This is a genomic window from Salmonella sp. 741265116_PST, from assembly GCF_046567715.1.
GTDB classification, from domain to species: Bacteria; Pseudomonadota; Gammaproteobacteria; order Enterobacterales; family Enterobacteriaceae; genus Salmonella; species Salmonella enterica.
Genome location: NZ_JBKFPH010000004.1, coordinates 112,631 through 227,973, shown reverse-complemented (window position 1 = coordinate 227,973; position 115,343 = coordinate 112,631). Strand labels below are relative to the sequence as shown.

Annotated in this window: 100 protein-coding genes and 5 pseudogenes (2 of these 105 running past the window's edge); 33 read left to right on the top strand and 72 right to left on the bottom strand. The window is 54.5% G+C overall.

Annotated features, from left to right (window positions below):
- On the bottom strand, positions 1–332 hold the 5' portion of the coding sequence (gene pdxK, locus ACLD11_RS05095) for a pyridoxine/pyridoxal/pyridoxamine kinase (protein ID WP_411014624.1). 535 nt of this gene lie to the left of the window's left edge; 332 of the gene's 867 nt are visible here — the first part of the coding sequence; the start codon lies at positions 330–332; its stop codon lies off the left edge, out of view.
- An 82-nt stretch (positions 333–414) separates the two neighbouring features.
- Between pdxK and ptsJ the strand changes: the two genes are divergently transcribed.
- The 3 genes from ptsJ to ACLD11_RS05080 are packed head-to-tail and all read left to right on the top strand — an operon-like array spanning position 415 to position 2,877.
- The gene (gene ptsJ, locus ACLD11_RS05090; RefSeq protein WP_411014623.1) at positions 415–1,707 is read left to right on the top strand and encodes a transcriptional regulator PtsJ; all 1,293 of its coding nucleotides are present in this window, start codon (positions 415–417) and stop codon (positions 1,705–1,707) included.
- Between the two features lie 14 nt (positions 1,708–1,721).
- On the top strand, positions 1,722–2,441 hold the full coding sequence (locus tag ACLD11_RS05085; protein WP_411014622.1) for a type 1 glutamine amidotransferase: 720 nt from the start codon (positions 1,722–1,724) through the stop codon (positions 2,439–2,441).
- A gap of 58 nt (positions 2,442–2,499) precedes the next feature.
- Positions 2,500–2,877: a YfeK family protein gene (locus tag ACLD11_RS05080; protein WP_000710731.1), complete on the top strand. Its 378-nt coding sequence runs from the start codon at positions 2,500–2,502 to the stop codon at positions 2,875–2,877.
- 32 nt (positions 2,878–2,909) lie between these two features.
- Here ACLD11_RS05080 and cysM read toward each other — a convergent pair whose 3' ends face one another.
- The 10 genes from cysM to ACLD11_RS05030 form a co-directional block, all read right to left on the bottom strand.
- Positions 2,910–3,821, bottom strand: coding sequence for a cysteine synthase CysM (gene cysM / locus ACLD11_RS05075; RefSeq protein ID WP_023223676.1), 912 nt, complete (start codon positions 3,819–3,821; stop codon positions 2,910–2,912).
- A gap of 120 nt (positions 3,822–3,941) precedes the next feature.
- Positions 3,942–5,036, bottom strand: coding sequence for a sulfate/thiosulfate ABC transporter ATP-binding protein CysA (gene cysA, locus ACLD11_RS05070; RefSeq protein ID WP_000021072.1), 1,095 nt, complete (start codon positions 5,034–5,036; stop codon positions 3,942–3,944).
- Positions 5,026–5,901: a sulfate/thiosulfate ABC transporter permease CysW gene (gene cysW / locus ACLD11_RS05065; RefSeq protein WP_150363424.1), complete on the bottom strand. Its 876-nt coding sequence runs from the start codon at positions 5,899–5,901 to the stop codon at positions 5,026–5,028. Before cysW ends, cysA begins: the two co-directional genes overlap by 11 nt.
- Entirely contained in the window at positions 5,901–6,734 is an 834-nt protein-coding gene (cysT, locus tag ACLD11_RS05060; protein ID WP_000881746.1) for a sulfate/thiosulfate ABC transporter permease CysT, read from the bottom strand. Before cysT ends, cysW begins: the two co-directional genes overlap by 1 nt.
- Positions 6,734–7,750, bottom strand: a complete 1,017-nt coding sequence (cysP, locus tag ACLD11_RS05055) for a thiosulfate/sulfate ABC transporter substrate-binding protein CysP (protein WP_061379859.1) — start codon at positions 7,748–7,750, stop codon at positions 6,734–6,736. The genes cysT and cysP overlap by 1 nt, the downstream gene beginning before the upstream one ends.
- Before the next feature lie 157 nt (positions 7,751–7,907).
- Positions 7,908–8,699, bottom strand: coding sequence for an SDR family oxidoreductase UcpA (ucpA, locus tag ACLD11_RS05050; protein WP_000517460.1), 792 nt, complete (start codon positions 8,697–8,699; stop codon positions 7,908–7,910).
- A 237-nt stretch (positions 8,700–8,936) separates the two neighbouring features.
- Entirely contained in the window at positions 8,937–9,836 is a 900-nt protein-coding gene (locus ACLD11_RS05045; RefSeq protein WP_411014621.1) for a Dyp-type peroxidase, read from the bottom strand.
- A gap of 94 nt (positions 9,837–9,930) precedes the next feature.
- Positions 9,931–10,506: an RpoE-regulated lipoprotein gene (locus ACLD11_RS05040; RefSeq protein ID WP_000838971.1), complete on the bottom strand. Its 576-nt coding sequence runs from the start codon at positions 10,504–10,506 to the stop codon at positions 9,931–9,933.
- A 61-nt stretch (positions 10,507–10,567) separates the two neighbouring features.
- Positions 10,568–11,017: a DUF2919 domain-containing protein gene (locus ACLD11_RS05035; RefSeq protein ID WP_000842940.1), complete on the bottom strand. Its 450-nt coding sequence runs from the start codon at positions 11,015–11,017 to the stop codon at positions 10,568–10,570.
- Complete coding sequence (locus tag ACLD11_RS05030; protein WP_000406008.1) at positions 11,004–11,429, bottom strand: GNAT family acetyltransferase; 426 nt, start codon at positions 11,427–11,429, stop codon at positions 11,004–11,006. Before ACLD11_RS05030 ends, ACLD11_RS05035 begins: the two co-directional genes overlap by 14 nt.
- A 212-nt stretch (positions 11,430–11,641) precedes the next feature.
- On the opposite strand from ACLD11_RS05030, the gene amiA reads away from it, so the two are divergent.
- From amiA to ACLD11_RS05010, 4 genes and pseudogenes are all read left to right on the top strand, one after another.
- Positions 11,642–12,511: an N-acetylmuramoyl-L-alanine amidase AmiA gene (gene amiA, locus ACLD11_RS05025; RefSeq protein ID WP_000102880.1), complete on the top strand. Its 870-nt coding sequence runs from the start codon at positions 11,642–11,644 to the stop codon at positions 12,509–12,511.
- A 2-nt stretch (positions 12,512–12,513) separates the two neighbouring features.
- Complete coding sequence (hemF, locus tag ACLD11_RS05020) at positions 12,514–13,413, top strand: oxygen-dependent coproporphyrinogen oxidase (RefSeq protein ID WP_000801339.1); 900 nt, start codon at positions 12,514–12,516, stop codon at positions 13,411–13,413.
- Positions 13,414–13,439: 26 nt separating this feature from the next.
- Positions 13,440–14,111 carry a hypothetical protein gene (locus ACLD11_RS05015; RefSeq protein WP_000994058.1) on the top strand — a complete coding sequence of 224 codons (672 nt, stop codon included), beginning with the start codon at positions 13,440–13,442 and terminating at the stop codon, positions 14,109–14,111.
- A pseudogene (locus ACLD11_RS05010) lies at positions 14,111–14,173 on the top strand (hypothetical protein); the annotation flags it as partial. The gene ACLD11_RS05015 and the pseudogene ACLD11_RS05010, both read left to right, overlap by 1 nt.
- Before the next feature lie 197 nt (positions 14,174–14,370).
- On the opposite strand, the gene eutR reads toward ACLD11_RS05010, so the two are convergent.
- The 18 genes from eutR to maeB all read right to left on the bottom strand — a co-directional run bounded on the left by eutR (position 14,371) and on the right by maeB (position 32,067).
- Complete coding sequence (eutR, locus tag ACLD11_RS05005; protein ID WP_411014620.1) at positions 14,371–15,423, bottom strand: HTH-type transcriptional regulator EutR; 1,053 nt, start codon at positions 15,421–15,423, stop codon at positions 14,371–14,373.
- A gap of 47 nt (positions 15,424–15,470) precedes the next feature.
- Positions 15,471–15,965 carry an ethanolamine utilization microcompartment protein EutK gene (gene eutK, locus ACLD11_RS05000; protein ID WP_000606271.1) on the bottom strand — a complete coding sequence of 165 codons (495 nt, stop codon included), beginning with the start codon at positions 15,963–15,965 and terminating at the stop codon, positions 15,471–15,473.
- 12 nt (positions 15,966–15,977) lie between these two features.
- Positions 15,978–16,637 (bottom strand): ethanolamine utilization microcompartment protein EutL, encoded by a 660-nt coding sequence (gene eutL / locus ACLD11_RS04995; protein WP_411014619.1) that lies wholly within the window; start codon positions 16,635–16,637, stop codon positions 15,978–15,980.
- Between the two features lie 9 nt (positions 16,638–16,646).
- On the bottom strand, positions 16,647–17,543 hold the full coding sequence (gene eutC / locus ACLD11_RS04990; RefSeq protein WP_000372344.1) for an ethanolamine ammonia-lyase subunit EutC: 897 nt from the start codon (positions 17,541–17,543) through the stop codon (positions 16,647–16,649).
- An 18-nt stretch (positions 17,544–17,561) separates the two neighbouring features.
- Positions 17,562–18,923: an ethanolamine ammonia-lyase subunit alpha gene (eutB, locus tag ACLD11_RS04985; RefSeq protein ID WP_000769990.1), complete on the bottom strand. Its 1,362-nt coding sequence runs from the start codon at positions 18,921–18,923 to the stop codon at positions 17,562–17,564.
- A gap of 11 nt (positions 18,924–18,934) precedes the next feature.
- Positions 18,935–20,338 carry an ethanolamine ammonia-lyase reactivating factor EutA gene (gene eutA / locus ACLD11_RS04980; RefSeq protein WP_001097522.1) on the bottom strand — a complete coding sequence of 468 codons (1,404 nt, stop codon included), beginning with the start codon at positions 20,336–20,338 and terminating at the stop codon, positions 18,935–18,937.
- Positions 20,335–21,561, bottom strand: coding sequence for an ethanolamine utilization protein EutH (eutH, locus tag ACLD11_RS04975; protein WP_000512359.1), 1,227 nt, complete (start codon positions 21,559–21,561; stop codon positions 20,335–20,337). The genes eutA and eutH overlap by 4 nt, the downstream gene beginning before the upstream one ends.
- A gap of 119 nt (positions 21,562–21,680) precedes the next feature.
- Positions 21,681–22,868, bottom strand: a complete 1,188-nt coding sequence (eutG, locus tag ACLD11_RS04970; RefSeq protein ID WP_001147505.1) for an ethanolamine utilization ethanol dehydrogenase EutG — start codon at positions 22,866–22,868, stop codon at positions 21,681–21,683.
- On the bottom strand, positions 22,858–23,697 hold the full coding sequence (eutJ, locus tag ACLD11_RS04965) for an ethanolamine utilization protein EutJ (protein ID WP_000929675.1): 840 nt from the start codon (positions 23,695–23,697) through the stop codon (positions 22,858–22,860). Before eutJ ends, eutG begins: the two co-directional genes overlap by 11 nt.
- Before the next feature lie 10 nt (positions 23,698–23,707).
- Positions 23,708–25,111: an aldehyde dehydrogenase family protein gene (locus ACLD11_RS04960; RefSeq protein WP_411014618.1), complete on the bottom strand. Its 1,404-nt coding sequence runs from the start codon at positions 25,109–25,111 to the stop codon at positions 23,708–23,710.
- A gap of 11 nt (positions 25,112–25,122) precedes the next feature.
- Positions 25,123–25,410 (bottom strand): ethanolamine utilization microcompartment protein EutN, encoded by a 288-nt coding sequence (gene eutN / locus ACLD11_RS04955; protein ID WP_001522340.1) that lies wholly within the window; start codon positions 25,408–25,410, stop codon positions 25,123–25,125.
- Positions 25,411–25,522: 112 nt separating this feature from the next.
- Positions 25,523–25,813, bottom strand: a complete 291-nt coding sequence (eutM, locus tag ACLD11_RS04950) for an ethanolamine utilization microcompartment protein EutM (RefSeq protein ID WP_000387716.1) — start codon at positions 25,811–25,813, stop codon at positions 25,523–25,525.
- A gap of 40 nt (positions 25,814–25,853) precedes the next feature.
- Complete coding sequence (pta, locus tag ACLD11_RS04945) at positions 25,854–26,870, bottom strand: phosphate acetyltransferase (protein WP_411014617.1); 1,017 nt, start codon at positions 26,868–26,870, stop codon at positions 25,854–25,856.
- Positions 26,867–27,670, bottom strand: coding sequence for an ethanolamine utilization cob(I)yrinic acid a,c-diamide adenosyltransferase EutT (gene eutT, locus ACLD11_RS04940; RefSeq protein ID WP_411014616.1), 804 nt, complete (start codon positions 27,668–27,670; stop codon positions 26,867–26,869). Before eutT ends, pta begins: the two co-directional genes overlap by 4 nt.
- Positions 27,667–28,356: an ethanolamine utilization acetate kinase EutQ gene (gene eutQ / locus ACLD11_RS04935; RefSeq protein ID WP_000733867.1), complete on the bottom strand. Its 690-nt coding sequence runs from the start codon at positions 28,354–28,356 to the stop codon at positions 27,667–27,669. The genes eutT and eutQ overlap by 4 nt, the downstream gene beginning before the upstream one ends.
- Entirely contained in the window at positions 28,334–28,813 is a 480-nt protein-coding gene (gene eutP / locus ACLD11_RS04930; RefSeq protein ID WP_411011386.1) for an ethanolamine utilization acetate kinase EutP, read from the bottom strand. Before eutP ends, eutQ begins: the two co-directional genes overlap by 23 nt.
- Positions 28,814–28,825: 12 nt before the next feature.
- Positions 28,826–29,161, bottom strand: coding sequence for an ethanolamine utilization microcompartment protein EutS (gene eutS / locus ACLD11_RS04925; RefSeq protein WP_001031445.1), 336 nt, complete (start codon positions 29,159–29,161; stop codon positions 28,826–28,828).
- 626 nt (positions 29,162–29,787) lie between these two features.
- Positions 29,788–32,067, bottom strand: a complete 2,280-nt coding sequence (gene maeB / locus ACLD11_RS04920; RefSeq protein ID WP_000344299.1) for an NADP-dependent oxaloacetate-decarboxylating malate dehydrogenase — start codon at positions 32,065–32,067, stop codon at positions 29,788–29,790.
- Between the two features lie 271 nt (positions 32,068–32,338).
- Here maeB and tal point away from each other — a divergent pair, with 271 nt between their 5' ends.
- Both tal and tkt read left to right on the top strand, forming a co-directional pair.
- The gene (gene tal / locus ACLD11_RS04915; protein WP_411011388.1) at positions 32,339–33,289 is read left to right on the top strand and encodes a transaldolase; all 951 of its coding nucleotides are present in this window, start codon (positions 32,339–32,341) and stop codon (positions 33,287–33,289) included.
- Between the two features lie 19 nt (positions 33,290–33,308).
- Positions 33,309–35,309: a transketolase gene (gene tkt / locus ACLD11_RS04910; RefSeq protein ID WP_411011389.1), complete on the top strand. Its 2,001-nt coding sequence runs from the start codon at positions 33,309–33,311 to the stop codon at positions 35,307–35,309.
- Between the two features lie 62 nt (positions 35,310–35,371).
- Here tkt and ACLD11_RS04905 read toward each other — a convergent pair whose 3' ends face one another.
- From ACLD11_RS04905 to nudK, 3 genes are all read right to left on the bottom strand, one after another.
- The gene (locus tag ACLD11_RS04905; protein ID WP_000700635.1) at positions 35,372–35,602 is read right to left on the bottom strand and encodes a hypothetical protein; all 231 of its coding nucleotides are present in this window, start codon (positions 35,600–35,602) and stop codon (positions 35,372–35,374) included.
- Positions 35,603–35,729: 127 nt separating this feature from the next.
- The gene (locus ACLD11_RS04900) at positions 35,730–36,773 is read right to left on the bottom strand and encodes a DUF1176 domain-containing protein (protein WP_411014615.1); all 1,044 of its coding nucleotides are present in this window, start codon (positions 36,771–36,773) and stop codon (positions 35,730–35,732) included.
- Positions 36,774–36,897: 124 nt separating this feature from the next.
- Entirely contained in the window at positions 36,898–37,473 is a 576-nt protein-coding gene (nudK, locus tag ACLD11_RS04895; protein ID WP_411014614.1) for a GDP-mannose pyrophosphatase NudK, read from the bottom strand.
- 203 nt (positions 37,474–37,676) lie between these two features.
- Between nudK and pbp4b the strand changes: the two genes are divergently transcribed.
- Positions 37,677–38,975, top strand: a complete 1,299-nt coding sequence (gene pbp4b / locus ACLD11_RS04890; protein WP_079843102.1) for a penicillin binding protein PBP4B — start codon at positions 37,677–37,679, stop codon at positions 38,973–38,975.
- Positions 38,976–39,423: 448 nt separating this feature from the next.
- Here the strand turns inward: pbp4b and aegA are convergent, their stop codons facing one another.
- The gene (gene aegA, locus ACLD11_RS04885) at positions 39,424–41,385 is read right to left on the bottom strand and encodes a formate-dependent uric acid utilization protein AegA (protein ID WP_411014613.1); all 1,962 of its coding nucleotides are present in this window, start codon (positions 41,383–41,385) and stop codon (positions 39,424–39,426) included.
- A 185-nt stretch (positions 41,386–41,570) separates the two neighbouring features.
- Here aegA and narQ point away from each other — a divergent pair, with 185 nt between their 5' ends.
- The gene (narQ, locus tag ACLD11_RS04880; RefSeq protein ID WP_000216812.1) at positions 41,571–43,271 is read left to right on the top strand and encodes a nitrate/nitrite two-component system sensor histidine kinase NarQ; all 1,701 of its coding nucleotides are present in this window, start codon (positions 41,571–41,573) and stop codon (positions 43,269–43,271) included.
- A 184-nt stretch (positions 43,272–43,455) separates the two neighbouring features.
- Positions 43,456–46,569 (top strand): multidrug efflux RND transporter permease AcrD, encoded by a 3,114-nt coding sequence (gene acrD, locus ACLD11_RS04875; RefSeq protein ID WP_411014612.1) that lies wholly within the window; start codon positions 43,456–43,458, stop codon positions 46,567–46,569.
- 101 nt (positions 46,570–46,670) lie between these two features.
- Here acrD and ypfM read toward each other — a convergent pair whose 3' ends face one another.
- Positions 46,671–46,730, bottom strand: a complete 60-nt coding sequence (ypfM, locus tag ACLD11_RS04870; RefSeq protein WP_001386977.1) for a protein YpfM — start codon at positions 46,728–46,730, stop codon at positions 46,671–46,673.
- Positions 46,731–47,142: 412 nt separating this feature from the next.
- Here ypfM and ACLD11_RS04865 point away from each other — a divergent pair, with 412 nt between their 5' ends.
- From ACLD11_RS04865 to ACLD11_RS04855, 3 genes are read left to right on the top strand one after another with little or no spacing between them, the layout of a single operon-like run.
- Entirely contained in the window at positions 47,143–47,499 is a 357-nt protein-coding gene (locus ACLD11_RS04865) for an ArsC family reductase (RefSeq protein WP_000631923.1), read from the top strand.
- A gap of 3 nt (positions 47,500–47,502) precedes the next feature.
- Positions 47,503–48,630 carry a succinyl-diaminopimelate desuccinylase gene (gene dapE, locus ACLD11_RS04860; protein ID WP_001277825.1) on the top strand — a complete coding sequence of 376 codons (1,128 nt, stop codon included), beginning with the start codon at positions 47,503–47,505 and terminating at the stop codon, positions 48,628–48,630.
- A gap of 27 nt (positions 48,631–48,657) precedes the next feature.
- On the top strand, positions 48,658–48,858 hold the full coding sequence (locus ACLD11_RS04855; protein ID WP_000383839.1) for a YpfN family protein: 201 nt from the start codon (positions 48,658–48,660) through the stop codon (positions 48,856–48,858).
- A gap of 26 nt (positions 48,859–48,884) precedes the next feature.
- Here ACLD11_RS04855 and tmcA read toward each other — a convergent pair whose 3' ends face one another.
- From tmcA to dapA, 5 genes are all read right to left on the bottom strand, one after another.
- A complete protein-coding gene (gene tmcA, locus ACLD11_RS04850) occupies positions 48,885–50,903 on the bottom strand; it encodes a tRNA cytosine(34) acetyltransferase TmcA (RefSeq protein ID WP_079944042.1) in 2,019 nt (672 codons plus the stop codon).
- A 15-nt stretch (positions 50,904–50,918) separates the two neighbouring features.
- A complete protein-coding gene (locus tag ACLD11_RS04845; protein ID WP_001267523.1) occupies positions 50,919–51,782 on the bottom strand; it encodes a neutral zinc metallopeptidase in 864 nt (287 codons plus the stop codon).
- 130 nt (positions 51,783–51,912) lie between these two features.
- A complete protein-coding gene (purC, locus tag ACLD11_RS04840; protein ID WP_001171630.1) occupies positions 51,913–52,626 on the bottom strand; it encodes a phosphoribosylaminoimidazolesuccinocarboxamide synthase in 714 nt (237 codons plus the stop codon).
- 174 nt (positions 52,627–52,800) lie between these two features.
- Entirely contained in the window at positions 52,801–53,835 is a 1,035-nt protein-coding gene (gene bamC, locus ACLD11_RS04835; RefSeq protein WP_000331880.1) for an outer membrane protein assembly factor BamC, read from the bottom strand.
- A gap of 16 nt (positions 53,836–53,851) precedes the next feature.
- Positions 53,852–54,730: a 4-hydroxy-tetrahydrodipicolinate synthase gene (gene dapA, locus ACLD11_RS04830; protein ID WP_183058959.1), complete on the bottom strand. Its 879-nt coding sequence runs from the start codon at positions 54,728–54,730 to the stop codon at positions 53,852–53,854.
- Between the two features lie 145 nt (positions 54,731–54,875).
- On the opposite strand from dapA, the gene ACLD11_RS04825 reads away from it, so the two are divergent.
- Positions 54,876–55,448: a glycine cleavage system transcriptional repressor gene (locus tag ACLD11_RS04825; RefSeq protein WP_000189061.1), complete on the top strand. Its 573-nt coding sequence runs from the start codon at positions 54,876–54,878 to the stop codon at positions 55,446–55,448.
- Positions 55,448–55,918 (top strand): thioredoxin-dependent thiol peroxidase, encoded by a 471-nt coding sequence (bcp, locus tag ACLD11_RS04820; protein ID WP_001068686.1) that lies wholly within the window; start codon positions 55,448–55,450, stop codon positions 55,916–55,918. Before ACLD11_RS04825 ends, bcp begins: the two co-directional genes overlap by 1 nt.
- Positions 55,919–55,966: 48 nt before the next feature.
- On the opposite strand, the pseudogene ACLD11_RS04815 reads toward bcp, so the two are convergent.
- Positions 55,967–56,293: pseudogene (locus tag ACLD11_RS04815) on the bottom strand (glycerate kinase); the annotation flags it as partial.
- 215 nt (positions 56,294–56,508) lie between these two features.
- Positions 56,509–57,576, bottom strand: coding sequence for an AI-2E family transporter (locus ACLD11_RS04810; protein ID WP_000892056.1), 1,068 nt, complete (start codon positions 57,574–57,576; stop codon positions 56,509–56,511).
- 207 nt (positions 57,577–57,783) lie between these two features.
- On the opposite strand from ACLD11_RS04810, the gene bepA reads away from it, so the two are divergent.
- Both bepA and arsC read left to right on the top strand, forming a co-directional pair.
- Positions 57,784–59,247, top strand: a complete 1,464-nt coding sequence (gene bepA / locus ACLD11_RS04805; RefSeq protein ID WP_411014611.1) for a beta-barrel assembly-enhancing protease — start codon at positions 57,784–57,786, stop codon at positions 59,245–59,247.
- 39 nt (positions 59,248–59,286) lie between these two features.
- Complete coding sequence (gene arsC / locus ACLD11_RS04800) at positions 59,287–59,646, top strand: arsenate reductase (glutaredoxin) (RefSeq protein WP_000132650.1); 360 nt, start codon at positions 59,287–59,289, stop codon at positions 59,644–59,646.
- Between the two features lie 26 nt (positions 59,647–59,672).
- Here arsC and ACLD11_RS04795 read toward each other — a convergent pair whose 3' ends face one another.
- The 3 genes from ACLD11_RS04795 to upp all read right to left on the bottom strand — a co-directional run bounded on the left by ACLD11_RS04795 (position 59,673) and on the right by upp (position 62,472).
- On the bottom strand, positions 59,673–60,374 hold the full coding sequence (locus tag ACLD11_RS04795; protein ID WP_061835882.1) for a DnaA inactivator Hda: 702 nt from the start codon (positions 60,372–60,374) through the stop codon (positions 59,673–59,675).
- 94 nt (positions 60,375–60,468) lie between these two features.
- Positions 60,469–61,758 carry a uracil permease gene (gene uraA, locus ACLD11_RS04790; RefSeq protein WP_183058960.1) on the bottom strand — a complete coding sequence of 430 codons (1,290 nt, stop codon included), beginning with the start codon at positions 61,756–61,758 and terminating at the stop codon, positions 60,469–60,471.
- A gap of 87 nt (positions 61,759–61,845) precedes the next feature.
- Complete coding sequence (gene upp, locus ACLD11_RS04785; RefSeq protein WP_000706208.1) at positions 61,846–62,472, bottom strand: uracil phosphoribosyltransferase; 627 nt, start codon at positions 62,470–62,472, stop codon at positions 61,846–61,848.
- 412 nt (positions 62,473–62,884) lie between these two features.
- Here upp and purM point away from each other — a divergent pair, with 412 nt between their 5' ends.
- The 4 genes from purM (at position 62,885) to ppx (ending at position 68,361) form a co-directional block, all read left to right on the top strand.
- Positions 62,885–63,922, top strand: coding sequence for a phosphoribosylformylglycinamidine cyclo-ligase (gene purM / locus ACLD11_RS04780; protein WP_000130477.1), 1,038 nt, complete (start codon positions 62,885–62,887; stop codon positions 63,920–63,922).
- Positions 63,922–64,560, top strand: a complete 639-nt coding sequence (purN, locus tag ACLD11_RS04775; protein ID WP_350387669.1) for a phosphoribosylglycinamide formyltransferase — start codon at positions 63,922–63,924, stop codon at positions 64,558–64,560. Before purM ends, purN begins: the two co-directional genes overlap by 1 nt.
- Positions 64,561–64,748: 188 nt before the next feature.
- On the top strand, positions 64,749–66,815 hold the full coding sequence (gene ppk1 / locus ACLD11_RS04770) for a polyphosphate kinase 1 (RefSeq protein ID WP_000529554.1): 2,067 nt from the start codon (positions 64,749–64,751) through the stop codon (positions 66,813–66,815).
- A 4-nt stretch (positions 66,816–66,819) separates the two neighbouring features.
- Positions 66,820–68,361, top strand: coding sequence for an exopolyphosphatase (gene ppx / locus ACLD11_RS04765; RefSeq protein ID WP_183058999.1), 1,542 nt, complete (start codon positions 66,820–66,822; stop codon positions 68,359–68,361).
- Positions 68,362–68,391: 30 nt separating this feature from the next.
- On the opposite strand, the gene ACLD11_RS04760 is transcribed toward ppx, so the two are convergent.
- Both ACLD11_RS04760 and ACLD11_RS04755 read right to left on the bottom strand, forming a co-directional pair.
- Positions 68,392–70,605 carry an MASE1 domain-containing protein gene (locus ACLD11_RS04760; protein ID WP_411011396.1) on the bottom strand — a complete coding sequence of 738 codons (2,214 nt, stop codon included), beginning with the start codon at positions 70,603–70,605 and terminating at the stop codon, positions 68,392–68,394.
- A 96-nt stretch (positions 70,606–70,701) separates the two neighbouring features.
- Entirely contained in the window at positions 70,702–70,839 is a 138-nt protein-coding gene (locus ACLD11_RS04755) for a hypothetical protein (protein WP_001540598.1), read from the bottom strand.
- 178 nt (positions 70,840–71,017) lie between these two features.
- Here ACLD11_RS04755 and ACLD11_RS04750 point away from each other — a divergent pair, with 178 nt between their 5' ends.
- The 3 genes from ACLD11_RS04750 (at position 71,018) to ACLD11_RS04740 (ending at position 72,517) form a co-directional block, all read left to right on the top strand.
- Positions 71,018–71,209, top strand: coding sequence for a YfgG family protein (locus ACLD11_RS04750; protein ID WP_000075925.1), 192 nt, complete (start codon positions 71,018–71,020; stop codon positions 71,207–71,209).
- Between the two features lie 237 nt (positions 71,210–71,446).
- Entirely contained in the window at positions 71,447–71,962 is a 516-nt protein-coding gene (locus tag ACLD11_RS04745; protein WP_076934955.1) for a glycine zipper 2TM domain-containing protein, read from the top strand.
- Between the two features lie 15 nt (positions 71,963–71,977).
- The gene (locus ACLD11_RS04740) at positions 71,978–72,517 is read left to right on the top strand and encodes a DUF5384 family protein (protein ID WP_411014610.1); all 540 of its coding nucleotides are present in this window, start codon (positions 71,978–71,980) and stop codon (positions 72,515–72,517) included.
- 167 nt (positions 72,518–72,684) lie between these two features.
- On the opposite strand, the pseudogene ACLD11_RS04735 reads toward ACLD11_RS04740, so the two are convergent.
- Positions 72,685–72,828 (bottom strand): annotated as a pseudogene (locus ACLD11_RS04735) (hypothetical protein); the annotation flags it as partial.
- Between the two features lie 326 nt (positions 72,829–73,154).
- On the opposite strand from ACLD11_RS04735, the gene ACLD11_RS04730 reads away from it, so the two are divergent.
- The 3 genes from ACLD11_RS04730 to leuE all read left to right on the top strand — a co-directional run bounded on the left by ACLD11_RS04730 (position 73,155) and on the right by leuE (position 75,425).
- On the top strand, positions 73,155–73,616 hold the full coding sequence (locus tag ACLD11_RS04730; RefSeq protein ID WP_411010765.1) for an STM2901 family protein: 462 nt from the start codon (positions 73,155–73,157) through the stop codon (positions 73,614–73,616).
- On the top strand, positions 73,601–73,930 hold the full coding sequence (locus tag ACLD11_RS04725; protein ID WP_411010766.1) for a DUF1493 family protein: 330 nt from the start codon (positions 73,601–73,603) through the stop codon (positions 73,928–73,930). The genes ACLD11_RS04730 and ACLD11_RS04725 overlap by 16 nt, the downstream gene beginning before the upstream one ends.
- Before the next feature lie 850 nt (positions 73,931–74,780).
- Positions 74,781–75,425, top strand: coding sequence for a leucine efflux protein LeuE (leuE, locus tag ACLD11_RS04720; RefSeq protein ID WP_411014609.1), 645 nt, complete (start codon positions 74,781–74,783; stop codon positions 75,423–75,425).
- A gap of 348 nt (positions 75,426–75,773) precedes the next feature.
- Here leuE and guaA read toward each other — a convergent pair whose 3' ends face one another.
- Positions 75,774–77,351 (bottom strand): glutamine-hydrolyzing GMP synthase, encoded by a 1,578-nt coding sequence (gene guaA / locus ACLD11_RS04715; protein WP_000138296.1) that lies wholly within the window; start codon positions 77,349–77,351, stop codon positions 75,774–75,776.
- Positions 77,352–77,420: 69 nt separating this feature from the next.
- The gene (gene guaB, locus ACLD11_RS04710; RefSeq protein WP_411014608.1) at positions 77,421–78,887 is read right to left on the bottom strand and encodes an IMP dehydrogenase; all 1,467 of its coding nucleotides are present in this window, start codon (positions 78,885–78,887) and stop codon (positions 77,421–77,423) included.
- A gap of 160 nt (positions 78,888–79,047) precedes the next feature.
- Here guaB and xseA point away from each other — a divergent pair.
- Positions 79,048–80,118: pseudogene (gene xseA / locus ACLD11_RS04705) on the top strand (exodeoxyribonuclease VII large subunit); the annotation flags it as partial.
- Here the strand turns inward: xseA and ACLD11_RS04700 are convergent.
- The 18 genes and pseudogenes from ACLD11_RS04700 to ACLD11_RS04615 all read right to left on the bottom strand — a co-directional run.
- Positions 80,100–83,840: pseudogene (locus tag ACLD11_RS04700) on the bottom strand (adhesion domain-containing protein); the annotation flags it as partial. The pseudogenes xseA and ACLD11_RS04700 sit on opposite strands and share 19 nt — an antisense overlap.
- A gap of 120 nt (positions 83,841–83,960) precedes the next feature.
- On the bottom strand, positions 83,961–84,920 hold the full coding sequence (locus ACLD11_RS04695; protein WP_411011398.1) for a SinI family autotransporter-associated protein: 960 nt from the start codon (positions 84,918–84,920) through the stop codon (positions 83,961–83,963).
- Between the two features lie 57 nt (positions 84,921–84,977).
- Positions 84,978–87,170: an intimin-like inverse autotransporter SinH gene (gene sinH, locus ACLD11_RS04690; protein ID WP_411014607.1), complete on the bottom strand. Its 2,193-nt coding sequence runs from the start codon at positions 87,168–87,170 to the stop codon at positions 84,978–84,980.
- A gap of 344 nt (positions 87,171–87,514) precedes the next feature.
- On the bottom strand, positions 87,515–87,736 hold the full coding sequence (locus ACLD11_RS04685; RefSeq protein WP_183058967.1) for a zinc ribbon domain-containing protein: 222 nt from the start codon (positions 87,734–87,736) through the stop codon (positions 87,515–87,517).
- Between the two features lie 88 nt (positions 87,737–87,824).
- The gene (gene der / locus ACLD11_RS04680) at positions 87,825–89,297 is read right to left on the bottom strand and encodes a ribosome biogenesis GTPase Der (RefSeq protein ID WP_000249411.1); all 1,473 of its coding nucleotides are present in this window, start codon (positions 89,295–89,297) and stop codon (positions 87,825–87,827) included.
- A 116-nt stretch (positions 89,298–89,413) separates the two neighbouring features.
- Positions 89,414–90,592, bottom strand: coding sequence for an outer membrane protein assembly factor BamB (gene bamB, locus ACLD11_RS04675; RefSeq protein WP_411014606.1), 1,179 nt, complete (start codon positions 90,590–90,592; stop codon positions 89,414–89,416).
- 10 nt (positions 90,593–90,602) lie between these two features.
- On the bottom strand, positions 90,603–91,223 hold the full coding sequence (locus ACLD11_RS04670) for a YfgM family protein (RefSeq protein WP_350427253.1): 621 nt from the start codon (positions 91,221–91,223) through the stop codon (positions 90,603–90,605).
- Positions 91,224–91,236: 13 nt separating this feature from the next.
- A complete protein-coding gene (hisS, locus tag ACLD11_RS04665; RefSeq protein ID WP_411014605.1) occupies positions 91,237–92,511 on the bottom strand; it encodes a histidine--tRNA ligase in 1,275 nt (424 codons plus the stop codon).
- 110 nt (positions 92,512–92,621) lie between these two features.
- Entirely contained in the window at positions 92,622–93,740 is a 1,119-nt protein-coding gene (gene ispG / locus ACLD11_RS04660) for a flavodoxin-dependent (E)-4-hydroxy-3-methylbut-2-enyl-diphosphate synthase (protein WP_000551815.1), read from the bottom strand.
- Between the two features lie 26 nt (positions 93,741–93,766).
- Positions 93,767–94,765, bottom strand: coding sequence for a cytoskeleton protein RodZ (rodZ, locus tag ACLD11_RS04655; protein ID WP_411014604.1), 999 nt, complete (start codon positions 94,763–94,765; stop codon positions 93,767–93,769).
- A gap of 291 nt (positions 94,766–95,056) precedes the next feature.
- Entirely contained in the window at positions 95,057–96,223 is a 1,167-nt protein-coding gene (locus tag ACLD11_RS04650; protein WP_000003206.1) for a bifunctional tRNA (adenosine(37)-C2)-methyltransferase TrmG/ribosomal RNA large subunit methyltransferase RlmN, read from the bottom strand.
- A 205-nt stretch (positions 96,224–96,428) separates the two neighbouring features.
- Complete coding sequence (gene ndk / locus ACLD11_RS04645) at positions 96,429–96,860, bottom strand: nucleoside-diphosphate kinase (RefSeq protein WP_000963846.1); 432 nt, start codon at positions 96,858–96,860, stop codon at positions 96,429–96,431.
- Between the two features lie 120 nt (positions 96,861–96,980).
- Positions 96,981–97,844: a 4Fe-4S binding protein gene (locus ACLD11_RS04640; protein ID WP_411014626.1), complete on the bottom strand. Its 864-nt coding sequence runs from the start codon at positions 97,842–97,844 to the stop codon at positions 96,981–96,983.
- On the bottom strand, positions 97,844–98,653 hold the full coding sequence (locus tag ACLD11_RS04635; RefSeq protein ID WP_411014603.1) for a dimethyl sulfoxide reductase anchor subunit family protein: 810 nt from the start codon (positions 98,651–98,653) through the stop codon (positions 97,844–97,846). The genes ACLD11_RS04640 and ACLD11_RS04635 overlap by 1 nt, the downstream gene beginning before the upstream one ends.
- On the bottom strand, positions 98,646–99,275 hold the full coding sequence (locus ACLD11_RS04630) for a DMSO/selenate family reductase complex B subunit (protein WP_000077436.1): 630 nt from the start codon (positions 99,273–99,275) through the stop codon (positions 98,646–98,648). Before ACLD11_RS04630 ends, ACLD11_RS04635 begins: the two co-directional genes overlap by 8 nt.
- The gene (locus ACLD11_RS04625) at positions 99,272–101,650 is read right to left on the bottom strand and encodes a DMSO/selenate family reductase complex A subunit (RefSeq protein ID WP_411014602.1); all 2,379 of its coding nucleotides are present in this window, start codon (positions 101,648–101,650) and stop codon (positions 99,272–99,274) included. Before ACLD11_RS04625 ends, ACLD11_RS04630 begins: the two co-directional genes overlap by 4 nt.
- Before the next feature lie 155 nt (positions 101,651–101,805).
- Entirely contained in the window at positions 101,806–104,121 is a 2,316-nt protein-coding gene (gene pbpC / locus ACLD11_RS04620) for a peptidoglycan glycosyltransferase PbpC (protein ID WP_411014601.1), read from the bottom strand.
- The gene (locus ACLD11_RS04615; protein ID WP_411014600.1) at positions 104,122–109,056 is read right to left on the bottom strand and encodes an alpha-2-macroglobulin family protein; all 4,935 of its coding nucleotides are present in this window, start codon (positions 109,054–109,056) and stop codon (positions 104,122–104,124) included.
- A 208-nt stretch (positions 109,057–109,264) separates the two neighbouring features.
- On the opposite strand from ACLD11_RS04615, the gene sseA reads away from it, so the two are divergent.
- The 3 genes from sseA (at position 109,265) to timP (ending at position 111,553) form a co-directional block, all read left to right on the top strand.
- Complete coding sequence (sseA, locus tag ACLD11_RS04610; RefSeq protein ID WP_000205241.1) at positions 109,265–110,107, top strand: 3-mercaptopyruvate sulfurtransferase; 843 nt, start codon at positions 109,265–109,267, stop codon at positions 110,105–110,107.
- 245 nt (positions 110,108–110,352) lie between these two features.
- Entirely contained in the window at positions 110,353–111,021 is a 669-nt protein-coding gene (locus ACLD11_RS04605; RefSeq protein WP_411014599.1) for a DUF5066 family protein, read from the top strand.
- 415 nt (positions 111,022–111,436) lie between these two features.
- Positions 111,437–111,553 (top strand): small toxic inner membrane protein TimP, encoded by a 117-nt coding sequence (gene timP / locus ACLD11_RS04600; protein WP_411014598.1) that lies wholly within the window; start codon positions 111,437–111,439, stop codon positions 111,551–111,553.
- Between the two features lie 36 nt (positions 111,554–111,589).
- On the opposite strand, the gene sseB is transcribed toward timP, so the two are convergent.
- From sseB to hscA, 5 genes are all read right to left on the bottom strand, one after another.
- The gene (gene sseB / locus ACLD11_RS04595; RefSeq protein WP_001522413.1) at positions 111,590–112,366 is read right to left on the bottom strand and encodes an enhanced serine sensitivity protein SseB; all 777 of its coding nucleotides are present in this window, start codon (positions 112,364–112,366) and stop codon (positions 111,590–111,592) included.
- A gap of 109 nt (positions 112,367–112,475) precedes the next feature.
- Positions 112,476–113,759, bottom strand: a complete 1,284-nt coding sequence (gene pepB, locus ACLD11_RS04590) for an aminopeptidase PepB (protein WP_000133536.1) — start codon at positions 113,757–113,759, stop codon at positions 112,476–112,478.
- Positions 113,760–113,812: 53 nt separating this feature from the next.
- Positions 113,813–114,013, bottom strand: a complete 201-nt coding sequence (gene iscX, locus ACLD11_RS04585; protein WP_000523621.1) for a Fe-S cluster assembly protein IscX — start codon at positions 114,011–114,013, stop codon at positions 113,813–113,815.
- Between the two features lie 11 nt (positions 114,014–114,024).
- Complete coding sequence (gene fdx / locus ACLD11_RS04580) at positions 114,025–114,360, bottom strand: ISC system 2Fe-2S type ferredoxin (RefSeq protein ID WP_001124466.1); 336 nt, start codon at positions 114,358–114,360, stop codon at positions 114,025–114,027.
- A 1-nt stretch (position 114,361) separates the two neighbouring features.
- Positions 114,362–115,343: the 3' portion of a Fe-S protein assembly chaperone HscA gene (gene hscA, locus ACLD11_RS04575; protein WP_183058977.1), read on the bottom strand. It continues 869 nt past the right edge of the window; 982 of the gene's 1,851 nt are visible here — the last part of the coding sequence; the start codon falls outside the window, past its right edge; the stop codon is at positions 114,362–114,364.

Genomic DNA, 115,343 nt, shown 5'->3' with positions numbered 1-115,343 from the left:
AGCAAGACAATTTGGTCTGCGCTGCCCATGTAACCGGTGGTAATCGCTTTTAATTCACGTAGCGCATCGCGCTCATTCAACGCCGTAAGGTAGCCTGCAAACCACTCGGCGGGAATAATGCCGCCATAAAACGTTTTATAGTGCGGCGTATTGCTGAATAGCACCGTCGGGACCGCCGTCACGCGTAGTCCCTGCGCTTTAATGGCCGGAACAGCGATGCTGTTGCCTACGCTGCCGTACACGACCTGTGACTGGACGGCGACGATATCGGTCTGTAACGCCCGATGGTTGTCGTTGAAGAGCACTGACTGAATATCACTCTCTTGTCCCATAAAATTTTCCTCTCGCTGGACAGCAGGCTACCGCCTCATTATCATTGTCATATGCTAAAATTCATTTTGTCATAGGTCAATAATGATCGACGGAAAAACCGCTAACGAAATTTTTGACAGTATCCGTCAACACATTATCGCCGGCACGTTACGGGCGGAGGATTCGCTCCCGCCGGTACGGGAGCTGGCAAGCGAATTAAAGGTGAACCGCAATACCGTCGCAGCGGCGTATAAACGGCTGATAACGGCGGGACTGGCGCAAAGTTTAGGCCGCAATGGAACGGTGATTAAAGGCAGTCCGTCTCCCGTAGCGCTGGAAGGCGGCGATCCGCATACGCCTCTGCACGACCTTTCCGGCGGCAATCCCGATCCGCAGCGTTTGCCTGACCTCAGCCGTTATTTTGCCCGTCTCAGCCGCACGCCGCATCTCTACGGCGATGCGCCCGTTTCCCCTGAACTACACGCCTGGGCGGCGCGCTGGCTACGGGATGCCACCCCTGTCGCAGGCGAAATTGATATCACCAGCGGAGCTATCGACGCCATTGAAAGACTGCTTTGCGCGCATCTGCTGCCGGGCGACAGCGTCGCGGTGGAAGATCCCTGTTTTTTAAGCAGTATCAATATGCTGCGCTATGCCGGTTTTAGCGCCAGCCCGGTCAGTGTGGATAGCGAAGGAATGCAGCCTGAAAAGCTGGAACAGGCGCTAAACCAGGGCGCGCGGGCAGTGATCTTAACGCCGCGCACACACAACCCTACCGGCTGTAGCCTGAGCGCTCGCCGCGCCGCTGCGCTGCAAAATATGCTGGCGCGTTACCCTCAGGTACTGGTCATTATCGACGATCACTTCGCTCTACTTTCTTCGTCGCCCTGGCAGCCGGTTATTGCGCAGACAACGCAACACTGGGCGGTGATACGCTCCGTTTCCAAAGCCCTCGGCCCCGATTTACGTCTTGCTATTGTCGCCAGCGACAGCGCGACCTCGGCAAAACTTCGGCTGCGGCTAAATGCCGGTAGTCAGTGGGTCAGCCATCTGTTACAGGATCTGGTCTACGCCTGCCTGACCGACCCTGAGTATCAGCACAGGCTGGCGCAAACGCGGCTGTTTTACGCCGCCCGGCAACAAAAACTGGCCCGCGCCCTACAGCAATATGGCATCGCCATTTCTCCCGGCGACGGCGTGAATGCCTGGCTCCCACTGGACACCCATAGCCAGGCTACCGCGTTTACGCTGGCAAAATCCGGCTGGCTGGTACGTGAAGGAGAAGCCTTTGGCGTAAGCGCGCCGTCTCACGGTCTACGTATCACGCTGTCGACATTAAATGACAGCGAGATCAACACGCTGGCGGCTGATATCCATCAGGCGCTAAATCGCTAACAGGAGAAAATAACGTGCGAGTTCATTTTGTTGTCCATGAGTCGTTTGAATCCGCTGGCGCTTATCTGAAATGGGCTGAAGATCGCGGTTATACCATTTCATGGTCGCGCGTCTATGCCGGAGAAGCGCTACCGCCCAATGCCGATGAGTTCGATATGCTCGTGGTATTTGGCGGTCCGCAGTCGCCGCGCACCACCCGCGAAGAGTGCCCATACTTTGACTCTCGCGCCGAACAGCACTTAATTAATCAGGCGATTACGGCCCGGCGAATGGTTATCGGCATTTGTCTTGGTTCACAGCTCATTGGCGAGGCGCTGGGCGCCGCTGTGTGCCAAAGTCCGGAAAAAGAGATTGGTCACTACCCTATTACGCTCACTGAAGCCGGTCTGCGGCATCCGCTTATCACCCACTTTGGCTCCCCGTTAACCGTCGGCCACTGGCACAACGATATGCCAGGACTCACCGATCAGGCGACCGTGCTGGCCGAAAGTGCCGGCTGTCCACGTCAGATAGTGCAGTACGGTAATTTTGTCTACGGCTTCCAGTGTCATATGGAATTTACCGTCGAGGCGGTTGAAGGATTAATCCAACATTCGCAGCAGGAGCTGGCCGACGCGCAAGGGATGCGTTTTATCCGCTCGGTCGCCGAGATGCGCGCATGGAATTATCAGCAGATGAATGAAAAGCTGTGGCGTTTTCTGGATGAACTCACGCTGGCGCACTCACAGAAATAACCACACCAGGAGTGCAACTTATTACCCGGCTAACGGTCTGAGGTGCAGTGATTATCGCATGAAAAAGGATTTTACCATGAAGAAAATTGTCTGCGCCGTCGTTGCGCTCCTGCTGACCCTACCCGCCTGGGCGAAGCTAAACGCCCACGAAGAAGCGCGCATTAACGCCATGCTGAATGCGCTGGCGCAGAAAAAGGATCTGACCTTCGTTCGTAACGGTGATGCGCATAACTGCGAGGAAGCCGTATCGCACCTGCGCTTAAAACTGGGTAACACACGCAATCGTATCGACACCGCCGAACAGTTTATCGATAAAGTCGCGTCGTCGTCGTCCATCACCGGAAAGCCCTATATCGTAAAAATTCCCGGTAAAAGCGATGAAAACGCGCAGCCTTATTTACATGCGCTTATTGCGGAAACGGATAAAACGCTATAACACACGGGTGCCATACGACGATGGCACCTCGTTTAAATCCCCGCCCCCTGGCTGAAATGCTCTTCACCAAACACGCCGGTAGACAAGTAACGGTCGCCGCGATCGCAGATGATCGCCACCACTATCGCACCGGGCGTGGCTCGTGCGACGCGTAACGCACCCGCTACCGCGCCGCCAGAGCTGACGCCGCAGAAAATCCCTTCACGAACGGCCAGTTCACGCATGGTGTTTTCGGCATCATTCTGATGAATATCCAGCACCTGGTCCACCAGGCTGGCGTTGAAAATCCCTGGCATATATTCCGCAGGCCAGCGGCGAATGCCCGGAATACTGCTGCCCTCTTCCGGTTGCAGGCCAACGATAGTGACCGGCTTTTCCTGCTCGCGCAGAAAACGCGACACGCCGGTAATGGTGCCGGTCGTGCCCATGCTGGAGACAAAATGCGTTACCCGCCCCTGCGTTTGCCGCCAGATTTCCGGGCCGGTGGTCGTGTAGTGGGCGTAGGGATTATCAGGATTATTAAACTGATCGAGCAGTTTACCCTCGCCTCGTTCAGACATAGCGAGCGCTAAATCGCGCGCCCCTTCCATTCCCTGCTCTTTAGTGACCAGTATCAGTTCCGCGCCATAGGCCCGCATTGCCGCCCGACGCTCCTGGCTCATGTTGTCTGGCATCAACAGCTTCATGCGATAACCTTTCAGCGCGGCGATCATCGCCAGCGCAATGCCAGTGTTGCCGCTGGTCGCTTCAATCAGGACATCGCCCGGTTTAATTTCCCCGCGCTTTTCCGCCTCGACAATCATCGATAGCGCCGCGCGATCTTTCACCGATCCTGCTGGATTATTGCCTTCCAGCTTGACCCAGATTTCACTGCCGTTATCCGGCGCCAGACGTTGTAATTTGACCAGTGGCGTATTGCCGATGGTTTGTTCTAATGTATTCACGTTTTCAGCTCAATAAAAATGCCGGGTGGCGCTGTGCTTACCCGGCCTACAAAATCACGATATACGCTGTAGGCCCGGTAAGCGAAGCGCCACCGGGCGATAACTATGCAAATTAACCTATCAGGCAGACTCCGCAAGAGCAAGCGCCTCATGGGGCTCAATACGCTGGTCGCCATGATAGAGACGTGCGTTCTGTAAGCCGACAAACAAACGCTCGCCGCGCTGCGGGACGTCGTCACCCGCCATCACCACCGTCAGCGGATCGTGATACCACCCCAGCGGCTGCACCACTAGCTGTGTATAGTGACCTTTCGGGCTGGCCTCAATGACCTGTACTGGTAGCGGAGAATCCAGGCTGGTGCGGCGGCTAATATCCACCTCCCACGGACGCAGGAACAGATCGACCGGCCCCTGGTACGCGGGCGTATAACCCAGCGGCCAGCGATGCGCGCCAACGTGAAACTGCCCGCCGCGGACGGTGCCTGTCAGGCGGTTCACCTCGCCCATAAACTCCAGTACGAAGCGGGTTGCCGGTTCACGCCACACCCGATCCGGCGCATCAGCCTGTTCGATATTGCCCTGACTCATCACCACCACCCGATCCGCCACTTCCGTCGCTTCTTCCTGATCGTGGGTGACAAAGACGCTGGTGAATTTCAGTTCTTCATGTAGCTGGCGCAACCAGCGACGTAACTCTTTACGTACCTGGGCATCCAGCGCGCCAAAGGGTTCATCCAGCAGTAGAATTTGCGGTTCTACGGCAAGCGCGCGCGCCAGCGCCACGCGCTGTTTTTGTCCGCCGGAAAGCTGGGCGGGGAAGCGATCCGCGAGGTGCGCCAGTTGCACCATCTCCAGCAATTGCGTCACTTTCGTTTTAATCGCCGCCGCAGTTGGGCGGTCGCGTCGCGGCAGCACCGTCAGGCCAAAAGCGATGTTGTCAAACACCGTCATATGGCGAAACAGCGCATAGTGCTGAAACACAAAACCGACTTTACGCTCACGCGCGTGCAGGCGGCTAACGTCCGTACCGTGGAAACGAATATGACCGCTGGACTGATGTTCCAGCCCGGCAATAATGCGCAGCAGCGTCGTTTTGCCGGAACCAGACGGCCCCAACAAGGCAACCATCTGGCCGGAAGGAATATCCAGCGAGATATCATTCAGTACCTGAGTACGACCAAACGATTTCTTAATTCTGGCGATCTCAATGCTCATGATTTTCCTCCTGTTGCGCGCGTTTTTCCTGATTCTCCAGACGCCATTGCAACATGCTCTTCAAAAACAGGGTAATAATCGCCATTAGCGTCAACAATGCGGCGGCGGTAAAGGAGCCGACGGTGTTGTAGTCCTGCTCCAGTAATTCAATCTGTAACGGTAGCGATAACGTTTCGCCGCGAATCGAGCCGGACACCACCGACACCGCGCCAAACTCGCCAATCGCGCGGGCGTTGGTTAACACCACGCCGTAGAGTAGCGCCCAGCGAATATTCGGCAACGTCACGCGACGAAACATTTGCCAACCGGATGCGCCCAGTAAAATCGCCGCCTCATCTTCCTGACTGCCCTGGCTGAGCATCACTGGCACCAGTTCGCGCACCACAAACGGACAGGTGACAAAAATAGTAACCAGTACCATCCCCGGCCAGGAGAACATCATTTGCAAATTATGCTCATCCAGCCAGCCGCCCAACGGGCCGTTGGAGCCATAAAACAGCAGATAAACCAGACCGGCCACCACCGGCGAGACGGCGAAGGGAATATCCAGCAGAGTCAGCAGTAGCTGACGTCCGGGGAAGTTAAAGCGCGTCACCAGCCACGCCAGCAGAATGCCGAACACCAGATTCACCGGCACTGCGATCAAGGCAATCAACACCGTCAGCCAGATGGCGTGCAGCATGTCCGGATCGGCCAGATTTTGCAGTACCGGCATTAACCCTTTGCTGAACGCCTGCACGAAGATGTAAATCATCGGCACCAGCAGGATAAACGCCGAAACCAGCATCCCGACGCCAATCAGAAACCATTTTCCCCAGTTAATACGGGGGACGTTGTATCGCTTCAATTGAGCAACGATCGCCATTAATGACCTACCACACGTCGACCAAAGCGACTTTGCAAAGTATTGATAGAGAACAGCAGTAGCAAGGATGCCGCAAGGATCACCGAGGCAATGGCGCTGGCGGCGGGGTAATCAAACTCCTGCAAACGCACAAAAATCATCAGCGAGGTCACTTCTGTTTTCCAGGCGATATTTCCGGCGATAAAAATCACCGCGCCAAACTCGCCCAGGCTACGGGTAAAAGAGAGTGCCACGCCGGCAATCAGCGCAGGCGACAGCTCAGGCAGCACGACTTTGCGAAAACTTTGCAGGCGGGTGGCCCCCAGCGTTTGTGCCGCTTCTTCATATTCCGGCCCCAGCTCTTCCAGTACCGGCTGGACGGTGCGCACCACAAATGGAATGCTGGTAAAGGCCATCGCCACCGCAATACCGAGCCAGGTATAGGTCACTTTGATATCAAACTGCGCGAGAAACTGACCGTAGAAACCGTTCACTGAGAACAGCGAGGCCAGCGTTAATCCCGCTACCGCTGTCGGCAGCGCAAATGGCAGATCCATCAGCGCATCCAGCAACGTGCGCCCTGGAAAACGGTAGCGGGTTAAAATCCACGCCATCAGCAGGCCAAACACGCCGTTAAAAATCGATGCCACAAATGCCGCCAGTAGCGTCACTTTATAAGCAGCCACCACCTGTGGGTTGGTCACGACATCCCAGTATTGCGACCAGCTCATCTGTGAGAGCTGCATCACCAGCGCGCTCAACGGCAACAGTAGGATCAGGCAGACAAACAGCAAACTGGTGCCGAGGCTTAACGTAAAGCCGGGCAGCACGCGTCGGGAAGAAACGGCAAGCATTACTTACGCCCCGCCGCCAACAGTTTGTCCAGCTCGCCGCCGCTGGCAAAGTGCGTTTTCATCACCTCAGGCCACGTGCCAAATTTTTCTTCCACGCGGAACAGTTCGGTCTGCGGGAATTTATCTGCTTGCTTGCCCATGATTTCCGGGTTATTCACGCGGTAGTAGTAATGGGTGATGATGGTCTGCGCCTGCGGGCTATACAGCCAGTTCAGGTAAGCTTTGGCGGCTTTTTCTGTGCCGTTGGCCTGCACGTTTTTATCTACCCAGGCGACCGGGAATTCAGCAAGAATGTTCGTTTTCGGGATCACCACTTCAAATCCCTGGGCTTCATATTGTTTGCGGATGTTGTTCACTTCCGATTCAAAACTAATCAGCACATCGCCCAGACCACGCTCGGCAAAGGTAGTCGTAGCGCCGCGACCGCCGGTATCAAACACTTCGACGTTTTTCAGGAACTGGGTCATAAACTGTTCGGTTTTGGCTTTATCGCCGCCGTCCGCGTTATCCGCCGCGCCCCATGCCGCCAGATACGTGTAACGGGCGTTGCCAGAGGTTTTCGGGTTAGGGAAAATCAGCTTCACGTCGGAACGTACAAGATCGCTCCAGTCGTGAATATTTTTGGGGTTCCCCTTGCGCACCAGGAAGCCCATCGTGGAATAGAATGGCGAACTGTTGTTCGGCAGACGGCTTTGCCAGTCGGCAGGGATCAGTTTGCCTTTATCATGAAGAATCTGTACGTCGGTCACCTGATTGTAGGTGACGACGTCTGCCTTCAGTCCCTGCAAAATCGCCAGCGCCTGTTTTGATGACCCGGCATGAGACTGCTTAATCGTCAGCTTATCGCCGCCGTTATCCTTCGCCCATTGTTGCTCAAACGGCGGGTTAAGGGCGGCAAACAGCTCGCGGGAGACATCGTATGAGCTGTTAAGCAGCTCCGTTGCCTGCGCCTGCCCTGCCAGTAACAGCATTGCTGCCAGCGTCAGGGGTCTCTTTTTCAGTAAGTTAACGGCCATTGCGCACCCTTATAAATTTAATGACTTTCTTATGGTCATCATATTTATAACCAGCGCTAAAGGAGTAACGGTTTTATATACCGTTTGATGATTTGAAAGTTGAAAAGGGAATAAGAGAATCCCTCCCCACGCGGCGCGGGGAGGAGACCGGCATCAATCAGACGCCTACGCTTACGCTTTCAGGCAGGGTACTGCCGCCATCAATGACGTTTTGCGTTCCGGTAAGATAGCTGGACTCATCGGAAGCCAGAAATGCCGCCAGTTCCCCTACTTCCAGCGGATCGGCAAGACGGCGTAGCGGAATAGCTTTTGCCATTTCCGTTAATACCGATTCCGGATCGTCAGGGTTAGACTGACGGGCAATGCTTTCCGCCATCGGCGTTCTTACATAACCGGGGCAAATGGCATTCACACGAATACCGGACTGCGCATACTCTACCGCCAGCGATTTGGTTAAACCGACAATGGCGGCTTTTGACAGCGCATAGGCCGTTTCACCCGGGTCCGCCACCATATCTCCCGTGACGGAAGACATCATCACAATGCGGCCATCTTTACGTTTAATCATCTCCGGCAGGACGGCTTTGGTGACGTTCCAGACACCTTTAATATTAATATCAATGTGGAAATCGCGATCTTCTTCACTCATATCGAGGAAGTTGCCCAGACGGCACACGCCAGCGTTATTCACCAAAATATCAATTCTACCTTCAGTCTCTTTGGCGCGCGCAACCGCCGCCTGCACCGAAGCAAAATCTCTGACGTCAGCCTTAACGGCAGTACAGCGATGTCCGCGCCCGCCCAGCTCATCCGCCAGTTTTTCAATCTCATCGGAGATATCCAGCAAGATTAAGTTCGCGCCGTGGCGTGCGAATACGCGAGCGATCCCTTCGCCAATGCCCTGCGATGCGCCCGTAATCAATGCTGTCTTGCCCGTGAGTTTACCCATTTTCAATGTCTCCTTTTGAATATGGAGTCTTACACTCCATTAACACTGAAAATACAGTAATAACAAATAAGTACTGAGGAATAGCTCACTAATTCAGGTAAATCTTAGGTAAAAAAATCCCCGCGGAGGCGGGGATGGGCATTTTTATGCTGTTCTGCCTGATGGTGCTGCGCTTATCAGGCCTACCAATCGTAGGTCGAATAAAGCGTTCGCGCTGCCATCCGACAGGGTTTTACCTTATAGCGCTAACAGGCGATCCAGCGACGGCGCAAAATAGTAGCCGCCAGTCACCGGTTTGGTGAAGCGCAGCATTGCGTCGCGTTTACCGTCGGTATCGCCGAACATACTCAGAAGCTGCTGTTCGATATTGTGCAGGCGTGCGCAGTAAGCGCAGAAATAGAGACCATGAGTACCGCTGGCGGTGCCGTATGGCAGGCTCTGACGCACAATCTTCAGCCCTTTGCCATCTTCTTTGAGATCGACGCGGCTCAGGTGAGATATTGCCGGACGCGCATCGCCGTCAATCTCTTCATTGGCTTCTTTGGTACGCCCGATCATCATCTCCTGATCGTGAATACTCATCCGGTTAAGTTGCTTGAGATTGTGTTCCCAACGCTGCACGAACACATAACTGCCGCCGGCATCCACGCCATCTTTGATCACCGCCACTTCACGACGCGTCTCTTCGCCCGCCGGGTTCTCTGTCCCGTCGACAAAGCCGCTCAGATCGCGTTCTTCCACCCAACGGAAGCCGTGAACTTCTTCTTTCACGTCGATACCGTCGCCGAAGGCTTCCATCGCCGCCTGGGCAACAGAAAAATTCACATCGTGGCGCAGGGAAAGGATATGGATCAGCACGTCATACTGCGTGGCCGGCGCCAGTCCTTTACCATAAGGAATAAAATCTTTCAGTTCTTCCGCCCCGATGCCGCCACTCAGGGCACGCCAGGTATTGTTGCCAAACGCCACAACGGCCCCAAGATGGGCGTCCGGAAATTTGACTTCGAAGGTCGCCAGTTTATCGGCAAATGTTCTGCTGGCCGCGCGCAGGGCGTCCAGGTCGCCTTTTACATTGGCTTCAATCCAAATTGCCGCACGGCAATGTTCCGGCAAAATGCCACTTTGAACCTGAGACATGATTCCTCCTGAAAATGAGAATGCCACGCAGTCGTGGCATTAATGGAGGCTATTTTACCTTGTTTTTAAGCGAAGCGGTTTGTTCAGGCGCAAATTAACGACGCCAGATAATTTTGCGCACGTCCCAGTTTTTTAAGACGTCATCAGGAGGCATTAAGCCTTCCGGTCCGCTCCACTCGCCGGAGAAAACATAGCTAATATGCTGACTTCCCTCAGCTTTACATTCGACGCTGGTATGGCTATCGCTGGAAACCGGCTCGCAGTGACCAAACGCTTTGCTGTAAAGGTCGCTAAACGGCGTACCGATTTTGCCCCCCGCGGCGGTTGGGATGTCGCTGTCCAGCACATCAATACGGCTCACGGTGCCCTGCTCGCCGTTGATCACCATCGCGACGCTGTCGCCCTTCATCGCTTCGAAAAAGCGCACCACGTTGCCGTTATCGGTTTTCATACCGCTACGCAGGCGATAATCGCCATCTAATGCCTCTGCAATAGCCGGCTCTTCCAGCGGCGTGGCGGCGGTCAGCGCTCCCACGCCTTGCTCAGTAACTTCTGTCGAGGAACCAAACCAGTTCCATGGATTTGCGGCAGACCAGTTGACCGAGGAGAGCGTCGAGCAGCCGGTCAGCGCCAGCGGCAGTGCGAGTAAAGTCAAACGCAGCGATTTCATCTCACTTCCTTTCTTTTATTAATTAACGTTGGTTGGAGTGCGGGTTCGCCAAAAAGTGCCGTTATTCTTTCTCAAGGGAAAAACAGGCACGCAAACGTTGATTGGTTAACAGCCAGATCAGCGCGACGATGTCCGCCAGCAGCAGCGCCAGCCCGACGCCGTTGACCGGGTCGCCACCCAGCCACATCACCGGCAGCCAGCACAACGACACCAGTTGAGCAAGGATCAGGAGTCCGCGCAGCCAGCGCCACACACCAGGAACCGCTTCACGCCGCCCGCTGAGTAAAAATGCCACTACCGCCGGAACGCCGGGCAACAGCCCCAGCCAAAAATTGTCATGGTCGGGATAAAAAAAGTTTAACAAAGTATTACCCTGTCCACGGGATGAACCGGCAATGACAAAGAGTACCCAGGCGCGCGCCTGAAGTAGCAGTACGCACCAGAACAGAAACGGCAGGCGTAAACGTCCGTGTACATCATAATCGGCTGGATGAAACTCAGTACTCTTCATCTTCAATCAGGCGTTTACCCAAACTTAGGGCGTCAGAATGCTCATACCCCAGACGTTCATACATGCCCAGCACAACGTCGTTATCATCACGCACCATAATTTGGATTTTCGGACACCCGCGGGCGATGAGTTTTTTTTCCAGCCGGTTAAGCAACGCATTCGCAATGCCGCGCCCGCGGAACTCCGGGTGAACGCCCAGGTAATACGCCGAGCCGCGATGCCCGTCATAACCGCCCATTACCGTACCGACGACTTCGCCGCTAACTTCCGCAACGAGGAACAAGCTGACATCGTGATTCACCTTGCGTTCAATATCCATTTCAGGATCGTTCCATGGACGCAGCAGGTCGCAACGCTCCCAGAGGGTAATCACCTCTTCGAAATCTTCCTGGCGAAAAACGCGTATTTCCATGGTATTCGTTGCCTTTTCGGGTGGAAAAACCAAGATTATGGCGCAAACATCTGATTCAGCCAATATCTGACGCGATGTAGCGGAAAAAATGGCATAATGGCGATGTGTCACGTATTGAAATGAAAAGTAAAACAATTCTCATCACCAACCGTCGTAACGGATTACGCGATACGATATAACATCTTGAACTTAATTTTCACAACTCAGGCCGTATGAGCACTTTTAAACTCCTAAAAACTCTCACATCGCGCCGCCAGGTACTCAAAACAGGTCTGGCGGCCCTGACGCTGTCAGGTATGTCGCACGCAATAGCCAAAGAAGAAACGCTAAAAACCAGTAATGGTCACAGCAAACCCAAAACCAAAAAAACCGGCAGTAAACGGTTGGTGATGCTCGACCCCGGACACGGCGGCATCGATACCGGCGCGATTGGCCGCAACGGTTCTCAGGAAAAACACGTCGTGCTGGCAATTGCCAAAAACGTACGCGCTATTTTGCGAAATCACGGAATCGATGCGCGTTTAACCCGGACAGGGGATACCTTTATTCCGCTGTACGATCGGGTGGAAATCGCCCATAAGCACGGCGCGGATCTGTTTATGTCCATTCATGCCGATGGTTTTACCAACCCGAAAGCGGCGGGCGCTTCCGTTTTTGCGCTTTCCAACCGCGGGGCCAGTAGCGCCATGGCGAAGTATCTCTCCGAGCGTGAAAACCGCGCGGACGAAGTGGCGGGTAAAAAAGCCACTGACCGGGATCATCTATTACAACAAGTTTTGTTTGATCTGGTGCAAACCGATACGATTAAAAACAGTCTGACGCTGGGTTCGCATATTCTCAAGAAAATCAAACCTATACATAAATTACACAGCCGCACTACCGAACAAGCGGCTTTCGTGGTGCTAAAATCACCGTCAATTCCGTCGGTACTGGTCGAAACCTCGTTTATTACCAATCCGGAAGAAGAACGCCTGCTGGGCACGACGGCGTTTCGCCAGAAAATCGCTACGGCGATCGCCAACGGCATCATCAGTTATTTTCACTGGTTTGATAACCAGAAAGCACACACGAAGAAACGGTAATCATGAAACCCGATGCACATCACGTAAAACAGTTTCTGCTACGCCTGCAGGATGATATTTGCCAAACGTTATCCGCTGTGGATGGCGCAAACTTTGTCGAAGATAGCTGGCGACGCGAAGCGGGCGGCGGCGGACGCAGCCGGGTATTACGCAACGGCGGGATTTTCGAACAGGCGGGCGTTAATTTCTCTCACGTTCACGGCGATGCGATGCCCGCATCCGCCACCGCGCATCGGCCAGAACTGGCCGGGCGTAGCTTTGAAGCGATGGGCGTATCGCTGGTGGTGCATCCGCACAATCCGTATATTCCCACCAGCCATGCTAACGTGCGCTTTTTTATTGCCGAAAAACCGGGCGCCGATCCGGTGTGGTGGTTTGGCGGCGGGTTCGATTTAACGCCCTACTACGGCTTTGAAGAGGATGCCGTTCACTGGCACCGCACCGCCCGCGACCTGTGTCAGCCGTTTGGCGACGATGTGTATCCGCGCTATAAAAAGTGGTGCGACGACTACTTTTTCCTCAAGCATCGTAACGAGCAGCGCGGTATCGGCGGACTGTTTTTTGACGATTTGAATACGCCGGATTTCGACCACTGTTTTGCTTTTATGCAGGCGGTCGGCAACGGCTACACCGAGGCGTATTTACCGATTGTCGAACGACGCAAAGCGATGGTCTGGGGCGAGCGGGAGCGTAATTTTCAACTTTATCGCCGCGGGCGCTACGTGGAGTTCAATCTGGTGTGGGACAGAGGCACCCTGTTTGGTCTGCAAACCGGCGGGCGCACTGAATCTATCCTGATGTCGATGCCGCCGCTGGTGCGCTGGGAGTACGACTGGCAGCCAGAAGCGGGTAGCCCGGAAGCGGCGCTGAGCGAGTTTATTCAGGTACGCGACTGGATTTAAACACATATGACATTAAGGAAGTAGCAATGAACGCCCGCCTCATCTCTGCGCCCTCATTATCCCCTGAAGAGCAAAAAAACAGGTTAGCTGAATTTTTTCGCGAATACTGGGGAACGCAACAAATAAACGATTACCATACAGATACAACGTTCCACGTGAACCATAAAAAACAGTATTGCGATCTACGATGGTCAGAAAAATATATTGATGTCGATTATTGGTGTAGCCGCGAAATACACCATAAAGAGTGGTCTAAGTTCCTGATCGCAATAACCACCGCACTGCATACCCCAATACCACCTTATTACCTTGATTTTAATCTTAAAGGGCGCCGAACAACTCTACGAAAAAGACATCGCCGCACAGAGAGTAAAATTGGATGTTTTATCTATCCTTATAAAGAAGATCCGGATGGGGGATGGGATTATAGTGTTGACTGTCTGATGATTTACGAGTCCGATTTTGAGATACTGGCCGCTGGAATTAATAAGCTATACCCACGAAATCATGAGGATAAGTCCTTTGATTACACAAGCTGGAATGAATTTACACTTGCTGAATGCGAGAAAATAATCTCGCACTGGCTGATAATTGCGCGCAGCAACGGAGAGTACGCTTCCTTTATTCAATATGTTATAGAATGGATACAACCGCTTCTGCATCAATATGATAGCATCATGATTGAAGGGAATTTATGATGCTTTACGGGTTTATCTGCCCCTCCTGCCAAACAACGGCAACGTCTTATCAGCAAACATAAACGCTCATCCTCATGACCTGATGACAAAACTGTTTTGCACGTTGCGCGCGGTTCCCCGGAGGCGGCGCTGGCGCGCCTTGTCCGGGCTACCAACCACAGACGGCAGCGAATCCGTAGGCCCGGTAAGGCGCCAGCTGCCACCGGGCAATTCCCGACACGCGCACGTTATCAGCAACCGGAGAGCCTCCCCATCAATATCAAGCCCATTGCCGCATCCGTTGATGCAGCGTCAACGACGGTTTTTCGGCAAATAATTGCTGATAATCGGTGGCAAATTGCCCCAGATGCCAGAATCCCCACTGCATCGCGGCATCTTTGACCGTGGCGCTCTGCGACCACGGGCTAATCAACTCCCGGCGTACTGCGTTTAAGCGAATACGTTTCAGCCACGCATTGGGGCCAATGCCCAAAATGGCGTGAAACGCATTTTGCAGCGTGCGACGGCTTACGTGTAGCTGGTTACATAAGTCGAGCACCGTCAGCGGCTCCGACATATTTTCCAGCACATATTCCCGCGCCCGCGACAGTAGCCTACGATATCCCTGATGGCTGATGCTTTCGGCGCTATGAATCGGCTTCGCCTCTTCCAGCATCGTGCCCATCGCCAGCAACAAATTATCACTCAAGACCTTACGCACCGCAGATTGATGCAGGGTTTCAGGACTCTCGCTGAAGGTGGCCAGCGCCTGCTGCACAAAGCCCCACAGCGCCGCTTTATGCTGCTCTTTTACCTCCAGCGCTAACTGGTTACGCAGCATATGCAGTACCCTTTCCGGGTTATGCAAAAACGTGGCCTGACGGGAAATAACATCTTCCGAGATAACGACGCCCAGAATGGTGTAATCATCCGGCGTGCTCAGTTCAAACTCGGTGCCTCCCGGTCGGGTGGCAATCTCGGCGCTGCCGAGCCCCTGCGCGCCGATAAATCCCTGTTCGCCGCGCGTCGCCGGAATACCAAACCAGAAAGAGTTTGGCCAAACCAGACACGACTGACGCAGCGCCAGGCCGGTGTATTCACGGAACACCTGAATCTCATCAAGCAGGATTTCCGTGAACTCGCCATGAAATTTACCCGGGTGTAACTGATCGTAGATCTGCTGCCAGGCGGTGATAGTCAGAGCATGTTCATAGACATCCGTCGTCCGTCGCTGATGAACATTGTCCACCTCGACTCTGGGCGTAAGTTTAACGTCTTCGGGTAACGCTTCATGATAAAGATGGTGCAAATTCGCTGTACGGGTCTTTTTCATGATCTTCTATGCCGGACGCCCGCCAGGACGCCCGGCCCTCCGACAGATTAATTTTTGATGCGATAGCGACTACTGCGTTTACGCAACGCTCCGTCAGAAAAGAGTTGTTCCAGCACGTTTCTGGCCTGCTCCAGCGGCCAGCCAAAATGCGCGGCAACCTCTCCCGCCGTCATTCCCTGGCGTACTGATGCCAGCAGCGCCAGTAACGCTTCAGCGAACTCAGGCGTTGCGGGTACCTGGGGCGCTTTCTCAGTCGGCGTTGTCGCACGCGCAAACCCGCCAACCAACCACTGGGTGTCCTCTTCCGGACGACCAATTTCTTTGCGGCTAATCACACGGCCTGTGCGCTGCGCGGCGGCGCTTCCGGCATCCAGCGCCGCACGACACGCCGCCAGATCGCCCTCCACCACCAGCGTTAGCCTGCCAGGGTCGAGCACTTGATGACTGAGCAAACGCACGTTGGCCGCTTTCAGCATGGCATCCGCCGCATCGACGGCGGCGACCATTCCGTCCACTTCCAGTAATCCCAGGGCATTGATCATTGGCAGCCTCCGTTACGCACGCTGGACAGGGTTACGGGCGATATCCAGCACGGTGTCGGTAAAGGCGTTGCAGGCGGCTTTACACGCGGCCTGGCTTCCCGTTAAGAACGCGGCCGAATAGTTGGTTTCCGACGGCGGCGGCACGTAAGTCACCAGTTGAACGTCAGCGGATTTCATCGCCGCGTCAATGCCGAATGTCGCTTCCAGCGGCGGCGCTACCAGATAGGCCATTGGATCGCCCAGCGCGATACCTGCGGTAGATGAGAGGTACGAGCCGGTACGCGAAACCACATGCGCCAGGAATGCGGTATTTTCCGCATCGTTCGCCCACTGGAACGCCGCGCCGTTTTCAATGCTGGCGACCATTGCATCCAGACCGGCGCGCACTTCCGCCGGGTTCGGTCCGCCCAGCATAATCAACACCTCACCGGCGGTCGGCGACGGCCCGTGAGCCGCTCCGGCATAGAGGGAGCGGCCATAGACCACTTCCACCATCGCCTGTTTTGTCGCTTCGTCAGCGGCAATATAGGTCACATCATCAGAATCTGCCGTGATGAGTCCGAGGCTACGTATATGTGGCGGTAATTTAAGTTCCCGCGCAAAGCCGTCATTCACGGAGGCAATCACGCGCATGGCAGTCACTGAAGGTCGAATCAAATCTAATGCAGGCATGATGTCTCCTTAACGGGTCATGTTGATGCCGGACGCTTTCTGCTCCAGCATCCGTTTGGCCAAATCCACAATCACGGCGGCGGCTTCTACTGGCGGCGTCCCCCCCTGATGAATGTTTGAAATACAGGTTCTGTCGGCCTCGACGGTGGTCGCCACGCGCGGGGAATAGACGGCGTAGCAGGAGAGGCTTTCCGACTGCCCCAGCCCCGGACGTTCGCCCACCAGCAGGATGACGACCTTCGCGCCGAGAATTTCGCCAATCTGATCTTCAATCTTCACGCGGCCATAGCGCACAAAGAACGGCGTGCCGACGTTCAGCCCGGCCTGCTTCAGACCGGCAAGCAGCGGCGGCAGGATCTCTTCATAGTTGGCGGTGATCGCATCCGTAGAGAGGCCATCGGAGACTACTACCTGCACATCCGGGTTCATCACGCACTGCGACTTCAGCGCGTCAATGGCTTCCGGGCTCAGGCGACGCCCCATATCCGGGCGCGTCAGGTACAGGTTTTTGTCGCTGATTTCCGAACGCACTTCCAGCAGCCCTTGCGCTTTTACCCACTCTTCCGGCACTTCTTTGAGCACGGTGTCTTTCGAACGGGAGTGATCCGCCAGGAAGCGCAACAGCGCCTGGGTGCGCGGACGCGGCCCGGCACGCCCCGTGCAGACGCGTGCCGCAGTACTGCGACGCAGTTCGGTCAGCACGTCCGCACGATGCGGGTTCTCGACGCCAATCCAGGCTTTTGCCTCTGCGGAACCTAAATCCAGCGCGCAGCTTTCGGTCACCGTCGGCGCGGCGCACTGCGGCTTTGCGCCTGCCTGCGTTGACGGCGCGACGGGCTGCGGTACGTCCTGTCCCATTGACGCCATCACGCTACGTACAATTTCTTCAATCTGTTTTTGATCCATGGTGTTATCCCCGCGTCATCAGAAGAACAGTGACGGATCGCCCGCCCGTTTGGTCAGACGACCGTTTGCCATAATGCCCATCGTTTCCAGCCAGCGTTCAAACTCCGGCGATGGCCGTAAATTCAGCAACTGACGGACGGTGGCGGTATCGTGGAAAGCGGTGGTCTGGTAGTTGAGCATGATGTCGTCGCCGAGCGGCATCCCCATGATGTAGTTACAGCCGGCAGTGGCGAGCAGAATCATCAGGTTTTCGTTAAGGTTCTGGTCAGCGTCGGCATGGTTGGTATAGCAGCAGTCGCAGCCCATCGAGATGCCGCTCAGCTTGCCCATAAAGTGATCTTCGAGACCGGCGCGGATAATCTGCCGATCGTTATAGAGATACTCCGGCCCGATAAAGCCCACCACGGTGTTCACCAGGAACGGATCGTAGTGGCGAGCCAGCCCGTAGTTACGCGCTTCCATCGTCACCTGGTCGGCACCAAAGTTCGCGCCAGCAGAGAGCGCAGACCCTTGCCCGGTTTCAAAGTACAGGCAGTTTTCCCCGGCAATGCGGTTGAACTCCGCCCCCACAGCCCGCGCTTCGTCGAGCATAGCCAGCTCGACGCCGAACTCTTTTAAGCCCTTCTCGCTGCCGCAAATGCTCTGGAAAATCAGTCCGCCCGGCGCGCCGCGACGAATCGCTTCGATCTGGGTGGTGACGTGCGCCAGCACGCAGCCCTGGGTCGGAATATTGAATTTATCGATAACGCCGTAAACGGTGTCGAGCACGCGGGTCAGGTTCTCCACGTCATCGGTCACCGGGTTAACGCCGATCACCGCATCGCCTGCGCCGAAAGAAAGCCCTTCGTAGATTTGCGCGGCGATACTCTGTACATCGTCACGGGTATCGTTCGGCTGCAAACGGCAGCTAAAGGTGCCCGGAATACCGATGGTGGTATTGGCTTTTTTGATCACCGGCATTTTCTTACCGCCGTAGATCAGGTCGGCGTTGGAGCAGATTTTCGCTACTGCCGCCACCACTTCGGAGGTCAGCCCTTTGCGGGTAAACGCGATGTCGTCCACGGAGGTTTCATCGCTCAGCACGTATTCGCGCAGTTCGCTGATGCTCCAGTTTTTAATCCGGTTATAGGCCGTTTCGTTGACGTCGTCCTGAATCAGGCGCGTCACGCAATCCTCTTCATAGGCAATCACCGGATTGTTGCGAATATCCGCCACCGTCATTTCCGACAGTACCTGTTTTGCCGCTACGCGCTCCTGCGAACTTGCCGCGGCAACCCCGGCCAGCACATCCCCCGAACGCAGTTCGTTGGCTTTAGCCAGTACCTCTTTTACATCCTTAAACTGATAAACATTGCCGAACAATGTGGTCTTTAGTTTCATAAGTCGTTCCCTCAGGAAGGAAATGCGAGTGATTTCACCGTCACCGGCACAACCGATCCGCCAAAAAGAGGCGTACCAATGTCGATATAGTCTCCCGCCCGCACGACCACCTCATCGATGACCGCCAGCGGAAGTTGCGGTAACTGTGGGCGCAATAACATGCCCAGCGCTTTACCAAAATCCTGCTCGGCCACCACCAGCAGGGGATGTGGATTGGGATAACGCGCGACAAAAGCCGTCAGCGCGTTGATGACCGTGAGTAATGCGGCGTAACGCACCGGGAGCGTGGCGGGAAGCGCCAGCACGTAAGCGTCGGTTTGCGGGTCGAGATCAAGCTGGAGAAGCGCCTGCCGCCAGGCGTTCACCAGATCGGCGTCATCCTGCGGGATCGCCACCGGCAGGTTGCGCAGCGGCAGTTGGACGTCTTCCAGCCAGATAGTACTGCCGGAAAGCGAGAGCGTATGGGCCCCCGCGCCAATCACCGTGGCGCGTACGGTTTGCGCCGGAAACTGCACGTTCATCTCGCGCAGGCGCGGATGTTCATGCAACGCCGTGGCGAGCAGCGGTCCAATGTCGGAAAAACAGAACGGATCGGCAGGTTGGTTGCGGTAGCATTCACCGACCCCACCGGAAAGGGTGATCACCTCCGGCGTAATATCGGCGGGCAGCAGCCCGGTTTGCATCAGCGATTGCGCCAGCGGCGAGAGCGCGCCAGTGATAACCTCGACGATGAGATCCGCCATCCGCCGCGCCACCTGCCCCAACTGTGCGGCAGCTAAGGCGCGAGCATCAGTACCCGAACCGAACACCTCATCGATAATCATCTGCCCCGGCTGATGGGCATAAACCACGCGCCCCTGAGCGTCGGTTTCCAGCAGGCGACCACCGACGTTAAGGCAGGCGGTGCCGCTGACTTTTCCCGCGTCAAACAGCGCGTAGTTAGACGTGCCGCCGCCGATATCAATATTCAGCACCCGGCACATCCGCTGCTCAGACAAGCTTTGCGCCCCGGCGCCGTAACCGGCAATGACCGATTCCAGATGCGGCCCGGCGCTGGCGACCACAAAGTCGCCCAGCGACTGCGAGAGCGCCATGACCGCCGGACGGGCGTTGCGGGTTTTGGCGCTTTCGCCGGTGATAATGATAGCCCCTGAGTCCACCGATTCAGGCGCGATGCCTGCGGCCTGATACTGGGCCAGAATCAGCGCTTTAAGTTCGGCCTCTTTCAGACCGCCCTGCTTATCCACGGGCGTAAAGAAGACCGGGCTTTGCCAGCTAATGTCGCGTTTGATGAATTCGTAGCGCGGCACCTGCGACACCGCCGCACGGTTAACCAACTCCAGGCGCGAAAAGATCACCTGCGTGGTGGTGGTGCCGATATCGATACCGACGCTCAGTAGCTGGCGAGTGTTCACGATTGCGCCTCCGCTTCGGTTTTCACCTGGGCGGCGTCGTCTTTCGGCACCAGCATCATCGCCACGCCAATCGCCGTCACGCCGCCGATCAGCTTGCCAACGATCATCGGGAAGATCATGGCGTTCATGTTGGCAGCGGCGAAGCCTAAATGGTCGCCCAGAGCGAATGCCGCAGAGACGGCAAATGCGCAGTTAATCACTTTGCCGCGGGTATCCATCTGCTTCATCATGCCGAACATGGGGATATTGTTCGCCAGGGTCGCCACCATGCCTGCCGCCGCAATATTATTTACGTTCAGCAGTTTACCGACATTCATCAACGGTTTTTCAAACCAGCGGGTCAGTAACAGCACCATCGGATACGCGCCGAGCAGCACGCAGGAGATAGAGCCGATCACTTCAATGGCGCGCATCACTTCGCCGGGTTTGTCGCCTGGCGCCATAAAGATCGGGTCGAGTCCCGGAATCAACTCCCAGCCCAACAGGAATTTAACCACCGCCGCCGCCAGACCGATGGTGATCAGCGCCACGAGGAATTTGGCGAAGATCTGAAAGCCATTGATCATTTTTTCCGGGATGAACTTCAGCCCCAGCGCTACCAGCACCGCGACGATCAATACCGGGATCATGTTCATCAGGATCAGCGCGAAGGTAAACTCCACTGGCTGACCATTGATCTGCACGCCTGAGTACATGGCGATCAATCCCCCCGCAATGCAGCCAATGGGAATGGTGACGATACCCGCCAGTACGCCAAGCGCCAGGTAGCGGCGGTCAGACGGTTCGATAATGCCGAGCGCCACCGGAATGGAGAACACAATGGTCGGCCCCATCATCGACCCAAGGATTAACCCTGAGTATAGCCACGCCGCGACATCACCGCCGGCCAGCTCTTTGGCGAGGAAGAATCCGCCCATATCACAGGCCAGCAGCGTACCCGCGAACATGGATGGGTTCGCGCCCAGCATTTCGTATACCGGGATAATAACCGGCCCCAGTACATGCGCCAGCACCGGCGCCAGCGCGGTCATACCGACCATCGCCAGCCCCAACGCGCCCATCGCCATAAAGCCCTCTTCAAACTGGCCGCCAGACCCCTCGATACTCTTGCCGAATTTACCGAGGAAGCGCGCCGACCCGCCGAACTGCGACAGGATTCTGTCCACGGCGGCAATCAGCATAAAGAACATCATGATGTACATGATGATTTCGTTAATTCCCATAGCCCTTACTCCCTGCCATTTATGATTTGTAGGCCGGATAAGACGTTTACGTCGCCTCCGGCATTAACGCCGTGTTATTGCCGGATAGCGGTGCAAGCACCTTATCCGGCCTACAGGCATTACCCGGCAGCCGCGTACAGATCGATAATCTGTGCCTGTGTGGCGGTGCGTGGGTTACTGCGCAGACAAATATCCTCCAGCGCGGCTTGCGCCCACGCGCTGTAGTGTTCGGGTTTGGCGCCAGCGTCAGCCAGCCGTTTGCTCTGGCCCACTTCGGCAATCAGCTCGCTCACCGCCGCAATCGCATCGCGATCGTCCGATTTCTTATTGGTTAGCGCCCGACCGATTTGACTGAAGCGCTCGCGGCAAACCATCCGGTTAAAGCCCATGACCGTTGGCAGCAGCATAGCGTTGGCCTGGCCGTGCGGAATATGCAGCGCCGCCCCTGGCTGGTGCGCCATCGCATGACACAGCCCCAGACCGGCGCTGGAAAAGGCCATTCCCGCCATACAGGAGGCCAGCAACATATTTTCACGCGCCGCCAGATCGTGGCCGTAACCCACGGCTTTCGGCAGCGATTTGCCAATCATCGCTATCGCGCCAATCGCCAGGCTGTCGGTAAACGGCGTGGCGTTGAGCGCGCTGTAGGCCTCAATCGCATGAGTCAACGCATCGATACCGGTCATCGCCGTCACGTTTGGCGGAACGCCTTCGGTCACGGCAGCATCAAGAATCGCCACATCCGGCATTAGTGACGCGTGTGCCAGCACCTGCTTGCGCCCGCTGACCGCGTCGATAATCACCGTCACGTTGGTGGTTTCAGAACCGGTTCCGGCGGTAGTCGGCACCGCAATCAGCGGCAGACGCGGGCGTAATGTACTGCGCTCGGTCATGGCGCTCAGCGTCTGGTCAGGGTTAGTCACCAGCAGGGCGACCGCTTTCGCCGCGTCCAGCACCGAACCGCCGCCAAAGGCCACTACGCCGTCGCACGCCGCCTCACGCAGTTGCGCCACCGCCGCGCAAACGTCGGTAATGCACGGCTCGCCTGGCGGACACGGCCAGACCGTCATCGCCACGCCCTTCATCGCCAGGCTGCGTGCCAGCGGCGCGGTCATTCCCGCCTGATGCAGGAAGCTGTCGACCATCACAAACAGATGGCTTACGCCTCGCGCTTGCGCTTCCTGCCCGCAGGCGCCGAGCGCCCCAAGTCCGCACAGCGTGACCGGCGGTACGCTGAACGTTTTCACCCGTTGCAGATTCAGGGTGTCGAATGCCTGAAACAGCGCCGTCTGTAGTTCAGCTTGCATAGAGTCCCTCCGCTTTCGCTCTCCCGCTGTTGGCTATCGCCAGCGGGGTCATAAACAGGCTGTGCTGCGGCAAATGCACCTGTAACTCCGGGAAACGCTGGCGAAATAACGCCTCCACGCCCGGCTGCATACAGGAACCGCCCGCCAGCCATAAATCAGCAATTCCTTGCCCTTCAATGTGGCGAGCAACGATTTCCGCCATTTTTTCGTACACCGGCTTCACTACCGGCCAAATCTCCTGCGCATTGCTGCGCTTGTACTGTTCCGCCTCTTCCAGGGGAATACGGCGGTTGCCCGCCAGCGTCAGGGAGATATGGTGCCCGCCAGTGGCTTCATCGGCGGAGTAAGTCACCTTGCCCTGTTTGACGATGGCAATGCCGGTAGTGCCGCCGCCAATATCCACCACGCCTGCATTGTCAAGCGCCAGCAGATCCGCCACCGCCGTCGGTTCATCCAGTACGTGGCTGACTTCTAACCCGGCAGACTCCAGCACGTTGATCGAAATACGCGGGTCGGTGCCCGGCGGGAACGAGGTCGCCGCGTGGGTAAAGCGGCAGCCGAGCTGCTGTTCAAGGGTGTCGAGATGGCGGCGCACGAGGGTGACGGCGCCGAAGAAATCCCAGACGATGCCGTCACGCACAACGTCGGCCCAGTCAAGGCACACCGCCACCGGCTGGGCGTTGCCGTCGACCACCATCGACACCACGTCGCAGGTGCCCAAATCGACGCCCAGCCACAGCGGTGTGTCGCTGGCGGCGGGCGTCTGGTTACACAGGGCCGCCGCTTTTTGCAGTCTTGGGGTGAGCCAGAGTTGTTCGTCGTGCGCCATGAGTCATCCCTTATACAATGCGAAACGCATCCACCAGCACGCATCGACGCAGGCGAACAAAGGTACGCGCGCTGGTCACCCCTTCGCCGGTTGGCGTGGTGATGGTCATGGTGGTCCAGCCTTCTCCGCCCAATCCAAGCCCGGCAATGCACGGCCCGTTTTTGACGAAAATGCTGGTGTCGATGGCGTTCGCCATCTGGTTCATGTTGTCGATATTGCGCGAGTGCATCGCCGCCGTATGGTGGCAACCGCCTTCAAGCTGAACCGCCAGGGCGATGGCTTCTTCGACGTTGGCGACCCGCACCACCGGCAGTACCGGCATCATCATTTCAGTGACGGCAAACGGATGGTTAGCGGGCGTTTCCACAAATAGCAGGCGCGTTTGATCCGGGACATTCAGGCCGATGGCTGCGGCGATCTTGCCCGCGTCACGACCGACCCAGTCACGGCTGACGGTGCCTTTGCCGCGCTCATCAATATTCTTCAGCAGCACCGGCTGGAGCTGTTCGGCCTGAGCGGCGGTCAGTTTCACCGCGTGCTGACCTTCCATCAGACGCATCAGCTCGTCGGCGACGCTATCCAGCACAATCAGCACTTTTTCGTCGGCGCAGATGATGTTGTTATCAAACGACGCGCCTTTGACGATGGATTGTGCAGCGCGCGGCAGGTCGGCGGTCTCATCCACCACCACCGGGGGATTACCGGCACCGGCGGCGATCAGGCGTTTATTAGTATGTTTACGCGCCGCGTCCACCACCGCTTCGCCGCCAGTCACCACCAGCAGGCCAATACCGGGATACTTGAACAACCGCTGGGCGGTTTCGATATCCGGGTTCGCCACGGTGACCAGCAAATTTTCCGGGCCACCGGCGGCGACCACCGCCTGATTGAGGAGGGTGATTGCCCGCTGAGAGACCTTTTTCGCCGCCGGATGCGGGGCAAACACGACGCTGTTGCCTGCGGCAATCAGGCTGATGGCGTTATTAATCACCGTCGCCGCCGGATTGGTGGACGGCGTGACCGAGGCCACCACGCCCCACGGCGCATTTTCAATCAGCGTCAGGCCGTTATCGCCGGTCAGCACCTGCGGAGATAAACACTCGACGCCCGGCGTGCCGCGCGCCTGCGCCACGTTTTTGGCAAATTTATCGTCAACGCGTCCCATGCCGGTTTCGCTGACGGCAAGTTCCGCTAATTCTCGGGCGTGTTTTTCGCCCGCCTCGCGAATGGCATGAATGGCAAGCTGGCGCATCGCCACGCTCTTCAGCCCCTGCTGGGCCCGTTTTGCTGCCGCCACTGCGTCATCCAGGGAGGCAAAAACGCCCATCTCATGAACAGTGCTGGCCGGCTGGCTGCTGTCTTTCATTTTCAGCAGTACCGCTTTCACCACCTGTTCAATATCCTGTTGATTCATGATGTTCAGTCCTATTTATGGAAAACCACTTTCCCGCCAGCCACCACTTCATCGACGATGCCAATGACGCACAGATCGACCGGTGATAATTCGCTGCGATGCGCCTGACGCGCGGAACTGCCGCTGACCAGCAGTACCCACTCTCCGGTTCCCGCCCCGATACTGTCGATAGCGACGGCACACTGCCCGTCGGGGTTGCCCTGGGCATCGATCATTTCCACCATCAGCAATTTGTCATGCGCCAGTCCCTGATGGCGGACGGTACATACGATTTGTCCTGTGACGACTGCCAGTTTCATATCCGCCTCCATGGATTGCCCGTTGGGTCGTAGGCCTTGAATCTGCGCACCATCAGGCAATGGCGCGCATTCATGCCGGATGGCGACGCTGCGCGTCTTATCCGGCCTACCATCAAATGTTGCTGTCGCCTTTGAAGCTGATCGGGAACACTTCTTCCAGATCGCCGTGCGGGCGTGGAATCACGTGTACGGAGACCAGCTCGCCAATGCGCTGCGCCGCAGCGGCGCCAGCATCGGTTGCGGCTTTGCACGCCGCCACGTCGCCACGCACCATGGCCGTACACAGGCCACCGCCAATCTGCTTCACGCCGACCAGCTTCACGCGTGCGGCTTTTACCATCGCATCTGAGGCCTCAATCAGCGCAACCAGGCCCCGGGTTTCAATCATTCCTAATGCTTCCATCGTGTTTTCCTCTCATTAAAGGGGTCCAGAACGGGACCGTTCATTCAACCAGTGTGTGTAAGCTGCGTTCGCGGCTCACGTCAGCCTGGCGCGGCACGGCTGCCACCAACGCCAGTTCGATAATTTCCTGCACGCTACAGCCTCGGGAGAGGTCGTGAAGCGGCGCGGCAAGCCCCTGAATTAGCGGCCCAACAGCGCGATAGCCTCCCAGACGCTGAGCGATTTTGTAGCCAATATTGCCCGCCTCCAGCGACGGGAAAATCATCACGTTGGCGCGGCCTTGCAGCGGGCTGTCAGGCGCTTTTTGCGCGGCGACCTCCGGGACGAAAGCGGCGTCAAACTGCAATTCACCGTCCACAAGCAGTTGCGGCGCACGTTCGTGAACGAGCTCTGTCGCCTGCTGCACGTTGGCAACGTTGGGGTGACGGGCGCTGCCGTTGCTTGAAAATGACAGCATCGCCACGCGCGGCTCTTCGCCGGTAATGGCCCGCCAGGTGTCGGCGCTGGCGATAGCGATATCCGCCAGCTGCGCCGCCGTCGGCTGCGGCACTACGCTGCAATCGGCGAACCCTAATGCCGGACCGGCATACTGCGGCAGCATCAAGAAAATAGACGACAATGTTTTGCACCCGGGTTGCAGGCCAATCACCCGCAGCCCTGCGCGCAGCACATTCGCCGTTGACGACAGGTTGCCTGCGATACACACATCAGCCTCACCGGCGCTCACCATGGCGGCAGCGAACATTAGCGGGTCGCTAAGCTTTTCCACTGCGTCCGGCGGCGTTTTTTCTCCGGCACGGGCAAGCCAGCGTTGCGCAAAACGCTGGCGCATACTCAGGTTGCTGTGTGGGTCGATGACCTGAATGCCATCCATCGCCATACGATGACTCAGGGCAAACTGACGCAGCGCAAACGGACTGGCGACCAGAACGGGGCGAGCCAGACCGTACTGTTGCAGGTAATGCGCCGCTTTCAGCACGCGTTCGTCCAGCGCATCGGGAAAGACGACTCTGGCGGGGGCGCGTACCGCCAGTTCGCGGGCGCGTTCAATGATCATGGCTTCTCTCCCAACCGTTGTTGAATTTGGGCGACCGTCAGCGGATGTTTCGCCACGCTCAAAATCATCATCACGTAAACCGTGCTGGAGAGACGGTTCAGCGCCTGTAAAATGTCCGGGCGCAAGACCTCAAAACTACGGGTAATAAACACTTGTGCGGCGAGGGTTTCCGTTTCGCGGACTTTGGTTCGCAGCAGATTAAGCAGCGCCGCATCGCGACCGTGGCTGGCCTCCGGCACCAGGTGATCGTGGTCGAGATAGCGCAGCGGCTGGTGGGAAAGCCGATGCAGCTCATCCTCGTTCAGCCCGACGATAGACTGCGCCGCCAGCGGTTCATCTATAGCGTCGGCGCGCATAATGTTGCCCAGCCGCGAGCGGATATCGAAAAGCCACGGCTGCCAGGGTTCCGCCAGTTCGATTTGTAGCCACACGGTCAGCGCGATGGCGCTGTCGAGCGCGGCGCGAAAGCCGAGGCGCGGGTCGCTTTTGGCGACCATTTTGTCCGCCGTCAGATGGGTCAGCGTATCGGGCTTTTTCACCACCGGCTGGCGGCACAGTTCACAGCAGGCCTGTGGGTGCGTATCGCTACTGGTTAAGCCATGTACCGGCTGCGGCTGCTGTTCGTCATCATCGACAAACAGCCGGCCTTGCTGATTCAGAAACTTAATGCGCAGGCGACGACTTTCCAGCAGTTCCCGGGCCGAGGGCGTCAGGCGGGCATCAGCGGGCAGATGGATTTCCGATCCTTCGCTGAGCGTGTGATTCGCTCTGAGCCACGTTTCGGTGATGAAGTCGTTCATACGGATTGCCAGTTCGCAGGCCACGCCACGTACAGAAAGCGCACGGACGTTGGCGTGCCAAATTCAATGCTGGAGCCTTTAGGGATGAACATCACATCTCCGGCTTTGGCAATCATGGTTTCGCCTTCATGGCGTACGTGCAGTTCGCCCTCCAGCACCATGTCGATTTCGTCGTAGTTCAGCGTCCACGGGAAAAAGGCGTTGTCCCACTGCATAAACCCGGCGGCCATGCTGCTGCCGTCCTGCTCTGTAACCAGATCGGTTAAGCCGACGCAGTGCGGTTCGGCACCGTCGAAGCGGCCAAATTTCACGCTGCTGCCGTCAATGACTTTCACGCCGCCTTTACCCGTGACGGAGGTAAAGCTCGGCTGCATCGTCCCCAGTTCCAGCGACTGCTTTTCCTTCAGCACTTTTTCCATCAACTGCGCCACCAGGCTTTCAGTAAACTGCCCTTCCGGGAGCTGCGCGATGATGGCTTCCCGAATGCGCTGGCTTTCGCTTTTACACGCCTGCGCCGATGTGGATGCCGGAACGGACTCGTCGCATTCGGTAATCGTGAAGCCCAGTAGTTCCGCCACTTCGCGAGCCTCCGGGGTAATAATGCTGGCGCGCAGCACTACCGACATCGCCTGTTCGCCGCGGGCGTGGGCCGCACGAATATCGTTAGCTGTGATAAGTTTTTTCACCTGCCTCTTCCTCCTGTTCACTGAGAGCTGCCAGATAATCCACCAACTGCCGCACGCTTTGCGGGTCGTGGCCGTTGAGCTCGAAAATCGGCTCCCGGAATCCAATCTCGCAAAGCAACTGCCGCGTAGCGGCGACGTCGGCATCCGGCATGTCCGTTTTGCTGATAACGGCGATATGTCGTTTACGGGTTCCAACATCCAATAACCCGGCAGGTAAGCGACTTTCTTTATCGTTTGCCGCGTGGACATAAATCAGCGTGTCCACATCCTGCAACGTGGTAATTAAGGCGTGATACCAACGGGGATGGCTAAAATATTCACCCGGCGTATCTATATCGCCATGCTCATTAAATTCCACGGCCTGCGTTTTTCTGGCGAGGGAATAATTTCCCCGTAACGCGTTAAAAAGCGTTGTCTTTCCGGCACCGACCGCGCCGACAAAAGCAATACGTTTCATTACCGCCACCAATTAACTTTTTGTTAACTCACACAGGGTAAAGTTTAATAATCGCCCTAGTCCGCTGACCGTCTGTAATAGCGCTTCTTCTACTGCGCCGACGGTGCCATAAATCACCAGCGCGCCGCTAAATCTGTCGAGAAAACCGATGTGTACATCCGCAGCCTTCATCGCTAAATCGCCAGCGATCATGGCCGTTTCCCCCGGCGTTAAGGTCATAATGCCAATCGCGCCAGCATCGGGAACGCCGATCTTTTTCGCCAGTTCTTCACCAGGGTGCGCAATGAGATGCGCCAGCGTGACCTGTTTGCCCGGCACAAATTCCTGAATAATGCGTTCTTTATTCATTGCTCACCGTCTCCACTGAAACTGCCGTCATCGTGGCAATTTTTTGTCGGAGTAAATAACAAAATTCGGCAAGGTGATGTAAAAGGTGAGGTAGATCACTAAGAAAAAGAAAATAAAGGTGCCTTCTGTTGAAGGTGTTAACGATAAATATCGTGGTGCATCACATTTTCAGGTGTCATTCTGAATTTAAGCCTGTTCTGCAATAAATACCCCACCGGCTATTCTTTGTATTACTACCATCGATAAAAATAATTCGTATTACTCTATTTGTGCATAGTACAGATTCAGTGAAATAAGAGCCTATCCCACCAGGCGTTATTGGCGCAGCCAGTTTGGACACGGACAGCGCGCAAAAACCGGAGCGTACACGTAGTACGTGAGGTTTGACTCGCTACGCTCGCCCTTCGGGCCGCCGCAAGCGGCGTTCAAAACGCTAACGCGTTTTGGCGAGCACTGCCCAGGACCAAAATAGCAAGTAAAATAGCCCTAATGGGATAGGCTCTAAGTAGGGGTAACGCAATAGGTTCCAGAATATCCCCACCCGAGCCTTTCATACCATGGCGAAGCCCAGCGGCGCATAAAAAAAGCGCAGGAGAACCTGCGCCAGAAGAGAGAGTAATGCGTTATTAAAGCGGCGTGGTTTGCGCTTCAACTACCGCTAACGCCACCATATTCACGATACGGCGTACAGAGGCGATCGGCGTTAATACATGTACCGGTTTAGACACGCCCATCAGGACCGGGCCGACCGTGACGCCTTCGGAACTGGAGACGCGGAGTAAGTTGTAACTAATGCGGGCGGCTTCCATATTCGGCATCACCAGAATATTGGCGGCTCCCTTCAGCGGACTATCCGGCATCCGGTCATTACGAATACTTTCCACCAACGCCGCATCACCGTGCATCTCACCGTCAATCATCAGATCGGGCGCTCGTTCGCGTACCCGCTCAAGGGTTTCGCGCATTTTGCTGGCGGACAGCGAATTTGAGGAACCAAAGTTAGAGTGCGACAACAGCGCGACTTTCGGCTCAATACCAAAACGGCGAACGGTTTCCGCCGCCATTACGGCGATCTCCGCCAACTGTTCCGGCGTGGGATCTTCGTTAACATAAGTATCGGCGATAAAAGTGTTGCCGCTTGGCAGCAGTAAGGCATTCATCGCCCCTGCCGTATGCACGCCGTCACGGTAGCCAAAGACGGCTTTCACGACGCTGAAATGCTCATGGTAGTCCCCGATGGTGCCGCAGATCATCGCATCCGCTTCCCCACGCTGCACCATGATCGCGCCAATGGCCGTATGGTTGCCGATCATCGCACGCTGCGCCTGTTCCTGAGTTACCCCGCGACGCTTCATGATCTGGTAATACTCGCTCCAGTACTCTTTGAAGCGCGGATCGGATTCATTATTCACGATCTCGAAATCAACGCCCGCTTTGATCTGTAGCCCCAGTTTCTGGATACGCATTTCGATCACGCTCGGACGCCCGATCAGAATGGGCTTCGCCAGCCCCAGGGTTATCAACTCCTGGGTTGCGTGCAGCACGCGCGCCTCTTCCCCTTCCGGCAGCACTACGCGCTTCGGATCTTTGCGTGCCTGCGAGAAGATCGGCTTCATGAACAGGTTGGTTTTGTAGACAAACTCGGTCAGTTTATCGATATAGGCATCAAAGTCAGCAATCGGGCGCGTCGCCACGCCGGAATCCATTGCCGCTTTCGCGACCGCCGGAGCGATTTTGACAATCAGACGCGGGTCAAACGGTTTCGGAATAATGTATTCCGGCCCAAAGCTCAGGTCCTGATCGCCATAGGCCGAGGCCACCACTTCGCTCTGTTCGGCGTGCGCCAGCTCGGCAATCGCACGGACCGCCGCCAGTTTCATCTCTTCGTTGATCGCCGTCGCGCCGACGTCCAGTGCGCCGCGGAAGATAAACGGGAAGCACAATACGTTGTTCACCTGGTTCGGATAGTCGGAACGACCGGTACAGATAATGGCGTCCGGGCGCACTTCTTTCGCCAGCGGCGGCAGAATTTCCGGTTCCGGGTTAGCCAGCGCCAGAATCATTGGCGCGCGGGCCATTTTCTTCACCATCTCCTGAGTCAGCACTTTCGGGCCTGAACAGCCGAGGAAAATATCCGCGCCGTCAATGACCTCATCCAGCGTGCGCTTGCCGCTGTCGTCTACCGCATAGGCCGCTTTGGTCTCCGCCATATTCGGCTCACGGCCTTTGTAAATAACGCCCTTAGAGTCGCACACCACGATGTTGTGCTTTTGCATCCCCAACGCGACCAGCAGGTTCATACAAGCGATTGCCGCCGCCCCTGCGCCGGAGACGACCATCCGCACGTCGGAAATATTTTTCTCTACGACTCGCAGGCCATTAAGAATGGCGGCAGTACTGATGATCGCCGTTCCGTGCTGATCGTCATGGAAAACCGGGATGTTCATGCGCTCGCGCAGTTTCTGCTCAATATAGAAACATTCCGGCGCTTTAATGTCTTCGAGGTTAATGCCGCCAAAGGTCGGCTCCAGCGCCGCGACCACGTTGATAAATTTGTCCGGGTCAAGCTCATCGACTTCAATATCAAACACATCGATGCCGGCGAATTTTTTAAACAGAACGCCTTTGCCTTCCATGACCGGCTTGCCGGCCAGCGCGCCGATGTTGCCTAACCCCAGCACCGCTGTACCGTTGGAAATGACCGCGACAAGGTTGCCGCGCGCGGTGTATTTGTAGGCTGCCAGCGGATCTTTTTCGATTTCCAGGCAGGGCGCCGCCACGCCTGGCGAGTAAGCCAACGCCAGATCGCGTTGGGTGGCAAGGGGCTTAGTCGGAGAAACCTGAATTTTACCGGGTACCGGAAATTCGTGGAAATCAAGGGCGCTTTGTTTTAACTGCTCATCCATCTTGTTGTTCCTTTCACGTATCGTTCAAAAAGTGACGCGGCCTGGTGCGCCGCACATTATCACCGTACTGCGCAACACAAACTTTGAAGGTCTGCAAACTATCACGACGCGGCGCAAGAGTTTGTTATCAATTTATAACGGCCATGTTACCTGCTTATACCAGCAATACCATGCCTGTCTGCTATGCTTTTTGGTTATGTAGTGTATCAATCTTTCAGAAGTGTGAATCAACACACTCATCTAACACTTTACTTTTCAAGGAGTATTTCCTATGAACCAGCTAGACGGCATCAAACAATTCACTACCGTCGTCGCCGACAGCGGCGACATCGAGTCCATCCGCCACTTCCAGCCGCAGGATGCCACGACAAATCCCTCTTTACTGTTGAAAGCCGCCGGGCTTGAGCAGTATGGTCATTTGATTGAGGATGCGATTGCCTGGGGAAAAAAACACGGCGGTACGCAGGAACAGCTGGTTGCGGCAGCCAGCGATAAACTGGCGGTCAATTTTGGCGCGGAAATACTGAAAAGTATTCCCGGTCGCGTCTCCACTGAAGTCGACGCGCGGTTATCGTTCGATAAAGAAAAAAGTATCGAGAAAGCGCGCCATCTGGTGGATCTCTACCAGCAGCAGGATATTGATAAATCGCGCATTCTGATCAAGCTCGCCGCGACCTGGGAAGGTATCCGCGCCGCCGGGCAGCTCGAAAAAGAAGGCATTAATTGCAACCTGACGTTGTTGTTTTCTTTTGCCCAGGCGCGCGCCTGCGCCGAAGCGGGCGTCTATTTGATCTCTCCGTTCGTGGGCCGAATTTACGACTGGTATCAGGCGCGTAGTCCGCTGGAACCGTATGTCGTGGAGGAAGATCCCGGCGTGAAATCGGTACGCAATATCTACGATTACTTTAAACAGCATCGCTATGAAACCATCGTGATGGGCGCAAGTTTCCGCCGTACTGAGCAAATCCTCGCGCTGACCGGCTGCGATCGACTGACTATCTCCCCTAACCTGCTTAAAGAGCTGAAAGAAAAAGAAGAACCGGTGATCCGTAAACTGGTGCCTTCCTCGCAGATGTTCCACCGTCCTACGCCAATGACGGAAGCGGAGTTCCGCTGGGAACATAATCAGGACGCGATGGCCGTAGAGAAGCTGTCGGAAGGTATCCGTCTTTTTGCTGTTGACCAGCGCAAACTGGAAGACCTGCTTGCCGCCAAACTATAAACCTTGCATGGAGTGATTTATGTCCCGTAAAGACCTTGCCAATGCGATTCGTGCGCTGAGCATGGATGCCGTTCAAAAAGCCAATTCCGGGCACCCCGGCGCGCCGATGGGAATGGCGGATATCGCTGAAGTGCTATGGAACGATTTTCTTAAACATAACCCCACCGATCCGACCTGGTATGACCGTGATCGTTTTATCCTTTCCAACGGTCACGCCTCCATGCTGCTCTATAGTCTGCTGCATTTAACCGGTTATGACCTGCCGCTGGAGGAGTTAAAAAACTTCCGTCAACTGCACTCTAAAACGCCAGGTCACCCGGAGATTGGCTATACGCCCGGCGTTGAAACCACCACCGGGCCGCTGGGCCAGGGGCTGGCGAATGCCGTCGGGCTGGCGATTGCCGAGCGTACGTTAGGCGCACAGTTCAACCGGCCGGACCATGAGATTGTCGACCACTACACCTATGTCTTTATGGGCGACGGCTGTCTGATGGAGGGGATCTCGCATGAGGTGTGTTCGCTGGCTGGTACGCTGGGACTGGGCAAACTGATCGGCTTTTACGATCACAACGGCATCTCCATTGATGGCGAAACCGAAGGCTGGTTTACCGACGATACCGCCAAACGTTTTGAAGCCTACCACTGGCATGTCGTGCATGACATTGACGGGCACGATCCGGAGGCGGTGAAAAAAGCCATTCTGGAAGCCCAGAGCGTAAAAGACAAACCTTCGCTAATTATCTGTCGGACGGTGATAGGTTTTGGCTCGCCGAATAAAGCCGGGAAGGAGGAGTCGCACGGCGCGGCGCTGGGCGAAGAAGAGGTGGCGCTGACCCGCCAGAAGCTGGGATGGCATCATCCGGCGTTTGAGATCCCAAAAGAAATTTACCGCGCGTGGGATGGCCGTGAAAAAGGTGAGAAAACGCAGCAGCAGTGGCAGGAAAAGTTTGCTGCTTATGAGAAGGCTTATCCTGAGCTGGCCGCGGAGTTTACCCGCCGGATGAGCGGCGGACTGCCGGAGACATGGGAGTCCGCCACGCAAAAATTTATTAACGACTTGCAGGCTAATCCGGCCAAAATCGCCACCCGTAAAGCATCGCAAAATACGCTCAATGCCTATGGTCCCCTGTTGCCGGAACTGTTGGGCGGATCGGCGGATCTGGCGCCGAGCAACCTGACTATCTGGAAAGGTTCGACCTCGTTAAAAGAGGATCCGGCAGGTAATTACATCCACTATGGCGTGCGCGAATTCGGCATGACCGCCATTGCCAACGGCATCGCCCACCACGGTGGCTTTGTACCGTATACCGCCACGTTTCTGATGTTTGTCGAATATGCGCGTAACGCGGCGCGTATGGCGGCCTTAATGAAAGCCCGGCAGATTATGGTCTATACCCACGACTCCATCGGTTTGGGCGAAGATGGCCCGACGCACCAGGCCGTGGAACAACTGGCGAGCCTGCGCTTAACGCCAAACTTCAGCACCTGGCGTCCCTGCGATCAGGTTGAGGCAGCAGTCGGCTGGAAGCTGGCAATTGAACGTCAGCACGGGCCGACGGCGTTGATTCTCTCGCGGCAGAATCTGGCGCAGGTGGAACGCACGCCGGAACAGGTGAAAGCAATTGCTCGCGGCGGTTATATTCTCAAAGATAGCGGCGGCAAGCCGGATATCATTCTGATCGCTACCGGATCGGAAATGGAAATTACCCTCCAGGCGGCGGAAAAATTGACTGGCGAGGGGCATAACGTTCGCGTGGTGTCGTTGCCTTCAACGGATATTTTCGATGCGCAGGACGAGGCATATCGCGAATCAGTGCTACCGGCGCACGTGACCGCCCGCGTCGCGGTGGAAGCCGGTATAGCCGACTACTGGTATAAATATGTTGGCCTAAAAGGCGCAATTATCGGCATGACGGGATACGGTGAATCCGCCCCGGCTGACAAACTGTTCCCGTATTTTGGCTTTACCGTGGAAAATATTGTAGAAAAAGCCCGCCGGGTGCTGAATATCAAAGGCTAAGGCGAGCGTTAGCAACACAGACTTTGCACAGTCTGCAGACCTGTTCTGTAGGCTGTGCAAAATTACTTCGTAGACTCAGGCGCATCTGACTGCCCGATGACGACCTCATCAATGGATTTATGGCACATCAGGCAAAAGGCCTTTTTTTTATGCGCCTGTAATGTTGAATCCCACGCCGCTGATCCGCCTTCTTTATTCACTTTTTCTCTTATCGCCGCCAGCCGATCTATTTCATAATAAGCGCTCAGGCAGCCACAATGGGGGCATAATACGGGGCCATTATTTATTTTCATACTATTTCCTGCTGTGGTGAGGCTATCGGGTAAAGTAACAATCCTACCGTAACGTAGCAATCTCTATACCATAAATGAAACCTCAATAGGTGTATCCTTATTCTGAAAAGGGGATAACAACCAGGATTCAACGCGTGATCCACAGCGTAGGCCAGGCATCCGGCCCGTGCCAGCTATCGCAGCTCGGTTCTTCGGCATAACGTACCAGACGAAAACGATCGCCATCATAGCGCCAGCGCGTCTGGATACCACAGTCGGTTAACCCCCGCCCTTTCGCCAACGTCACCAGCTCGCGCGTTTTCTCGTCAAAGAAGGCGTTCATCAACTCCATGTCATTACTTTCGACGCCGCGATTAAACGGCAGCCGCAAACGTACGGCGCGCGAGGCGAGCGTTTTTTTGCGTGAAACTACCCAGGCGAGATCAATAGTGTTATAGGCACCGGCTTCGCAGTTAACAATCAATAACGCTTTATCATCCGTCAACGCGCTGACCTGCGTCTCGCGACGCAGCGGGTCAAGCGAACAACGAATGCCGTTTACCCGCCATGCTGCGTAGTCCAGCAGATCGTCGCGTTCTTCCTCACTCAGCGGTACGGGCGTTGGATTAATCACGGCGATCCCATTTAATGCCGGTGCCGGGGGCACGCTGAGCGGCGGTTCGTTTCCTTTTTCAATCCAGGCGGTTTCGCTGCCCACACGTTTTTGTTGAGCGTCGATAAACAGTAATGCCGCTTTTAATCCCGCCAGCGAAAGCGTCTGAACGCCGTTTTTTAAGGTGATGGCCTGCGCATCCTGAATCGTCTGTAAAAATGCGGTGATGGTGGCAGGATCGCCGGTCATGAGATGCCAGGGCGACACGCGCCAGTGTGGACTGTTGAACGAAAGCGGTTTGCCATCCAGCAATAAGCGAGGCGCAATTGCGGCTTCTTTAGCGTCGGGCGGTGCCAAACCGCCGCGGTCGATACGCAGTACCGCATCGGTACGCGCCCCGGCGCTGCGGCTTAATGTCATCACCAGCCCATGATGTTCGCCAGTATTGCGCGCTACGCAAAAATTTTGGTTATTGCAGGTGACCTGCCAGTCGGAAAAAGTCCGTTGCGCTGGCGCAGCCCACAGTAGCTGGACCGGCAACAGGCCAAACAGACAAAAAAGAATAACGCGGTAGCGCATGAACGGAACAACCCCAGATTCAGAACAACACAGCTAAGGCGGTATCTTCCTTGCGCGCCTCAGGGTTCTCAATCAGATTTATCGGATTGGTCTTTTTTGTGTAAAGAAATATATTTCTTTTTTTTCAGTCCATTAGATGAGACGTCTGTAAATAGTTAAGCAATAACACGGTCTTACCGTCCCGAATCTCACCTGAGCGCACCATTTCCAGCGCCCGGGAAAACGGCAGTTCAAGCACCTCAATCTCTTCGTCCTCCACGCCGCCGCCGATGCTGGCACGCTCGCTATCATGATATTCGGCAATGAAGAAATGAATCAGCTCCGTGACGCCGCCTGGCGACATATAAAGCTCAAATATCTTGCGAACCTCACCAACGTCATACCCTGTCTCTTCAATGGCCTCTTTACGGATACAGACCTCCGGCTCGTCGTTATCAAGCAGGCCAGCGCAGGTTTCAATTAACATACCGTCTTGATTACCGTTGACCCATGTCGCCACGCGAAACTGGCGAACCAGAAGCACGGTTTTTTTAGTTGAGTTGTAAAGCAGAATGGTTGCGCCATTCCCGCGATCGTAAACCTCACGCTTGTGACGGATAACCTCGCCATTACGACGGGTCAGGTCATAGGTCATGTTGCGCAGAGTAAAATAATTATCAGAAAGAACTTTATCCTTAATAAGCGTAATGGTTTGCGACATGCTGGCTCCAGGGTGTAAAAAGAGCATTAATATTACGCCGTGAAGTCGGTTTTGTCTGCTGAAGGGGTTACCCTCAAGGCCGACTGAACGGACGTGCAGCCATATTTTCCTGTCACTACCATGACCATATTCTGCTTCTCCGGGCCGCAGAGTTCATGCTTGCGATATGATTTGACGGCCGGAGTGAGACTGAGGGAATCATCATGAAATTTACTCTCGTTGCAACGGTTCTACTGACATTTTCCCTTTCAGCTTTTGCCGTTGAGTATCCGGTATTGACCACCGCGAGCCCTGATCAGGTGGGGTTTGATAGCCAAAAACTTCACCGACTTGATAGCTGGATTCAAAATCAAATTGATGCCGGATATCCCAGCATCAATCTTCTGGTGATAAAAGATAATCATATTGTTCTACAAAAAGCCTGGGGCTATGCCAAAAAATATGACGGTTCCACGCTGTTAGCCCATCCCATTCGGGCGACCACTAATACGATGTATGACCTGGCTTCAAACACAAAAATGTATGCCACTAACTTTGCATTGCAAAAACTGGTATATGAGGGAAAAATAGATGTCAATGATTTGGTATCAAAATACATCCCCGGCTTTAAGGATATGCCTGGGGATAAAATAAAAGGCAAAGATAAACTCCGCATTATTGATATTCTTCATCACGTCGCGGGCTTTCCTGCCGACCCACAATATCCCAATAAAAACGTCGCCGGTAAATTATTCTCACAGAGTAAAAGCACTACTCTGGAGATGATTAAAAAGACACCGCTGGAATATCAACCTGGGTCGAAGCATATTTACAGCGACGTGGATTATATGATTCTTGGTTTTATCATTGAATCGATAACGGCAATGCCATTAGATCGCTACGTCGAAACCACCATTTATAAACCGCTCGGATTAAAACATACCGTCTTTAACCCGCTGATGAAAGGCTTCACGCCGCCGCAAATCGCCGCAACGGAACTACACGGCAATACGCGTGACGGCGTGATTCATTTCCCCAATATTCGCACCAATACACTATGGGGCCAGGTGCATGACGAAAAAGCCTGGTACTCAATGGGCGGCGTTTCAGGACACGCCGGACTGTTTTCTGACACCCATGATATGGCTGTGTTAATGCAAGTCATGCTCAATGGGGGCGGCTACGGTAACGTGAAGCTATTCGACGACAAAACGGTTGCGCAGTTTACTCGCCGCTCGCCAGAAGACGCTACCTTTGGTCTGGGGTGGCGCGTTAACGGCAACGCCTCAATGACCCCAACGTTCGGGGTATTAGCCAGTCCGCAAACGTATGGACATACCGGATGGACCGGCACGCTGACGTCTATCGATCCGGTTAATCATATGGCGATTGTGATTTTAGGTAACAGGCCGCACTCGCCGGTAGCAAATCCTAAAGTGAATCCGAATGTTTTTGTCAGTGGATTATTACCTGCGGCGACGTATGGCTGGATTGTTGACCAGATATATGGTTCCTTAAAATAAAAATTAAGAGCCTGTCCCACCAGGCGTTATTGACACAGCCAGTTTGGACACGGACAGCGCGCAAAAACCGGAGCGTACACGTAGTACGTGAGGTTTGACTCGCTACGCTCGCCCTTCGGGCCGCCGCAAGCGGCGTTCAAAACGCTAACGCGTTTTGGCGAGCACTGCCCAGGACCAAAATGGCAAGTAAAATAGCCCTAATGGGATAGGCTCTAAGAAGGGATTCTGATAGCGTCCCTTCCTTCAATTTACACTCTATTTTCAATACTAAGATTGGCCTCATCAGGCCTGTTAAACGTCGCCCCGACGGGAAAATGTTTATCGCAGGGCGTCCAGCCCTGCGAGCGTCAACATTTCTGCAAACGGAGTAAGGTTAGCCAATAAGTTTAAGATTTTTTATCACTCAATCATTTAACCGTTCCAGGCCTTAACCGGCCTACAAATACGCTTATTTAGCTAACCAGTCGAGTATCCCCTGCGCTGCATGTCGGCCTTCTGCCATCGCCGTCACCACCAGATCGGCGCCGCGCACCGCATCGCCGCCGGCGAAAATTTTCGGGTTGGACGTCTGGTAACGAAACTCGCTCTCGACGCTGGCGGCAATACGTCCCCAGTTATCCACCTTCACGCCATGCGATTCGAGCCACGACATACCATGCGGATGAAAACCAAACGCCATAATGACCGCATCCGCCGGCATCACGAACTCGCTGTCCGGTACAGGTACCGGGCGGCGTCGCCCCTGACCATCCGGTTCGCCAAGCCGCGTACGCAAAAAGCGAATACCGCTGGCGCGCCCGTGCGTATCCAGCACCAACTCAACCGGCTGAACGTTAAACTCAAAGTTCGCGCCCTCTTCCCGCGCGTTTTTCACCTCTTTTTTCGACCCCGGCATATTGGCCTCATCGCGGCGATAAGCGCAGGTGACGTTGGCAGCGCCATGACGCAGCGCCGTACGTACGCAGTCCATTGCGGTGTCACCGCCGCCCAGCACAACCACGTTAAGGCCCGCAGTATCAATAAACGGCTCGTCAGGCAACGCAGGAAGCCCCATCACCCGTTTGGTATTGGCGATGAGGAATGGCAACGCATCATATACCCCCGGCGCGTCTTCATTCGGTAAATCAGCCTTCATGGAACGATAGGTTCCTACCCCGACAAAGACGGCGTCATAACTCTCCAGCAGCGTCTCCAGAGAAATATCTTTCCCTACTTCGCAGTTAAGCTCGAAACGAATCCCCATCGCGCTGAAGATTTCCCGACGGCGCGCCAGCAGAGATTTATCCAGTTTGAAAGCCGGAATACCAAAGGTGAGCAAACCGCCGATTTCCGGATGGCGATCGTAGACGGTGGCGCTTACGCCATGGCGCACCAGCACGTCAGCGCAGGCAAGACCTGCCGGCCCCGCGCCGATAATCGCCACGCGCTTATCGCTCTTCTGTACGTCCGACAGGTCGGGACGCCAGCCTTTGCTCAGAGCGCGATCGGAGATATAGCGCTCAATGTTGCCGATGGTAACCGCGCCATACTCATCGCGGAGTGTACACGCGCCTTCGCATAGCCGATCCTGCGGACAGACGCGCCCGGTAATTTCCGGCAGGCAGTTGGTCTGGTGGGAAAGCTCTACCGCCGCATCAATATCGCCAGCTTTCACCAGTTCGATCCACTGGGGAATATGGTTATGCAGCGGACAGGTCCATTCGCAGATACTGTGTTCCCCGCATGTGAGGCAGCGGGCCGCTTCACGCTCCGCCTGCGCGGCGCGAAACGGCAGATAAATTTCCTCAAAGGTGGTTTTACGCGCTTCAATCGCCAGTTTATCCGGTTCGCCGCGCGGCGGCGTCGCCTGCATACGCTCGGCTTTGCTGCTTGCTGCCCCACTGTGTTGTGTATCCACGGTATGCCAGGGGCGAATCTCCTGCCGGGCGGTACGCAGCCGTCGCGTTTTAGCCAGACGGGTCAACGAGTCTTCGGTGACCAGTTGCAGCGCATCCGCCGGGCAATTTTCCACGCAGGCCGGACCCTGTTCACGTCCCTGACACAGATCGCATTTATGCGCGCTGGCTTTGAACTGGTTTGGCGCGACAGGCGTCAATACCATCTGCATGGTGCCGAATGGGCAGGCGACGACGCAGGATTTACAGCCGATGCACTTCTGCGCATTGACCTGCACGCTGTCGTTAATATGCGCGATCGCGCCGTTCGGACAGCTACGGGCGCAGGGCGCATCTTCGCAATGGTGACATGTGACCGCGCTGCGCTGGTGCTGATGTTTGATGACAGTAATTCGGGGCTGATAGCGCTGTGACGTCAGGACATGTCGCTCATCATTGTGAGCCATTACGCAGGCGACCTCGCAGGCATGGCAGCCCAGACACTGCTGGCTATTGGCCATAATAAAACGATTCATGGCATCCTTCTGTTTTGGTTGTAAAAACCTTATTCTTTATATGAGCATTGTTATTAACTGACGAAGGCGGGGTCGGCAATGTTCATCTGCCCAGGAAGCACAACTATCTGTCCAGAACCTGTGGCAGATCAATTTATTTCAAAGCAAATGCGATTGCGATTCAGCTAAATGCGGGGAGTGCCAGCGTGACGGTTAAACGCCCGGTCTCAGCCAGTCTGGCTAAGGCTTTTTTCTATATTGTGCTGTTGTCTATTCTGTCCACCGGCAGCGCATTACTGACGCTGACCAGCAGTTTACGGGATGCAGAAGCGATCAATATCGCCGGTTCGCTACGAATGCAGAGCTATCGGCTAGGTTACGATCTGCAAAGCCGTAGCCCGCAGATTAATGCGCATCGTCAACTTTTCCAGCACGCGCTCAACTCGCCGGTACTGCAAAATCTCAACGCCTGGTATGTGCCGCAGGCGGTGAAAACTCGCTACGCGCGCCTGCACGCCAACTGGCTGGAGATGAATAGCCGCCTACAGGACGGCGACATTGCCTGGTATCAGACCAATATCAACAATTATGTCGATCAAATTGATCTCTTCGTTCTGGCATTACAGCATTACGCCGAGCGTAAAGTCATGCTGGTCGTCGCCATATCGCTGGCGGGCGGTATCGGCATCTTTACGCTGGTCTTTTTTACCCTACGGCGTATTCGCCAGCAGGTCGTTCGCCCGCTGAATCAACTGGTCACCGCCAGTCAGCGTATTGAACATGGTCAGTTCGCCCCGCTGCCGCTGGATACCAGCTTACCCAATGAGCTGGGATTGTTGGCAAAAACGTTTAGTCAGATGTCGAGCGAGCTGCATAAACTTTACCGTTCGCTGGAAGCCTCGGTGGAAGAAAAAACGCACGATCTGCACGAAGCGCATCGCCGCCTGGAGGTGTTATACCAGTGCTCCCAGGCGCTGAATACCAGCCAAATCGATGTCCACTGTTTTCGCCATATTTTGCAAATTGTCCGTGAACATGACGCCGCCTGGTATCTGGAGTTAACCGTGGGCGATAACTGGCGGATTAGCGAAGGCATGCAAAGCCCCGACCTGCCGATGCAAATGCTGCCAGTGACGATGCAGGACACGGTCTATGGCGAACTCCACTGGCAAAGCCCCAACGTTAATGCCTCTACGCCGCTGCTGAACAGCGTCTCCACGATGCTGGGGCGTGGTTTGTACTTTAATCAGGCGCAAAAACACTTCCAGCAACTTTTGTTAATGGAAGAGCGCGCGACGATTGCCCGTGAGCTACACGATTCGCTGGCGCAGGTACTTTCTTATTTACGTATTCAGTTAACGCTTTTGAAGCGCGCTATTCCTGAGGATAACGCCGGCGCGCAAAGCATCATGGCGGATTTTTCCAGAGCGCTGAACGACGCCTACCGTCAGCTTCGCGAGCTACTCACCACGTTCCGTCTGACGTTACAGCAGGCCGATTTACCCTCCGCATTGCATGAGATGCTGGAAGATTTACAGAGTCAGACCCCGGCCAAACTCACGTTGGATTGCCGTTTACCCACGCTGGCGCTGGATGCGCAAATGCAGGTGCATTTGTTGCAAATTGTGCGCGAAGCGGTCCTGAACGCCATTAAACACGCCAACGCGAGCGAAATCGCCGTGAGCTGCGTCACCGCGCCTGACGGCGATCATACCGTTTATATTCGCGATAATGGCATTGGTATCGGCGAACCGCATGAGCCTGCCGGACACTATGGTCTGAATATAATGCGTGAGCGCGCGGAGCGCCTTGGCGGCACGCTGAATTTTTCGCAACCCTCCGGCGGCGGCACACTGGTCAGTATCAGTTTTCGCTCCTCCAACAAGGAAGAGAGTCAGTTAACGTAAAGAACGGCAAATCGCCGGAAGGCCAGATGTCAGGCTTTCCGGCGTTGGCACAAAAAGTATGCTGTAAAAGCGCATGATAATTTACATTATCTCCTTTATTTCTCCACGTTTGGCTCGTAGCTTGCCGCTACAGTGAAGCAGTTCAAATCTATAACGATATGTAGAAACACGAGGTTCCCCTTTAATGGCGAATTTTTTTATCGATCGCCCCATTTTTGCCTGGGTGCTGGCTATCCTGTTGTGTCTGACAGGGGCGTTAGCCATTTTTTCTTTACCTGTTGAACAATATCCCGATCTGGCGCCGCCCAACGTACGTATTACCGCGAATTATCCGGGAGCGTCGGCGCAAACGCTGGAAAATACCGTAACCCAGGTTATTGAGCAGAATATGACGGGCCTCGATAATCTGATGTACATGTCATCACAAAGCAGCGGAACCGGGCAGGCGACCATCACCCTGAGCTTTATTGCGGGAACCGATCCTGATGAGGCGGTTCAGCAGGTGCAAAACCAGTTACAGTCCGCGATGCGTAAACTGCCGCAGGCGGTACAGGATCAAGGCGTCACGGTACGCAAAACGGGCGATACCAATATTTTGACCATCGCTTTCGTCTCTACCGACGGTTCTATGGACAAGCAGGATATCGCCGACTACGTCGCCAGTAATATTCAGGACCCGCTCAGCCGCGTCAACGGCGTCGGCGATATTGACGCTTATGGTTCACAGTACTCTATGCGTATCTGGCTCGATCCTGCCAAATTGAATAGTTTTCAGATGACCACGAAAGACGTGACCGATGCAATTGAGTCGCAGAATGCGCAAATCGCCGTCGGGCAGCTTGGCGGTACGCCTTCGGTCGACAAACAGGCGCTGAACGCCACCATTAATGCGCAGTCACTGCTGCAAACGCCGCAACAATTTCGCGATATCACCCTGCGCGTTAATCAGGACGGTTCCGAGGTCAAACTGGGCGATGTCGCCACCGTGGAGCTGGGGGCGGAAAAGTATGACTACCTCAGCCGTTTTAACGGCAAGCCGGCTTCCGGTCTTGGCGTTAAGCTGGCTTCCGGCGCGAACGAAATGGCGACCGCGAAGCTGGTGCTGGATCGCCTCAACGAGCTGGCGCAGTACTTCCCTCAAGGGCTGGAATACAAGATCGCGTATGAAACCACCTCCTTTGTCAAAGCCTCGATTATCGATGTGGTCAAAACGTTGCTGGAGGCTATCGCGCTGGTTTTCCTGGTGATGTACCTGTTCCTGCAAAACTTTCGCGCCACGCTGATTCCGACGATCGCCGTGCCGGTAGTATTAATGGGCACCTTCTCCGTGCTTTACGCGTTTGGCTACAGTATTAACACATTAACCATGTTCGCGATGGTGCTGGCGATCGGGCTCCTGGTCGACGATGCCATCGTGGTGGTGGAAAACGTCGAACGTATCATGAGCGAAGAAGGGCTCACGCCGCGTGAAGCGACGCGCAAATCCATGGGACAAATCCAGGGGGCGCTGGTCGGTATCGCGATGGTGCTGTCTGCGGTATTCGTGCCGATGGCGTTCTTTGGCGGTACCACCGGGGCGATTTATCGTCAGTTTTCTATCACCATTGTCTCGGCAATGGTGCTGTCGGTGCTGGTCGCCATGATCCTGACACCGGCGCTGTGCGCAACGTTATTAAAACCGCTGCACAAAGGCGAACAGCACGGGCAACGCGGATTTTTCGGCTGGTTTAACCGTACCTTCAATCGTAATGCCGAACGTTATGAGAAAGGCGTAGCGAAAATTTTGCATCGCAGCCTGCGCTGGATTCTGATTTATGTTCTGTTGCTTGGCGGCATGGTGTTCCTGTTTTTGCGTCTCCCCACCTCCTTTCTACCGCAAGAAGATCGGGGCATGTTCACTACGTCTATCCAGCTACCGAGCGGTTCTACGCAACAACAGACCCTGAAAGTCGTTGAAAAGGTTGAAAACTATTACTTCACCCATGAGAAAGACAACATTATGTCGGTCTTCTCGACGGTAGGTTCCGGCCCTGGCGGGAATGGGCAAAACGTCGCGCGCATGTTTGTTCGCTTGAAAGACTGGGACGCGCGCGATCCCACCACCAGCTCCTCGTTCGCCATTATTGAGCGGGCGACAAAAGCGTTTAACCAGATTAAAGAAGCTCGCGTCTTCGCCAGCAGCCCGCCGGCAATTAGCGGTCTGGGCAGCTCCGCCGGTTTTGATATGGAATTACAGGATCACGCCGGAGCAGGCCATGACGCGCTGATGGCCGCACGAGATCAACTCATTGAGCTGGCCGGGAAAAACAGTTCCTTGACCCGCGTGCGCCACAACGGCCTGGACGACAGCCCGCAACTGCAAATTGATATTGACCAACGGAAAGCGCAGGCGCTGGGCGTATCGATTGACGATATCAACGACACCCTGCAAACAGCCTGGGGATCGAGCTACGTCAACGACTTTATGGACCGTGGTCGCGTGAAGAAGGTCTATGTTCAGGCCGCAGCGAAATATCGTATGTTGCCGGATGATATTAATCTTTGGTATGTCCGTAACAAAGATGGCGGCATGGTCCCCTTCTCCGCCTTCGCCACCTCGCGCTGGGAAACCGGCTCGCCGCGTCTGGAACGCTATAACGGCTATTCGGCGGTAGAAATTGTCGGAGAGGCCGCGCCGGGAGTCAGTACCGGGACGGCGATGGATGTCATGGAGTCGTTGGTGCATCAGCTACCGGGCGGTTTTGGCCTGGAATGGACAGCCATGTCTTACCAGGAACGGCTCTCCGGCGCGCAGGCGCCCGCGCTGTACGCTATTTCGCTATTAGTCGTCTTCCTGTGTCTGGCGGCATTGTATGAAAGCTGGTCGGTGCCCTTCTCGGTGATGCTGGTTGTGCCGCTCGGCGTCATTGGCGCGCTACTCGCTACCTGGATGCGCGGGCTGGAAAACGATGTTTACTTCCAGGTGGGGCTGTTGACCGTTATCGGCCTCTCGGCGAAAAACGCGATTCTGATTGTGGAATTCGCCAACGAAATGAATCAGAAGGGACACGCGCTGTTAGACGCCACGCTGTACGCCAGCCGCCAGCGCCTGCGACCGATACTGATGACTTCGCTGGCGTTTATCTTTGGCGTATTGCCGATGGCCACCAGCACCGGGGCAGGCTCGGGTAGCCAACATGCTGTCGGAACCGGCGTGATGGGGGGAATGATCTCAGCAACCATTCTGGCTATCTTCTTTGTACCCCTGTTTTTCGTGCTGATACGTCGCCGCTTCCCGCTGAAGCCGCGCCCGGAATAAGCTCCCGGCCAGCCTGATACGAGGTGTCGGGCACAAAAAAGGCGACTTTCGTTGAGTCGCCTTTTCTTATCCCCTATGGGAGCGCGGTGCCTTCCAGGCATTTATTTACGAAGCATGACTTCGATAAAATCTTTCCAGTTCCCCAGTTCACGTTCAATCATAATAGCCTCTCTTATTATTATGGGTATTCTACGAAGTTAGCGGTATAGAGAGAAGTTCATTTAACCGATTGTTGCGATATCCTCTGGTTACGCTGTCTATGATATTACTATGGCGCTGTAGCCGTAAATTTTATGTGACTTACTGCAATATTTAGCAACATTAATACCTTTTCTACTACTTTATCAAATCGGGTTAAAAAACAATCAATTGCATGTGCGCAAAATAGGATTTGTCCCGCGAATTATAAACAAGCCACATCTGGAACGTTTTGGAATCATTATTCACATTCACTCAACAATGTTATATTGATTGCCGATCAGCGCTGGATAAATAACCATTAACAGCCACACTTATTATCCCGCAGACGATACTATTGATTATTTATTCGAATTTCGCGTTAAAGGATTCAATATGATTACCCTCTATGGCATTAAGAATTGCGACACGATCAAAAAAGCGCGCCGTTGGCTGGAGGAGCATGGCATTGATTATCGTTTTCACGATTACCGTGTGGATGGCATAGACCTCCCTCTTCTTAATACCTTTATTGCCGAACTCGGCTGGCAGCCTTTACTGAATACGCGCGGCACAACATGGCGCAAACTGGATGAAGGCGACCGCAGCGGGATTACCGATGCCGACTCCGCCGCTGCTCTCATGGTTGAACAGCCGGCAATCATCAAACGCCCATTGCTCTGCGCGCCCGGGAAGCCTATGCTGCTTGGTTTCAGTGAATCCCGTTATCAGCAGTTTTTTGATGAGGTGTAGTCTATGTCGTGCCCGGTTATTGAGCTGACACAGCAACTTATTCGTCGCCCCTCCCTGAGTCCGGATGACGCAGGCTGTCAGGCATTAATGATTGAACGCCTGCGTAAAATCGGTTTTACCATTGAGCATATGGATTTTGGCGACACGCAAAATTTTTGGGCATGGCGTGGGCGTGGCGAAACGCTGGCGTTCGCCGGGCATACTGACGTCGTACCGGCTGGCGATGTCGATCGCTGGATCAATCCGCCGTTTGAGCCTACGATTCGCGACGGAATGTTGTTCGGTCGCGGCGCGGCGGATATGAAAGGTTCACTGGCGGCCATGGTGGTGGCTGCCGAACGTTTTGTTGCGCAGCATCCTCATCACCGGGGCCGTCTCGCATTTTTGATTACCTCTGATGAAGAAGCCAGCGCAAAAAATGGCACCGTAAAGGTGGTTGAAGCGCTGATGGCCCGTAACGAGCGGCTGGATTACTGTCTGGTCGGCGAACCTTCCAGTACTGAAATTGTGGGCGATGTCGTCAAAAACGGGCGTCGCGGTTCCCTCACCTGTAACCTCACTATTCATGGCGTTCAGGGGCACGTCGCCTATCCGCATCTGGCGGATAACCCTGTTCATCGCGCTGCGCCTTTTCTTAATGAACTGGTCGCTATCGAGTGGGATCGGGGCAATGACTTTTTCCCGGCCACCAGTATGCAGGTAGCCAATATCCAGGCAGGCACCGGCAGCAATAATGTCATTCCCGGCGAACTGTTCGTGCAGTTTAACTTCCGTTTCAGCACGGAACTGACCGATGAGATGATCAAAGAGCGGGTACATGCGCTGCTTGAGAAGCATCAGCTACGTTATACCGTAGACTGGTGGCTTTCCGGCCAGCCGTTCCTGACCGCACGCGGCAAGCTGGTGGACGCGGTGGTAAACGCCATTGAGCACTATAATGAAATTAAACCGCAATTACTGACGACGGGCGGTACGTCCGACGGACGTTTTATCGCCCGTATGGGAGCGCAGGTGGTAGAACTGGGGCCGGTGAACGCCACCATTCATAAAATTAATGAATGTGTGAATGCCGCCGATCTCCAGCTACTGGCCCGTATGTATCAACGCATTATGGAACAGCTCGTCGCCTGATGAGCGTTCCGGTAAGAGGAAATAAGCATGGACTGGCTGGCAAAATATTGGTGGATTCTGGTATTGGTGTTTCTGGTAGGCGTACTGCTGAATGTGATCAAAGATCTCAAACGCATCGACCATAAGAAATTCCTTGCCAATAAACCTGAGCTGCCCCCGCATCGCGATTTTAACGATAAGTGGGACGATGAAGACGACTGGCCGAAGAAAGATCAGCCGAAAAAGTAACCGGATATCATGCCGGACAGGTATCGCTATCCGGCATGGTCCCCACCGCCGGGCATTACGTCGCGTAAACGCTGCGTTCGTCCGGCATCCAACGCAATCAGCGCCTGCGCCGCCTGCGCACGCTGCAACGCCAGCAGAGCTTTACGGCCTGAAATGCGTAGCCGGGCGCACAGTTCGGCATCGCTGGCTTTTTCCTCCAGCCGCCCTCTCAGCGCCGGTAATGGCAATGCGCTGTATTGCAGTAAACGATGCAGGCAACCTAACGATGTCAGTAGCGGGCGGTGCGCGAACGCAAAACCGACCAGCTCACGCCAGTCTTCATCATTAAGCGCCTGTTCATCTAACGCCGCCAGCGGTATCGCCTCGCCGTTCCACTGCGTCAGGATATCCGCATCGCGGCGCAAACGTCGGTGTTCCTGCTGCGCCAGCCGTTTTCCCGCGTCGCTCAGCGGCAATAACGCCATCGCCGTATAGCAACCGCTGCTCGCCTCCCGATGGTTGCCCATCCGTACCAGCACAAAGCCGCAGCGCTGCCAGAAGCGCCACAACTCCGGCGTATAGCCAAAGCTGACGGAAAGATAATCACACTGCGCCGCCTGCTCGCACGCGCAGGCAATCAACTGCTGACCGATGCCTTCGCGCTGGCGGGCGGGGTGCACCGCGATACGGCTTACGCGACGCCCGACCAGCGTCGCGGCTAAAGGGTCGCTACCGTGCGCCGCCAGCGACTGCGCCACCAGATTTCCACGCGGCCGCCGGAAACCGCCCCATACAGCCTGACTGAGTTCTGCGGATAACCCGCCCTCTTCGACCAGCCAGAGGGCGCCCGCCACACGGTTATTCGCCGTAGCCTGCAAGAAATGCTGCCCTGGCGCATCCATCATTCGGCGCAGATCCAACGGCGAAGTACGATAGTGCGCCCCCGACAGTAACTGATACACAGCCCTCGGCAACACGGGCGTCTCCCTCCAGGTCTGCTGGTAAAACGCCGAGATTGCTATCGCGCCATGCGGCGCCTGCGCAAACGCTTCATCGTCGAATATCAGCGCCTCGCTGACGATATTTTCCAGCGGGCATTCTGGCGCCCAGCGGACAGGCTGACGAAGCGTGAAGCGGTGAAGCTGCGGAAAACGGGCGCAAAACTTAAGTAAAAAACCGCGTCCGGTGCCTTCGTAGCCCTGAACGGTGGTGGTGAGTAGTATGCGGGAAAAGCGCGAAACCAGTTGCAGCAGCAGCGGCGCGGGGATTGCCGCCGCCTCGTCAACCACCAGCCAGTCGGCTCTTGCCCCGCTCGCCAGCAACGCATCCGGCGCCATAAAGCAGAACCGCTCACCGGCAAACGCTGCCAGGATATCCGTTGCCGTTTTCGCCGGTGCGGTCACGATAGCCGTGCCCGCCATCCGGGAGATGAATTGCCCGGCCAGCGCCGATTTGCCGCGCCCACGGGGGGCAATCACCGTCGCCACGCCGGGCGGCATTTCACGTAAACGCGATAAGATAGCCGCCTGCTCCGGCTGCGGCTCGCCGGTGGCGGGTCGCCAGCGTTCACGGGAAGGATAAGATGGCCAGCAAAACGGCTGGCGCTGTCGCCACAGCAGCGTTTGCGGATCGCGGGAAAGAGTCCGTTTAAGATGCTGTGCAAACTGCGGTGTAGGGATAGGCTGCGCGCAGTCGCTCCAGCGCAGTGAATCGGTATCAGGCCTGCTTTCCCACGTCTCGTACGGCGGCATCAGCAGAAGCAGCCAGCTTCCGGCCTGCAAGGTCCCGCTCAGGGCGGCAAACGCTGCGGCGTCAAAGCCCTGCCAGGCATCAAATATCGCATGACGGAATTCACGGCCCAGCAGCGTTTGTAACGCCTGTGGCGTACAGCACGGCTGGGCGGGCGCGTCAGGCGCGACCCACAGCCAGTCACCGGGCAATGCAGCGCGTATCGCCTCGGCCCGCTCCCGGCACCACGCCGCATCGCCGCTGATGACCAGTAAACGGCGAATGCCTTCCTGTGTCATTTGCGACGTTAACGCCTGTAGCGCATCGATATCAGACATCCCTGCCCCGGTTTATCAAAAGTTTTTGCCAAACGTATTACATTGCGCCGGGTCACCGCTGTCAAAGCCACGCTTAAACCAGCTGTAGCGCTGTTCTGAGGTGCCGTGGGTAAAACTATCCGGCACGACGCGCCCCTGCCCCTGTTGCTGTAAGCGATCGTCGCCGATAGCCTGTGCGGCATTGAGCGCCTCTTCCAGATCGCCCGCCTCCAGTACGCCTTGCTGCTGCATACTGTGTCCCCACACGCCGGCAAAGCAATCCGCCTGTAGCTCCATGCGCACCGAAAGGCGATTCACCTCCGTTTGCGACGCGTTTTGCTGCAACTGGCGTACTTTCGGCTCAATACCTAACAGTTTTTGTACGTGGTGGCCGACTTCGTGGGCGATGACATAACCCTGGGCAAAATCACCGTCCGCGCCCAGCTTATTTTTCATATCATCGTAAAATGAGAGATCGATATAAACGGTGCCGTCCGCCGGGCAGTAAAACGGCCCCATCACGGACTGACCCGCACCACAGCCGGTGCGCGTCATACCACGGTACATCACCAGTTTTGGCTGCTGATAGCCGCGGCCCATTTTTTGAAAGAGTTGCCCCCAGGTATCTTCGGTCGTCGCCAGAATCACCGAGGTAAATTTTGCCGCTTCATCATCATTGGGGCTTATCGAACGCGTCGACTGCTGCTGCGAAACCGGCTGACCGGTCAACAGACCGGTTAAATCCACCCCATAGTACCCTGCGACCAACACCACCACCAACAGAATGATGCCGCCTTTTCCGCGCGGAAGACGAAAGCCTGGGCCACCCAGCGAGGGGCCGCCTGGCCGATTACGTCTGTCCTCTACATTGTTACTTTCACGACGCCCTTGCCAGCGCATAATCACCTCATTCTCTCTTTGTTATACAGATGATCGTAGGCGGTCAGGCGCAGGATTACCACAGGTAAACGCTATCAGAATGAGGAAAGGATGATACCGGAGAGCGGTTGCCCTCCGGTCAGAAGCGGAATTAATCTAATTTCACGCCCAGGCGATGCGCGACGGCTTCATAGGCTTCAATCAGACCGCCCAGACTCTGGCGGAAGCGGTCTTTGTCCATTTTGTCCAGCGTCTCTTTATCCCACAGGCGGCTGCCGTCCGGCGAAAACTCATCGCCCAGCACCACTTCGCCTTTATACAGGCCAAACTCCAGTTTGAAATCCACCAGGATAAGACCCGCGTCATCAAACAGTTTTTTCAGTACGTCGTTGGCTTTGTAGGTTAGCTCTTTCATACGCGCCAGATTTTCCTGACTTACCCAACCGAACGTTTCACAGTAGGAACTATTCACCATCGGGTCGTGCAGCGCGTCGTTTTTCAGGAACAGATCGAATATCGGCGGGTTAAGCTCCATGCCTTCTTCCACGCCCAGACGCTTGACCAGCGACCCAGCCGCACGGTTGCGCACCACACATTCAACCGGCACCATCTCCAGCTTCTTCACCAGACACTCGGTATCAGACAGCAAACGTTCCATCTGGGTCGGGATGCCCGCCTCGGCCAGTTTGGTCATAATGAAATGGTTGAATTTGTTATTTACCATGCCCTTGCGATCAAACTGTTCAATGCGCGCGCCATCCCCTGCTGACGTATCATTGCGGAATTCGAGCACCAACAGGTCCGGGTTTTCCGTGCTGTATACGGTTTTCGCTTTACCACGATACAACTCAGCTTGCTTTTGCATCTTTAACACTCCTGGGTGTGAATTAACGATAAGTATTCATTTCCTGCTACGCCTGCCGGAGACGCCGGCCTGTAATTGTGGTGCGAAATAGCGGTTAAATCGCGTTTTTGTACCGACGCACACGTTTGCGTATCTTATCAGAAAAAAGGGCCGGATTACTCCAGCCCTGTTAAATTACTTGTTGAACGCTGCCTGGAAGACGGCAACCAGCGCGTCGTTCTGGCTTTGCGTCAGAGTATGCCCCTTAGGATCGATAAACTGCAAGCTGCTGCGGTTATCTAAATCGCCGACCTGCAATTTATAGTCTCCGGATGCCAGTCCCGGGTCGCTAGCGCCCAGATCCCGCCAGTCGCTGTCAGACAACGGTTTGTACGTTACCGCCATGCTGCCCTGAGAACGAGTGCTGTCGGTGACTTTCATGCCCACTTTTTCCAGCGCGGCCGGGAGGCGTTGCCACACGAGGTTGAACGGACCGCGAACGACCAGCATAGGTAAACCGGTATCATCAGCGGCGCTCTGCACATCCATCGTTGCGGCGGAACGGTTCTGCGCGGCATTTGCCGCATCCGTAGCGGTCTTATCCAGACCGGCGGAAATGACGTTCATCATTTCCGTGCTATAGCGCTGCAGCGACGCCGCGTCAGCGACCGGCTTGCCAGCCTGTTCCAGATTAACCAGTTTTACCGTTACCGCCTGCTGATAGCCCTGCGGCTTCACCGAGATTTGATAACGTCCACGATACTGTTCGTCTTCATCCAGGCGGTTCCAGCTCACCCAATCGGTCGTCAGGGTCTGGCTGGCATCGTCACGTTTTTCAATCGGATAATTTTTCGCCTGAATCACGCTGACGACTTGCGGCCACAGCGTGCTGCTCCGGCCATTCTCCACCAATAGCGTAGCGGTATCGCCAGAGAACTGGGTACGCGCGCCGCTCACTAACGCTAACGGCTGCGCTGGCGGACGGATATCCAACGCCTTACCAACCGCGCCGCTCCCCTTCGTGACCGGAATAACGTAGTCGCCAGTCGTGATCGGCAGGATCATTCCTGCCGGGGCGTGAAGTTCAGCAAGCGGCGCGGCATCCAGATAAGATTCATCGCCGCTTACCTGGCGCTTGTAGCGCGAATCGGAACTACAGGCAGCGAGCAGCAAAACAAGCGAAACACCCGCAACCTTCGCCAGGCGCGACTTTTGTACTGAGTAAGCCATCAAATCTCCCTAAACTTTACAGCAGGCCAGCATGCTGAAGCGCTGCTTTGACGATGTCACGACCATGGTCCGTGATAGGCGTCATTGGCAGGCGCAGCGTGTCGGTCGCCACAAGACCCAATGCCTTACATGCCCATTTCACCGGGATAGGATTGGGTTCGACAAATAGTTTGTTGTGTAACGGCATCAGACGCTGGTTGATAGCACGCGCCTCGGCAAATTGCCCTTCCGCCGCCAGTTTGCACATGTCAGCCATCTCGCGCGCCGCTACGTTAGCCGTAACGGAAATCACGCCATGACCACCCAGTTGCATAAAGTCCAGCGCAGACGCGTCATCGCCGCTAAGCAGAATAAAATCGTCTGAAACCAGCTCTTTGATCTGGTGAACGCGGGTTAAGTTCCCTGTCGCCTCTTTGATAGCGATAATATTTTTTATTTCCGCCAGACGACCCACGGTTTCCGGCAACATGTCGCAACCGGTACGGGACGGCACATTATACAGAATTTGCGGCAAGTCAGTGTGTTCCGCGATGGCTTTGAAATGCTGGAACAAACCTTCCTGCGTGGGGCGATTGTAGTACGGCGTCACCGTCAGGCAGCCAACAACGCCGCTATCGTTAAAACGCTGCGTCAGGCTAATCGCTTCCGCGGTCGCGTTTGCGCCCGTGCCGGCGATAACCGGAATACGTCCGTCAGCCAGTTCCAGCGTCATCATCACGACATCGCCATGTTCATCATGGCTTAGCGTGGCAGACTCGCCGGTGGTGCCAACCGAAACAATCGCCGAGGTACCGTTGGCGACATGATAATCAATGAGTTTTTTCAGGCAAGACCTACTGACGTTACCTTTCTCATCCATCGGCGTAACAAGCGCGACAATACTTCCCGTGAACATGGGCCATCCTCTGTGCAAACAAGTCCCTCAATGGTACGTTTGGTATGGCAATAAAAGCAAGCGACCAAAGCCGTTCTGATTGTTGTACGCAGGTTTTTTTTATGGTTTCCTTAAGATTACCTCACCGCTCAAAGGAATAACTGGTTTGACACCGTCATCACAACACTATTTGGTTATCACTGCGCTGGGCGCCGACAGGCCCGGTATTGTGAATACCATTACTCGCCATGTCAGCAGTTGCGGCTGTAATATCGAAGACAGCCGACTGGCGATGCTGGGCGATGAATTCACGTTTATTATGCTGTTGTCCGGCACGTGGAACGCGATTACCTTGATTGAATCGACATTGCCGTTAAAAGGCGCGGAGCTGGATCTGCTGATTGTGATGAAACGGACGTCCGACCGCCCCCGCCCGGCAATGCCCGCGACGGTATGGGTTCAGGTTGAGGTCGCCGACTCCCCGCATTTAATTGAGCGATTCACCGCGCTGTTTAATAGTCATGAAATGAATATTGCGGAGCTGGTCTCCCGCACGCAGCCGGCTGAAGGTGATAAAGCCGCGCAATTATTTATTCAAATCACCGCACATAGCCCGGCGTCGCAAAATTCCGCAAATATTGAGCAAGCCTTTAAAGCACTATGTACAGAACTCAATGCGCAAGGCAGTATAAACGTCGTCAATTACTCACAACATGATGAACAGGATGGAGTTAAGTAATGAATCCACTGAAAGCCGGTGATATCGCACCGAAATTTAGCTTGCCGGATCAAGACGGGGAACAAGTAAATTTGACCGACTTCCAGGGACAGCGCGTTCTGGTTTATTTCTACCCAAAAGCCATGACACCCGGCTGTACCGTGCAGGCCTGCGGCTTACGCGATAACATGGACGAGCTCAAAAAAGCAGGCGTGGACGTGCTGGGCATCAGCACCGATAAACCTGAAAAACTCTCCCGTTTCGCTGAAAAAGAGCTGCTGAACTTTACCCTTTTATCCGATGAAAACCATCAGGTGTGTGAACAGTTCGGCGTCTGGGGCGAAAAGTCGTTTATGGGCAAAACGTATGACGGCATTCACCGCATCAGCTTTTTGATTGACGCTGATGGTAAGATTGAGCACGTCTTTAATGATTTTAAAACCAGTAATCACCATGATGTGGTGCTGAACTGGCTGAAAGAAAACGCGTAAAAGCCTCAGGCCGCGCTGATGTGCGGCCTGGAAAGGAATGCGCCGTCAGGCTTGCCGAGCCATACGCCCTTCTCCGGTAATCACCAAATCGGCATCTTTAACCACCTGCTCAAGCTGTAGCGTTTCCACGACAATCTCTACGTCGGCGCGTAATTCCGCATTGAGCAATCCTAAAAGCGCGCCGCCCATTTCGCCTGCCGCGCCCGCGCCGGGAGCATTAATCACCTCACGTCCCGTAGCCTGATAAATATGCCGGCCCCAGTTCTCCAGCGCCTCGTCCAGGATGTTCACCATTTCCGCTGTCGCCCCTTTTTGTGGGCCGAAAATGGCCGATGCGCCCTGGGAACCACACAGCGGATTGTTGACATCGCACGCCTTTTAGCTGATTGGCGGTAGCGGAATCAATTTCTACAATACAGTTTTCCTTCAGCAGCGAGAATTTTGTAGGTTCCGACAATAAAAATGCCGCAACACGGTGCGGCATTAAAAAAAGAGCGGCTTTCTAAGCGCTTGTCCCCCATCTGGCGTACGCAAAATGGCGGCAGGACACTATGATGTCGTTCACGCTTTCCGACTTTCGTACAGACCGCTCAGGATGAGGCATCCGTCACCTGACCATCCGGCCAGGCATGGACAACGGCTTTAATCAGCGTCGCCAATGGAATGGCGAAAAACACTCCCCAGAAACCCCACAGACCGCCGAAAATCACCACTGACAGAATAATCACCAGCGGATGCAAATTCACCGCTTCGGAGAAAAGTACCGGTACCAGCAGATTGCCATCCAACGCCTGAATAATCAGATAAACGGCAAAACAGCTCCAGAATTCCGTCCCCAGGCCAAACTGAAACAGCGCGACGCCCACCACCGGAATTGTCACCACAAAAGCGCCGATATAGGGGATCAGGACCGAAAAGCCCACCAGTACCGCCAGCAGTAGCGAATAGTTGAGGCCAAACAGCAAAAAGCCCAGCCAGGTCGCCACGCCCACCACCACCATCTCCAGCACTTTTCCGCGGATATAGTTGGTGATCTGCTGATTCATCTCATTCCACACCTGCCCCGCCAGCCCGCGATTACGCGGCAGCACGCGGCGCACGGCATTCAGCATCTGCTCTTTATCTTTTACCAGGAAAAAGACCATCAGCGGCACCAGCACCAGATATACCGCCAGCGTCAGTAGCCCGACTAACGAAGCCAACGAATACTTCACCACCGAATCGCCCATGTTAAGCATCCGGGTACGCATGTTTTCCGCCATCGCATCAATAATGCCCGCATCCATCAGCGCCGGATAGCGTCGCGGCAAGGTCGCGGCAAAATCGGACAGTTTATTCAGCATACCGGGCATATCACGAATCAGGTAAATACCCTGCTGCCAGGCAATCGGCATCACCACAAACGCCATTAATAACAGAATGCCGACAAAGAGGATAAGGACAATGGAGGCTGCCCAGCGCCGGGAACAGCCAATCGCCTGCAGGCGCGCCGTCGGCCACTCCAGCAGGTAGGCCAGTACGATAGCGACCAGCAGCGGCGCTAACAGGCCGCTAAAGAAAAAGAGGATGCTAAAACCAGCCACCAGAATGACCAGCAAGGCAATCGCCTCCGGGTCGCTGAAGCGACGGCGATACCATTGCATTAACATTTCGAGCATAAAACCCTTCCCAGAACTCAACTGCGGGATTGTGATGCCGAATTGTATCGAAATGTCACAAAAAAGACTTCGCTTTTTATCATTGATTCAGGAAACTAAAATAGTGAGTCTGTGCTCATCACAGTTACACTTATGAAGTGTCGGAGCGTGGAACGATATTTCACGACGTTGGTCAAAGGGCTATCTCAAAACAACAGGATAGAGGTTATGTTCAGGCAGTTGAAAAAAAACCTGGTGGCAACCCTCATTGCAGCATTGGCTCTCGGTCAGGTCGCGCCCGCATTTGCCGACCCTGCCGACACGCTGCCCGATATGGGAACCTCGGCAGGGAGCACGCTTTCTATCGGACAAGAGATGCAAATGGGCGACTTTTATGTGCGCCAGCTACGCGGCAGCGCGCCGTTAATCAACGATCCGCTGCTGGTGCAATACATTAACGCGCTGGGGATGCGTCTGGTCTCGCACGCCGACTCCGTCAAAACGCCCTTCCATTTTTTCTTGATCAATAATGACGAAATCAACGCGTTCGCGTTCTTTGGCGGCAATGTGGTGCTACACTCGGCGCTTTTTCGCTACGCGGATAACGAAAGCCAGCTAGCTTCAGTCATGGCGCATGAAATCTCCCACGTGACGCAGCGCCACCTGGCGCGCGCGATGGAAGATCAAAAGCGCAGCGCGCCGCTTACCTGGGTGGGCGCGTTGGGTTCCATTTTGCTGGCCATGGCCAGCCCACAGGCCGGTATGGCGGCACTAACCGGTACTCTGGCGGGAACGCGCCAGGGAATGATAAGTTTCACCCAGCAAAATGAGCAAGAAGCCGACCGTATTGGTATTCAGGTACTGCAACGCGCCGGATTTGACCCACAGGCGATGCCCTCTTTCCTCGAAAAACTGCTCGACCAGGCGCGTTACTCCACGCGTCCGCCTGAAATTTTGCTCACTCACCCCTTACCGGAAAGCCGCCTTGCGGATGCCCGCAACCGTGCCAACCAGATGCGCCCGGTCGTGGTGCAATCTTCCGCCGACTTTTATCTCGCCAAAGCGCGCGCCCTGGGAATGTACAATTCCGGACGTAACCAGCTCACCAGCGACCTGCTGGATCAGTGGTCTAAAGGCAACGTGCGTCAGCAACATGCGGCGCAATATGGCCGGGCGTTGCAGGCGATGGAAGCGAGCAAGTACGATGAAGCGCGCAAAACGTTGCAGCCGCTATTAAGCGCGGAGCCGAACAATGCCTGGTATCTTGACCTCGCCACCGATATTGACCTGGGGCAGAAAAGAGCCAACGACGCGATTAATCGCCTGAAAAATGCCCGCGATCTGCGCGTTAATCCTGTGCTGCAGTTAAACCTCGCCAATGCGTACCTCCAGGGAGGCCAGCCGAAAGCGGCGGAAACCATTCTGAATCGCTACACCTTTAGCCATAAAGATGACGGTAACGGCTGGGATCTGCTTGCTCAGGCCGAAGCCGCGCTGAACAACCACGATCAGGAGCTGGCGGCACGCGCTGAAAGTTATGCGCTGGCGGGACGACTGGATCAGGCAATTTCACTGCTCAGTAGCGCCAGCGCCCAGGCAAAACTGGGTAGCCAGCAACAGGCGCGTTACGATGCGCGTATCGACCAGTTGCGCCAGTTACAGGAACGCTTCAAGCCATACACGAAAATGTAATCGCCGTTTATTAGCCGGATGGCGTCACAAGGAGAACTCATGACCGACACGATTAAAATCTACCATAACCCGCGCTGCTCGAAGAGCCGCGACACGCTGAACCTGCTGAAATCTAACGGCGTGGAACCGGAAGTGGTGCTTTATCTGGATACGCCCGCCGACGCCGCCACCGTGCGGGAGCTGCTGCGTATGTTGGGCATGTCCAGCGCGCGCGAACTGATGCGCCAGAAAGAAGATCTCTATAAGACGCTTCACCTGGCGGATAGCCAGCTAAGTGAAGAGGCGTTAATCCAGGCGCTGGTTGAACACCCTAAACTGATGGAGCGTCCCATTGTGGTGGCAAATGGTCAGGCGCGCATTGGCCGACCGCCTGAGCAGGTGCTGGACATCCTCGGTTAACCGTTGAACGCCGCCGTCGCGGCGTATTACAGTTTCAGGATCTCTTTGACAAACGGGATCGTCAGTTTTCGCTGGGCAGTGATCGACGCATGATCGAGCTGATCCAGCGTCATAAACAGCGTGCGCATTTCGCGATCAAGACGTTTGAGTAAAAACCGCCCGACATCTTCCGGCAGTTCAAACCCCCGTAACCGGGCGCGCAACTGTAGCGCCTGAAGTTTGTCTTCATCGGAAAGAGGCTGGAGTTTATAGATTTGCCCCCAGTCCAGACGGGAAGCGAGATCGGGCAAGCCCAGATTTAACTGTCTTGGCGGACGATCGCCGGTGATCAATAACCGCGTCTTACCGGACTCCAGAATGCGGTTATAGAGATCAAAGATCGCCATCTCCCACAGTTCATCGCCAGCGACACACTCAATGTTATCAATACACACCAGCGAGAGGTGTTCCATACCGTCGAGCACTTCCGGCACGAACCAGGTACGTTTATCGAGCGGGACGTAGCCTACCGCATCTCCACGCTGCGACAGTTCAGCGCAGGCGGCGTGCAGTAAATGGCTGCGGCCCGCGCCTTCACGCGCCCAAAGGTAGATATATCCACTATGTTCCTGGCGCAACACGTTTTGTAACGCGGCCAGTAGAGAGGCGTTATCCCCCGGCCAGAAACTTGCGAAAGTTTCGTCGTCAGGAAGATAAAGTGGCAAAGAGAGCTGTGCCGGTGTGTTCAGAGATACCTCAACCCAGGATGACATAAAATCGCGCTGAGTTTACCACATAATTCCCTTGAGATAGAACCGGGCAGCATCGCTGCCCGGCAACCCGTTACGGATGCGGAGACTCCGCATCATTTGCCTCCAGTACCACTTCTTCCGGACGCAACAGGCTAATCAGTTTAAAAATCAGGCTCAGGCAAATCCCGACGATGGTCGCCAGCGCCATCCCTTTCAATTCTGCCGCGCCAATATGTACTTTCGCGCCGCTCACGCCGATGATCAAAATCACCGAGGTGAGGATCAGGTTTTGCGCTTTGTTGTAATCGACTTTTGATTCGATCAATACGCGAATCCCCGACGCGCCGATGACGCCGTACAACAGCAGCGAGACGCCGCCCATCACGGGTAACGGGATAATCTGAATCGCCGCCGCCAGTTTGCCGACGCAGGAAAGCAGAATGGCGAAAATCGCCGCGCCGCCGATAACCCAAGTACTGTAAACGCGGGTGATCGCCATGACGCCAATATTTTCCCCATAGGTGGTATTCGGCGTGGAGCCGAAGAAACCGGAGACGATCGTCGACAGTCCGTTAGCGAACATCGAGCGGTGCAAACCGGGATCGCGCACTAAATCTTTTTTGACGATATTCGCCGTCACCACCAGATGACCGACATGCTCGGCGATCACGACCAACGCCGCGGGCAGAATCGTCAGGATCGCGAACCATTCAAAACGCGGCGTATAGAAGGTCGGCAGCGCAAACCAGTGCGCCTGGGCAATCGGCGTGGTATCGACCACCCCCAACGCGAATGACAGCGCATAGCCCGCCAGCACGCCGATCAAAATCGGAATGATCGCCAGGAAACCGCGAAACAGTACAGAGCCGAACACCGTCACCGCCAGCGTGACCATGGAGATGATAATTGTTTTCGTGTCCGGCGACTGCCCTTGCGCAGGCAGCAATCCGGCCATCCCCGCCGCGACGCCAGCCAGCTCCAGACCGATGACGGCAACGATTGCGCCCATTGCCGCAGGCGGGAACATCACATCCAGCCAGCCGGTGCCCGCTTTTTTAACAATGAAAGAGACCAGACAGAACAGCACGCCGCACATAATAAAACCGCCCAGCGCTACTTCATAACCCAACGGCAACAGCAGTAGTACCGGGGAAATAAAGGCAAAGCTCGATCCGAGGTAGGCAGGAATTTTACCTTTGCAGATAAAGAGATACAGCAGCGTTCCGATACCGTTAAACAGCAGCACCGTCGCGGGGTTGATATGAAACAGAACTGGCACCAGCACGGTCGCGCCAAACATGGCGAAAAGGTGCTGTAAACTAAGCGGGATTGTCTGTAAAAGCGGCGGTCTTTCACTCACCCCGATAGCACGGCGCGTCATAGTGTTTTCCTCTAAGTGTGTTTGTTATGAGTTGTTTTATTCAAAAAAAAGCCGACTCTTAAAGTCGGCTTTTAATTATTTATTCACTTACTTGGTACCAAAAATCTTATCGCCGGCATCGCCAAGCCCCGGAATAATGTATCCGTGCTCGTTAAGCCCCTGATCGATAGAGGCGGTGTACAGTTCAACGTCCGGGTGCGCTTTTTCCAGCGCCGCAATGCCTTCCGGCGCGGCGACCAGCACCAGCACCTTAATGCTGCTACAGCCTGCTTTTTTCAGCAGGTCGATGGTCGCGATGACAGAACCGCCGGTCGCCAGCATCGGGTCGACGATCAGCGCCATGCGCTCATCAATGTTCGATACCAGTTTCTGGAAATAAGGTACTGGCTCAAGCGTCTCTTCGTTACGGTACATCCCGACTACGCTGATACGCGCGCTCGGTACATTTTCCAGAACGCCTTCCATCATGCCCAGACCCGCGCGCAGAATCGGCACAACGGTAATTTTTTTACCTTTGATCTGGTCGATTTCCACCGGGCCATTCCAGCCTTCGATGGTGACTTTTTCCGTTTCCAGGTCGGCTGTCGCTTCATACGTCAGCAGGCTGCCTACTTCTGAGGCGAGTTCACGAAAGCGTTTAGTGCTAATGTCGTTTTCACGCATCAGACCCAGCTTGTGTTTGACGAGTGGGTGTTTGACTTCCACGATCTTCATACTCTTCTCCTATCCTCAGATGAGTGGCAACCACAAAAAAATCGCCGGATTATACCGCTTTTCCTCTCTGGCGCAACACAATGTATGCTTGACCTGGATCAACTAAAAGCGCTGATAGCGGAAAAGTGAGTATAAATCACTCACGTTGAAACAGGCGATAAAGGCTGACAACCGTTTGAATCTTAGCAATTTTAAGGATGAATGGCCTGTCCTGATCGCCTGTCGTAAACCAAGTGCTGGATATCCTTTTCTTTTTTACCAACAGAGAAATTTTCAAGCAGCGACCGAAACCATGCCAAAAAAATCGTCCGGATATCCAGGGCGCAGACCACGCTCGCAAACGTTTGCTTTCCCTGTTAGAATTGCGCCGAATTTAACTTTTACCGCAAGAAAAAACGTGGGGAACCAGGCAGTGACCGATAAGACCTCTCTTAGCTATAAAGATGCCGGCGTCGATATTGATGCGGGTAACGCTCTGGTTGATCGAATCAAAGGCGTAGTGAAGAAAACTCGCCGCCCGGAGGTTATGGGCGGTCTGGGCGGTTTCGGTGCGCTGTGCGCGTTGCCGCAAAAATATCGTGAACCGGTACTGGTTTCCGGCACTGACGGCGTAGGCACCAAACTTCGCCTGGCGATGGACTTAAAGCGTCACGACGCTATCGGTATTGATCTGGTGGCAATGTGCGTAAACGATCTGGTCGTTCAGGGCGCGGAACCGCTGTTTTTCCTCGATTACTATGCCACGGGTAAACTGGATGTCGATACCGCCGCCAGCGTGATCAACGGTATTGCCGAAGGCTGCCTGCAATCCGGCTGCGCGCTGGTCGGCGGCGAGACGGCGGAAATGCCGGGCATGTATCACGGCGAAGATTACGATGTGGCGGGTTTCTGCGTCGGCGTAGTCGAAAAATCAGAAATCATCGACGGCTCCCGGGTTGCCGAAGGCGACGTGCTGATTGCGCTCGGCTCCAGCGGCCCGCACTCGAATGGATATTCGCTGGTGCGGAAAATTATTGACGTTAGCGGCTGCGACCCACAAACCACTCTGCTGGAAGGGAAGCCGCTGGCCGATCATCTGCTTGAACCGACCCGTATCTACGTAAAATCGGTTCTGGAACTGATTGAAAACGTCGATGTACACGCTATCGCCCACCTCACCGGCGGCGGCTTTTGGGAAAATATTCCGCGCGTTCTGCCGGAGAATACCCAGGCGGTAATTAATGAGTCGTCATGGCAGTGGCCCGCCATCTTTACCTGGCTGCAAACCGCCGGTAATGTCAGCCGACATGAAATGTACCGTACCTTTAACTGCGGCGTCGGCATGGTGATTGCGCTCTCCGCTCCGGAAGCGGACAAAGCGCTTGCTCTGCTAAACGAGAAAGGTGAAAACGCATGGAAAATCGGTATCATCAAAGCCTCTGATTCCGAACAGCGTGTGGTTATTGAATAATGAATATTGTGGTGCTGATTTCCGGCAATGGAAGCAATTTACAGGCGATTATCGATGCCTGCGAAGCGAAGAAAATTAAAGGCACCCTCAGGGCAGTATTCAGCAATAAGGCCGACGCGTTCGGCCTTGAACGCGCCAGAGAAGCCGGCATTCCGGCGCAAGCGCTGACTGCCGATCGGTTTGACAGCCGCGACGCCTTCGATCGCGAGTTGATTAGCAAGATAGACGCGTATGCGCCCGATGTGGTCGTGCTGGCCGGTTTTATGCGTATTCTGAGTCCGATGTTTGTCGCGCATTACTACGGGCGTCTGCTGAACATTCACCCTTCCCTGCTGCCAAAATATCCGGGGTTGCATACCCATCGCCAGGCGCTGGAAAACGGCGATGAGGAGCACGGTACCTCGGTGCATTTCGTGACAGACGAGCTCGACGGCGGCCCGGTCATTCTCCAGGCGAAGGTGCCGGTTTTTGCCGACGACAGCGAAGATGATATCACCGCACGCGTACAAACTCAGGAACATGCGATTTATCCGCTGGTGATTGGCTGGTTTGCGCAGGGACGTCTAAAGATGCGCGATAACGCCGCCTGGCTGGACGGGCGTCGTCTGCCGCCGCAAGGTTATGCGTCTGACGAATAATACGTCATCGGACAGGACTGTGTCTGCTTGCCGGATGGCGGCATAAATGCCTATCCGGCCTACTCTTTTCCCTTCCTTTATGCTATCAGTTTATTGTCATATTTTTCTGGCGCAGTTGGACATTAACGCGTAATGCTCGCCATAATCATCAGGCAGTGTCCCGTGAATAAAACGGAGTATAGGTAGTAATGGGTCAGGAAAAGCTATATATCGAGAAAGAACTAAGCTGGTTAGCATTTAACGAACGCGTGTTACAGGAAGCGGCGGACAAATCCAACCCGTTGATTGAGCGGATGCGGTTCCTGGGAATCTATTCTAATAACCTCGACGAGTTCTACAAAGTGCGTTTCGCTGAACTGAAACGACGCATTATTATCAGCGAAGAACAGGGTTCAAATTCTCATTCACGCCATTTGTTAGGCAAAATTCAGTCCCGCGTGTTGAAAGCAGACCAGGAGTTCGACGGCCTGTACAACGAATTACTGCTGGAAATGGCGCGTAATCAAATCTTTCTGATCAACGAGCGTCAGCTCTCGGTGAACCAACAAAGCTGGTTGCGCCACTATTTTAAGCACTATTTGCGCCAGCATATTACCCCGATTCTCATTAACCGGGAGACGGATCTTGTTCAGTTTTTAAAAGATGATTACACCTATCTGGCGGTGGAGATTATCCGTGGCGACACCATCAACTATGCGCTACTGGAGATACCGTCCGACAAAGTCCCACGCTTCGTTAATCTGCCGCCGGAAACACCGCGCAGACGCAAGCCGATGATCCTTCTGGATAATATTCTGCGCTACTGCCTGGATGACATTTTTAAAGGGTTCTTCGACTATGACGCGCTTAATGCCTATTCGATGAAAATGACCCGCGATGCCGAATATGACCTGGTGCATGAGATGGAATCCAGTCTGATGGAGCTGATGTCTTCCAGCCTGAAGCAGCGCCTGACCGCTGAACCTGTGCGCTTTGTCTATCAACGTGATATGCCCGCCGCGCTGGTCGACGTGCTGCGGGAAAAACTGACGATCTCCCGGTATGACTCAATCGTACCCGGCGGGCGCTACCACAATTTTAAAGACTTTATTAATTTTCCGAATGTCGGTAAAGCCAACCTGGTCAATAAACCGTTACCGCGGTTACGCCATCTTTGGTTTGATAAAGAGAAGTTTCGTAACGGTTTCGACGCGATTCGCGAACGTGATGTGCTGCTCTATTATCCGTACCATACCTTCGAGCATGTACTGGAACTGCTGCGTCAGGCGTCGTTTGACCCAAGCGTGCTGGCGATCAAAATCAATATTTATCGCGTAGCGAAAGACTCGCGCATTATTGACTCGATGATCCATGCCGCCCATAACGGCAAAAAAGTCACCGTGGTGGTGGAGTTGCAGGCGCGCTTCGATGAAGAGGCGAATATTCACTGGGCCAAGCGGTTAACCGAAGCGGGCGTCCATGTTATTTTCTCTGCGCCTGGGCTGAAAATTCACGCCAAACTCTTTCTCATCTCACGAAAAGAGGGCGATGACGTGGTGCGTTATGCGCATATCGGCACCGGTAACTTCAACGAAAAAACAGCGCGGCTGTATACCGATTATTCGCTGCTGACCGCCGATGCGCGCATTACCAATGAAGTTCGTCGGGTCTTTAATTTTATTGAAAACCCCTATCGCCCGGTCACTTTCGATTATTTGATGGTTTCTCCACAAAACTCACGGCGTCTGCTGTATGAGATGATCGATCGTGAAATCGCCAATGCCCAGCAAGGCTTACCGTCAGGGATTACCTTAAAGCTTAACAACCTGGTTGATAAAGGGCTGGTCGACAGGCTATACGCCGCGTCGGGTTCGGGCGTCCAGGTCAATCTGCTGGTGCGCGGTATGTGTTCTCTTATTCCGCAACTGGAAGGCATTAGCGATAATATTCGCGCGATTAGCATCGTGGATCGCTATCTGGAACACGATCGGGTTTATATTTTCGAAAACGGCGGTGATAAGCAAGTTTGGCTCTCTTCAGCTGACTGGATGACGCGTAATATTGACTACCGTATCGAAGTCGCTACGCCTATCCTCGACCCGCGGCTTAAACAACGCGTCCTGGATATCATTGACATTCTGTTTAGCGACACGGTAAAAGCGCGTTTTATCGATAAAGAACTCAGCAACCGCTACGTACTGCGCGGCAATCGCCGTAAAGTTCAGGCGCAGCTGGCAATTTATGACTACATCAAATCACTTGAGCAACCAGACTAACGCTATGCCAATTTACGATAAATCCCCTCGCCCGCAGGAGTTCGCTGCGGTCGATCTCGGCTCAAACAGCTTTCATATGGTCATTGCCCGCGTGGTTGACGGCGCAATGCAGATTATCGGGCGCTTAAAACAGCGCGTCCATCTGGCGGACGGGCTGGGCGCGGATAACAAACTCAGCGAAGAAGCCATGGAACGGGGGCTTAGCTGTCTGTCGCTGTTTGCTGAACGCTTACAAGGTTTCTCCCCTTCCAGCGTCTGTATCGTAGGCACCCATACGTTACGTCAGGCGCAAAATGCCGCTGATTTTCTCAAACGTGCGGAAAAGGTTATTCCCTACCCGATAGAGATTATTTCCGGTAACGAAGAAGCGCGCCTGATTTTTATGGGCGTAGAACATACGCAGCCGGAAAAAGGCCGCAAGCTGGTGATCGATATCGGCGGCGGGTCAACAGAGCTGGTCATTGGCGAAAACTTCGAACCCAGGCTGGTTGAAAGCCGTCGTATGGGCTGCGTGAGCTTCGCACAGCTCTACTTTCCCGGCGGCGTTATCAATACAGAAAACTTCCAGCGCGCCCGAATGGCGGCGGCGCAAAAACTGGAAACCTTAACCTGGCAGTATCGTATTCAGGGTTGGAACGTAGCGATGGGCGCTTCCGGTACGATTAAGGCCGCTCATGAAGTTCTCCTGGCGCTGGGTGAGAAAGATGGCTTCATTACGCCGGAGCGCCTCGATAAACTGAAGTCAGAAGTGTTGAAGCACCGCTCCTTTAATGCGCTCAGCCTGCCGGGTCTGTCTGAAGAACGAAAAGCGGTCTTTGTGCCGGGCCTGGCGATTCTGTGCGGCGTTTTTGATGCTCTGGCTATCCGCGAGCTTCGCCTTTCTGACGGCGCGTTGCGCGAAGGCGTGCTGTATGAAATGGAAGGCCGCTTCCGCCATCAGGATGTTCGCAGCCGTACCGCAAAAAGTCTGGCCAATCAATACAACATTGACAGAGAACAGGCCAGACGCGTGCTGGAAACCACCATGCAGATGTACGAGCAGTGGCAGGCCCAGCAGCCAAAACTGACGCATCCGCAGCTTGAAGCGTTGCTCCGTTGGGCGGCAATGCTGCATGAGGTTGGACTGAATATTAATCACAGCGGTTTACATCGCCATTCGGCTTATATTCTGCAACACAGCGATTTGCCCGGCTTTAATCAGGAGCAGCAAATGATGATGGCGACGCTGGTGCGTTATCATCGTAAAGCCATAAAACTGGATGATATGCCCCGCTTTACGCTGTTTAAGAAAAAACAGTATCTGCCGTTAATTCAGCTACTTCGGCTGGGCGTATTACTGAACAACCAGCGGCAGGCGACCACCACGCCACCGACGCTACGGCTAACGACCAATGACAGCCACTGGACGTTATGTTTTCCGCATGACTGGTTCAGCCAGAATGCGCTGGTACTGCTTGATCTGGAAAAAGAACAGCAGTACTGGGAAGCGGTAACTGGCTGGCGTCTCAATATTGAGGAAGAAAGCTCGCCGGAGATCGCCGCGTAAATTGTGGGTCAGACGCCGCGGCGTCTGCCTTTACTGAATCTCAGATAATAGCTGCGGCTCGCCAATTAAATATCCCTGAAGATAGTCGATCCCCAACGAGAGCACTGCGCTGCGTATTTCTTCGCTCTCGACATACTCCGCGACGACCTGCATATTTTTCATTCGCGCTAAATGACAAATAGAAGCCACAATCTGATAATCGAGACTGTTTGACACTATATTGCGAATAAAACTGCCGTCAATTTTAAGAATATCAGCGTTAACGTTTTTCAGCCGCGCATAGCTGGCGTAGCCAGTACCGAAATCATCAATCGCTATCTGACAGCCAAACTGCTGTAGCTGTCCCAGCGTCAATTGCGCCTGCTCAGCATTGGTGAGAGAGTTGCTTTCCGTTACCTCAAAAACCAGTTGCCAGGGTTCAACCTGATATTGTTTAAGCAACTGCTTAACTTCTGAAGGGAAACGGGCGCGACATACCGATGTTGGCGACAGATTAATGGCAAAACGATGCGCGGGCATATATTCCCGGCTGGCCGCCATAAACCGCAGCGTGTTTTCAATCACCCAAAGATCGATAGCGGAAGACAAACCAAACTCATGCGCCACGGGTAAAAAATTGTCCGGGTTGATAACATCGCCGTTGTCATCCCTGAGTCGCAGTAAAATTTCATGGTAAACGTCCCCACGAATACCGAAAATAGGCTGCGCCATCAGGAAAAAATGATCGTGCTCCAACGCCTGTTGCAGGCGATTCATCATCGCAATTCTGCCCTTCAAATCGCGCTGCAGGTGCATTGCGCCGCGCCGCTGTAAATCCTCCGGCGCGTTAGTCGTCAACGAAAGATCGGAACTGGTGCTTAATTCGCCCAACAGCAGATAAAGGTGGCTAACCGGAGAACGCACGCAGCAGTAACTCACGCCGACAGGCGGCTGTAGCGGCAGTCCATCCCAGATAAACCGAAACTGCTTAATATGTTTATCCAGCGCTTCAATACGCTGCTGATGCGCCTCTGTATTAAGACGCAGCACCAGGTCGTGCCCTGACATCTGGTAGACACACTCATTTGAGGCCAGCATCGGCGTAATCCAGTGAGAGAGCTTTTGCTTATACTGGATGCGTAGCATGACGCCATAATTTTTACCCAATAGCTCCAGACCCGGCACGTGTAAAAAACAGATCGTAGACCAGGGCGCATTTTTGAGCGCGCGGTTTAATGCACGTAAATTGGGAAGATGTACAACCGGGTCAAGATAGGCCAGCCGCCGTGCGCGACCACTCACTACGCGCTGACGCGTGGCCAGTACAGACATATAATTAACAATAAAAGAAAAAACCAGATAGCTCGAAGAGGTAATCGCTAATTGCGTATCATAACCTGAATACCAGGGCATATAACGCTGATAATAATGAATCGACGTAATTAGCACGACGGCCCAGATAATTGAAATAAACTTATAGCCATAGCGCATCGCGCCCCACAGCATGACCGGCAATAATAACGAAAGCGTATAGTTGGTACTAAATATTGAACTATTATCAGTCAATGGCATACACAGTATAAACATTAGTGTAGTCAATACGGCCAGCCAAATAACGATCTCTTTTTTAGTGGCCTTGCTATCAATCTGTAGCTTTAATTGCTGATAATAACCCCGCAGGTGCAGCGGATTGCGGAGAGTACGAATAATAAAATAGCACAATGGCACGCCGATAAGATTACCGACCAGTAACGCCTGGTAATTAATCAGCGTGTTGATATTAAAGGGCATTACCCCCATCAGGCTGGCTTTACTTTCGTACATGCCAACAAAAGCGGCAAACTGGTAGATGACCAGAAATAATGTTGCTGAACAAAATACCTGCCAGAACATTCGTTGAAACAACAGGTGGGCGTCGCCGTGGGAAACATTGTTTCGCCGGGGGGAAAAGACACGATAGCCGCCCCAGCTTAGCACGATAGTAATGATAAAGTGCATCGTCACAGAAAGGGTTTCATACAGCCCTGTCTGCGGGTATCTGCGCCAGAAGATAGCAAGCACAATGCCCGGCAGTGCTGCCCAGCCGAAAAAGAGCATCAGGCTAAGCATAAAAGCTAACGGCAGGTAAAAAAGAACCACATTTCCAGTGCTGGTATGCGCATAAGTATTTGCGCTACTTAAAACAGGTAGTAAAATCGAAGGAAGAATGAGCGGTAGTCCCCACCATTTATCTCTGATATTTATATAAATTTTATTTAGCTTCATAGATGCTCAGCAGAACCCCCCAATCCCAAAGGGGCGTTAACAGACAGGCATCCCACCTGACTTTAAATTGATGACGCGATATACATCACACGATAGTCATCGATTGTAATTATTAAACAAAAGTAACATTTGATTTAAGTCAATTATTACCTTTCTCCTGCAACCTTTATTCGCCTTTTTATTCTTTGTTATCATTAATTTATTATTAATGTAAATACTAAAATTATCTTCCATAACAATATAAAATAAATCAACTGACGCAATTTTACATTAAGAGGAATTGACCATCGGTTCGCAGTATGCCTTAATGTAGAGTGAACGCAGGCTTGTTACGTTCTTCGCCTTGATAATACTCTTGAAGAACCCAGCCTGATCCCGCCCATACCGCTGGGCCAACGTTAAGGAACCCTTTGTGAGTCAGGCCAACAGTATGCGAAAACGACATCGATTTAATACTCGCATGACCCGTATCGTACTGCTTATCAGTTTTCTCTTCTTCTTTGGACGTTTCGTCTACTCTTCTATCGGCGCCTGGCAGCACCATCAGGATAAAAAAGAAGCGCAACAGTCAACGCTTTCGGTCAACACGCCGGGACAGCGTTAACTAGCCGTTATCCGTTGAAATAGCGATACTATCGTCACAGGCTTGCGGTGTTATCCAGAACTCTGCTACCCCCTGCCCTGGCTTAGCATGAACCGATAAAAACAAAGCATCGTATTATCTAATGCTTTGTTTTTTAGTCTAAAAAAACAATCAACTACAAGAAACGATAGTTTACTTTTTTTAAGATTAGCCTTAAATACATTCCTTTTTGCGTTATTACCTAAACAAGGAATTGTGATGAATTTTAAAAAAAATGCTTTGCCTCTGGTTTTGTTTGCCTCTTTTTCTCTTGCCGGATGCCAGTCCAATGCGGATGACTACGCCGCAGATGTTTACCAAACCGGGCAGTTAAACGCGAAGCAAGAAACAAAGACCGTCAATATTATCTCTGTTTTGCCAGCGAAAGTTGCCGTAGATAATACCGCCAATAAAAAAACCGCTCAGACCTTCGGCGCAATTCTTGGGGCTGTAGCGGGCGGCGTTACTGGTCATAACGTGGGCTCAGGTAGCGGTTTGGGTACTACTGCCGGCGCGGTTGGCGGCGGAGCCGTTGGCGCAGCGGCGGGTTCATTGGTTAAAGATAAAACGTTAGTTGAAGGCGTATCTTTGACTTACAAAGAAGGAACGAAGGTTTATACCTCCACCCAAGTTGGAAAAACGTGCCAATTTACCACCGGTCTGGCTATGGTGATATCGACCAAAGATAACGAAACGCGAATTCAACCCAATACGAAATGTCCTGAGAAAAGCTAACTATCAGGAGATTTTATGAAGAAAGTTATTTTAGGCACTGTTTTATTCACCCTAAGCGGCTCGGTTTTATCTTCTTCTTTGCAGGAGCAGCTTGCGGCGGTAGCCCAGGCTGAACAGCAAGGAAAAAATGAAGAAAACAGACAACGTGATGCTCTGCAAACCAAACGAGATCAAGAGGCTCAACAGGAAAGACAAAGGCAAGCCAATGCGGCAGCGCTTGCTAAGCAGCGAGCAAAAGCGGCAGAAGCTGAACGGAAAGCACGGCAAGCAAAATTGGCAGCGGAAGCCGCGCAAGATAAAGCGCGCGATCAAAGCTACGAAGATGAGCTTCGTCGTTTAGAAATTCAGAAACAAAAACTGGCGCTGGCCAGGGAAGAGGCCCGGGTAAAAAGAGAAAATGAATTCATCGATCAAGAGCTGAAAAGTAAAGCTGCCCAGACAGATGTTATTCAATCTCATGCTGATGTAAACAGAAATCTATCTGAAGGCGGTCGCGATCTGCTGCAAAGTGAAGGTAAAGCCCGTGAGGAAAAGGCAAGCGGCTGGTTTAACTGATTTCGCTAATCATTTATGACCAGTAAAAAAACCTCTGCGTGAGCGGAGGTTTCTGTCTGGTCGCACAGTATTTTCGCTGTTCAGCGACGGGTCACCCTACATAAAAAAGCCCACGCAAAAAAAGAAGCTTTAGCGTTAACGCCAAAAGACAATCCCACTCAATGAGTTCAGGCCATGATCAGACGCTTAAAGAGCAACCGCGGGATATCCTGCCTGGGTGATAAGATCACATGCGCGGTTACTAAGATTCCCTCAACCGAATACAAAACCCGATAGCCTTCAGCGTGGTTAAACTCCCGGTAGCTGGCACAAGTTCAGGGCAAATCTGGCATCCCAGCGGGCACTGGCCTACGGTACTCTCAAACTGTGTAAGTATCTCTGCGATAGCCAGTCGTGGCTCAACCTCAACGCGCTTCAGGAACCCGCTATTGTGTTGATACAGTGCTTTACCATAAACGTATACTCAAAGGTTCCGCCCTATCCGCCAGTGTCAATGCGAAATCAGGAAGATAACCATCGTGGGAGGAGAATAAGATGACCAGTCCCATACGTCAGAATTTGTTTTGTAAAGAGCCCAGTTAGAACAAAGAGATTGGGTGTTGTATAATTTTTGGTCATGGTTAGAAGGGGTGAGTAAATGGACACTACTGAAACATTGAATGGTACGTACTTCTACGGCGGGTTATCCAACCTGACACCACAACAACTATGGTGGGCTATCACCATCGCCGTTGTGAGCGATCATCTGGGGATCTCAGCGGTTGATGCTGCACTGGTTATCTCAGGGCAACCAGTTCTACCTACGAGGGGTAAACCTCGTGGGACAACGCCAGGAACATCAATTGCTTCTAAGTACATCAGTAATTGGTTGAACTATAAACTGCCTCCTGGGATCAGATTACCAACGTTGACAGGCAAAACCATCAACTCATTACAGCTAAGCTCAACGAATAATTTAGGTCGTTTCGTTGGTCGTAATGTACCCTGGCTCGGTTGGGTTATGACATTCACTACGATTTATGATATCCAGCGTGATATTAAAGATACATTTAATTGTGTGGCGGTTCCTAAAGATCGCATTCAGTGGATGTACTTCTAATGAGAGATATTGAGAAAGAAATTATCGATTTTATCGATCAGGAATATAACACTAAAAAGTACTTTCTCTGTGGGCCAAAGCGAACCATCACGCTTGATACCAGTATTAGGGATGATCTTAAACTCGTTTTTGAAGATAGTGAAGAACTTCTACAAGAGTACTTCAAGCGTTGGAATGTAGATTCAGAAGGATTTGACATACTCAACTATCTGAATCCAGAGTACTTTGGAAATAAAGAGCCTGATCCGCGTAAGACACTAACAGTTGGTATGCTCGTTGAAAGTGCTAAAGCTGGACGTTGGTTATATAGTTAAAAAATAAAATTATTATATTTTAAATACCCATTATTTGGACATTTTTTATTATCATAACGGTAATATGATTAGGTGTATACCCAAAATAATTCGAGTTGCTTAAAGGCGGCAAGGGAGTGAGTCCCCAGGAGCATAGATAACTATGTGACTGGGGTGAACGAGCGTAGCCAACACATAAGCAACTTGAAGTATGAAGGGTATATATTTTCATGATTATTAGTAAGAGCCTATCCCATTAGGGCTATTTTACTTGCCATTTTGGTCCTGGCAGTGCTCAAAATCCTCACGTACTACGTGTACGCTCCGGTTTTAGCGCGCTGTCCGTGTCCAAACTGGCTGCGCCAATAACGCCTGGTGGGATAGGCTCTAGATACATAGAATGGCTTGCAGATGGAAACCTGCGATTGGCGAGTACGTGATTTAGGCGATCTGAATCGCCACGGATAACCTGGACAAGCTCAAGGCGTCGCGATCTGCTGCAAAGCGAAGGTAAAGCCCATCTGCGATAGCCGGACGTGGCTCAACCTCAACGCGCTTCAGGAACCCGCTATTGTGTCGATGCAGTGCTTTACCATAAATGTATACTCAAAGGTTACCTGCGGTTCCGCCCTATCCGCCATCGTCAATGCGAAATCAGGAAGATAACCATCGTGGGAGGAGAATAAGGTGACCAGTCCCATACGTCAGGATTTGTTTTGTAAAGAGCCCAGTAAGCTCTGAAACTTTTTAGGCGTAGTCGGCCTGGTGCCAGAAGCGAACATTGGCTGAATTGAAAGTAGCCATGATGTGTTTTCATTATGGCCTGTTACGTTAGAATAACCTCGTTGAAAACAATAGAGCTGGAGTAAAAATGTTTGCTGATTTTGGTATCGTGAATTTCTGGACGTATCTGCTTGGTGCGACACTGATAGTCCTTGCTCCTGGCCCTGAGACCATGTTCGTGATTAAAACAAGCATTACGAGCGGCATCAAACGAGGCTTTGCTGCCATATTTTCCATTCTCATGAGTGACGTACTTCTGGTTCTGCTGGCATGGTGTGGGCTGGCTGCGGTCATAAGCTCAACCCCAGCCTTGTTTAACGCCATCAAATACGCAGGTGCTGCCTATCTTTTCTATCTCGGTGTCCAGACGATACGCACTATCTTTAAGCCCGCTATCGAAACGAGTGAGGAAAAGAAATCTTCAGCTAATGCTAAGGGGATCATCGGGCGCGGAATGCTGGTTACTCTACTGAATCCAAAGACGCTACTGTTCTATATCTCTTTTTTCGCCCAGTTCATCAATGTTCAGGCTGAACACTCCTGGATGGCGTTTATCATTCTTGCTGCGGTAATGTTCGCGATTACTCTCGCTTATTTCGGTTTCCTCGTTTTCTGCGGCTCTTATCTGCTAAGCCGTCTGAAAGGCAACCGTAGATTATCAACCATTGGAAACACGCTGGTAGGTATGTTCTTCATTGGATTTGCAGCACGACTCGCAAGCGCCACTTCCTAACTGAACAACTAAACCGCCTCACGGCGGTTTTTTTACGTTCTTACGCTGGATGGGACGACCGCTCCTCGCTCACGGCGGACATTGTAGTCTGGCTTTCATGCATGCAATTCGAGGAAAACTATGAGTGAGCTGAGACAGCACAAAACGTTGCCGCATTCGCTCGAACTCCTGCTGCTTACTCCATCGCTCTCGTACTGTTTACTTTTCCGATGATTACGTCAAATTTGCCGTCAGGAGCTGTGCGCTACACAGAGAATTTATCTATGCATATAAATAAAAACCCTCTGCAAAAACAGAGGGTTAAATTCACTTTTACCTGTTCATGAAAACACAGAAAGGGTTATCGGATCATTCCCACTCAATGGTAGCCGGTGGTTTACCGCTGATGTCATACACCACACGGGAAATCCCGTTGACTTCATTGATAATGCGGTTGGAAACGCGACCGAGGAAATCGTACGGCAGGTGCGCCCAGTGCGCGGTCATAAAGTCGATGGTTTCGACGGCACGCAGGGAGACCACCCAATCGTACTTACGACCATCGCCCATGACGCCTACGGAACGGACCGGCAGGAAGACGGTGAACGCCTGGCTGACTTTGTCGTACAGATCCGCTTTGCGCAGCTCTTCAATGAAGATAGCGTCAGCACGGCGCAGCAGGTCACAGTACTCTTTCTTCACTTCGCCCAGTACGCGCACGCCGAGGCCCGGCCCCGGGAACGGGTGACGGTACAGCATGTCGTACGGCAGGCCCAGCTCCAGACCAATCTTACGCACTTCATCTTTGAACAGCTCTTTCAGCGGTTCAACCAGCCCCATCTTCATCTCTTTCGGCAGGCCGCCGACATTGTGGTGAGATTTGATGACGTGTGCTTTACCGGTTGCCGAAGCGGCAGATTCGATGACGTCAGGGTAGATGGTGCCCTGCGCCAGCCATTTCACGTCTTCCAGTTTGAGCGCTTCTTCGTCGAACACTTCTACAAAAACACGGCCAATGATCTTACGCTTGGCTTCCGGATCGTTCTCGCCAGCCAGCGCGGACAGGAAGCGCTCTTCCGCCGGTACGTGAACGATATTCAGACCAAAATGGTCGCCAAACATGTCCATCACCTGCTCGGCTTCGTTCAGGCGTAACAGGCCGTTATCGACGAAAACACAGGTCAGATTTTTACCGATCGCGCGGTGCAGCAACATCGCAGTTACGGAAGAATCCACGCCACCGGAGAGACCGAGGATTACTTTGTCGTCGCCCACCTGCTCGCGGATGCGCGCCACGGCATCGTCGATGATCTTCGCCGGCGTCCACAGGGCTTCACACTGGCAGATATCGCGTACAAAACGCTCCAGCATACGCATACCCTGGCGGGTATGGGTCACTTCCGGGTGGAACTGTACGCCGTAGAAGCGTTTTTCTTCGTTAGCCATGATGGCGAACGGGCAGCTTTCGGTGCTGGCGACGGTCACGAAGTCGGACGGAATCGCCGTCACTTTATCGCCGTGGCTCATCCACACGTCCAGCAGCGGTTTGCCGTCGGCGGTCAGTGAGTCTTCAATACCACGAACCAGCGCGCTGTCGGTCAGCACTTCGACCTGCGCGTAACCAAATTCACGCTCATTAGAACCTTCTACATGACCACCAAGCTGCATCGCCATGGTCTGCATCCCGTAGCAGACGCCAAATACCGGCACGCCTGCTTCAAAGACATACTGCGGCGCGCGCGGGCTGTTTTCTTCGGTGGTGCTTTCCGGGCCGCCGGAAAGAATAATGCCGCTTGGGTTGAAGTCACGAATTTGTGCTTCTGTCACATCCCACGCCCACAGTTCGCAGTAAACGCCCAGCTCACGCACGCGGCGCGCAACCAGTTGAGTGTACTGGGAACCGAAGTCCAGAATGAGGATGCGATGCTTATGAATGTTTTCCGTCATTGACGCTTATTCCGAGGCAAGTGAAACAGATTAAATAAATCGCCCGACACGAAGGTCGGGCGAAGAAAATCAGGAGCCCAGACGGTAGTTCGGGGACTCTTTGGTGATGGTCACGTCGTGAACGTGGCTTTCCTGGATACCCGCACCGCTGATACGCACAAACTCCGCTTTAGTACGCAGTTCGTCGATGGTAGCACAACCGGTCAGCCCCATACAGGAACGAAGGCCGCCCATCTGCTGGTGAATGATCTCTTTCAGGCGACCTTTATAGGCTACGCGGCCTTCGATACCTTCCGGCACCAGTTTGTCGGCAGCGTTATCGCTCTGGAAGTAACGATCAGAAGAGCCTTTGGACATCGCGCCCAGCGAGCCCATGCCGCGGTATGATTTGTAAGAACGGCCCTGGTAGAGTTCGATTTCGCCCGGAGACTCTTCCGTACCGGCCAGCATAGAGCCCACCATCACGGCGCTCGCGCCTGCGGCGATGGCTTTGGCGATGTCGCCGGAGAAACGGATACCGCCGTCAGCGATAACCGGAATCCCGGTGCCTTCCAGCGCTTCCACCGCGTCGGAAACAGCGGTGATCTGTGGTACGCCCACACCAGTCACGATACGAGTCGTACAGATAGAGCCAGGGCCAATACCGACTTTCACCGCGCTGCAACCGGCTTCCGCCAGCGCGCGAGCACCTGCGCCCGTCGCAACGTTGCCGCCGATGATTTGCAGGTCAGGATATTTAGCGCGGGTTTCACGGATACGTTGCAACACGCCTTCAGAGTGACCGTGAGAAGAGTCGATCAGCAGAACGTCAACGCCTGCCGCCACCAGCGCGTCAACGCGCTCTTCGTTGCCCGCGCCTGCGCCGACCGCCGCGCCGACACGTAAACGGCCCTGCTCATCTTTACAGGAGTTTGGTTTACGTTCCGCTTTCTGGAAATCTTTTACGGTAATCATGCCAAGCAGATGGAAGTTATTATCAACCACCAGCGCTTTTTCTACGCGTTTTTCGTGCATTTTTGCCAGTACAACTTCACGGGCTTCGCCTTCACGAACGGTCACCAGACGCTCTTTCGGCGTCATGTAAACGCTCACCGGCTGGCTCAGGTCAGTCACAAAACGCACATCACGACCGGTGATGATACCCACCAGTTCATTATCTTCAGTCACCACCGGATAGCCCGCAAAACCGTTACGCTCGGTCAGGGCTTTCACTTCATGCAACGTGGTGGTTGGCAGGACGGTCTGGGGGTCGGTCACTACGCCGGACTCGTGTTTCTTCACGCGGCGAACTTCTTCCGCCTGGCGCTCAATAGACATGTTTTTGTGGATAAAACCAATGCCGCCTTCCTGGGCCAGGGCAATTGCCAGGCGCGCTTCCGTCACGGTGTCCATCGCCGCAGAAAGCATAGGAATATTCAGACGAATGGTTTTCGTCAACTGCGTGCTAAGGTCGGCAGTATTCGGCAGAACGGTGGAGTGAGCGGGAACAAGGAGGACGTCGTCAAACGTCAGGGCTTCTTTAGCGATACGTAGCATGGGCAATATCTCACCTGGGAGGTTAATAAATATTGCCGCGGCATTATACAGAACGTAATCGGTTGCATCTACATTTTTTTGCAAATAGTGCTTGCGATCCCCTGTGAGCAGGTTACTATCGATTGAATAACCTGCTGATTTAGAATTTGATCCCGCTCACATGTTATCCTCTCAAACTTCCTCAATTTTTACCGTAAGCCGCCTTAACCAGACGGTTCGTCTGCTGTTAGAACAGGAGATGGGGCAGGTATGGATCAGCGGCGAGATTTCTAATTTCACGCAGCCTGCGTCGGGCCACTGGTACTTTACGCTCAAAGACGATACCGCTCAGGTGCGCTGTGCGATGTTCCGTAACAGCAACCGCCGGGTGACGTTCCGTCCGCAGCACGGGCAGCAGGTGCTGGTACGCGCCAATATTACGCTGTACGAGCCGCGCGGCGATTATCAAATCATCGCCGAAAGTATGCAGCCGGCTGGCGAAGGCTTGTTGCAGCAGAAATATGAGCAGCTAAAAGCCAAACTGCAGGCCGAAGGCTTGTTCGATCAGCAGCATAAACAGCCGTTGCCCTCCCCGGCCCACTGCGTTGGGGTGATCACCTCGAAAACCGGTGCGGCGCTGCACGATATTCTCCATGTGCTAAAGCGTCGTGACCCATCCCTGCCCGTAATTATCTACCCGACTGCGGTCCAGGGCGACGATGCGCCAGGACAGATCGTTCGCGCCATTGAGCTGGCGAACACGCGCGGCGAGTGTGATGTACTGATCGTCGGACGCGGCGGCGGTTCGCTGGAAGATTTGTGGAGTTTTAACGACGAACGCGTGGCGCGGGCTATTTTTGCCAGCCGCATTCCGGTGGTCAGCGCCGTCGGTCACGAAACGGACGTCACGATAGCTGATTTTGTCGCCGACCTGCGCGCGCCGACGCCATCAGCAGCGGCAGAAATTGTCAGCCGCAATCAGCAGGAGTTGTTGCGTCAGATCCAGTCCGCCCAACAGCGTCTGGAGATGGCGATGGACTACTATATCGCCAACCGTACTCGTCGCTTTACCCAGCTTCATCACCGTTTGCAACAGCAACATCCGCAGCTGCGTCTGGCCCGTCAGCAGGCCGTGCTGGAACGGCTGCGTCAGCGGATGAATTTCGCCCTTGAGAATAAGATTAAGCAGGCCAATCAGCGCCAACAGCACGTAAGTCAACGCCTGAGCCAGCAAAACCCGCAGCCGCGCATTCCGCTCCAGTAAGAGCGGTTGATGGGCCAACCCTGGGCAGTTTTTATCGTTCGCCTTGGGTATTTGCTGTACAGCGAATCCAGCGCCGCAACGGAAGGATAATAACCCGCAGCACAATTGTTCGGGTTATTTTTCCCACTATTCGGCCCGTAAAACCCGGCCCAGACTTCATTATCCTCCGTAAACAGAGAGATATTCGTCGTACTGCTCAGTTCGTTGTAAAGCAACGGGCGTTGATATACCGCACCGTCCGCCGCCGTTAACGACGGCAGCATATGCCCCCACATATGGGCGACGTCAACGTCCGGGCTGGTGACAACGGTAATAATGGTGTCGATACTGGCGCTCACGGTGGCGTTTTCATAAAGCGTCGCAATCAGGGCCGTCAGGGTACCGTTGGTGTCCGGGCGGGTGACATTGATAATGCGGGTGCCGTCAGTGCCAACCTGCATCCCCATTTTGGTGGAGGACCAGGCCAGAGATTCGCCGTCGATCACTACAGGCGTTACCAGTTGTTCTGGATCGTCGCCTTCCCTGGAGCTATGTTTCTCGCCCTGGCGGGTATAACCGTCGCCGCGAGTGAGCACAAACGGCGCTTCCGGGATCGGGTTACCGCTGGCATCCTTCACCGTCACCTTGAGCCGCATCGTATCGCCCTTTTTCACTTTAACCGCGTGGACGCCGCTGCCGTCATACCATTGCGACGCGTCTACCGGCTCAATGGTGATAGCGGCTGCCACCGGGTTATCGCTGGCAAGACAACTGGAATAAATCGAGACATTGCCGTTCGCAAATTCACTGCCACTAAACAGCGAGATCAGTTTCCATGTGCTGGCGCTCTGGAAGGTGGACGACCAGTAGTTAAGCAATGTCGGCCACCCCTGGGTGCTTTTCATCGCGCCGCCGCTGTTGGCGCTGTACAACGCCTCAAGCTGGTCGATGCGCGGTAGGCGACTCGCCGCACAACCGCCCGCGTCCGGGTTGCCTGCCGCGTCAGGGTGCAGAACGCGCGCCCAGGTTTCGTTGGCTTCATCCTGGGTACGCACCGGCGTAACTTCATCCGCCAGCTTCGGTCGCTCAAAGGTCAGATCGCCGACGGTGATGGTGTCGGCCATATGGCCCCACATTTTGGCCGCTGGCGTATCCGGGCTGGTGGCGACGGTAAACTTCACACTGCGAGAAACTGGCGTATTGATGTATGAATCGGCAGGCACGATGCTTAACGGCGTCAGCAGCCCCACCCCCTTGTTTTGGGTGAGAATAATGGTCGCATCGCCGTTGGCGTCGGTGATCCCGTGATAAACCTGCCCGGCAACGTAGCCGACTCCGTCAAACTGCATCTCGCCGTTGCTGGTATCGGTAAAGCCGGTCGTCAGCCCGTCGCGCCGCCTGCCGTTCGCCATGGTGACGGTGAAGTCGGTGTAGGCGATCGTCATGTCGTTGAGAGCGTTGCGTGAATGAACGTTCAGCTTAATCTGTTCACCCACTTTGGCGTCGGCGTTTTTGATCACCGGGTCGTCATTGAAGTAAACGTCCAGCACCGCCACCATTTCATTGGCCGAGCAGGTCAGATAGTTAGGCTGATTGGTAAATTTGCCGCTATTACCGTTTTCCAGGTTGACATGCACCGTTCCCGACTCGTCATTATCCGCCGCAATAAAGAAGTCACTGGTCGGCCAGCCGTGCTCACTTTCCATCTTGCCGCTGGCATTCTCACTGTACAGATGTTCAAGCGATGATTGATCTGGCACCTGGCCAGTGCCGCACTGCGCGGTGGCCTTATCGACTGAATTAAACGTCGCCCATTCTTCATTATTTTCACTGAACTGACCGTCTTTATGACTGGCCTCAACCGCCAGCTGCGGGCGCTTATACAGGTTGCCTGCATCCACCACGCCCTGCATATGGCCCCACATGCTGGCGCCGTCCACGTCCGGGCTAGTGATCACGGTGAAAATCACGCTAAAGGGCAGCTCAACGTTGCCACCTTCATCATCCGGCATTACGATGCGGATTGGCGTTTCTACGCCCATGCCGCTGTCATGTTTTAACGTCAGGTGTGCCTGACCGTTGGCGTCGGTCACACCGGTATAGTGCTCCGGCGACGAGGCGCGCATATCTTCGGAATTGATGGTAACCCGTTGGTTATCCCACGCGTCCTGATGCTCTCCTTTGCGGTTTTTCGCTGGGTCAATAAACAGCTCCATATAGCGATAAGGCAGCGGCTTTTGCGTGTCCCGATCTACAACGGTCATCACTAAATCAATCGATTCCCCCACTTGTGCTTTATAAGGCCCTTGCGGGGAGAGGGTAATCTGCGGGTGTGCCGCAGGCTGGGCCTTATCCACACAACTGACCAGCAGCGTGTCGCTGTTGGCGGCCCTGATGACCGACGCGCTGTTCATATGCACGGCAGCGTGGTAATTGCTCATCTGATCTTTGGTTGACGACCAGTATTCTGCATCGCCCGACACCGGCCAGCCGGTCCAGGTTTCCAGCGTGCTGTGCTCATGTCTCAGCTGCACCAACTGTTCGGCATCCGGCAGAATGTCGCAATGGTTATCAGCGCCGCTCCAGGTAAACAGCGCCCAGGTTTCGTTGGTATCCACAACGGTGCTATTTCCGCTGGTTTCCGCCGCCAGTTTTGGCCGGTTGAAGGTGTAGGTCGTACCGTTCAGCGTCGCCGTGGCGCTCTCGATCATATGACCATACATGTTGGCCTTATCACTGTCAGGGCTGGTTATGGTAGTGAAAATGACGTCGACATTGTCGGTCAGCGTGGGATAGCCAGCCGAAGAGACGATAAGTCGCGTTTTTACCCCTGGACCGTTCTCTTGCGTCACCACCACCGTGGCGTTACCCTGCCCGTCCGTAACACCATGATATTCCGCTTGCGTGGTCGTCAACTCAGTATCGCCAACATGCACCGGGTTAGCGTTGTTGACCTCACCCTGGCGGTTTTTTGCATCCTCACGGCGGATCACGAAAGCGGTATTCGGCTCCACGTCGCCATTACAGGCTTTGGTGGAGATGGTAAGGGTAATGCTCTCCCCAGCTTTGACTTTCGAGGCTTCAAAATTAGCGTCAAAATGATCGCCGCTCGCGGAAACGGGATCGCTCACCGCCGGTTTGATATTCAGCGTCACTTTTGGGCTAAGCAGCGGAATGATCGCATTATTCGGCACGCCAGTGCTGGTGTAGAGCCACAGCGCGGGAACCGTTGTTTCATCTTCTACCTGCGCCCAGGCAACCAGTTGCCGCCCGGCGAGGTTTTGAGCGCAAAAGGTCTGGTTGAGAATCGGCTGCGGCGAGAGCGGTGTGTCGGGCGTGGCGGCATCGGCCCACACCAGGCTCATTACCGGCGGCTGCTGATTTTCCCAGGCAATGGTGGGCGGCTCGCTAAAGAGATCGCCTTCCGTATCAGTGGAATTGACTGCACGCATCGAGGTTGGGGTGGCATCAGCGCTAAAATCGCGCGGCATGGCGGTGAACGCAATATCGTAGGTTTGGGTTGGGTCAAGCAACACACTTCCCTGATAAACGGGAATAACCGCGCCGTCAGCGCGGGGCACAGTGCCATTAACCTCGCCGGTAGCCGAATGTAGCTGTTGCCAGGTCCCCCCTTTCAACAGCGCCTGCGCAGGCGCGATCGAGGCCGTAAACATGACCAGTAACGTCACCAGGAAAGATAAAACTTTATTCACTTGTCGATTCTCTTCCATGAGCGATAACCACCCGTTTTAATGCTCTATCCGTTATTCAACCCACTTTGCTTAGCGTGCGGCTAAGCAAAGTGCGCGGAAAATACCACTCCCCGCAGGGAGTGGTATGTTGAGGACAACTTATTTGCGTCTGTAGTCGATGGACAAACTAAAGCCCTGGACGCCGTCGCTACCCACGGTAACGCCGCCGTCTGCTCCCTCGAACGCTGTTTTCGCATCGGCGTTGGTGAGTGGGATGACAAGGTCTTTATCGTTCCAGCTTTCGTTAACGATACCACCGGTGCCAGTGCCTGCAATTTTACTGGTGCCGACGAATTTCCAGCGGTAGTCATACTGGTCGGTAACGTTTTCACCGGCATCATAGGTGCCGTTGCCGTTCTTATCGCTCCACAGTAATACCTGATAGGTGGTATTCGTTTTGAGTGTCGTCCCTGTATTCTTCAACAGGTTGGTATTCGAATCTTTCTCATGAATAACCACATGGACGTTTTCATCCACCACCGGACCTTCCGGAATTTCGTCATCATCCGAACCACCGCCCGCATTGGTCGACAGGTCTTTCAACAACAGTTCGGTTGCCACGGCAGGGTCACCAGTGGTGGTGGTTGGCGTGATTTTGATACCGATATAACGATCCGCATCAGCGGCCTGGATTTCATAACTGTCACCAGTACCAAGATCTTTGGGGTCGCTGCCATTCTGGTCACTAAAGCTCACCCATTGCACGGTGGCTTTAGTTGCCGTGTTGTCGGTGTCCAGGTCACCTTCCGTATCGCCAATCGCCCAGTTCACCGTGACCTTATCGCCAACGTGAAACTGCTTATCGCCTTCGGTCGTAATGGTCCTTGAGCCGCGATCGATAGTTACCGTCACGTGATCTTTGTCGGTATCCGCAGTTTTATCCGCCGCACGGGTAATCCACGGCACCGAACCCTGAATGGTGCCCGTTGTGTCACTGACAATCTGCCACTGGCCCGATTTCAGATTACCGTTTGCAGCCACCGCGGGTGCGGCACAATATCCGGCAACGACTAACGCTAAAGCGACCTTCGTCAGCCGCCGTTTTACTGTCATTTGCATTAAGACACTCCTTTTCTTCAAAATTCAGCGGCTGGCTGGTCAGCCATAACGCTGACGCTATTTCTGGCTATACGTAACGCGTATACCGTAACCCTGAACGCCATCTTCCTCATTGGCGGTAAATCTCTGCGCCGCCTCTTTATTGGTCGCTGGCAGGACAAGATCTTCATTCATGGTGTTGGCCAGCGCGCCGGTATGTCCGTTTGTACTTTGCCCGGTAAACTCCCACTGATAGTCGTACAGCGCCATCTCTTCTTCCGTGAGCTGCTCGGACATCTGAAAAACATTGTCTTTATTCTTGTCGCGCCACAGCAGGAAACGGTAGGTATTATTGACTGTAGGGTGCTTATCTTCTTTGCCGATAAGGTTGACAGGGTTGGCGGCTTTGACCTGATAAATCAGCGCATTCAGCGCGCTCAGGTCGTCGCCGATAAAAGTGACATCAACGTAGTTACTGTCGCCATAGGCGTCTGCTTTCGCCTTCCAGCGGAAAGTGCCCGGCAGGGTGCTGGAAAGCGTCACCGTCCCCGCCTCTTTGTCACGGCTGGCAATAAACACGCAGGGGGTTTCCGTGGTGCAGGACGTCTGGGCCAGGGTGACTTTTTTATCATTACTGTCGTACAACTCTGGCGTCATGGCATCGTCCACCAGTTCGTTACCATTGCGATCCGTGGAGTCGCCAAAGGAATCGGTGATCAGGAGATCCATCACTACGCCGTCTTCGCCATCGGCCAGCGCGCTGGCTTCATGGCTGTGATCGCTGCGATCGGTATCGGCAATGTTGTCGACGATCAGTTCAATTTTGCGATCCTGCTGGACGGTGATTTCAACCACGCCGGAGTTCTGCTTATTGCCCTTTTCGTCTTCCAGCGTCATGCGTACTTTCCAGGTGTTCAGGGCGGTGCGCTGCTCTTCGGTATCGGCATTAACCCAGGCAGGAAGCACCAGATTCCAGCTGTTATTGTTGCCTTCGGTTAACGCATCCGCTTTTACCACTGGCATCACCAGCGTACGGGCGGCGTTGTTTTTCGCCTGCCAGGAAGCAGAAATAATTTTGTAATGATGGTTAATCAGCGCGTTGACCGTCCACTTACATTTCTCCAGCCCCACCGCGGCCTCAGGCGTATCTTCAATCACACATTCAGGGTGTTCGTTGGTGGCGTCAGCCTTCAGCCACAACGTGACGTCCAGCGGATCTTTCTCGCGATATTCAAGAACGATGAAATTGTTACGATCGACAAAATCGGTACGACTACCCATTAAGGAGTGCTGAATTTTGACGTTTTCCGGATCGAGTTGCGCCGCCAGTGGCGTGCCTATCTGGTAGTTCACGGTCGCGTTAACGCTAAAATCGTTACTATCGCCAGTACCAGCTTTGTAATCCGTACCAACCGTGACCAGCGGTACCGGCGTATACTCCAGCCCCAAAGTGACGGCATGAGGATCTTTTTGCAGATTATCGGTGCCAAACAGCGCCACTTCATCGCCGTAGTACTGTTCGTAAACTAATTTAGCGCCAAGCTGCGGATAAAAGGGCAGCCAGCTTTCCATGCGGATATCCCATCCGCGCGCGGGCCGTTCTTCATAAAAGTCGAAATCTTTGGAATCCTTCCAGTCAGAAAGAGGATGGTAATAGTTGCCGGAGAATTTCAGGTAATCCGTCCAGGCTTCGGTTCCCAGACCTAATCGACGGTGACCGCGCGTAAAATCGTAGTCATAGAATGCGTTGCCGCCAAGCAGCCAGTTGCCGACATTCTGGCGCACGCCAAGCCCAACGTTACCAATGGTGCGGTCTTCCTTACGCTGAGCCGAAATCTGGCTAAAGAAAAGCGTGCTCTGGTTGTCATACCAGGGAATAAAATAATCCAGCGAACTGCCGTCCAGATCGCCGCCTTCGCCAATAGATAAACTGGTGCGAACTTTACCATAAGGCGAAAGCATACCTTCGAGATAGGATTGCGCAGAAGACGTGACTTGCCCTTGAATATAACCGCGCGCCTGGGATTCCAGCGCTTCCGGGGTGAGGTTATCAAAGCCCTGGGTGGCGGAATTAATAAAGTAGTCTGCGCCCTGTTCTTTAAAGGTCTTTCCTTTATTTTCCTGTTCTTCTTTTTTCGCGGATTCGCTGGCTAAATCAGGCAGGGAGGAGTGGCTTTCATCATTTGCAGATACAGAGTTATCTGCGCCGGAAGCCGCAACTGATACTCCAGACACTAATAGCAAAACCAGAATGCGAATCCTTCGCACCATATGATATCCCTGTCGTTAAATAAACACGCCGCTATGAAACAATATTATATGGATGATTCACATGGAATCATAACTAACAAGGCTAAATATATTCCTAAAAAGAAAAGTTTAATATGAAACAGAGTTATATTATTGATATAATAAATAAAAAGAAGGCTGTTATTTATTTCTAATATTAATTTTCTGGAATAATATTCACTGTAAATAGTTGAATAAATAAAAATAATAAAATAGCCGCGGGCAGGATACTATGCTGATATTACAGGAATATCGAATAACTCTTTTGCCCTTAGCCGGATAAGACGTCGGTGCCTCTGCTCTGCGGCGCAACGTCGACAGCGGTTTTACTGATCGGAAATGACGAAATTAACCCGTTTTTTTGAAATTAAACCATGACCATTCTGGCAAAAATAGTCCACTGCGCCGCAGGCTTTCAAAACCTGTAACGGCTGGTGGCAGTCAGGACAAATTGCCTGTAACGAGAAATCTTTAGCGCATGTCTTGCAATGCGCTGTATCGCCATTGCGCTCCAGCGCGTGATGGCAAACGGGGCAGGTTATTTCCATAACATTCTCCTCAGGCGCGTGACTCACTTTTACTTGAAAGGCCTGATAGCGTTGCGCTTGTCAGGCCTGGAATATTACTGAAAAAGCACTACTTGCTTTTCTTGATATGTTTCATTAGACGCTTACGTTTGCGCATTTGCGTTGGCGTCAGTGTGTTACGCTTGTTCGCATACGGGTTCTCCCCTTCTTTAAACTGAATGCGAATCGGCGTACCCATCACTTCCAACGACTTGCGGAAGTAGTTCATCAGATAGCGCTTATAGGAGTCTGGCAAATCTTTTACCTGGTTGCCGTGAATGACCACAATCGGCGGGTTATAGCCGCCAGCGTGGGCATATTTTAGTTTCACACGGCGACCGCGCACCAGCGGCGGCTGATGATCTTCAACCGCCATCGTCATGATACGGGTCAGCATCGCAGTACTCACCCGGCGAGTGGAACTGTCGTAAGCCTCGCGTACGGACTCAAACAGGTTACCGACGCCGCTGCCGTGCAGTGCAGAGATAAAATGAACGCGGGCAAAATCAATAAAGCCCAGACGGAAATCCAGCGTCTCTTTCACCTGCTCTTTGACTTCCTGGCTCAGGCCATCCCATTTGTTGACTACGATAACGAGTGAGCGCCCACTATTGAGGATAAAGCCCAGCAGAGACAAATCCTGGTCAGAGATCCCCTCGCGCGCATCGATAACCAACAGTACGACGTTAGCGTCTTCAATCGCCTGCAACGTTTTAATCACCGAGAACTTTTCTACCGCATCGGTGATTTTTCCGCGCTTACGCACCCCCGCCGTGTCAATCAGCACATATTCCCGCTCGTCGCGTTCCATCGGGATATAAATGCTGTCGCGAGTGGTGCCCGGCATGTCGTATACCACCACGCGCTCTTCGCCGAGAATACGGTTAGTGAGTGTGGACTTACCTACGTTCGGGCGACCGACAATCGCCAGCTTTATCGGCAGGCTTTGCGGGTCAAAATCATCTTCCGGCGCTTCTTCGCCATTTTGTTCCGCCTCGAATTGCGCCCAGTATTCCGCGTCTTCATCCACCTCTTCCTGCGGCGCGACATCATCCATCCACGGCAGAAGCACATGTTCCAGCAGGCTCAATACGCCGCGACCATGTGAGGCGGCGATAGGGTAAATTTCGCCTAATCCCAGCGAGTAAAAATCGACAACCGCCTGATCGGGATCGAGACCATCCGTTTTATTCGCCACCAGGAAGGTCGGTTTTTCACGGGAACGCAGATGTTTGGCAATCGCTTCATCGGCTGGCATCAGTCCAGCGCGCGCATCTACCATGAATAACACCACATCCGCTTCTTCAATCGCCAGCAGCGACTGTTCCGCCATCCGCGTTTCGACGCCGTCTTCGGTGCCGTCAATACCGCCGGTGTCGATACAGATAAACTCGCGGCCTTCAACTTCCGCACGACCGTACTTACGGTCACGAGTCAGACCCGGGAAATCCGCAACCAGCGCATCTCGGGTGCGGGTCAGACGGTTAAATAGCGTGGATTTTCCGACGTTAGGGCGCCCGACAAGCGCGACCACAGGTACCATGTTTAAAGCCTCATTAAAAAAATCATCAGACAACGCGCGCATTTTGCGCCATTGTTAAAAACAGGAAAACGGCCCCTACACCAGGAGCCGTTTTTTAAAACGCACAACCGTGACGATTAACGCGTAATCGCGTAGACCGTACCGTCTTTGGCCTGGATGAGCAGTTTACCATCCGCCACCATCGGTTCGGTCAGAAAACCGGAACTGTCTACTTTTTGTTGGGCCACAAAACGCCCGTCATCAACATTAATCCAGTGCAGATAACCTTCGCTATCGCCGACGACTAAATCACCATTATACAGCACCGGGGAGGTCAGCAAACGGTGCAGCAGATCGCTTTGCGTCCACAGCGTTACGCCGCCGTCAGTGGTCAGCGCCAGCACGCGATCGTTCTGATCGACCAGGTAGATACGGTCGCCGTCGACGATAAAGTCATTGACCGAACCCAACTCGCGTTTCCACATAATCTGACCACTGCGCAGATCCAGCGCCGTTAAGTTACCATTATACGCCAACGCGTAAACGACGCCGTTTACCACAACCGGCGTGGTATCGACGTCGCTCAGACGGTCAATTTCCGTTGGGCCAGTGGCCTGGGAGATACGCTGTTGCCAAATCATCTGGCCTTGTTGCATCAACACGGCGCTGACGCGACCATTGTCACCACCAACGATAGCCGCGCCGAACGCGGTTGCCGGCGCAGATTCGCCGCGCAGCGACAGCGAAGGCATATCCAGGTTCACCGTCCATTTAATGGCGCCATCCGCCTGATTTAGCGCCTGCAACTGACCGTTGCTGGTATGGATAAGGACGATTCCATCACTGACAACCGGACGAGACAACGCTTCGCCTGCGACCTTCGTCTGCCATGCTGTGGTGCCGTCGCTGGTATTCAGCGCATAAACCTCGGCCTTTTCACTGCCGATATAGACGTGACCGCCCGCGACCGTGACGCCGCCGGACAACAGCGCGGACGAACGAGAGAACCAGCCGTCTTTCTCGCCCAGATTCACAGACCAGATCTCTTTGCCATCATCCGCATTGAGCGCTTTTACCACGCCCGCGCGATCGGCTGCATAGACCACGTTATCTACCATTACCGGATGAAGGTTAGAATAAAAGTCGCCAATTCCGTTACCGACAGAGGTGCTCCAGACAGTGGTCGGAGTAAACTGGTTTTCAACTTGCGGTAATGGAGACATCTTGACGACATCTTCTTCGCCACTAAACAGTGAACAGCCGCTGAGCAGGGTAACGGAAAGCAACCCTGGCAGAAGTAATTTACGCAATTGCATCGGGTCCCTCTCAGATGGACAAATTATTGATTTTCATCTGCATCATTTCGCTCAACGCCGGAGAAGCATCGCTATTGACGCCCGCTTCCCATGCGCTGCGCGCGCCTTTTTTATCACCCTTACTCAGCAACGCTTCGCCGCGCAAATCAGCGACAATTGCCGTCCATCCTTCGCCTTTAACGGCATCCAGAGTTTTCAGCGCGGCGTCAGCTTGCTTAAGCTGCAACTGAACGCGAGCGAGACGCAGATTAATCACCGCTTTGAGATTTTCATCGCTGGTGGCCGCCAACCCCTGCTGCAACTGGGCTTCGGCTTTTTTAAGTTCATTCTTATCCACAAACTGCTGCGCCAGTTCCATAGACGCCAGCGCACCATAGGTATTTTTATTCTCAGCCGCGAATTTTTCAGCGGCGGGAATGCTATCCGGCTTATCGGCGCTTACCGTCGTCACCGCATTTTGATACGCCAGAGAAGCAGCACGCGCGGACTCCGTCTGATGGCTGCTCCAGTAACGCCAGCCAACCAGCGCGCCAACCCCTAAAATCACTCCGACAGCCAGCGCTTTGCCGTTTTCGGCAAAGAAGCGTTTAATCGCATCCACCTGGTCGTGTTCGTTCTCGTAAATTTCCACGCTGTCCTTCTCCTTAGCCCAATAAAGTGCGCAAATGCGCGGCGACGCTGTCCTGCGCCACTGCCGTTTGCTCACCGGAGCGCAAATCCTTCACTACAACAGTCCCATCGGCGACTTCAGATTCGCCAAGAACCAGTGCAATACGGGCACCCCACTTATCGGCGCGGGCAAACTGTTTCTTAAAGTTGCCGCCGCCGTGGTTTGTCATTAGCTTCACGCCTGGCATTTCATCGCGCAGCCGCTCCGCCAGCGTCATTGCCGCAGACTGCGTTTGTGCGCCGGCAGCCACCAGGTATATATCGACAACAGGAGAGGCAATAAATTCCGGATTAACTGCCTGAACTAACAAAACAAGTCGTTCCAGGCCCATCGCAAAGCCCACTGCCGGGGTAGCGCGACCGCCCAGTTGTTCCACCAGACCGTCATAACGACCACCCGCACAGACGGTGCCTTGTGACCCCAGACTGTTTGTTACCCATTCAAATACGGTGCGGTTGTAGTAATCAAGACCGCGTACCAGACGCTGGTTGACGGTGTAGGCAATCCCCGCCGCGTCCAGCAATTTACACAGGCCGGCAAAGTGCTCGCGTGAATTGTCATCGAGATAGTCGCCGAGAGCGGGCGCGTCGTTGAGCAGCGCCTGTACGTCCGGATTTTTGGAATCCAGCACGCGCAGCGGATTGGTATACATGCGGCGTTTGCAGTCTTCGTCCAGCGTCTCTTGATGCTGTTCGAGGAATGCGACCAGCGCATCGCGATAGTTCGCACGCGCCTCTAACGAACCAATAGAGTTCAGCTCCAGGCTAACGTGTTCAGCGATGCCCAGCGCGCGCCACCAGCGTGCGGTCAGCATAATCAGCTCCGCGTCAATATCCGGGCCTTGTAAGCCGAAGACTTCGGCGCCTAGCTGATGGAACTGACGGTAGCGGCCTTTTTGCGGACGCTCATGACGGAACATCGGGCCGATATACCACAAACGCTGTTCCTGATTGTACAGGAGACCATGTTCGATGCCGGCGCGTACACAGCCCGCCGTACCTTCAGGGCGCAATGTCAGGCTATCGCCGTTGCGATCCTCAAAGGTGTACATCTCTTTTTCAACCACGTCAGTAACTTCACCGATCGCGCGTTTGAATAACGGGGTCTGCTCTACAATCGGCAAGCGGATTTCACTGTAACCGTAGCTGCCGAGCACGTTTTTGAGTGTGCCTTCAATGCGCTGCCAGATGGCGGTTTCGCCAGGCAGATAATCGTTCATGCCGCGAATGGCTTGAATGTTTTTTGCCACGTTTATTCTCTTTCTGAATATAAAAATGAACCCTCAGCGCTTCCCCGAACGAACCGGGAGCCATGCGGGTTCAATCATACACGGGAAGCGCGCCGCTTCCCATCACGTTCTTATTTTTCAACCTGCAGCACGTCAATCCGACGCGCTTCGTCAAGTTGACTTGCTTTCGCGCGAATACGGGATTCAAGCTGCGCGATCATATCGTCGTTGTCGAGTCTGTCCTTACGCACGCCGTCTTCATACAGGCCGCTTTTCTTATTGCCGCCCGTCACGCCCAGCGTCGATACCAGCGCTTCGCCAGGCCCGTTCACTACGCAACCGATGATCGAGACGTCCATCGGGGTGATGATATCTTCCAGACGCTGCTCCAGCGCGTTCACCGTGCCAATAACGTCGAACTCCTGGCGAGAACAGGTCGGGCAGGCGATGAAATTGATGCCGCGCGCGCGAATGCGCAGCGACTTGAGGATATCGAAACCGACTTTGATCTCTTCCACCGGGTCGGCCGCCAACGATACACGCAGCGTGTCGCCGATGCCTTCCGATAACAGCAGACCTAAACCGATCGCCGACTTGACCGCCCCGCTACGCGCGCCGCCCGCTTCGGTGATCCCCAGATGCAGCGGCTGATCGATCTGTTTAGCCAATAAACGATAAGACTCAACGGCAAGGAATACATCGGACGCTTTTACGCTCACTTTGAACTGATCAAAGTTGAGACGATCGAGATGATCGACATGGCGCATGGCTGATTCCAGCAGCGCCTGCGGCGTCGGCTCACCGTATTTTTCCTGCAGATCTTTTTCCAGCGATCCGGCATTTACGCCGATACGAATAGGGATGTTTTTGTCGCGCGCGCAGTCCACCACCATACGAATGCGTTCTTCGTTACCGATATTGCCGGGGTTGATACGCAAGCAGTCAACGCCGTATTCCGCCACCTTCAGCGCAATGCGGTAGTCGAAGTGAATATCGGCAACCAGCGGGACACTAACCTGCTGTTTGATGAGCTTGAACGCTTCGGCGGCGTCCATTGTCGGTACAGAAACACGAACAATGTCTGCGCCAACGCGCTCCAGCGCTTTGATCTGATTAACCGTCGCTTCCACGTCAGTGGTACGCGTGTTAGTCATCGACTGGACGGCGATGGGGGCGCCATCGCCAATTGGCACATTCCCAACGTAAATACGTGTCGATTTTCTACGTTGAATCGGAGCCTGGTTATGCATGAAAAATCTCCCGCGTTACCCGTCTGTTACTGCGCCGGTGTTGGTTCGGCATTAAGGGTCAGACGCGCAACCTGATTAGTTCTGATAAAGCGGCTCAGATCGACAGGTTTTCCTTGATACTGGATCTGCACCGCGGCCGGCGCGCCAATTTTAAGTTTATAAGGCGCCTGACCGGTTAGGTTTAAATTGCCATCTTTACGCTGCATACCGCTAAACAGCTTCTTACCCGTGGCGTCAGTGACTTCGAGCCAACAGTCAGCGGTAAAATTCATCACCAGCGCATTCGGATCGGCAGCAGGCGCCGCTACGCCAGCCTGACTGGTCGGCAGCGCGGACGGCGTTTCCGTTGCCGCTGGCGCGGCAGATGTCGCAGCCGTATCGACATTCGCCTGCGAAGGCGCGACTACCGTATTTTGCGTCGCCGCCGCCGTTGGCGCTGGCGTTTGCGTCGCCGTCGTCGAATCAACCGGCGCCGCAGGAGCCGTTTGCGCTGGCGTCGTATCCTGGCTTGTCGCGTCACGGGTGTCCAGCGGTACGCTTTGGCCGCTGTCTTTATCTGCGTTCAGTTCAGCCGTGCTTTGATCGGCCATTGTCGTGATCTCTTCCTGCTGCGCCTTATGGTTCTGCCACCACCAGGCGCCGGTCAGCCCTACGACCACAAACAGTACCAGCCAGGTAAAAGACATTAACCAGCCGTCGCGTTTTTTACGACGCTTTCCTAATGAGAAACTCTGCATCGGAGCAACTTTGGCGGCGCGCAGCGGGGCCTGCTTTTCCAGCCCCGGCAACAGTTCCTCTTCTGGAACATGCACCAGACGCGCATATGAACGGATATATCCACGCAGGAAGGTTGAAGCAAGATCGGACGGCGCCTTATCTTCTTCAATATCGCGTACCGTAGAAACCTTCAGGCAAAGTCGCTCAGCGACAGCCTGCTGGCTGAGTCCGAGTTGTTCACGGGCATTGCGCAGACGAACGCCGGTGGTTTGTGCTTCATTTTGGTCGTGCGTGGCTTCAGTATTCATTCGCTACAGCTACAGGTACGTGTAAATTAGGATTCAGGCGCCGACGAGCCGTAATGCCCGCCCACACCGCGAAACATCAGGTTAGTTAACCTTAGTCAGACAGTATAAGCCTGTCAGGCCGCAGATGACAAAACCGCTAAGACACAAGGCTAAACTCTTGTTGCACCATTACATACTGCCTTAAAGTCGACAAAAACGCACCGTTATTATTGACCAGACAAGTACAACGCCAGACATTATTCAACTGACATTGCGCCACGATATAATGAATGCACCGTGGCGCAACTGCTATCAAATAGCCTTGATGTCAATCACCTCTCCCTGCATACGCTTACGCAGGGTACGTTTAGTACGGTCAATCACATCGCCTGCCAACTGTCCGCACGCCGCATCAATGTCATCGCCACGCGTCTTGCGTACGATGGTCGTGAAACCATAACTCATCAAAACTTTAGAAAAGCGATCGATACGGCTGTTAGAGCTGCGGCCATACGGCGCGCCAGGGAACGGGTTCCACGGAATAAGATTAATCTTACAAGGCGTCTCTTTTAGTAGCTCAGCCAGTTGATGCGCGTGTTCAGTGCCGTCGTTGACGTGGTCAAGCATCACGTATTCAATCGTCACACGCCCCTGATTGGCGTTGGATTTCTCCAGATAGCGGCGAACCGCGCCCAGGAACGTTTCGATATTGTATTTTTTGTTGATCGGGACGATTTCGTCGCGAATAGTGTCATTCGGCGCATGTAAGGAGATAGCCAGCGCAACGTCTATCATATCGCCCAGTTTATCCAGTGCAGGCACCACGCCGGACGTTGAGAGCGTGACACGACGTTTGGACAGGCCGAAACCAAAGTCATCGAGCATAATTTCCATCGCCGGTACGACATTGGTCAGGTTAAGCAATGGCTCGCCCATCCCCATCATGACCACGTTAGTGATCGGACGCTGGCCGGTGACTTTGGCCGCGCCGACGATTTTCGCCGCCCGCCAGACCTGACCGATAATTTCCGATACGCGCAGGTTGCGGTTAAAGCCCTGCTGCGCAGTTGAACAAAATTTGCACTCCAGCGCGCACCCTACCTGTGAAGAGACACACAGCGTAGCGCGGTCGTCCTCCGGAATGTAGACCGTTTCAACGCGCTGATCGCCGACAGCAATCGCCCACTTAATGGTGCCATCTGAGGAACGCTGCTCTTCAACGACCTCCGGCGCGCGGATTTCCGCGACCTCTTTTAATTTGCCGCGCAACACTTTGTTGATGTCGGTCATCTCATCAAAATTATCGCAGCAATAGTGATACATCCATTTCATCACCTGATCGGCGCGGAAAGGCTTTTCACCTAAGTTTTTAAAAAACTCGCGCATCTGCTGACGGTTGAGATCCAGCAGGTTGATTTTCGTTTCGTTGTTAAGAACTACCGGGGTACTGCTTTCAGGTGTGACAATTTGTTCAGACATATGCTATTCCGGCCTCGTTATTACACGTTATGGCCCCTGGAGGGTTGAAAAAAGAAACGCCCCGGTAAGCTACTGCTCATCCGGGGGCGCTGCATTGTACAAATTCTGGCGTAAGGATGCCACGTCTGCACGCGGCATTAGCGAAAATAATATTTGAACCGATAATTTATCGCCAACGCATTTACAGCGTGAAAGACGAAGGAGATTAACGGGTGCGCGGGCACACTTCGCCTTCACCGAAGAAAAAGGCGATTTCGCGCTGCGCGGATTCCAGCGAATCCGAACCGTGGGTGCCGTTTTCAGTTAAGCTATCAGCGTAGTCGGCGCGCAGCGTACCCGCCAACGCGTTCGCCGGATTGGTGGCGCCAAGCAGATCGCGGTGACGCTGTACCGCATTTTCACTTTCCAGCACGGATACCACGATAGGGCCAGAGGTCATGAACTCCACCAGACCGTCAAAGAACGGCTTGCCGTCGTGCTCAGCATAGAAGCCGCGCGCCTGCTCAACGGTCAGGTGCAGCATTTTAGTGCCAACAATTTTGAACCCTGCAGCTTCAAAGCGCGCAAAGATGCTGCCAATAACGTTTTTTGCCACCGCGTTGGGTTTAATGATGGAAAAAGTCCGTTCAATAGCCATGTTTACCTCTGAAATATGTTCTGTTGTTATGTCAGGCGCGGATTATAAAGAGCATCCCATCAATTGCCTATGGATGCAGGTAACATTTTTTTAAAATAAAATGAGCATTAGCAACAAAAGTTAAAGGCGCACAGCAAACTCAGGGGACTGACACAGCACGCAGTGCGTGTGTTCAGGCGTGAGAGCATGGAAAGTACGTTTGCAGCTTTCGCAGGTGAGCGTATACGCCGCACTATGCCGCGTTGAGGCGGGTTCCACGTCAAACCGCAGCCGCAGCGCCTGATGCGGACATACCGCCGCACAGCCGCCGCATCCCGTACAACGCGCCGCCGCTATCGTCAGGGTATTGTCGTCAAACTGGATAACGTTTTCCGGGCAGCTTCGCCAGCAGGCGCCGCACATCCTGCACTCTTGCGGACTGATTTCGGGTACGCATTCGCTGAACGCGGAAAACGCCTGTCTGAGACGCCGTTTCCCCGGCTCGACGGCGCCCGGGGTAATGGCGTCGCGCGGAACATGAAACAGAGTGCGCCGCGAGGCGTTAATCTCCGCGCCGACAACGTGTTTGAAAGACCAGCCCGGCTCGCCGTAGCGGCGCAGCGCTAAATTTAGCCCCGCCAGCGCCATCAGCCACTGCGCCGATCGCTCCACCGCAATATCAATAAAGCGAATACCGTACTGGCTATGCCAGAGAAGCAGTTCATCGACCGTTGGCGCCTGTAGCGAAAACGGCCCCACCAACGTATCCCCCTGCACAAAGCGTTTAACCGGTTTGATACCGGTAATGGCGTCAACAGGACAGACAAACAGACAGTCGCCACAGGCTATGCAGCGCGTCGTATCTATGCTGACCTGCCCCTGCGCCAGCGAAAACGCCTGCGCCGGACAAACATCGGCGCAAGCGCGGCAGGAAGAAAAACGAAAGCGACGACGGACGCAGGCCTGCGTCACGTCTACCGCCGGATCGATCGTCAGGTTAACCATCATCCAATACTAAAGAAGACGTAGCGCAGCATAATCTCGCCGAGAAGCAGCAATACGCTGCCCGCCACCAGAGTTCCTCTGGCGTTTCGCAGACCGCCTGCGGCAAAGCAGAGCATTCCCGCCGCTGAGACACACCAGCCGAGAAGATAGATGTCGCGCAACTGCGCCAGCGCCTGTAGCGGATGATGCGGGAAAGTGACGACCGTCGTATCTACCACATTAATATCCGCCAGCCATAGCGGCTGCATGATCAGGCGAATCAGCACCATCAGTGCGACCACCACCACAGCGCAGCGCATTGCGGCGCCAGCGTTGCGCAGATAAGCCAGCGCAATGACTACCGAGCCGATAATGCCTGACGTGCCAAAGAACAGCGCCAGCGTGTTACTATGCTGCCAGGTCGCCACCGAGGCATGGATATAAACCTGCGCCATGCAGAATACATCCACCAGCCCGAACGCTGCCGCCAGCGCCAGCAGCGGCTGCCAGCCTGGCTTTCGGAAAAATAGCAGCACAACCCCCAGTCCCAGCGCCGCCAGATAAAGGCTGGCAAAGACGATTTCGCGACTCAGCCACGAACTGGCGACATGACGTAACGCATTTAGCGCATTCAGCGGATAGCCCATGTGCAGCGCTGAAGCAAGCAGCCCTACGCAGGCCAGTACAAACGCCCCCGCCATCGCGGGAAGCGCGCCGCGTGCAGGCACGCGTCCCTCTACGGCGTACTGGCGGCCCAACGCCAGCCACACTGTCACGCCCACGGACCCTTGCAAACAGAGCGTAAAAATCAGCAGCGGTAACTCATGCATGGCGTTTACCCTCTTTTTCTGCGCCCTGATGCGCTTTGACAACCAGATTAGGTTTGGTTATGGATGAATCTGGCAGCCCGTTAACGTCGCATACGCTACCGTACTTCGCGCGCAGTTCATCAATCGGGCCAAACTTGATGGCCTCCAGCGGACAGGTCGCAACACAGACGGGCGGTTCACCTTTCGCCAGTAAATCAACGCACATGTCGCACTTGGACATTTGGCCGGTCTGCTCGTTAAGCTGCGGCGCGCCGTAAGGGCAGGACCAGGCGCAATAGCCACAGCCGACGCATTTGTCGGTATCAACGCGCACGATGCCGTCGCCCGGGCGTTTATGCATAGCGGTAGTCGGGCAATTTTTGGTGCAGACAGGGTCCGCACAGTGGTTGCAGGAAATGGAAAGCGTATAAGCAAATACGTTATTGCTGACCCCGCCCTGCCCGGTCGGGATGAAACTTCCGCCCTTGACTTCATAGACGCGGCGGAAACGACGGCCTACTTCCAGATTGTTTTTGTCTTTGCAGGCCACCTGGCAGGCTTTACAACCGGAGCAGCGTGAGGAGTCGATGAAAAACCCCAGTTGTTTATCGCTCACCGGCGGGTAATGTGTAAACTGACTCATGCTTTAGCCACCTCCACCAGCATGGTTTGATGTGAATTTCCCTTCGCCAGCGCGGTAATACGGGCCGAGCTGAGGACGTTCGCACAGCCGCCTTTATCAATACCGTTCTCATCCGGCTGCCACCAGGCGCCGGCCTGCATCGCGACAACACCAGGAATAATGCGCGGCGTCACTTCCGCCGGGATTTCGCAAATCCCACGTGAGTTATGAATGCGCACCATGTCGCCATGCGTAATGCCGCGCTTTTGCGCATCCTGCGGGTTGATCCACAATGTCTGATGCTGCACTTCAATCAGCCACGGATTAGCGTATTGCGTTGAGTTGGCGCGGTTTTTTCCTTTCCACGTAATTAACTGGAGCGGAAAATCTTTCGCCAGCGCATCCTCCGGGCCTTCATGCGCGGGAACGTAGTGCGACAACGCCGGGATTTCCGGATGCTGCATGTCGTACAGGCGCTTCGAGAAGATCTCTATTTTCCCTGACGGCGTCGGGAACGGATGATTGTCCGGATCGCGAATATTGTCTTCAAAGGCGATAAATGGCGCGCTTTTGAACAGATGCTGACGGGTCTTTTGCAGCGTGGCAAAATCCGGCAGATTTTCGTCCGGCATCGCCAGGCGCGTCTGTTCCCAGATGTGTTCAATCCACGCTTTCTCATCGCGCCCCTGGCTAAATTCGTTCTCAATGCCTAATTTCGCCGCCACCTCACGTAGCCAGTCGTAGTCGGAGCGCCGCTCAAATTCAGGCTCGATCAGTTTTTCAGAGAGCATCAGGTAGCTTGCCGTGCCCCAGGTTTCACCGATGTTCCAGCGTTCCATGAAACTGGTTTCCGGCAGCAGTAGATCAGCGTATTTCGCGCTCGGCGTCATAAACAGATCGCTGGCGACAATAAACTGGATCTTTGATTCATCCTCCAGTACGCGTACCGCCTGGTGCAGATCGGGGTTCTGATTCGCCAGATAGTTCCCGGCCAGCGAGAACAGAATACGGATGTTACTGTCCAGCTTATCGGCATCTTTCAGCCCCATATCCGGCGTCACTTTGCTGGCGTCGTCTGCGGCCTGCACCCAGTTCATCACCGAAATTTTGGCTTTTACCGGGTTATCCGGCATCTCCGGACCCGCGGCGAATTTACGGTTAGCGCAGCCGCCGTAACCCGCAGCCCAACCGCCTTTGATGCCGACATTACCGGTAATGGTCGCCAGTAGGGTCGAGCCGCGCGCGGTGCGCTCGCCGCAGTTGTGGCGCTGTGGCCCCCACCCCTGAATCAGCGCGGCGGGTTTGGTATTCGCGTAATCACGCGCTAACTGGCGAATGGTTTGCGCCGGCACATGGGTGATCTTTTCCGCCCACTCGGGGGACTTAACGACACCGTCTTTGGCGCCGGTCAGATACGCCACCAGCGATTCGTTAGCCGGTACGCCTTCCGGCATTGAGTCTTCGTCAAAACCGATAGCGTAGCGCGCAATAAATGCGCGATCGTGCAGATTCTCGCTGATGATGACGTACATCATCGCGTCCATCAGCGCATTGTCGGTGGTGGGCAGTAGCGGGATCCACTGATCCGCCAGCGACGAAACGGTGTCGGAATAGCGCGGATCGACCACGATAAACCGCGTACCGTTCTGCTTCATCTTCTGCAAGAAATAGTTGGTATGACCAAAAATGGTCTCCGTCGGGTTATGGCCCCACAGAATCACCAGCTTGGTCTCCAGAAGCGTATCCAGCGAACTGCCGCTAGCGGCAGTGCCGTAAGTATAAGGCGTCGCGGCCGCCGTGTTGCCCATACTCACAGAATGGTAGCTTTCGAGATAGCCGCCGGTCAGATTCAGCAGGCGACGCGCCATTTTATCGCCGGAAAAGGTGCCGCCGGAAACGGCGGTGCCAACATGAACATAGCGCGAAGCCGGGCCATATTTTTCAGTAATCGATTTTAAATTATCGGCGATTAAGGTTGTCGCTTCATCCCAGGAAATTCGCTCGAACTTTCCTTCACCGCGTTTTCCTACGCGCTTCATGGGATATTTAAGTCTGTCAGGATGATAAACAAATTTACGGTATGCGCGTCCACGAACACAGGCACGCATCACCGGCATTTGCGCATCCAGCGCATTATCCGGTCGCGTTGAAATTCGCGTCACGATACCGTCACTAACATGCGCCCGAATATCGCATTTGCCCCCGCAGTCAAAAGTGCTGCATGTCTGAACGACTTTTTCCGCAGGCCGGTTTTCAGTTGCCGTCACAGCGCGTACCTGAGCGGTAGCTGGCGAGGAGACAAACGGTAACGCAATAAGCGCGGAGCTGGCCTGGATAAAATGGCGGCGGGAAATAGTGGACTGTTCGCCATTTCCCTGGCTTTTTATATTTTTCATGATCCGACTCGTCAAATAAAAACCCATTCTCACGTTTTTAAGTGTTAGATCTCTTGATATTTATCAAGCTCCCTCATTAAGGGTAATTCCGGAAAAATTAATAATTCTCATTAACTTTAAATTAAATGAAATTCATAATTTATTCTGAAGAGTTGTTAACGTATTAATTCAAAATTAACCGCTGCAACCTGACCGGACTCATCCATTACGACAAGTTGATAACGTCCAGCGATATTGAGTAATAAAGAAAGGCGATTATTTTCGCCATTAACAGGTTCGCCATTTAAAAACCACCAGCGACGCCCTTTACCGCCGGTAGTCGAGACGGGCAGCGTGACGTTTTCCTGGCCTGGCAATTGCCTGATCACCGCGCCATCCCTCACTCCTGACAGCATTAACGGCGCGGCATCACTGCCCTGTAGCGGCGGACAGTAAGCGGACGCCGCGGGCAAGCGGGCGCTACGTCTTTCCGCAGGCGGCAGCCACGGCTCCAGCGGCCGCGGCCAGACGATAAACGTATGCGCACGCGCCTGCGGACAGTCGGCAGCGACACGCCGCCCCGTATCATCCAGCCAGACCGGGAAACGAATACCGTTGATGTCTTCCTGCTCAGGTAACAGCAGCGTGGGCGGCTGGCTGTCATCGAGCAGCCATGTCGCCAGCCGGCGGCGACAGTTGCTGTCTCCGGCAGGCAGAGTCTGTCCGCCCGGCCAGCAAATGACGCCGCGGCTTACCGTCTGCGGACGCGGATCTTCCGGCAGGCGTCCCGTATGCGCCAGTAACAGATTATTGACCTGGTTAAGCAATGGCACCGCGCTGGCAAAACCAAATTGCCCCACCACAGGCGTGCCGTCGGGTCTGCCTGTCCAGATGCCGATGATATAGCGCGCGTTAACGCCAATAGCCCACGCATCGCGATAGCCGTAGCTGGTGCCGGTTTTCCACGCCAACGGCACAATGCGCGGCAGCGCATTATCCGGTAAGGGTTGCGCTTCATCCGCCATAATTCGTCGAATGATCCACGCCGCTCCCGGCGACATTAATGGTCTTTCCGACAGCGGATCGTCCGGCTGTAACCGTAGTTTCGCCGCTTTCCCATGACGAGCGAACGCGCTGTATGCCGCCGCCATCTCGTCAAGCCGCGCGCCCGCGCCGCCCAGAATCAGCGAAAGATTGGGCGCCGCGCCAGCAGGCAAATATAGCGGCAAGCCGACGTTACGCAGTTTTGCCGCAAATCGTTTCGGCCCATAGGCTTCAAGCACCTGAACGGCAGGCAGATTCAGCGAGCGTACCAGCGCGTCGCTCATGCTGACCGGGCCGTGAAATCCGCTGTCGAAGTTTCCCGGGCGGTAATCTCCGGTGCGGCGCGGAACGTCCTGTAATAATGATGCGGGATGGATCAAGCCGTCATCCAGCGCCAGACCGTACACAAAGGGTTTGAGTACCGATCCCGGCGATCGGATCGCCGTTACCATGTCGACATGACCAAAACGGCTGTCGTCATTAAGGTCTACCGATCCTACCCAGCCGCGCACGCTCATATCGGTATGATCGACGACGATCATCGCCAACGAACTGCGTGCAGGCAGCCGCCCTTTCCATGCCCGCGCCAGATCTTCCAGTTGCCGCTGCAACCCGGCGTCCAGCGTGGTCACAATTTTGTCGTTCTGGCTTTTACTCAACATCATTCGGGCAAAAAGCGGCGCCAGTTGCGGCATTTGACGCGGCGCCAGCCAGACCGGCTCTTCACGCGACTCGCGTACCGTTTCGGCAGGCCAGACGCCCTGCGCCGCCATCCGATCCAGCACTTTATTTCGTGCCGCTTCAGCTCTCGCTGGCCAGCGGTCGGGACGTAACCGGCTCGGCGCCTGCGGCAATACGGCCAGCAGCGCCGCGTCAGCGTAGCTCAGGCGCGCGGGTGGCTTGCCGAAGTAGGCCCAGCTTGCAGCGCCAATACCCTGTAACGTGCCGCCGAACGGCGCGCGGTTCAGGTACAGCGTCAGGATATCGCGCTTGGACAAATGCCATTCAAGCTGGAGGGCGCGCCAAAGCTGGCGGATTTTACCGCCGAACGTGCGCGAATGCGGGTCCAGCAGTCTCGCCACCTGCATAGTCAGCGTACTGCCGCCGGAAATAACGCGCCCGGCGGTAAGATCCTGCCATGCCGCGCGCGCGACGGAGAAAGGGTTAACGCCAGGGTGCTGCCAGAACCAGCGATCTTCGTAATTGATTAGGGCCTCCAGGTAACGGGGAGAGACCTCTTCAATCGTCACCGGATAACGCCAGATCCCCCCGGCGTCGGCAAAGCGCCACAGCGGCGTACCGTCATGGGCTACCACGACCCGCGCAGGATGGACCTCATTGAGCGGCAGCGGCCAGAGTTTATCCGCCGCCCATAACGCCAGGAAAATAAAAAGCGGCGCGCCCGCCAGCCACAGCCAGCGGCCACGTTTACCACGCCAACCGTTCATTTAAGGCGTCACAATCAGCAGCCCCTCGCTCGCGCCGGTTGCCCGCCACTGAGGCACGTACATCGATTCCACCTGCGGTTGCGCAAGCTGGTACGTCCCCGGCGTTACCGCGCGCGCCAGGTAGACCAGCGTCACGGGCTGGCCCTCATTGACGACGACGGCAGCCACAAACCGATCGTCGCGGAATTCCATATGCTGAATATCCGCCTGCTGCATCTGATTAAGCAGATTTTGCACTTCGCTACCGCTCTCCGGCAGGCTGGCACTGCTGTCAGCCAGATTCTGGTTTTCCAGCTCCAGTCCGGCCGGGAGCAGGTCCACCACCAGCGCATCCGGCACATTGCGATCGGCCACTACCGTTAACCAGACCAGCACCAGTTCGCCGCTACGCAACGAGGACAGCGATTTGCGCTGACCATCGGTTCCCAGTATTTGTCGTTCAATCTGCAAAACGTTGCTGGCAGGCTCAGGCGCAGATGAGGGATAGCCGCTGCTATCCAGACGCAGCCATAGCGGCTGGCTACCGGTGTTCGTCACCTCAAGGGCGGCCAACTGGTCAGCATCCAGATTACGGGTCAGCGCCTTGTCGCCCGACAGCGGCTGCGCCTCTAACGAGGTCTGCGCCTGCCAGGCGCCCGCGCTGGCCTGTCGCGAATGCGCGGCGAGGAACAAGGCATTGTTCTCCTGGGTAGAGAGCCAGCGCTGACCGAAGGCCTGCTCAGAAAGCGAGCTTAATAGCGCGTTTTGCGCGTCCGGTCTGAGGTTGTTCTCTTCCAGTAACGACAACATCAGAGCGTTATCGCGCAGAGAACTGCCGTAATCCGCTATCCATTGCCGTTCGTCCTGACGCGGCGTATTCAGAGCCAGCGTAATGGCCTCTTCGCCGCGTCTGGCATCACCCATCGTGTTTAACGCGATGCCCAATTGCATCAGCGGCAGTCCTGAAGCCGCCTGACTACGGCGCTCCCAGATTTCGCGCAGCGCGCCGAGCGGCGCTTTCTGCTGACGCGCCAGTACCAGCGCGGCGTAAGCCTGAGCGGCAAAAGTACTGGCCTGGGTATTATCGCTATAACGAATCAGCATCGTGCCGGGATCCTGCAGATAGCGCAGCAGTCGCTCATTGCCCCGGTTAATGGCCTCCGGCGGGACGCTATATCCCTGCTCGCCCGCGCGAATGAGGAAATCCATCGCGTAGGCCGTTAGCCAGGGCTCTTCCGCCCCATTTTCATCCCATAGCGCAAAACCGCCGTTATCACGCTGCATCTGTAGTATGCGGGAGATGCCGATATCCACCGCGGCGCGCCGTTTTTCATCGCTATCGCCGGTAATACCGAGCGACTGCAATTGAGCGGCATTGGTATACAGCGCCGGGAATAACCCGCTGGCGGTTTGTTCCAGGCACCCGTACGGATACGCTTTCAGCTCGCGAATGTAGCGCGCCAGATTGAGCGGCGGTTTTCCGCTTAACAGCAGTTGTCCCTGTAACGTGGCTGGCGAGACATTGGCCAGATGCTGCTCTGGTATATGCCAGCTCTCTCCCGGCGCCAGCGCAATGCCGCTATTTTCCGTGTAGGCAGGCCAGGCCGGACGCACGCCGATTTGCCACTGTTTATGCTGCGCGCCGAGGGTTTCTCCCGGCAGATTCAGACCGCTAATGGTCGCCTGGATTTCGCCTTCGCCAAAACCTTCCAGCGCGCGTACCGGAACGAATAAGGTGGTGCGCACGCCCGGCGCCAGGTTAACCGGTTGCGGCTGCTGGCTAAGCAGTTCCAGTAGCCCACTGGCGGCGAGAGAAATATTCAGCGTCTGCGGACGGTCGGTCAGATTGGTGACGTCCAGCACCAGTCGCGACACATCCCCTCCCGCCAGAAAACGCGGCATATTCAGCTCGGCAATCACTGGCGCGGCGACAACGACTTTGCTTTCGCCGCGGCCAAAATCGTCCGCTGTCCATGCCTGCGCCATAACCCGCAGTTCGCCGTTAAAGTCGCCAATCGGCAGCGTTACGACCCCTTCGCCCTGCTCATTGAGCGTGATCGGCTGCGCCTGCTGCGCGATGATATTGACATGGTTTACCGGCGGTTTTCCGCCGCGCTTAAGGGCGTCGCCATCGCCGCCAAAACGCAACGCCGCCAGCCGCCCCTGCCCTTCAATGACCTGGCCGTAAATATCATAAATATCTGCGCCATAACGTTTTTGACCGAAGAACGCCTGCCACGGGTCCGGCGTCGCATAATCGGTAATATTCAATACGCCGCTATCGACTGCGGAGACCAGCACGTTGATCTGTTTTGGCATTTCGCCGTGTTTAACGCTGGCTTTCACCCTGACGGTGAGCGGCTGATTTGGGCGCATTTTGGCCGGGCTTTCGAGCGCCAGATCGAGGCGGCGGTTTTCATCCCCCAGCGGTAGGTGTAGTAACCCCACGGCGCGTTTTGGCGTGGCGGAACGAGATTTATCGCCGGGACGCACCACCAGCGTACTGAGATAGAGATCGTGGCGATTCCAGGTTTTATCCACCGGAATCGTGAGATCCAACCCTTGTGCCGGCACATCGATCGCCTGCCACCACAGCGGACCATCGCTGGACTCCACCATCGCATAACCTTTACCGGCGACCGGCGCGGCGATATGCAATTTCATGGTGTCGCCTGGACGATAATTCGCTTTATCCAGTTTGAGGGTGACGCGATCCGGACGCGCCGCGCCGCTACCGTCGCTGTTATCCTGCCAGCTATAGCCGGCCCAGAAACGAACGCTGCTGACCGTCTCATTCGGCGCTTTGACCTCCAGACGGTACGCGCCCCATTCCACCGGGAAGCTGACTTTTCCGGTTTCATCCGCGTTAAGATCCAGCGTCTGCTCGCCCTCCACCAGATCTTTTTGATCAAACTGCGACTGCCAGCCTTCGCTTTCCGACCAGTTCCAGTAATAGTCGCGACGCTCGCGGATGAGCCGCACCTGTAAACCAGACACCGCTTTTTTCTCGCCCTGCGCGTTGGCGTAAACAATATCGAATGCGGCGTTGCTGTCTTCGTCGACAATCGGTTGATTAACGGTGGTATCCGTACGGTAGTCGTATACCGCTTTGGCGGCGAACTGTGGACGAATTCCCGGTAACGTATCGGCAGGCCAAATCGCCTGCTCTACGCGACGAGTGACCGGACGACCGCCAGACTCCAGCAGGCTGGCCTGTAGAATTACCTGCAGCGGCGAATGCGCTTCTTGCCACTGGCTGGCAGCACTCACTTCACCACGTCCGCCTTTATCCAACGTCAGTTGAACTTCGTCCAGGCTGCGCGAAAGATTCTCTTCAGCAATATTGCCGAACTGGAAGCCAGGCAAGGCCGCGACAGCGTCGCGCAGCGGACGCAGGAAAAGTTGCCCTTGCAGGGTATTGCCGTTAGCAGGCGCGCCATACAAGTAATAGCCGACAACGGAGAATTTCACCTCATCCGCAGGCGCCAGCGGTGTTTTTTGCGCCGTCAGGTTGAGCGCCATCCGCTCCGGCATAAAGTCTTCCACATGGAAATCCCAACTCCGCAGCAAATTATCGCCGGTGTTGGCGCGGACATGCCACAAGCCGGTCGGCGCGTTGATATCCAGCGGATAATTCAAACGGTATAGCCCGTTTTCCGGCTGGCTGACGACGGTACGCATCACCTGTCCGTCTGGTTTTACCACTTCCAGCTTAACGGGTTGATCGGGCAGCGTTTTACCGTCGCTATCGCGCAGTAATCCGTTGAGGATAACCGTTTCGCCCGGTCGGTAGAGATCGCGCGGGCCGAACATAAAGAACTGCTTGCTGTAGCCGGGCGCGCCAGCGACATTAAATTCCGACAGATCCAGAGCCGGAAGCGTGAGATCGAGCAGCGTGGTCTGCCCCTCTTTACGCGCCAGTAAGAGCGCCGCCGCTTTATCAGCCTCCAGTTGCACATGTCCCTGCGCATCGCTCGCCGCCTGCGCCAGCGTCTGACCTTTATCATTCAGAAGAACGATCTCAATTCCCGACTGCGCCGCGCCGTTTTCCAGGCTTTGCGTAAAGATATCCAGCCGATTATGGTAACGGTGCGCGGACACGCCGATATCGCTAAGGGTAAACAACGTGGCGGCATTACTATAGTTGTAGTGTCCAGCCTGATTCATTACCGCCACATATACGCCCGCCTGTTGTAGCGGCTTAATGTCGCTTAATGGCAGCAGCAGTTTCTCACGCGTATTGCGCGCCGGATTAAGATCAAAACGACCGGTATAAACCAGATCCGCCATTTTCAGCAGATTGTCGGACCCCCAGTTAGAGAGAGAACTACGGTACTCCCACTGGCTGACAAATGACGCCAGCGATCCGGGCTTAACGCGGAAAAAGTTCACATCAACGTGGTTGACATTAAGCGCCATGACCGGCAGTCCTTCCGCCATTTTTCCCGGCAACAGCGATCCCCGACTGGCAAAGCCGACGCTTGGCTGGACATCACGCGTGGTAATCGTTTTTTCATAAGGCTTGCCGAAGGTGGCGTTATTCAGCGCTTTAACGGCGGGATCAACCGTGACCACCAGCACGCGCTCAGGTTCCAGATGACGTAACCTTAGCTCTTTTAAATTTGGCGCCAGCTCCCATGCGCCGTCAACGCTGCCGCTTTTCTTATCAACCACGTGAACCACACGGGAGAAATCCTGTTCAGGATCTAAAGGAATTGAAAACGTCAGCACCAGCGTCGCCGCGCCGTCAAGCTGCGCTTCGGAGGCGTCTAATAGCGTGAGCGCTTTGCCCTGGCTTTGCTGCGCCAGCTTTTGTAGCTGTGCCGGGTCTTGCGCGGGCGAAGGCTGCGCTACGGCTGGCGCTTCGCTTTTAGTCGTCGGGGCGGTTTTATCGTTGTTATCGCATCCCGCCAGCGCCAGCATGATCATGCAGGCCACCACGCGTAAAAGTTTCATCTTTCATCCCTGGCCTTAACGGCCTGTCAGCAACGGTTGATGAGATATTATGCGCGAGAAATTTTATTGTGTAAGTCCGTATTACTGTGATGATGCGAAAATTTTACGCAGAAATGTGGTTTCGCCAGCCAAAACAGCCTCTTCTACTTGTCCCTTTTCGGGAAACGTCCGACAATTTGTCCATAATCAGGTAACAATGGAGATGCCCATGACCACCGCCTTTTTTGTCGCCGCCGACTGGCTTGCCGAACATATTGATGATCCGGAAATACAGATTCTTGACGCCCGTATGGCGCCGCCAGGACAGGAACATCGTGATATGGCGGGCGAATATCGCGCCGGACATATTCCCGGCGCGCTGTTTTTTGATATTGAAGCGCTTTCCGATCGCGCATCGCCGCTGCCGCATATGATGCCGCGCCCGGAAGCGTTTGCGGTGGCCATGCGTGAACTGGGTGTTCGCCAGGATAAACACCTGGTCATATACGATGAAGGCAATCTGTTCTCCGCTCCGCGGGCATGGTGGATGCTGCGCACGTTCGGTGCCGAGAAAGTGTCCATTCTGGCGGGCGGACTGGCGGGCTGGCAGCGCGACGAATGGCTATTGCGCGAAGGCGAGGAAGCGCATGAAGGAGGCGAGTTTGAGGCGAAATTCGCGCCGCAAGCCGTGGTGCGTCTCACCGACGTATTGCTGGCAAGCCATGAAAAAACCGCACAAATCGTTGACGCGCGTCCGGCGGCGCGTTTTAACGCTCAGGCTGATGAACCGCGTCCGGGGCTGAGGCGCGGACACATTCCTGGCGCGCTAAACGTCCCGTGGACGGAACTGGTGTATGAGGGCGAATTAAAGACCACTGACGAACTGAATGAGGTTTTTTTCAGCCACGGCGTGAGTTTCGACAGACCGATTATCGCCAGTTGCGGTTCCGGCGTGACGGCCGCGGTCGTGGTGCTGGCGCTCGCCACGCTGGATGTGCCTGACGTCACGCTTTACGACGGCGCGTGGAGCGAATGGGGCGCGCGTACCGATTTACCGGTTGAACCCGCTTAATATCTGCCATGCCGGATGGCGCTCACGCTTATCCGGCCTACCGTTCAGGCTGATGTAAAACGATCTACAGACATTGTTTTTATTCAGCTCTTTTCCGCTGTCCTGCAAACGGGCATTATTTTCTCTTAATAAAATCCTATTTTTTATCGGTAAATACTTTACGTCGGGTATAAGGAGTATCATCACCGCTGTTTTGGTTTTTACCAGGAAATAACTCCTGTAAATATAATTTTTAAGGATGGAAAATGGATATTTCACTCGCTAATTTAATTGAGTTGGTTAAAAAGGTTAACCGCAATAAGGTGCCTAATCCTATGCCTGCTGAGGAAATAAGTCGTCTGCGAGTGCGTAAGTATCGCGATCCGCAAAATACGGAAACCACTGAGTTACCTGAAAGCCTGAAGGCGCTACTGGCCTACGACCGCGATCTACTTAGCAATTATAATATGCCTGTGATTGAAACATTACAAAGATCTATTGATAAAGAGGGAGTAATACATTCTTACTCTCCTGATGAAGAGGCGTATTACGGCGTTGGCATGGATGGCTCAGGTATTGATATTGAAGATCTGATGCCTGTCTGGAGTAACGATCCCCGTCTTCCGGCATTAATTCGTATCGATCATGTCGGCGATCAGGCCATTTTTATCTATATCACAGAACGGGATGCCAACGGCGAATACCCTATTGCCCGCATGGAACGTAATGAATTCTGGCTGGCGGAGTCTTCCCTGGTGGAATATCTCTATAATATTATTTCGGGCGCTAAAGACATTGGCTTTACCGAAGAGGATTTACATCTTCCGCAATGGCAGGCACAGCAAAAAATGAATGAAAAACGCGATGCCGCTTTACTTGACCTGGAGAATTATCATGAGGAGCTTTGGGCAAAACTGGACGCGCTCGGCGATTAATCGACATGATGCCGGATGGCGCTCACGCTTATCCGGCCTACCGTTCAGGCTGATGTAAAACGAATCTACATAAATTCGGTTTAAGCAGGCCACAAAAAAACCGCTCAATTGAGCGGTTTTTTTGTGCTGGTCCGGTTCGCGGCCTTCCCAGCAGGCTTTGTTGCCATAGCAACGCAGGCACACCGTAGGGGATTAATACTCCCTTTTAAGGGAGCAAATGTCAATATGATTTATCGGGAAACTATTCAACATTTGAGGTATTATCTTTCCCGGCCCTTTCCGCCGTCTCGCAAACGGGCGCTGGCTTCAGGAGAGGATAACCCATGGCCGTAAGCGCAGGCACACCGTAGTGCCTGCTATCACGGCATTATCGCCAGCGGTGCTGCCGTGATGCGGTCTTCGCAAGGACCGCAACATGAAGGTACGATGCTTTTGTGTCGTGCTTCTTGTTTCTGGCACGTTGTGTCTTCACACAGACAGAAGCTACTCAGGTAATTCTGTTCCCGTAACGCTCAACGTCCAGAGCAGGTAAGCCAGGAGGCCGCCCTGTTGGGCGGCTTTCTTTTCTTCAGATGATGCGATTCTGTTTAAAATCGCGCAGGAACCCGCCCCAGCGGCGCTCGTAGAACGGCGCGATATGCTCGGTGATAAAGTGGCTGATACCCTGCTCGCCCTTTCTCACCTGACAAATATCGATCGGTTCGTCACCCGGTAACGTGTCGGTCGCCACATTGCCCGCTGCGTGAATGATCTCTTCAATATCGCCGTCAGCCTCAATGCCAATCAGCAGATTGGGTTGGGCGTCCGCATGTTCTTTAATCGCGCAGAGAAACGCGCGTTTCACCGGTTTGATGGTTTTAAACAGCGTAGTGAGGGAATCAATCATCTGCGACGGCGGCTCGGCCACTTCGGATAAAATAAGCGACTCGCCGCCTTCCAGCACTTCCTGCGTACTTAATGGACTGCCTTCCTCAGCGAGAAGCAGGCTGATTTCACGCGGCATAAACTCTTTGCCGGTCGGCAATTTAGCGTTGAGGAATAGCGTTTCGCCAAGCGTCATTTCAAACAGCGTGCGCGCCGGCATCACCACAAACGCCTGTTCGTCTTCCACGGCCTGCTGCAGCGCCTCCAGAGAAGTAAAGAAGGGAATGACGGTCGTGCCGTCTTCTTTTTCCCAGTGCTGCAAATCCAGAGCGCTGTCTTCCACAATCGCCTCGCCTTCGGCAGCGCTGCCCGGCACCCAGACGGTGGACTCCAGTAAGGTACGGAAAAATGCCGGACGATGCGCGGGCTCAGTCGCCGCTTTCTCCAGCAAGATTTCTAATTCATTTTTAGTTTCGGACATAGGAATCACAAATTATGTATATGGGTTGTAGGCCTGATAAGACGCACGGCGTCGCCATCAGGCAAAATGCCGGGTGGCGCTTCGCTTACCCGGCCTACAAAAACACCGTTCAGGCGGTCAGCAAATTCGCGATGGTGCGCACACCCAGACCGGTTGCCCCGGCAGCCCACTGCTCAACCGGCGCTTTGCGATAAGTGGCGGAACAGTCAATGTGCAGCCAGCCTTCGCGGTAATTTTCAACAAAGTGCGACAGAAAACCCGCGGCAGTGCTTGCCCCGGCGGGATACGCCGCGCTGCCGGTGTTGTTCAGTTCCGCAAAGTTAGACGGCAGCTGGTTACGGTGGAACTCCGCCAGCGGCAGACGCCAGAACGGTTCATTCTCTTGCGCCGCGCTGGTCAGCAAGCGCCCCGCCAGCGTATCGTCAAAACTGAATAGCGCATGGTAGTCGTTACCCAGCGCCGTTTTCGCCGCGCCGGTTAACGTCGCCATATCAATGATTAGCTGTGGGTGTTGCGCGCTGGCGTCAATCAGACCATCTGCCAGCACCAGTCGCCCTTCCGCATCGGTATTCATGACTTCGACATTCTTACCATTACGGTAGCGAATAATATCGCCCAGTTTAAACGCATTGCCGCTGATCAGATTATCGGCGCAGCACAGGAACAGTTTTACGCGTTTATTCAACCCACGGGTAATGGCGAACGCCAGCGCGCCCGTTACTGTCGCCGCGCCGCCCATATCGGATTTCATTGAGTCCATAAAAGCGCTTTGTTTGATACTGTAGCCGCCGGAGTCAAAGGTGATACCTTTACCGACCAGGCAGGCATAAACCGGCGCATCTTTGTCTCCCGTCGGGTTGTAATCCAGCGCCAGCAGCACCGGCGGACGCTCAGAACCACGGCCTACGGTATGCAACCCCATATAGTTCTGCTCGCGCAGATCTTCGCCTTTGGTGATACGATAAGTGACGCTATCGCACGCGACGCTGCACAGCAGATCCACTGCGCGCTGCGCCAGTTGCTCCGGCCCAAGCTCTTCCGCCGGAGCATTAATGGTGTCGCGCACCCAGTCAATAATGGTCAGGCGGTTATCCAGTTCCTGACGTTGGGCATCGTCTAAATCCGGCCACATTACGGTACGGACGCCTTTTGGTCCTTTGTAACCCGCCCAGAATGCCCAACAACGCTCGATATCCCATCCTTCGCCTGTCAGCGCGACCTGTTTTATTCCCAGGCCGTCGATTTTACGCGCCGCACGCTGGATCAACCCCAGATCGTCTTTACCGTTAAGATGCAAGGTAATACCGTCGTTATTAATACTGTAAGTGGCTTTATCGCCCCAGCGCGCATCGGCAGGCTGCGTGGAAAGCGTAATTTTCATGGCTTCTGTCATTGTTATTTTCCTTATTAGCAAACGGGCCGCCGTAGGGCAGCCCGTTATTTGACTTACTCTGCTTCATCCAACCAGACTAGCAGAATCGCCTCCAGAATTTTTTCATTGGATGCGTTAGGGTCGTCGTCAAAATCGTCCAGTTCGCAGATCCACTGATGCAGATCGGTGAAACGAACGGTTTTAGGATCGACATCAGGATATGCGTCGTATAACGCTTCGCCGATCTCGCGGCTATCGGTCCACTTGAGTCCCATACTACCCTCTGTTAATGCTCACGCGCATGGTTGATTGTGTAACGTGGAATTTCGATAACCAGATCGTCGTCGGTAACGCGGGCCTGGCAGCTCAGTCGACTTTCCGGCTCCAGCCCCCACGCTTTATCCAGCATATCGTCTTCTTCTTCCGAACTTTCCGGCAAGGAGTCGAAGCCTTCACGTACAATACAGTGACAGGTGGTGCAGGCGCACGATTTCTCACAGGCGTGTTCAATCTCGATGCCGTTACGCAGCGCAACGTCAAGAATGGTTTCACCGGTCTCAGCTTCCAGAACTGCGCCATCCGGACAAAGATCCTGATGAGGCAGAATAACAATCTTCGGCATGTTAAACCTCGTCTACGGAATGGCCTTTCAACGCGCGACGAACCGACTGGTCCATGCGGCGAGCGGCAAATTCCTGGGTTTGTTTATCTACGTTTTTAATGGCTTGTTCTATGGCGTCAACATCATCGCCTTGTGCGACCGCGCTTAAATGTGCGGCGGCATCATCAATGCATTGACGTTCTGCGGCGCTTAACAGCGCGGCGTCGGCAGTTAGCGCGCCGGTCAAACTTTCCAGCACGCGCGCGGCTTCGACTTTTTGCTCCGCCAGCATACGCGCTTTCACGTCCTGCTCGGCAAAACTCATGGAATCCTTGATCATCGAGGCGATTTCACCATCGGTCAGGCCATAGGAAGGTTTGACCTGAATGGAGGCCTCGACGCCGGTGGATTTTTCCATTGCGGTGACGCTCAACAGGCCATCGGCGTCTACCTGGAAGGTCACGCGAATATGCGCCCCGCCCGCCGGCAGCGGCGGAATCCCGCGCAGCGCAAAGCGCGCCAGCGAGCGGCAGTCCTGCACCAGTTCGCGTTCGCCCTGCATCACATGGATAGACATCGCGGTCTGACCGTCTTTGAAGGTGGTGAAATCCTGCGCGCGCGCCACCGGGATAGTGGTGTTGCGCGGAATGACTTTTTCCACCAGGCCGCCCATCGTCTCCAGCCCAAGAGAGAGTGGAATCACGTCCAGCAGCAGCATTTCGCTGTCCGGCTTGTTGCCGACCAGAATATCGGCCTGAATCGCTGCGCCGATAGCGACCACTTTATCCGGGTCGATAGCGGTTAACGGCGTGCGGCCAAAAAATTCGCCCACCCGCTCACGCACCAGCGGTACACGGGTCGAACCGCCGACCATGACCACTTCCAGAACGTCCTGGGGATCAACGCCGGCATCTTTCAATGCGCGACGGCAGGCCAATAGCGTGCGCTTAACCAGCGCGGAAATGAGATCGTTAAAGGTTTCACGGGTGATTTCACCCTGCCAG

Excerpts from the sequence above, each read along its gene's own strand:
- ptsJ (WP_411014623.1), top strand. The coding sequence starts at position 415 with ATGATCGACGGAAAAACCGCTAACGAAATTTTTGACAGTATCCGTCAA.
- ACLD11_RS05080 (WP_000710731.1), top strand. The coding sequence starts at position 2,500 with ATGAAAAAGGATTTTACCATGAAGAAAATTGTCTGCGCCGTCGTTGCG.
- cysA (WP_000021072.1), bottom strand. The coding sequence starts at position 5,036 with ATGAGCATTGAGATCGCCAGAATTAAGAAATCGTTTGGTCGTACTCAG.
- cysW (WP_150363424.1), bottom strand. The coding sequence starts at position 5,901 with ATGGCGATCGTTGCTCAATTGAAGCGATACAACGTCCCCCGTATTAAC.
- cysT (WP_000881746.1), bottom strand. The coding sequence starts at position 6,734 with ATGCTTGCCGTTTCTTCCCGACGCGTGCTGCCCGGCTTTACGTTAAGC.
- cysP (WP_061379859.1), bottom strand. The coding sequence starts at position 7,750 with ATGGCCGTTAACTTACTGAAAAAGAGACCCCTGACGCTGGCAGCAATG.
- ucpA (WP_000517460.1), bottom strand. The coding sequence starts at position 8,699 with ATGGGTAAACTCACGGGCAAGACAGCATTGATTACGGGCGCATCGCAG.
- ACLD11_RS05045 (WP_411014621.1), bottom strand. The coding sequence starts at position 9,836 with ATGTCTCAGGTTCAAAGTGGCATTTTGCCGGAACATTGCCGTGCGGCA.
- ACLD11_RS05040 (WP_000838971.1), bottom strand. The coding sequence starts at position 10,506 with ATGAAATCGCTGCGTTTGACTTTACTCGCACTGCCGCTGGCGCTGACC.
- ACLD11_RS05035 (WP_000842940.1), bottom strand. The coding sequence starts at position 11,017 with ATGAAGAGTACTGAGTTTCATCCAGCCGATTATGATGTACACGGACGT.
- ACLD11_RS05030 (WP_000406008.1), bottom strand. The coding sequence starts at position 11,429 with ATGGAAATACGCGTTTTTCGCCAGGAAGATTTCGAAGAGGTGATTACC.
- amiA (WP_000102880.1), top strand. The coding sequence starts at position 11,642 with ATGAGCACTTTTAAACTCCTAAAAACTCTCACATCGCGCCGCCAGGTA.
- hemF (WP_000801339.1), top strand. The coding sequence starts at position 12,514 with ATGAAACCCGATGCACATCACGTAAAACAGTTTCTGCTACGCCTGCAG.
- ACLD11_RS05015 (WP_000994058.1), top strand. The coding sequence starts at position 13,440 with ATGAACGCCCGCCTCATCTCTGCGCCCTCATTATCCCCTGAAGAGCAA.
- eutR (WP_411014620.1), bottom strand. The coding sequence starts at position 15,423 with ATGAAAAAGACCCGTACAGCGAATTTGCACCATCTTTATCATGAAGCG.
- eutK (WP_000606271.1), bottom strand. The coding sequence starts at position 15,965 with ATGATCAATGCCCTGGGATTACTGGAAGTGGACGGAATGGTCGCCGCC.
- eutL (WP_411014619.1), bottom strand. The coding sequence starts at position 16,637 with ATGCCTGCATTAGATTTGATTCGACCTTCAGTGACTGCCATGCGCGTG.
- eutC (WP_000372344.1), bottom strand. The coding sequence starts at position 17,543 with ATGGATCAAAAACAGATTGAAGAAATTGTACGTAGCGTGATGGCGTCA.
- eutB (WP_000769990.1), bottom strand. The coding sequence starts at position 18,923 with ATGAAACTAAAGACCACATTGTTCGGCAATGTTTATCAGTTTAAGGAT.
- eutH (WP_000512359.1), bottom strand. The coding sequence starts at position 21,561 with ATGGGAATTAACGAAATCATCATGTACATCATGATGTTCTTTATGCTG.
- eutG (WP_001147505.1), bottom strand. The coding sequence starts at position 22,868 with ATGCAAGCTGAACTACAGACGGCGCTGTTTCAGGCATTCGACACCCTG.
- eutJ (WP_000929675.1), bottom strand. The coding sequence starts at position 23,697 with ATGGCGCACGACGAACAACTCTGGCTCACCCCAAGACTGCAAAAAGCG.
- ACLD11_RS04960 (WP_411014618.1), bottom strand. The coding sequence starts at position 25,111 with ATGAATCAACAGGATATTGAACAGGTGGTGAAAGCGGTACTGCTGAAA.
- eutN (WP_001522340.1), bottom strand. The coding sequence starts at position 25,410 with ATGAAACTGGCAGTCGTCACAGGACAAATCGTATGTACCGTCCGCCAT.
- eutM (WP_000387716.1), bottom strand. The coding sequence starts at position 25,813 with ATGGAAGCATTAGGAATGATTGAAACCCGGGGCCTGGTTGCGCTGATT.
- pta (WP_411014617.1), bottom strand. The coding sequence starts at position 26,870 with ATGATCATTGAACGCGCCCGCGAACTGGCGGTACGCGCCCCCGCCAGA.
- eutT (WP_411014616.1), bottom strand. The coding sequence starts at position 27,670 with ATGAACGACTTCATCACCGAAACGTGGCTCAGAGCGAATCACACGCTC.
- eutP (WP_411011386.1), bottom strand. The coding sequence starts at position 28,813 with ATGAAACGTATTGCTTTTGTCGGCGCGGTCGGTGCCGGAAAGACAACG.
- eutS (WP_001031445.1), bottom strand. The coding sequence starts at position 29,161 with ATGAATAAAGAACGCATTATTCAGGAATTTGTGCCGGGCAAACAGGTC.
- maeB (WP_000344299.1), bottom strand. The coding sequence starts at position 32,067 with ATGGATGAGCAGTTAAAACAAAGCGCCCTTGATTTCCACGAATTTCCG.
- tal (WP_411011388.1), top strand. The coding sequence starts at position 32,339 with ATGAACCAGCTAGACGGCATCAAACAATTCACTACCGTCGTCGCCGAC.
- tkt (WP_411011389.1), top strand. The coding sequence starts at position 33,309 with ATGTCCCGTAAAGACCTTGCCAATGCGATTCGTGCGCTGAGCATGGAT.
- ACLD11_RS04905 (WP_000700635.1), bottom strand. The coding sequence starts at position 35,602 with ATGAAAATAAATAATGGCCCCGTATTATGCCCCCATTGTGGCTGCCTG.
- ACLD11_RS04900 (WP_411014615.1), bottom strand. The coding sequence starts at position 36,773 with ATGCGCTACCGCGTTATTCTTTTTTGTCTGTTTGGCCTGTTGCCGGTC.
- nudK (WP_411014614.1), bottom strand. The coding sequence starts at position 37,473 with ATGTCGCAAACCATTACGCTTATTAAGGATAAAGTTCTTTCTGATAAT.
- pbp4b (WP_079843102.1), top strand. The coding sequence starts at position 37,677 with ATGAAATTTACTCTCGTTGCAACGGTTCTACTGACATTTTCCCTTTCA.
- aegA (WP_411014613.1), bottom strand. The coding sequence starts at position 41,385 with ATGAATCGTTTTATTATGGCCAATAGCCAGCAGTGTCTGGGCTGCCAT.
- acrD (WP_411014612.1), top strand. The coding sequence starts at position 43,456 with ATGGCGAATTTTTTTATCGATCGCCCCATTTTTGCCTGGGTGCTGGCT.
- ACLD11_RS04865 (WP_000631923.1), top strand. The coding sequence starts at position 47,143 with ATGATTACCCTCTATGGCATTAAGAATTGCGACACGATCAAAAAAGCG.
- dapE (WP_001277825.1), top strand. The coding sequence starts at position 47,503 with ATGTCGTGCCCGGTTATTGAGCTGACACAGCAACTTATTCGTCGCCCC.
- ACLD11_RS04855 (WP_000383839.1), top strand. The coding sequence starts at position 48,658 with ATGGACTGGCTGGCAAAATATTGGTGGATTCTGGTATTGGTGTTTCTG.
- tmcA (WP_079944042.1), bottom strand. The coding sequence starts at position 50,903 with ATGTCTGATATCGATGCGCTACAGGCGTTAACGTCGCAAATGACACAG.
- ACLD11_RS04845 (WP_001267523.1), bottom strand. The coding sequence starts at position 51,782 with ATGCGCTGGCAAGGGCGTCGTGAAAGTAACAATGTAGAGGACAGACGT.
- purC (WP_001171630.1), bottom strand. The coding sequence starts at position 52,626 with ATGCAAAAGCAAGCTGAGTTGTATCGTGGTAAAGCGAAAACCGTATAC.
- bamC (WP_000331880.1), bottom strand. The coding sequence starts at position 53,835 with ATGGCTTACTCAGTACAAAAGTCGCGCCTGGCGAAGGTTGCGGGTGTT.
- dapA (WP_183058959.1), bottom strand. The coding sequence starts at position 54,730 with ATGTTCACGGGAAGTATTGTCGCGCTTGTTACGCCGATGGATGAGAAA.
- bcp (WP_001068686.1), top strand. The coding sequence starts at position 55,448 with ATGAATCCACTGAAAGCCGGTGATATCGCACCGAAATTTAGCTTGCCG.
- ACLD11_RS04810 (WP_000892056.1), bottom strand. The coding sequence starts at position 57,576 with ATGCTCGAAATGTTAATGCAATGGTATCGCCGTCGCTTCAGCGACCCG.
- bepA (WP_411014611.1), top strand. The coding sequence starts at position 57,784 with ATGTTCAGGCAGTTGAAAAAAAACCTGGTGGCAACCCTCATTGCAGCA.
- arsC (WP_000132650.1), top strand. The coding sequence starts at position 59,287 with ATGACCGACACGATTAAAATCTACCATAACCCGCGCTGCTCGAAGAGC.
- uraA (WP_183058960.1), bottom strand. The coding sequence starts at position 61,758 with ATGACGCGCCGTGCTATCGGGGTGAGTGAAAGACCGCCGCTTTTACAG.
- upp (WP_000706208.1), bottom strand. The coding sequence starts at position 62,472 with ATGAAGATCGTGGAAGTCAAACACCCACTCGTCAAACACAAGCTGGGT.
- purN (WP_350387669.1), top strand. The coding sequence starts at position 63,922 with ATGAATATTGTGGTGCTGATTTCCGGCAATGGAAGCAATTTACAGGCG.
- ppk1 (WP_000529554.1), top strand. The coding sequence starts at position 64,749 with ATGGGTCAGGAAAAGCTATATATCGAGAAAGAACTAAGCTGGTTAGCA.
- ppx (WP_183058999.1), top strand. The coding sequence starts at position 66,820 with ATGCCAATTTACGATAAATCCCCTCGCCCGCAGGAGTTCGCTGCGGTC.
- ACLD11_RS04760 (WP_411011396.1), bottom strand. The coding sequence starts at position 70,605 with ATGAAGCTAAATAAAATTTATATAAATATCAGAGATAAATGGTGGGGA.
- ACLD11_RS04755 (WP_001540598.1), bottom strand. The coding sequence starts at position 70,839 with ATGGAAGATAATTTTAGTATTTACATTAATAATAAATTAATGATAACA.
- ACLD11_RS04745 (WP_076934955.1), top strand. The coding sequence starts at position 71,447 with ATGAATTTTAAAAAAAATGCTTTGCCTCTGGTTTTGTTTGCCTCTTTT.
- ACLD11_RS04740 (WP_411014610.1), top strand. The coding sequence starts at position 71,978 with ATGAAGAAAGTTATTTTAGGCACTGTTTTATTCACCCTAAGCGGCTCG.
- ACLD11_RS04730 (WP_411010765.1), top strand. The coding sequence starts at position 73,155 with ATGGACACTACTGAAACATTGAATGGTACGTACTTCTACGGCGGGTTA.
- leuE (WP_411014609.1), top strand. The coding sequence starts at position 74,781 with ATGTTTGCTGATTTTGGTATCGTGAATTTCTGGACGTATCTGCTTGGT.
- guaA (WP_000138296.1), bottom strand. The coding sequence starts at position 77,351 with ATGACGGAAAACATTCATAAGCATCGCATCCTCATTCTGGACTTCGGT.
- guaB (WP_411014608.1), bottom strand. The coding sequence starts at position 78,887 with ATGCTACGTATCGCTAAAGAAGCCCTGACGTTTGACGACGTCCTCCTT.
- ACLD11_RS04695 (WP_411011398.1), bottom strand. The coding sequence starts at position 84,920 with ATGCAAATGACAGTAAAACGGCGGCTGACGAAGGTCGCTTTAGCGTTA.
- sinH (WP_411014607.1), bottom strand. The coding sequence starts at position 87,170 with ATGGTGCGAAGGATTCGCATTCTGGTTTTGCTATTAGTGTCTGGAGTA.
- ACLD11_RS04685 (WP_183058967.1), bottom strand. The coding sequence starts at position 87,736 with ATGGAAATAACCTGCCCCGTTTGCCATCACGCGCTGGAGCGCAATGGC.
- der (WP_000249411.1), bottom strand. The coding sequence starts at position 89,297 with ATGGTACCTGTGGTCGCGCTTGTCGGGCGCCCTAACGTCGGAAAATCC.
- bamB (WP_411014606.1), bottom strand. The coding sequence starts at position 90,592 with ATGCAATTGCGTAAATTACTTCTGCCAGGGTTGCTTTCCGTTACCCTG.
- ispG (WP_000551815.1), bottom strand. The coding sequence starts at position 93,740 with ATGCATAACCAGGCTCCGATTCAACGTAGAAAATCGACACGTATTTAC.
- rodZ (WP_411014604.1), bottom strand. The coding sequence starts at position 94,765 with ATGAATACTGAAGCCACGCACGACCAAAATGAAGCACAAACCACCGGC.
- ACLD11_RS04650 (WP_000003206.1), bottom strand. The coding sequence starts at position 96,223 with ATGTCTGAACAAATTGTCACACCTGAAAGCAGTACCCCGGTAGTTCTT.
- ndk (WP_000963846.1), bottom strand. The coding sequence starts at position 96,860 with ATGGCTATTGAACGGACTTTTTCCATCATTAAACCCAACGCGGTGGCA.
- ACLD11_RS04640 (WP_411014626.1), bottom strand. The coding sequence starts at position 97,844 with ATGGTTAACCTGACGATCGATCCGGCGGTAGACGTGACGCAGGCCTGC.
- ACLD11_RS04635 (WP_411014603.1), bottom strand. The coding sequence starts at position 98,653 with ATGCATGAGTTACCGCTGCTGATTTTTACGCTCTGTTTGCAAGGGTCC.
- ACLD11_RS04630 (WP_000077436.1), bottom strand. The coding sequence starts at position 99,275 with ATGAGTCAGTTTACACATTACCCGCCGGTGAGCGATAAACAACTGGGG.
- ACLD11_RS04625 (WP_411014602.1), bottom strand. The coding sequence starts at position 101,650 with ATGAAAAATATAAAAAGCCAGGGAAATGGCGAACAGTCCACTATTTCC.
- pbpC (WP_411014601.1), bottom strand. The coding sequence starts at position 104,121 with ATGAACGGTTGGCGTGGTAAACGTGGCCGCTGGCTGTGGCTGGCGGGC.
- ACLD11_RS04615 (WP_411014600.1), bottom strand. The coding sequence starts at position 109,056 with ATGAAACTTTTACGCGTGGTGGCCTGCATGATCATGCTGGCGCTGGCG.
- sseA (WP_000205241.1), top strand. The coding sequence starts at position 109,265 with ATGACCACCGCCTTTTTTGTCGCCGCCGACTGGCTTGCCGAACATATT.
- ACLD11_RS04605 (WP_411014599.1), top strand. The coding sequence starts at position 110,353 with ATGGATATTTCACTCGCTAATTTAATTGAGTTGGTTAAAAAGGTTAAC.
- timP (WP_411014598.1), top strand. The coding sequence starts at position 111,437 with ATGAAGGTACGATGCTTTTGTGTCGTGCTTCTTGTTTCTGGCACGTTG.
- sseB (WP_001522413.1), bottom strand. The coding sequence starts at position 112,366 with ATGTCCGAAACTAAAAATGAATTAGAAATCTTGCTGGAGAAAGCGGCG.
- pepB (WP_000133536.1), bottom strand. The coding sequence starts at position 113,759 with ATGACAGAAGCCATGAAAATTACGCTTTCCACGCAGCCTGCCGATGCG.
- iscX (WP_000523621.1), bottom strand. The coding sequence starts at position 114,013 with ATGGGACTCAAGTGGACCGATAGCCGCGAGATCGGCGAAGCGTTATAC.
- fdx (WP_001124466.1), bottom strand. The coding sequence starts at position 114,360 with ATGCCGAAGATTGTTATTCTGCCTCATCAGGATCTTTGTCCGGATGGC.